General features: G+C 44.6%; 94 protein-coding genes and 1 pseudogene (1 of these 95 running past the window's edge). 69 read left to right on the forward strand and 26 right to left on the reverse strand.

All coding sequences use genetic code 11. The features are described 5' to 3' along the window. Positions 1-156 precede the first annotated feature (156 nt). From J8Z23_RS16295 to J8Z23_RS16365, 15 genes are all read left to right on the forward strand, one after another. Positions 157-1368: a thiolase family protein gene (locus J8Z23_RS16295; RefSeq protein WP_258505107.1), complete on the forward strand. Its 1212-nt coding sequence runs from the start codon at positions 157-159 to the stop codon at positions 1366-1368. A 23-nt stretch (positions 1369-1391) separates the two neighbouring features. After that, positions 1392-2885, forward strand: a complete 1494-nt coding sequence (locus J8Z23_RS16300; protein ID WP_258687412.1) for a CoA-acylating methylmalonate-semialdehyde dehydrogenase — start codon at positions 1392-1394, stop codon at positions 2883-2885. A 19-nt stretch (positions 2886-2904) separates the two neighbouring features. Continuing rightward, on the forward strand, positions 2905-4059 hold the full coding sequence (locus J8Z23_RS16305; RefSeq protein ID WP_434635532.1) for an acyl-CoA dehydrogenase family protein: 1155 nt from the start codon (positions 2905-2907) through the stop codon (positions 4057-4059). Positions 4060-4097: 38 nt separating this feature from the next. After that, positions 4098-4883, forward strand: a complete 786-nt coding sequence (locus tag J8Z23_RS16310) for an enoyl-CoA hydratase (RefSeq protein WP_434635533.1) — start codon at positions 4098-4100, stop codon at positions 4881-4883. Between the two features lie 8 nt (positions 4884-4891). Next, positions 4892-6031, forward strand: coding sequence for an enoyl-CoA hydratase/isomerase family protein (locus tag J8Z23_RS16315; protein ID WP_048625200.1), 1140 nt, complete (start codon positions 4892-4894; stop codon positions 6029-6031). Positions 6032-6042: 11 nt separating this feature from the next. Continuing rightward, on the forward strand, positions 6043-6948 hold the full coding sequence (gene mmsB, locus J8Z23_RS16320; protein ID WP_005390978.1) for a 3-hydroxyisobutyrate dehydrogenase: 906 nt from the start codon (positions 6043-6045) through the stop codon (positions 6946-6948). Between the two features lie 110 nt (positions 6949-7058). Beyond that, a complete protein-coding gene (locus J8Z23_RS16325) occupies positions 7059-7817 on the forward strand; it encodes an SDR family oxidoreductase (protein ID WP_065646176.1) in 759 nt (252 codons plus the stop codon). A gap of 791 nt (positions 7818-8608) precedes the next feature. Beyond that, positions 8609-9490 carry a ubiquinol oxidase subunit II gene (gene cyoA / locus J8Z23_RS16330; RefSeq protein WP_005388604.1) on the forward strand — a complete coding sequence of 294 codons (882 nt, stop codon included), beginning with the start codon at positions 8609-8611 and terminating at the stop codon, positions 9488-9490. Positions 9491-9495: 5 nt separating this feature from the next. After that, complete coding sequence (gene cyoB / locus J8Z23_RS16335; RefSeq protein ID WP_434635534.1) at positions 9496-11532, forward strand: cytochrome o ubiquinol oxidase subunit I; 2037 nt, start codon at positions 9496-9498, stop codon at positions 11530-11532. After that, the gene (gene cyoC, locus J8Z23_RS16340) at positions 11522-12124 is read left to right on the forward strand and encodes a cytochrome o ubiquinol oxidase subunit III (RefSeq protein WP_005375782.1); all 603 of its coding nucleotides are present in this window, start codon (positions 11522-11524) and stop codon (positions 12122-12124) included. Before cyoB ends, cyoC begins: the two co-directional genes overlap by 11 nt. After that, complete coding sequence (gene cyoD / locus J8Z23_RS16345; protein ID WP_012842490.1) at positions 12124-12435, forward strand: cytochrome o ubiquinol oxidase subunit IV; 312 nt, start codon at positions 12124-12126, stop codon at positions 12433-12435. Before cyoC ends, cyoD begins: the two co-directional genes overlap by 1 nt. After that, complete coding sequence (gene cyoE / locus J8Z23_RS16350) at positions 12396-13316, forward strand: heme o synthase (protein WP_197710231.1); 921 nt, start codon at positions 12396-12398, stop codon at positions 13314-13316. Before cyoD ends, cyoE begins: the two co-directional genes overlap by 40 nt. Positions 13317-13439: 123 nt before the next feature. Continuing rightward, the gene (locus J8Z23_RS16355; RefSeq protein ID WP_256952347.1) at positions 13440-13853 is read left to right on the forward strand and encodes a hypothetical protein; all 414 of its coding nucleotides are present in this window, start codon (positions 13440-13442) and stop codon (positions 13851-13853) included. A gap of 217 nt (positions 13854-14070) precedes the next feature. Next, on the forward strand, positions 14071-15174 hold the full coding sequence (locus J8Z23_RS16360) for an NADH:flavin oxidoreductase (RefSeq protein ID WP_434635535.1): 1104 nt from the start codon (positions 14071-14073) through the stop codon (positions 15172-15174). Between the two features lie 534 nt (positions 15175-15708). Next, a complete protein-coding gene (locus tag J8Z23_RS16365) occupies positions 15709-17094 on the forward strand; it encodes an FAD-binding oxidoreductase (RefSeq protein ID WP_434635536.1) in 1386 nt (461 codons plus the stop codon). A 105-nt stretch (positions 17095-17199) separates the two neighbouring features. Here the strand turns inward: J8Z23_RS16365 and J8Z23_RS16370 are convergent, their stop codons facing one another. Beyond that, positions 17200-18090 (reverse strand): LysR family transcriptional regulator, encoded by an 891-nt coding sequence (locus tag J8Z23_RS16370; RefSeq protein ID WP_104973784.1) that lies wholly within the window; start codon positions 18088-18090, stop codon positions 17200-17202. Positions 18091-18245: 155 nt separating this feature from the next. Here J8Z23_RS16370 and J8Z23_RS16375 point away from each other — a divergent pair, with 155 nt between their 5' ends. The 7 genes from J8Z23_RS16375 to J8Z23_RS16405 all read left to right on the forward strand — a co-directional run bounded on the left by J8Z23_RS16375 (position 18246) and on the right by J8Z23_RS16405 (position 26035). Then, a complete protein-coding gene (locus J8Z23_RS16375) occupies positions 18246-18644 on the forward strand; it encodes a RidA family protein (protein ID WP_005375789.1) in 399 nt (132 codons plus the stop codon). A 72-nt stretch (positions 18645-18716) separates the two neighbouring features. Then, positions 18717-20177 carry an aldehyde dehydrogenase family protein gene (locus J8Z23_RS16380; protein WP_434635537.1) on the forward strand — a complete coding sequence of 487 codons (1461 nt, stop codon included), beginning with the start codon at positions 18717-18719 and terminating at the stop codon, positions 20175-20177. 69 nt (positions 20178-20246) lie between these two features. Next, positions 20247-21236, forward strand: coding sequence for a membrane dipeptidase (locus tag J8Z23_RS16385; RefSeq protein ID WP_005390958.1), 990 nt, complete (start codon positions 20247-20249; stop codon positions 21234-21236). Positions 21237-21345: 109 nt separating this feature from the next. Then, positions 21346-22947 (forward strand): BCCT family transporter, encoded by a 1602-nt coding sequence (locus J8Z23_RS16390; protein ID WP_005390956.1) that lies wholly within the window; start codon positions 21346-21348, stop codon positions 22945-22947. A gap of 101 nt (positions 22948-23048) precedes the next feature. Further along, the gene (locus J8Z23_RS16395) at positions 23049-24785 is read left to right on the forward strand and encodes a hypothetical protein (protein ID WP_434635539.1); all 1737 of its coding nucleotides are present in this window, start codon (positions 23049-23051) and stop codon (positions 24783-24785) included. Further along, the gene (locus tag J8Z23_RS16400) at positions 24782-25513 is read left to right on the forward strand and encodes a DUF3726 domain-containing protein (protein WP_434635541.1); all 732 of its coding nucleotides are present in this window, start codon (positions 24782-24784) and stop codon (positions 25511-25513) included. The genes J8Z23_RS16395 and J8Z23_RS16400 overlap by 4 nt, the downstream gene beginning before the upstream one ends. Before the next feature lie 144 nt (positions 25514-25657). Then, positions 25658-26035, forward strand: a complete 378-nt coding sequence (locus tag J8Z23_RS16405; protein ID WP_048625191.1) for a nuclear transport factor 2 family protein — start codon at positions 25658-25660, stop codon at positions 26033-26035. 82 nt (positions 26036-26117) lie between these two features. Here the strand turns inward: J8Z23_RS16405 and J8Z23_RS16410 are convergent, their stop codons facing one another. Together J8Z23_RS16410 and J8Z23_RS16415 are read right to left on the reverse strand one after the other, a co-directional pair. Beyond that, positions 26118-27113: an ABC transporter substrate-binding protein gene (locus J8Z23_RS16410; RefSeq protein WP_046873632.1), complete on the reverse strand. Its 996-nt coding sequence runs from the start codon at positions 27111-27113 to the stop codon at positions 26118-26120. Positions 27114-27254: 141 nt separating this feature from the next. Next, a complete protein-coding gene (locus J8Z23_RS16415; protein ID WP_434635542.1) occupies positions 27255-29489 on the reverse strand; it encodes a hypothetical protein in 2235 nt (744 codons plus the stop codon). 429 nt (positions 29490-29918) lie between these two features. On the opposite strand from J8Z23_RS16415, the gene artP reads away from it, so the two are divergent. The 5 genes from artP to J8Z23_RS16440 all read left to right on the forward strand — a co-directional run bounded on the left by artP (position 29919) and on the right by J8Z23_RS16440 (position 33546). After that, positions 29919-30647: an arginine ABC transporter ATP-binding protein ArtP gene (artP, locus tag J8Z23_RS16420; protein WP_101911867.1), complete on the forward strand. Its 729-nt coding sequence runs from the start codon at positions 29919-29921 to the stop codon at positions 30645-30647. Between the two features lie 88 nt (positions 30648-30735). Beyond that, on the forward strand, positions 30736-31479 hold the full coding sequence (locus J8Z23_RS16425) for an arginine ABC transporter substrate-binding protein (protein WP_005390934.1): 744 nt from the start codon (positions 30736-30738) through the stop codon (positions 31477-31479). Position 31480: 1 nt separating this feature from the next. Next, on the forward strand, positions 31481-32170 hold the full coding sequence (gene artQ, locus J8Z23_RS16430; protein WP_053808019.1) for an arginine ABC transporter permease ArtQ: 690 nt from the start codon (positions 31481-31483) through the stop codon (positions 32168-32170). Continuing rightward, positions 32167-32835, forward strand: coding sequence for an arginine ABC transporter permease ArtM (artM, locus tag J8Z23_RS16435; RefSeq protein ID WP_048625186.1), 669 nt, complete (start codon positions 32167-32169; stop codon positions 32833-32835). The genes artQ and artM overlap by 4 nt, the downstream gene beginning before the upstream one ends. Before the next feature lie 138 nt (positions 32836-32973). After that, positions 32974-33546 (forward strand): protocatechuate 3,4-dioxygenase, encoded by a 573-nt coding sequence (locus J8Z23_RS16440; protein ID WP_434635544.1) that lies wholly within the window; start codon positions 32974-32976, stop codon positions 33544-33546. 74 nt (positions 33547-33620) lie between these two features. Here J8Z23_RS16440 and J8Z23_RS16445 read toward each other — a convergent pair whose 3' ends face one another. From J8Z23_RS16445 to J8Z23_RS16455, 3 genes are all read right to left on the reverse strand, one after another. Next, on the reverse strand, positions 33621-35276 hold the full coding sequence (locus J8Z23_RS16445) for an ABC transporter substrate-binding protein (RefSeq protein ID WP_434635545.1): 1656 nt from the start codon (positions 35274-35276) through the stop codon (positions 33621-33623). 329 nt (positions 35277-35605) lie between these two features. Then, positions 35606-36223 carry an OmpA family protein gene (locus J8Z23_RS16450; RefSeq protein WP_085343652.1) on the reverse strand — a complete coding sequence of 206 codons (618 nt, stop codon included), beginning with the start codon at positions 36221-36223 and terminating at the stop codon, positions 35606-35608. A gap of 5 nt (positions 36224-36228) precedes the next feature. Then, on the reverse strand, positions 36229-37542 hold the full coding sequence (locus J8Z23_RS16455) for a TolC family outer membrane protein (protein WP_048625183.1): 1314 nt from the start codon (positions 37540-37542) through the stop codon (positions 36229-36231). Between the two features lie 368 nt (positions 37543-37910). Here J8Z23_RS16455 and J8Z23_RS16460 point away from each other — a divergent pair, with 368 nt between their 5' ends. Further along, a complete protein-coding gene (locus J8Z23_RS16460; protein ID WP_434635546.1) occupies positions 37911-45836 on the forward strand; it encodes a VCBS domain-containing protein in 7926 nt (2641 codons plus the stop codon). 160 nt (positions 45837-45996) lie between these two features. Here J8Z23_RS16460 and J8Z23_RS16465 read toward each other — a convergent pair whose 3' ends face one another. Then, positions 45997-47658 carry an electron transfer flavoprotein-ubiquinone oxidoreductase gene (locus tag J8Z23_RS16465; RefSeq protein WP_432609390.1) on the reverse strand — a complete coding sequence of 554 codons (1662 nt, stop codon included), beginning with the start codon at positions 47656-47658 and terminating at the stop codon, positions 45997-45999. A gap of 138 nt (positions 47659-47796) precedes the next feature. Between J8Z23_RS16465 and J8Z23_RS16470 the strand changes: the two genes are divergently transcribed. Next, positions 47797-48762 carry an electron transfer flavoprotein subunit alpha/FixB family protein gene (locus J8Z23_RS16470; protein ID WP_434635548.1) on the forward strand — a complete coding sequence of 322 codons (966 nt, stop codon included), beginning with the start codon at positions 47797-47799 and terminating at the stop codon, positions 48760-48762. 66 nt (positions 48763-48828) lie between these two features. Here the strand turns inward: J8Z23_RS16470 and J8Z23_RS16475 are convergent, their stop codons facing one another. Genes J8Z23_RS16475 through pdhA form a run of 3 tightly spaced genes read right to left on the reverse strand, consistent with a single transcriptional unit; the run spans position 48829 to position 52044 of the window. Then, the gene (locus J8Z23_RS16475) at positions 48829-49977 is read right to left on the reverse strand and encodes a dihydrolipoamide acetyltransferase family protein (RefSeq protein WP_047009272.1); all 1149 of its coding nucleotides are present in this window, start codon (positions 49975-49977) and stop codon (positions 48829-48831) included. Beyond that, a complete protein-coding gene (locus J8Z23_RS16480) occupies positions 49974-50957 on the reverse strand; it encodes an alpha-ketoacid dehydrogenase subunit beta (RefSeq protein ID WP_005395620.1) in 984 nt (327 codons plus the stop codon). Before J8Z23_RS16480 ends, J8Z23_RS16475 begins: the two co-directional genes overlap by 4 nt. After that, positions 50950-52044, reverse strand: coding sequence for a pyruvate dehydrogenase (acetyl-transferring) E1 component subunit alpha (gene pdhA, locus J8Z23_RS16485; protein WP_434635549.1), 1095 nt, complete (start codon positions 52042-52044; stop codon positions 50950-50952). Before pdhA ends, J8Z23_RS16480 begins: the two co-directional genes overlap by 8 nt. 656 nt (positions 52045-52700) lie before the next feature. Here pdhA and J8Z23_RS16490 point away from each other — a divergent pair. From J8Z23_RS16490 to yegD, 3 genes are all read left to right on the forward strand, one after another. After that, positions 52701-53021, forward strand: coding sequence for a DOPA 4,5-dioxygenase family protein (locus J8Z23_RS16490; protein WP_005375836.1), 321 nt, complete (start codon positions 52701-52703; stop codon positions 53019-53021). Positions 53022-53345: 324 nt separating this feature from the next. Further along, complete coding sequence (locus tag J8Z23_RS16495; RefSeq protein ID WP_005395624.1) at positions 53346-53969, forward strand: hypothetical protein; 624 nt, start codon at positions 53346-53348, stop codon at positions 53967-53969. A gap of 112 nt (positions 53970-54081) precedes the next feature. Next, on the forward strand, positions 54082-55434 hold the full coding sequence (gene yegD, locus J8Z23_RS16500) for a molecular chaperone (RefSeq protein WP_395197363.1): 1353 nt from the start codon (positions 54082-54084) through the stop codon (positions 55432-55434). A gap of 306 nt (positions 55435-55740) precedes the next feature. Here the strand turns inward: yegD and J8Z23_RS16505 are convergent, their stop codons facing one another. Both J8Z23_RS16505 and J8Z23_RS16510 read right to left on the reverse strand, forming a co-directional pair. Next, positions 55741-56214, reverse strand: coding sequence for a copper chaperone PCu(A)C (locus J8Z23_RS16505; protein ID WP_258661243.1), 474 nt, complete (start codon positions 56212-56214; stop codon positions 55741-55743). Between the two features lie 93 nt (positions 56215-56307). Continuing rightward, on the reverse strand, positions 56308-56769 hold the full coding sequence (locus J8Z23_RS16510; protein WP_054868028.1) for a hypothetical protein: 462 nt from the start codon (positions 56767-56769) through the stop codon (positions 56308-56310). A 438-nt stretch (positions 56770-57207) separates the two neighbouring features. On the opposite strand from J8Z23_RS16510, the gene J8Z23_RS16515 reads away from it, so the two are divergent. Then, complete coding sequence (locus tag J8Z23_RS16515; RefSeq protein WP_164665698.1) at positions 57208-58257, forward strand: Preprotein translocase subunit SecY; 1050 nt, start codon at positions 57208-57210, stop codon at positions 58255-58257. Positions 58258-58745: 488 nt separating this feature from the next. Here the strand turns inward: J8Z23_RS16515 and J8Z23_RS16520 are convergent, their stop codons facing one another. From J8Z23_RS16520 to J8Z23_RS16535, 4 genes are all read right to left on the reverse strand, one after another. Beyond that, on the reverse strand, positions 58746-59024 hold the full coding sequence (locus tag J8Z23_RS16520; protein WP_046875328.1) for a hypothetical protein: 279 nt from the start codon (positions 59022-59024) through the stop codon (positions 58746-58748). A 3-nt stretch (positions 59025-59027) separates the two neighbouring features. Continuing rightward, positions 59028-59681: a hypothetical protein gene (locus J8Z23_RS16525; protein ID WP_301661141.1), complete on the reverse strand. Its 654-nt coding sequence runs from the start codon at positions 59679-59681 to the stop codon at positions 59028-59030. A gap of 271 nt (positions 59682-59952) precedes the next feature. Continuing rightward, positions 59953-60252, reverse strand: a complete 300-nt coding sequence (locus J8Z23_RS16530) for a hypothetical protein (protein WP_145472013.1) — start codon at positions 60250-60252, stop codon at positions 59953-59955. Positions 60253-60377: 125 nt separating this feature from the next. Continuing rightward, a complete protein-coding gene (locus J8Z23_RS16535) occupies positions 60378-61577 on the reverse strand; it encodes a DUF5666 domain-containing protein (RefSeq protein WP_434635551.1) in 1200 nt (399 codons plus the stop codon). Between the two features lie 90 nt (positions 61578-61667). Between J8Z23_RS16535 and J8Z23_RS16540 the strand changes: the two genes are divergently transcribed. From J8Z23_RS16540 to J8Z23_RS16550, 3 genes are all read left to right on the forward strand, one after another. Next, a complete protein-coding gene (locus tag J8Z23_RS16540; protein WP_434635552.1) occupies positions 61668-62336 on the forward strand; it encodes a response regulator transcription factor in 669 nt (222 codons plus the stop codon). Then, the gene (locus J8Z23_RS16545; RefSeq protein ID WP_301660092.1) at positions 62308-63549 is read left to right on the forward strand and encodes a sensor histidine kinase; all 1242 of its coding nucleotides are present in this window, start codon (positions 62308-62310) and stop codon (positions 63547-63549) included. The genes J8Z23_RS16540 and J8Z23_RS16545 overlap by 29 nt, the downstream gene beginning before the upstream one ends. An 88-nt stretch (positions 63550-63637) precedes the next feature. Further along, positions 63638-64567, forward strand: coding sequence for an SRPBCC family protein (locus J8Z23_RS16550; RefSeq protein ID WP_301660091.1), 930 nt, complete (start codon positions 63638-63640; stop codon positions 64565-64567). Between the two features lie 144 nt (positions 64568-64711). On the opposite strand, the gene J8Z23_RS16555 is transcribed toward J8Z23_RS16550, so the two are convergent. From J8Z23_RS16555 to J8Z23_RS16575, 5 genes are all read right to left on the reverse strand, one after another. Then, a complete protein-coding gene (locus J8Z23_RS16555; protein WP_012842506.1) occupies positions 64712-65167 on the reverse strand; it encodes a hypothetical protein in 456 nt (151 codons plus the stop codon). 12 nt (positions 65168-65179) lie between these two features. After that, positions 65180-66958, reverse strand: coding sequence for a S8 family peptidase (locus J8Z23_RS16560; protein WP_248379989.1), 1779 nt, complete (start codon positions 66956-66958; stop codon positions 65180-65182). Between the two features lie 249 nt (positions 66959-67207). After that, positions 67208-67549: a hypothetical protein gene (locus J8Z23_RS16565; protein ID WP_012842508.1), complete on the reverse strand. Its 342-nt coding sequence runs from the start codon at positions 67547-67549 to the stop codon at positions 67208-67210. 7 nt (positions 67550-67556) lie between these two features. Next, positions 67557-69470: a tetratricopeptide repeat-containing diguanylate cyclase gene (locus J8Z23_RS16570; protein ID WP_317396852.1), complete on the reverse strand. Its 1914-nt coding sequence runs from the start codon at positions 69468-69470 to the stop codon at positions 67557-67559. 616 nt (positions 69471-70086) lie between these two features. Further along, positions 70087-71343, reverse strand: coding sequence for an aromatic amino acid transport family protein (locus J8Z23_RS16575; RefSeq protein WP_047009261.1), 1257 nt, complete (start codon positions 71341-71343; stop codon positions 70087-70089). Positions 71344-71724: 381 nt separating this feature from the next. Between J8Z23_RS16575 and J8Z23_RS16580 the strand changes: the two genes are divergently transcribed. The 11 genes from J8Z23_RS16580 to nirD all read left to right on the forward strand — a co-directional run bounded on the left by J8Z23_RS16580 (position 71725) and on the right by nirD (position 85173). Next, on the forward strand, positions 71725-72159 hold the full coding sequence (locus tag J8Z23_RS16580; protein ID WP_005395641.1) for a GNAT family N-acetyltransferase: 435 nt from the start codon (positions 71725-71727) through the stop codon (positions 72157-72159). Between the two features lie 292 nt (positions 72160-72451). Beyond that, positions 72452-75115: a nitrate reductase gene (locus tag J8Z23_RS16585; RefSeq protein ID WP_434635554.1), complete on the forward strand. Its 2664-nt coding sequence runs from the start codon at positions 72452-72454 to the stop codon at positions 75113-75115. A gap of 20 nt (positions 75116-75135) precedes the next feature. Then, positions 75136-76041 carry a uroporphyrinogen-III C-methyltransferase gene (gene cobA / locus J8Z23_RS16590; RefSeq protein ID WP_434635555.1) on the forward strand — a complete coding sequence of 302 codons (906 nt, stop codon included), beginning with the start codon at positions 75136-75138 and terminating at the stop codon, positions 76039-76041. Beyond that, positions 76038-76991 carry a glycosyl transferase family protein gene (locus J8Z23_RS16595; RefSeq protein WP_077201801.1) on the forward strand — a complete coding sequence of 318 codons (954 nt, stop codon included), beginning with the start codon at positions 76038-76040 and terminating at the stop codon, positions 76989-76991. Before cobA ends, J8Z23_RS16595 begins: the two co-directional genes overlap by 4 nt. A 227-nt stretch (positions 76992-77218) precedes the next feature. Continuing rightward, the gene (locus tag J8Z23_RS16600; protein ID WP_434635557.1) at positions 77219-78136 is read left to right on the forward strand and encodes a dienelactone hydrolase family protein; all 918 of its coding nucleotides are present in this window, start codon (positions 77219-77221) and stop codon (positions 78134-78136) included. A gap of 73 nt (positions 78137-78209) precedes the next feature. Continuing rightward, the gene (locus tag J8Z23_RS16605; protein ID WP_434635558.1) at positions 78210-78791 is read left to right on the forward strand and encodes an ANTAR domain-containing response regulator; all 582 of its coding nucleotides are present in this window, start codon (positions 78210-78212) and stop codon (positions 78789-78791) included. Positions 78792-79056: 265 nt separating this feature from the next. Then, a complete protein-coding gene (locus tag J8Z23_RS16610) occupies positions 79057-80421 on the forward strand; it encodes a CmpA/NrtA family ABC transporter substrate-binding protein (RefSeq protein WP_079401739.1) in 1365 nt (454 codons plus the stop codon). A 72-nt stretch (positions 80422-80493) separates the two neighbouring features. Then, complete coding sequence (locus J8Z23_RS16615; RefSeq protein WP_434635559.1) at positions 80494-81459, forward strand: ABC transporter permease; 966 nt, start codon at positions 80494-80496, stop codon at positions 81457-81459. Positions 81460-81470: 11 nt separating this feature from the next. Then, entirely contained in the window at positions 81471-82307 is an 837-nt protein-coding gene (locus J8Z23_RS16620; RefSeq protein ID WP_005450080.1) for an ABC transporter ATP-binding protein, read from the forward strand. A gap of 10 nt (positions 82308-82317) precedes the next feature. Beyond that, positions 82318-84837, forward strand: coding sequence for a nitrite reductase large subunit NirB (gene nirB, locus J8Z23_RS16625; protein WP_434635562.1), 2520 nt, complete (start codon positions 82318-82320; stop codon positions 84835-84837). Beyond that, positions 84838-85173 carry a nitrite reductase small subunit NirD gene (gene nirD, locus J8Z23_RS16630; RefSeq protein WP_031412669.1) on the forward strand — a complete coding sequence of 112 codons (336 nt, stop codon included), beginning with the start codon at positions 84838-84840 and terminating at the stop codon, positions 85171-85173. 98 nt (positions 85174-85271) lie between these two features. Here the strand turns inward: nirD and J8Z23_RS16635 are convergent, their stop codons facing one another. Both J8Z23_RS16635 and J8Z23_RS16640 read right to left on the reverse strand, forming a co-directional pair. Beyond that, on the reverse strand, positions 85272-85676 hold the full coding sequence (locus J8Z23_RS16635; protein ID WP_109169033.1) for a PPC domain-containing DNA-binding protein: 405 nt from the start codon (positions 85674-85676) through the stop codon (positions 85272-85274). Between the two features lies 1 nt (position 85677). Next, positions 85678-86253, reverse strand: a complete 576-nt coding sequence (locus J8Z23_RS16640) for a TetR/AcrR family transcriptional regulator (RefSeq protein ID WP_005395660.1) — start codon at positions 86251-86253, stop codon at positions 85678-85680. Between the two features lie 145 nt (positions 86254-86398). Between J8Z23_RS16640 and J8Z23_RS16645 the strand changes: the two genes are divergently transcribed. From J8Z23_RS16645 to J8Z23_RS16660, 4 genes are all read left to right on the forward strand, one after another. Further along, positions 86399-87013, forward strand: coding sequence for a glutathione S-transferase (locus J8Z23_RS16645; RefSeq protein ID WP_256964656.1), 615 nt, complete (start codon positions 86399-86401; stop codon positions 87011-87013). Positions 87014-87226: 213 nt separating this feature from the next. Continuing rightward, positions 87227-87487, forward strand: coding sequence for a hypothetical protein (locus J8Z23_RS16650; protein WP_005395662.1), 261 nt, complete (start codon positions 87227-87229; stop codon positions 87485-87487). Positions 87488-87516: 29 nt separating this feature from the next. After that, the gene (locus J8Z23_RS16655; RefSeq protein ID WP_301660081.1) at positions 87517-88710 is read left to right on the forward strand and encodes a PP2C family protein-serine/threonine phosphatase; all 1194 of its coding nucleotides are present in this window, start codon (positions 87517-87519) and stop codon (positions 88708-88710) included. 23 nt (positions 88711-88733) lie between these two features. Then, the gene (locus J8Z23_RS16660) at positions 88734-89231 is read left to right on the forward strand and encodes an ATP-binding protein (protein ID WP_053808346.1); all 498 of its coding nucleotides are present in this window, start codon (positions 88734-88736) and stop codon (positions 89229-89231) included. A gap of 32 nt (positions 89232-89263) precedes the next feature. Here J8Z23_RS16660 and J8Z23_RS16665 read toward each other — a convergent pair whose 3' ends face one another. The 3 genes from J8Z23_RS16665 to J8Z23_RS16675 all read right to left on the reverse strand — a co-directional run bounded on the left by J8Z23_RS16665 (position 89264) and on the right by J8Z23_RS16675 (position 92405). Then, on the reverse strand, positions 89264-89455 hold the full coding sequence (locus J8Z23_RS16665) for a hypothetical protein (RefSeq protein ID WP_054868056.1): 192 nt from the start codon (positions 89453-89455) through the stop codon (positions 89264-89266). Positions 89456-89489: 34 nt separating this feature from the next. Next, positions 89490-89825, reverse strand: a complete 336-nt coding sequence (locus tag J8Z23_RS16670) for an Hpt domain-containing protein (RefSeq protein ID WP_005395669.1) — start codon at positions 89823-89825, stop codon at positions 89490-89492. A gap of 429 nt (positions 89826-90254) precedes the next feature. Continuing rightward, positions 90255-92405, reverse strand: coding sequence for a serine/threonine-protein kinase (locus J8Z23_RS16675; RefSeq protein WP_258663059.1), 2151 nt, complete (start codon positions 92403-92405; stop codon positions 90255-90257). Positions 92406-92717: 312 nt separating this feature from the next. On the opposite strand from J8Z23_RS16675, the gene tagH reads away from it, so the two are divergent. The 18 genes and pseudogenes from tagH to tssI form a co-directional block, all read left to right on the forward strand. Beyond that, positions 92718-93911: a type VI secretion system-associated FHA domain protein TagH gene (tagH, locus tag J8Z23_RS16680; protein WP_048625116.1), complete on the forward strand. Its 1194-nt coding sequence runs from the start codon at positions 92718-92720 to the stop codon at positions 93909-93911. Positions 93912-93922: 11 nt separating this feature from the next. Beyond that, positions 93923-94378, forward strand: a complete 456-nt coding sequence (gene tssJ, locus J8Z23_RS16685; protein WP_005395676.1) for a type VI secretion system lipoprotein TssJ — start codon at positions 93923-93925, stop codon at positions 94376-94378. Positions 94379-94399: 21 nt separating this feature from the next. Beyond that, positions 94400-95725, forward strand: coding sequence for a type VI secretion system baseplate subunit TssK (gene tssK / locus J8Z23_RS16690; RefSeq protein ID WP_085344864.1), 1326 nt, complete (start codon positions 94400-94402; stop codon positions 95723-95725). 11 nt (positions 95726-95736) lie between these two features. Beyond that, positions 95737-97028 (forward strand): annotated as a pseudogene (tssL, locus tag J8Z23_RS16695) (type VI secretion system protein TssL, long form). 16 nt (positions 97029-97044) lie between these two features. Beyond that, entirely contained in the window at positions 97045-100563 is a 3519-nt protein-coding gene (gene tssM / locus J8Z23_RS16700; RefSeq protein ID WP_104972679.1) for a type VI secretion system membrane subunit TssM, read from the forward strand. Further along, positions 100545-101240: a type VI secretion system-associated protein TagF gene (tagF, locus tag J8Z23_RS16705; RefSeq protein ID WP_104970766.1), complete on the forward strand. Its 696-nt coding sequence runs from the start codon at positions 100545-100547 to the stop codon at positions 101238-101240. Before tssM ends, tagF begins: the two co-directional genes overlap by 19 nt. A 9-nt stretch (positions 101241-101249) precedes the next feature. After that, the gene (locus J8Z23_RS16710; protein ID WP_005398381.1) at positions 101250-102044 is read left to right on the forward strand and encodes a PP2C family protein-serine/threonine phosphatase; all 795 of its coding nucleotides are present in this window, start codon (positions 101250-101252) and stop codon (positions 102042-102044) included. Then, entirely contained in the window at positions 102037-103155 is a 1119-nt protein-coding gene (tssA, locus tag J8Z23_RS16715) for a type VI secretion system protein TssA (RefSeq protein ID WP_012842182.1), read from the forward strand. Before J8Z23_RS16710 ends, tssA begins: the two co-directional genes overlap by 8 nt. Before the next feature lie 15 nt (positions 103156-103170). Continuing rightward, positions 103171-103701, forward strand: coding sequence for a type VI secretion system contractile sheath small subunit (gene tssB, locus J8Z23_RS16720; RefSeq protein ID WP_005396385.1), 531 nt, complete (start codon positions 103171-103173; stop codon positions 103699-103701). Continuing rightward, complete coding sequence (gene tssC / locus J8Z23_RS16725) at positions 103701-105194, forward strand: type VI secretion system contractile sheath large subunit (RefSeq protein WP_005396386.1); 1494 nt, start codon at positions 103701-103703, stop codon at positions 105192-105194. Before tssB ends, tssC (J8Z23_RS16725) begins: the two co-directional genes overlap by 1 nt. A 52-nt stretch (positions 105195-105246) precedes the next feature. Beyond that, entirely contained in the window at positions 105247-106758 is a 1512-nt protein-coding gene (tssC, locus tag J8Z23_RS16730) for a type VI secretion system contractile sheath large subunit (protein ID WP_046875358.1), read from the forward strand. A 10-nt stretch (positions 106759-106768) separates the two neighbouring features. Then, complete coding sequence (locus J8Z23_RS16735) at positions 106769-107563, forward strand: type VI secretion system accessory protein TagJ (RefSeq protein WP_256894166.1); 795 nt, start codon at positions 106769-106771, stop codon at positions 107561-107563. 7 nt (positions 107564-107570) lie between these two features. Beyond that, positions 107571-108035: a type VI secretion system baseplate subunit TssE gene (tssE, locus tag J8Z23_RS16740; protein ID WP_012842186.1), complete on the forward strand. Its 465-nt coding sequence runs from the start codon at positions 107571-107573 to the stop codon at positions 108033-108035. Further along, positions 108032-109855, forward strand: a complete 1824-nt coding sequence (gene tssF / locus J8Z23_RS16745) for a type VI secretion system baseplate subunit TssF (protein WP_434635564.1) — start codon at positions 108032-108034, stop codon at positions 109853-109855. Before tssE ends, tssF begins: the two co-directional genes overlap by 4 nt. Further along, positions 109852-110817 carry a type VI secretion system baseplate subunit TssG gene (gene tssG / locus J8Z23_RS16750; RefSeq protein WP_046875360.1) on the forward strand — a complete coding sequence of 322 codons (966 nt, stop codon included), beginning with the start codon at positions 109852-109854 and terminating at the stop codon, positions 110815-110817. The genes tssF and tssG overlap by 4 nt, the downstream gene beginning before the upstream one ends. Positions 110818-110827: 10 nt before the next feature. Next, positions 110828-113395, forward strand: a complete 2568-nt coding sequence (tssH, locus tag J8Z23_RS16755) for a type VI secretion system ATPase TssH (RefSeq protein ID WP_434635566.1) — start codon at positions 110828-110830, stop codon at positions 113393-113395. Between the two features lie 208 nt (positions 113396-113603). Then, positions 113604-114083, forward strand: coding sequence for an Hcp family type VI secretion system effector (locus J8Z23_RS16760; protein ID WP_005375967.1), 480 nt, complete (start codon positions 113604-113606; stop codon positions 114081-114083). Positions 114084-114131: 48 nt separating this feature from the next. Further along, on the forward strand, positions 114132-115343 hold the 5' portion of the coding sequence (tssI, locus tag J8Z23_RS16765; RefSeq protein ID WP_104973741.1) for a type VI secretion system tip protein TssI/VgrG. Its footprint extends 624 nt past the window's final position; only the first 1212 of its 1836 coding nucleotides appear in the window; it begins with the start codon at positions 114132-114134; its stop codon lies off the right edge, out of view.

Below are 115343 nucleotides of genomic sequence, written 5' to 3' on the forward strand. Positions count from 1 at the left end.
TAGTGCTATGCTTACGTAAACGTCAAGAAATCGCAGTATGAAAGTTTGTCAGTGAGAAAGGGCGACAAAGACTGGCGTAGCACTTGGTAAGCAATGTCATGCAAGGGCGTTATCAGTCAGTCTAGTGTTCACATATACCTCAAGGGAATGCGAATCATGGAAAAAGACATCTGGATTGTCAGCGCGAAAAGAACGCCGATCGGGCGCTTTCAAGGAAAGTTGCAAACTTACTCCGCTCCCCAATTAGGCGCACTGGCGATCAAGGCGGCAATGCACGAAGTGAATGTGACATCTGTAGATGAAGTCTTCATGGGATGTGTGCTCCCTGCGGGTTGTGGGCAAGCCCCGGCGAGACAAGCGGCAATTGGTGCGGATTTACCCATGAGTGTAGGGTGCACGACTATCAATAAAGTGTGTGGTTCCGGCATGAAGAGCGTCATGTTGGCGCACGATCTTATCAAAGCTGGAACGATTCGAACTGCCATTGCTGGTGGTATGGAGAGTATGACCAATGCGCCGTATTTATTGAAAGAGGCGAGAAAGGGAATGCGCATGGGCCACCAGTCGACGTATGACCACATGTTTCTCGATGGATTGCAAGATGCGTACGAAGGGCACTTAATGGGTGTTTATGCTCAGCACGTCGCAGACAGGCTTAAGTTCACCAGAGAGCAAATGGACGAATGGGCAGTGATGTCGGCAAAACGTGCGTTGGAAGCTCAAGAGCGAGGCTTATTTGCCGACGAGCTCTCACCGATTGAACTCAACACCAAGTCTGAACAAGGAACGCTGGATTACGATGAGCACCCGCGCTCGATTGATCTGGATAAAATCCCTCAACTCAAACCTGCATTTGATAAAAAAGGCACGGTGACCGCTGCTAATTCGAGTGCGATTTCCGATGGCGCTGCAGCGCTTGTTCTAATGGATGAAGAGACTGCGCTCCACCAAGGTCTTGAGCCACTCGCCGTTATCAAGTCTCACGCCACACACGCCAGAAAACCTGCTGAATATACCTTGGCTCCCGTTTATGCGATTGAACAGTTGTTGTCCCAGTTGGATTGGTCAATTGACGAAGTGGATCTGTGGGAGATAAATGAAGCCTTTGCTGTTGTGACACAAATCGCGGTAGCAGAACTTGGGCTTGATATAAGCAAAGTCAATATTAAAGGCGGAGCGTGTGCACTGGGGCATCCGATAGGCGCAAGTGGCGCACGAATTCTGGTGACATTGATTCATAGTTTGCGTCAGCTACAAGCTTTAGGTACCGACGGTGATCTAGACGCCAAAAAAGTGATGCGAGGCGTTGCGTCACTTTGTATCGGTGGTGGAGAGGCAACGGCGATAGGCATTGAAATACCGCTTTAATTGAAATCAGAAAGGAGTAAATGATGACTCGTTTAGTTCCCTTGTTTATTGGTGGAGAGTTTCGTGAATCTCAAACTTCGGATTGGATCGAGGTGACCAATCCTGCCACTAATGATGTCATTGCGTACGTTCCCTGCTCAACGGACCACGAGATGGAAGCCGCCATTGATAATGCGAAAGAGACATTCCAATCCTGGAAGGAAGTGGCAGTATCCGAGCGTGCCAGAGTCATGCTTCGTTATCAGCACCTTCTCAAAGAACATCATGATGAGCTTGCCACACTACTTTCTCATGAAACGGGTAAGATTTTAGTGGATGCTAAAGGCGATGTGTGGCGAGGCATAGAGGTGGTTGAGCAGGCTGCAAACATTGCCAGCAATTTGATGGGCGAAACCGTCGAAAATGTTGCCACGGATATTGATAGTTACTCAATGATTCAGCCCCTAGGTGTGTGTTGCGGCATTACGCCGTTTAACTTTCCTGCCATGATTCCGTTGTGGATGTTCCCAATCGCCATCGCTGCGGGCAATACGTTTGTGCTTAAACCCTCCGAACAAGTGCCGTTGACCTCTATTCGTTTAGCCGAACTATTTGAGCAAGCTGGCGCGCCGAAAGGAGTGTTGCAAATCGTTCACGGTTGCAAAGACCAAGTCGACTTTCTGCTGGCTCATCCTGACATTCGAGCGGTGTCATTTGTTGGCTCGGTTCCTGTTGCCCGTTATATCTACACCACGGGTACGAAACACTTTAAACGCGTTCAAGCTTTTGCTGGTGCTAAAAATCACATGGTGATCATGCCTGATGCGAACAAAGAACAAGTGGTGAATAACCTAGTGGGGTCCTCCGTTGGGGCGGCGGGGCAGCGTTGTATGGCGATTTCTGTTGCGGTATTTGTCGGCGATTCAAAACAATGGATTACAGACCTTAAACAGGCAATGGCGAAAGTACACCCAGGGCCTTGGGACGATGAGCAAGCTGCTTATGGTCCTCTCATCAGTGAGCAAGCTAAACAACGCGTATTGGACTTAATTGAAGATGGCAAACAACAAGGCGCAGTGTGTGAACTGGATGGCAGTCAGTGTGAAGTGGAAGGCTTTCCCGATGGAAACTGGATTGGCCCAACCTTGTTTAGCGGTGTAACAGCGAATATGTCGATTTACACGCAAGAGATATTTGGCCCCGTTTTAGTTTGTATGGAAGTCGAAACGTTGCAAGAGGCCATTGAGTTGGTGAATCGCAACCCTTACGGTAACGGCACTTCCATATTTACCGCTAATGGTGCTGCTGCAAGAAAATATCAGCATGACATTCAAGTCGGTCAAGTGGGGATCAATGTGCCAATTCCAGTCCCTTTACCATTTTTCTCCTTTACTGGTTGGAGAGGCAGTTTCTATGGCGATTTGCATGCGTATGGTAAACAAGCGGTACGTTTTTATACCGAGACTAAAACGGTGACGGCACGTTGGTTTGATGACGATATTCCAACGGGGCCTAATTTGACCATCCAACTGCGCTGAGTGAATAGAAGGAGCTTTTATGGACTTTGAACTTAATGAAGATCAACGTGCATTTGCCGATACCGCTCAGCAATTTGCCTATGAGCGTTTAGCACCGATGGCGGCGGAGTGGGATGAAAAACAGATCTTCCCCAAAGACGTATTGAGAGAGGCGGGAGAACTGGGGTTTCTCAGCCTCTACACTCCAGAAGCGCAAGGTGGCCTAGGGCTGAGTCGCTTGGATGCTTCAATTATCTTTGAACAACTGGCCATGGGATGTACGTCCACTACGGCGTTTATGACGATTCACAACATGGTCAGTTGGATGATAGCCAGTTTTGCTACCGATGAAGCCAAAACGCAGTTCTGTCCGAAATTAGTTACGGGGGAGTGGTTAGGCTCCTATTGCTTAACTGAGCCCAACGCAGGATCAGACGCCGCTGCACTGACCACTTCCGCTACAAAAAAGGGAGATAAGTATGTCCTCAACGGTGGCAAAACCTTTATCTCTGGCGCAGGAGAGACAGATGTTTTGGTCGTGATGGCGAGAACCGGAGAAGCGGGGGCCAAAGGCGTGTCTGCATTTGTTGTTCCTGCTCAAACAGATGGTATCAGCTATGGGCGCAAAGAACCCAAAATGGGTTGGAACAGCCAACCAACACGAGCGGTTACTTTTGAAAATGTCGTTATTCCAGCTAGCCATCTACTGGGCGAAGAAGGGCAAGGTTTTGTCTTTGCGATGAAAGGGCTTGATGGAGGGCGTATAAATATTGCGACCTGCTCCGTCGGTACGGCTCAACAGGCCCTTAATCAGGCGGCACGGTACATTCAAGAACGTAAGCAGTTCGGCAAACCGCTTGCGCAGTTTCAAGCCTTACAATTCAAATTAGCAGACATGGCGACAGAGCTAGTGGCTGCGCGGCAGTTGGTGCGCTATGCCGCCAGTAAGCTCGACCGAAATGACCCGGATGCCACGGCTTATTGCGCGATGGCAAAACGGTTCGCAACCGATGTAGGCTTTCAGGTTTGCGACCAAGCGCTGCAGCTTTATGGCGGCTATGGTTACATCAAAGAGTATCCAATGGAGCGTCATTTCAGAGATGTGCGTGTGCATCAAATTCTGGAGGGAACGAACGAAATTATGCGCTTGATCATCGCGCGCCGTTTGCTCTCTGAGGAATCGGCCTTGCTGTAGCGAAGTATTGGATTTGCTCATTGAGAAAGGATTCAGATATGCCATTAACCCAAGAAGCCATTCAACATACGATCGCTAATCACGTTGCGGTGGTGACAATGAACAACCCGCCAGCCAATACGTGGACAGCAGAGAGCCTCAAGGTACTGAAGTCGCTGATACTCACACTTAACAATGATAAGCAGGTCTACGCACTGGTTTTAACCGGCAGTGGAGAAAAGTTTTTCTCTGCAGGTGCGGATCTCAAGCTATTTTCTGATGGTGACAAAGCGGTTGCGTTAGACATGGCGCGATGCTTTGGTGAAGCTTTTGAAACGCTCTCGGAATTCCGTGGTGTTTCCATTGCCGCCATTAATGGTTACGCCATGGGCGGAGGTTTAGAAGTGGCATTAGCTTGTGATATTCGAGTAGTTGAAGAGCAAGCGGTACTTGCTTTACCTGAAGCCAAAGTCGGACTTTTGCCCTGCGCTGGCGGTACCCAAAATCTCACAGCGTTAGTAGGGGAAGGCTGGGCAAAGCGCATCGTTTTATGTGGAGAACAAGTCAGCGCTGACAAAGCAAAAGAACTAGGCTTGGCTGAGGAGTTGGTTCCCAAAGGCGAAGCGTTAAGTAAAGCGTTGGAGCTTGCTGAATCTGTTGCGAACCAGTCACCATCTTCTGTCGCCGCATGTAAGGCGCTCATTCAAAATATGCGCTCTGCGCCACTTAAGCACGGCTTAATGAAAGAGCGAGAGTTGTTTCTGAATCTTTTTGATACGGAAGATCAAGTTGAGGGTGTTCGCGCCTTTTTAGAAAAACGCCCACCGCAATGGAAAAACCGATAGGAGGCCACATGGCAGGGATGGTAACCATCAGTGAAATAGAGTGCTTAGATGGCGTGCACCGCATTGGTATCGCAACGTTAGACAACACCGCTTCATTGAATGCATTGACGTATGACATGTTGGTCCAACTCAACGATCAGCTTATCAAGTGGCAAGACGATCCGCATGTGACTTGTGTGGTACTCACTGGCGCTGGAGAAAAAGCATTCTGTGCTGGTGGCGATGTTCGAGCTATGTATCACGTCATGCATAACGAGAGTAAAGAAAAAATCGTAGAGTTCTGTACGGACTATTTCTCGTTGGAGTATGAGTGTGACTATCTCATCCACACTTACAACAAACCTATTATCGGTTGGGGAGAAGGTATTGTCATGGGTGGTGGGATGGGGCTTTTTATGGGAACTAGCCACAAAGTTGTGACAACAACATCACGCCTTGCTATGCCAGAAATTAATATTGGACTGTATCCCGATGTGGGAGGTACATGGTTTTTAAGCCAGATAGATCCGCAAGTGGGTTTATTCCTCGGATTGACAGGTTCCATGGTGAATTCAAGTGACGCTGTCACTATTGGTTTGGCCGATTGGTTACTGTTGGAAGAGCAGTATCCCACCTTACTGGATGAGCTAAAGCGGCTCCAGTGGGGCAAAGAAGATGCGAAAGAGTTGGTAACTGCGCTACTACAATTAATGGAAGAACAGGTTATTGATAGCAAACCAACCACGCAAATTTGTCCATACTTAGATCAGATAGAGGAAGCGTGCAAAGGCTTTGATCTTAATGCGATAGCACAGCGAATCATGGCTATCGAAGGGAACAGTCAGTGGATAGAAAACGCGAAACAAACGTTCGCCGCGGGCAGTCCAATCACCGCGCATATTTGCTTCAGACAAGTGAAAGAATACCACAGCTTACCACTTGCAGATTGCTTCCGCTTGGAGCTGAGTTTATCGGTTCGCAGCGCCTTATTAGGTGAGTTTAAAGAGGGCGTCCGTTCTCGGCTTATTGACCGGGATGGCGAACCTAACTGGATGTTTAACAGTGTCAGTGAAGTCGATGAAGATGTCATCGATACCTTGTTTACCTCACTTTGGCCGGATGACGAACATCCGCTTGCTGATTTGGGTGAACAAACACTAGGTCAATAAGGAGAATGATCATGAGTACCATCGCATTTATCGGTTTAGGAAGAATGGGGCATCCGATGGCGCAAAACTTATTAGCGTCTGGATTTAACGTGCAAGTATTTGATGTCGATAGCGAAGCGGCAAAGCAACTTGCACCTTTTGGTGCGGTGGTGGCGAGCTCTATTGAGGAAGTCGTGGATGGTGCAAGCACAGTCATCACGATGCTACCAGCAGGTTCTCACGTTCGTTCCGTGTATCTTGGTGACTTACACGGCGGCGTAGGTGTCCTCAATCTTGTCTCGCCAAGTACCTTGATGATTGATTGTTCAACCATTGATCCGGACTCCGCGCGATTAGTCGCCAATGAAGCGGCAAATAAACGCGTGTTGTTTGTCGACGCGCCCGTTTCGGGTGGCGTTGCCGGCGCTAAAGCGGCGACATTAACCTTTATTGTTGGTGGCTCGGATGAAGCATTTTCTAAAGCCAATGCCATTTTGCAGTACATGGGAAAAAATGTTTTCCATGCCGGTAAAGCGGGCGATGGTCAAATGGCGAAAATCTGTAACAACCTTATGCTTGGCATTTTAATGTCTGGTACGTGCGAGGCGCTAAATCTAGGTATCGATCATGGACTCGATCCAAAAGTGTTATCAAACATCATGCTTCAAAGCTCTGGCCGAAATTGGGCATTGGAGCTTTACAACCCTTGCCCAGGCGTGATGGACAGTGCACCAGCCAGCAACGATTACCAACCGGGCTTTATGAGCAAACTCATGTTGAAAGATCTCGGTTTGGGGTTAGATGCGGCGTTACAAACACACTCTTCGGTTCCGATGGGCTCACTGGCGCGTAATTTATATTCTTTCCACAACGCGAGCGGCCACGGCGAGCTCGACTTCTCAAGCTTGTTTGAGTTTTACAAGAGTAAGAAGGGCTAGACTGAGTTTTGCTACAAAGCAGTCTGAAATGGTGAAGTAAATCTCATCATTTCGGACCACCGAAACAGGCTTGAAATAGGGAACATTATTAGCGACGGAGTGCAGTAACTATGGATATTAAAAATAGTGTCATTGCCATTACAGGTGCAGGGCAGGGACTTGGGCAAATGATGGCAATTACGCTTGCTCAAGCCGGAGCAGATTTAGCGTTATTAGATGTAAACGCTAGCGGCTTAATGGAAACACAAGAGCAGTGCCGAATGCTGAGTGCAAAAGCGTTGACTTATCAAGTGGATGTAACGAGCGAAATCGACGTTGAAACCACGTTTGACGCGGTTATCCAAGATTTTGGCCAACTCAATGGGCTAGTCAATAACGCTGGCGTGCTAAGAGATGGGTTACTTGTAAAATCAAAAGACGGCGTGATCAGTAAGATGTCTTTGGATCAATTCAATTTGGTCATGAACGTCAACGTTACGGGGACATTTTTGTGTGGGCGTGAAGCTGCCGTTAAGATGATTGAGAGCGGTTCACAAGGCGTTATCATCAATATTTCTAGTGTCGCGAGAGCAGGGAATATCGGTCAAACCAATTATTCTGCATCTAAAGCGGCGGTCGCAACCATGGCGACGACGTGGGCCCGTGAGTTAGCAAGATACGGTATCCGCGCGGCGGCGATTGCACCAGGTGTGGTGCATACCGCGATGGCAGAACAAATGAAACCAGAAGCCATAGAACGACTAGAAAAGATGATCCCAATTGGAAGGATGGGTGAAACAAGTGAAATCGCACATGCAGTAAAATACATTCTTGAGAGTGATTACTTTACTGGCAGAGTTTTAGAAGTGGATGGAGGCATTCGCATGTAAAGCCCTAGGGTTAGGCCCCACAGACCGGAATGACAAGCTTCTTTCCCTTTCAACATTTCCTATTTTTCCGAGAGCCAGTTCTGGGCAACGTAAGTGTGTTTATTACTCATGTTTGGATTCGCCCTGCGAATGGTTTGCCAAAAGTAAATAATGAGAAGTAAATACCACTCAAATACTAAGTGAAATCATTAATTTGACATTGATCACAATTTTCCACTTTTAATTTCCCCTTCGTACTCAAGCTATCTATGTAAATGCAGTTGATAGTCAGTCTCATCAAAATGAATTTGCAACTGTCTGTTTCAAAAGACATTAACTGTGAAGCACGTGAAATTCGTGTTGAGGTTAATCTCCTATTTTAAGTATGTGGGTTTCATTAATGGAAGGTTAGTTTCCAGTTGTGGCTAATGAGCTTTAACTTTTTACTCCTCATAATGCGCCAAATGTAACATTGTGTTTCAAAGTGTAACAATAAACTCACACTAATAGTGTGGTTTTGATCTCCACTCAATTCCGTTTTGTTTCGCTCTGATCCCGACGTTACTCATGCTCAACACATAAACATTCTAATGACCATAACAACTGGTTCTTAGCTTGATACCAATCGTAGCAAGTAATTGTTCATTCTAGCTGGTTAAGATGTTTGATAACGGCGCTGAAAAATTTGTAAGTAGAATAACTACTTATCAAAATTTTTGCCTTTTTATCAAACATTCCTCTGCGCTGTTTCTGAGCTCTTATTTACTGTGATTGGCATTGGTTTTGAAACCAGACAACCATCGAGAAAGTTAATGGAAGCCTCAAGATATAAACGCATCTTGTCGAGGGGAAGTTTGGCGTCCGTCATACTTATGCTCTCAGGATGTAATTCAGCTTTACTTGACCCCAAAGGTGCCATTGGTGTGCAGGAAAAAGAGCTAATTATTACTGCTCTTTTGCTGATGTTGATCGTTGTAATCCCTGTGATTTTAATGACGATTTACTTCGCTTACCGATACCGCGCCTCTAACACTGAAGAAGAGTACGCTCCCGAGTGGTCACACTCGACCAAAATCGAAGTGGTGGTATGGACAATTCCAATCATCATCATTGCGATTCTTGCGACGATCACATGGCGTTCGACTCATGAACTAGAGCCCTCCAAACCATTGGAAAGTGATGTTAAACCAATGACGATCGAAGTGGTGTCACTCGATTGGAAATGGTTGTTCATCTATCCAGAAGAAAACATTGCGACGGTGAACTATGTGGCGTTCCCGAAAGACGTGCCAGTGCAGTTCAAACTGACTTCGGACAACATCATGAACGCGTTTTTCATCCCTCGTTTAGGTACACAGATCTACGCGATGCCAGGAATGGTAACCAAGCTCAACCTGATAGCGAACCACGAAGGTGACTACAAGGGTTTTGCATCGAACTACAGCGGCGAAGGCTTTTCGCAAATGAAGTTCACAGCTTCAGCAATGTCTGATCGTGCTGCGTTCCTAAATTGGGTGCAGAAAGTGAAGGCGAGCCCTGATCGTATTGAAGATTGGGAGCAATACAGCTCACTGGCAGCGCCAAGTATCGCAGAGCCAGTCACTTTGTTCTCTAGCGTTCCTCCGTTCTTGTTCACCGACGTTGTGACTCAGCATCCTGGTTCAATGAACTGTTTGCCTGAAAACCAAGGATAATCGTAATGTTTGGAAGATTAACTCTTGATTCAGTTCCATTCCACGAACCTATTATCGTCATCACCTTAGCGGTTGTGGCGCTGGTTGGTTTAGCCGTAGTTTACGCGGTAACTAAAGCCGGAAAGTGGCAATATTTGTGGAATGAATGGTTTACTTCAGTAGACCATAAAAAACTTGGCTTCATGTACATCGCAGTAGCGATGGTGATGCTTGTTCGTGGTTTTGCTGACGCAGTCATGATGCGTAGTCAGCAACTCCTTTCTTCTGCGGGTGAAGCAGGTTACTTGCCACCGCATCACTACGATCAAATTTTTACTGCCCATGGCGTGATCATGATCTTCTTCGTAGCGATGCCATTGGTCATTGGTCTGATGAACATCATCGTGCCATTACAGATTGGTGCGCGTGACGTAGCTTTCCCGTATCTGAATAACTTGAGCTTTTGGCTGTTTGTTGTTGGTGTCATTCTAACAAACATGTCTCTCGGCTTGGGTGAATTTGGTCGCACCGGCTGGCTAGCGTATCCGCCGCTTTCAGGTATTGAGGCCAGCCCAGGAGTCGGGGTCGACTATTGGATTTGGGCGCTGCAGATATCAGGTGTCGGTACGACGTTAACAGGCGTGAACTTCTTCGCGACCATTTTGCGTATGCGTACACCGTCTATGCCAATGATGAAGATGCCAGTTTTCACTTGGGCGTCTCTGTGTGCAAACATTTTGATCATCATTTCATTCCCAATCCTAACGGTGACTATCGCTCTGCTAACGCTGGATAGATACCTAGGCATGCACTTCTTTACCAATGATCTTGGCGGCAACGTAATGATGTACGTCAACCTGATTTGGGCTTGGGGCCATCCAGAAGTGTACATTTTGGTCTTGCCAATTTTTGGTGTGTTCTCAGAAGTCACCGCAACCTTCTCGCGTAAAAAGTTGTTCGGTTACACATCGCTAGTTTGGGCTACCGTAGTTATCACGATTCTTGCGTTTGTCGTTTGGCTACACCACTTCTTTACGATGGGATCTGGCGCGAACGTAAATGCCTTCTTCGGTATTGCCACGATGATTATTTCTATCCCAACAGGGGTGAAGATCTTCAACTGGCTATTCACCATGTACAAAGGTCGCATTCGCTTTACGACGCCAATGATGTGGACGGTGGGCTTCCTGATCACCTTTACTGTTGGTGGTATGACAGGCGTACTCATGGCTGTTCCGGGTGCAGATTTCGTTCTGCATAACTCAGTATTCCTGATTGCTCACTTCCACAACGTTATCATCGGTGGTGTGGTGTTTGGATGTTTCGCTGCGATCACTTACTGGTTCCCGAAAGCGACAGGTTTCACCATGAATGAAACTTGGGGCAAACGTGCGTTCTATCTTTGGATTATTGGTTTCTTAATGGCGTTCCTACCGCTTTACGCGCTGGGCTTTATGGGGATGACTCGTCGTTTAAGCCAAGACATCAACCCTGAATACTTCCCACTGTTGTCGATTGCCGCAGCAGGTACGGTTGTGATTGCGCTGGGCGTATTGTCTCAGTTCATCCAAATTTACGTGAGTATCCGTGACCGCGAGCAAAACCGTGACCTAACTGGTGACCCGTGGGGTGGTCGTACTCTTGAGTGGGCAACATCGTCTCCACCGCCGTTCTACAACTTTGCGCACCTACCAAAAGGTGATGTGCTGGATGCCTTCTGGTACCAGAAACAAAGTGGCGAGTTCGATCCAACTAAAGAAGTGGAATACGAACGTATTCATATGCCAAAAAACACGGCAACAGGCATCTACGTGTCGGCTTGGTCGCTCCTATTTGGCTTCGGCATGATTTGGTACATCTGGTGGCTAGCGGCGGCAAGTTTGGTCGGTATTATCGTGACGTGTATTCAGCATAGCTATAACGATGATGTGGATTACTACGTGGAAGTTGAAGAGATCAAAGCAATTGAGGCCGAACGTCGAGCTCAGCTTGAAGAAGCGAAGAAAAACTCAGTGAAAGACAGCGAAAGTAAAGATGATCTGGAGGTGACGTATGCAAACTAATATCGCAGCACATCACGACCATGATCACCACCATGACACGAATGGCAACAAGCTATTTGGCTTCTGGGTTTACCTGATGAGTGACTGTGTACTGTTTGCGACCTTGTTCGCAACATACGCTGTGCTGTCGAGCAATTCAATTGCGGGCCCAACAGGTAAAGACATTTTCGAACTCCCATTCGTGTTTGTCGAAACCATGCTGCTGCTGTTTAGCAGTATCACATTTGGTTTTGGCATTATCGCGATGAAGCGCAACAACGTTGCTGGTCTCAAACGTTGGATGTTAGTAACGTTCGCGCTTGGTCTTGGCTTTATCTGTATGGAGGTCTATGAGTTCCATCACCTGATTGAAGAAGGCTATGGTCCACAAACAAGTGCATTCCTATCGGCATTCTTTACGTTGGTTGGTACGCACGGCCTGCACGTAACCTTTGGTCTGATTTGGTTAGCGGTAGCGTACCATCAACTGTCGACGAAAGGTCTGAACGACAATATGGCAATGCGCTTTAACTGCTTAAGCCTATTCTGGCACTTTCTAGATATCGTCTGGATTTGTGTCTTTACCATCGTTTACTTACTGGGGGTAATGTAATGGATCAACATGTAGAAACCAGTGCATCAGATTATGTGAAAGGCTTCATTGCCTCACTGATTCTGACGGTAATTCCGTTCTACTTTGTTTGGACGAAATCATTACCAGATACAACAACCTATGCGATTCTATTTGGATGTGCATTAGTGCAGATATTTGTTCACTTCAAATACTTCTTGCATATGGAAACAAAAACATCCGACGGACGTTGGAACCTTGTATCACTGATGTTTACCGCCATTGTTGTACTTATCCTTATCGCTGGCTCGGTATGGATCATCTACAACATGAACGTCAACATGAAGTTGTAGGTCAAGGTATGCTGAAAAGTTATTTGTCTATCACCAAACCGGGCATTATTTTCGGCAACCTGATTTCTGTTGCGGCGGGGTTCTTCCTCGCCGCAAAAACAGAACCAGCCAGTCTAATGTTGTTCGTTACAACGTTAGTTGGTGTGGGGTTAGTCATCGCTTCAGGTTGTGTGGTGAATAATATTTTCGATCGTGATATCGACCAAAAGATGGCACGTACACGAAATCGTGAAACAGTGAAAGGTAACATCAATATCGATATTGCGTTTGTTTATGCGCTTGCTTTATTGCTGGTAGGCACCGCACTGTTATTTATCCGAGTGAACCCACTATCCGCTGTCGTCGTTTTGCTTGGCTACGTGTATTACGTGTTCTTTTACACGATGTGGTACAAACGTAACTCGGTGTATGGAACCTTAGTGGGAAGTATTTCAGGCGCAGTCCCGCCATTGGTGGGTTACTTGGCGGTAACAAACTTCATTAGCTTGGAAGCGATTTTACTCTTTACCATGTTCTGTCTCTGGCAAATGCCGCACTCGTACGCGATTGCCATGTTCCGCATGCAAGACTACCGAGAAGCCGGGATTCCCGTATTGCCAGTTAAAGAAGGTATTCATAAAGCGCAGCGACACATGAAAGCGTATGTCGTGGCGTTTGGGGCCGTATCGTTGGGGTTATTTTTACTTGGTGAAGCCGGGTATGAATACTTAGCGGTTGCAGCGGTCGTTTGCTTTATGTGGACGAAAGTGACCTTTCGCAGCATTGATGACAGCAACTACATCGCTTGGTCAAAGTCGGTGTTTAAAGTCTCACTGCTAGTGGTGATGGGGATCAGTGGTGTACTAGGATTAGAGCTTATTCCGTTGCCGTTTATTTATTGAGTTTGAAATTCTTTAATATCACTTCCATGTAGCTCCCATTCTGAGAGCTACATGCTTTGCTAGACTCGAATTCATGCCTAAAAGAGATAATATGATTATCCCTTTTTACTATGGTCGTGGTTCATGTTCCGTCGTTTTACTCTTCTTCCAATTGTTGCAATTTCTTCATGCGTATTAGCCCAAGTTCCGTCCTCGGTTAGCTCCGTGGAAACTTATCGTATTGGAGATACTCTTGTTAGGCTTATTATCCACAACATGGAGATTAATCCAGTGATTGAAGTCGATACAATTAATCGTTCAGATTATGAAATAAATGATGTATTTCGAGTTTCCTCCATTTCTCTAGATAATGAAAAACTGGATTTCAACCAGAGTGCTGGCGTTTTTGTAGAAGAATATGGAGTGCGTGATAATAAAGTATTTTTCGTGCTTGATTACTTTTACCTACATGGGGGAGGAAGCGTTCTTGTGGATTGTGAAGTCTCATTCGAAAAAGAGAAGATCTTACCCCCAGAATGTAGAGTGAAGGTAAACTGAGAAATCGGCCGAGTTGCTTTGCTTACAAGCTTATCTTACTAAACCTTAATCCAGATTAAAGTTTTGTCACCCACGAGGCATTAAGGTGCGCCTGTAGTTTGCAGGTCTCACGGATTCAGAGAAGGAACAGCCATACGTTGTGTATCGCTGTTCCTTTTTTGTTCTTGGTTACTTGGGAAAAGATAGAACCATAAAGACAACATTAAGAGGACTGGTTTTGAGCATTTTGTTTTCCGAAGCCCGCATTGGCAACATGACCATAAAGAACCGTTTTGTGCGCAGCGCAACGTGGGAAAACATGGCGACTGAAAATGGCCACATGACGGATAAGCTTTACGATATTTACGAAGAGTTGGCGAAAGGTGAAGTGGGTCTAATTGTTACTGGTTATGCCAATATCGTGGAAGAAGAGAAACCCAACGCTGGGATGATGGGGATCTACAACGACTCTTTTATTGAAGAATACAAAAAGCTAACAGAGCTAGTACATCAACACAATTCTAAAATCGTAATGCAAATTGCTTACGGTGGCACCAAAACCACCTACAGCGTCGGTGAGCGTGTCATCTTCGCTCCGAGTGACGTGCCTGAGCGTGGCACGAATACGCAAGGCAAAGCGATGACTAAGGACGAAATCGACTACATCGTAAAGGCATTCGCATTGGCGAGTAAACGTGCTCAAGACGCTGGTTTTGACGGCGTAGAGATACATGCGGCACACACTTACTTAATTAACCAGTTTTTAAGCACGTACTATAATCGTCGCGAAGACGAATACGGTGGTAGCTTAGAAAATCGCATGCGTTTCCTTTTAGAAATTTTTTCTGAAACCAGAAAGCTGGTTGGGAATACTTTCCCAATCCTTGTGAAGCTTACCGCGACAGAATTCTTTGACGGCGGTTTAACGTTCGATGAAACTCGCGTCGTTTGTAAGAAACTCGAAGAAGTGGGCGTTGATGCGATCATCGTGTCTGGCAATATTCACGGCAAAGCAAACGAGCTTGTTGGTGAAACGTTCGATGGTTACACACTACAAGAAGAAGGCTATTTTCACGAATATGGACATGTGATCAGTCAAGATGTGAGCGTCCCGGTGATTACTGTCGGCGGATTGAGTGACATTGATGCGATTGAGAAAATTGCAGAAGACACAGATATCCAATTTTTCGCTGTGTCACGTCCTTTATTGGCTGAGCCTCAGTTAATAAAGCGCTGGAAAGAGGGTAATCGAGCGCCAGTGGATTGCGAGCGTTGTTCAAAATGCCGAACCAAACGTGGTAACTTTTGCGTGGTGTATAAGAACCGAAATCGTCGTAAATAACCCATCTTAAGTGGCGGTATGTCACTGATAAATAGCGCAATAGTCTTCTAAAGCACTAAGAAGGCTATTCAATTTCATTCAATATCACTGCCTCTAACGGCTATTCACTATTCACTATTCGCAGTCTAAAATATTTTTATAATCCTATTTAATTGATAAATAAAGGTAATATAATTAATTATTAAAAATATTAATTATAAGACAAAGTTTCATATCTGAAACTAAATTGCATTCTAAACTTACAATGAACTTATTAATAATTAGGTGCGAGTGTCACGCAGGGTAAAGAATACAGAAGGTGCTTTGAGGTGCGGTATCATCGCGATAACTATCTGATTTTTATAACTGTGTTTCAGCTTTATCGAACCCAAGAGAGTAAGGGAATTTGTGACCCTACGGTATTGTTACTGTGGGGCCTTGTTTATTTTCTGAAAATAGCTACTCAAACGTCACGTTTAATTGTGAGGGACTTGTATTAGCTTGTCGTTGCATTGTGCTTTGCAAGCCTCATGTAAAACGTGAGAGGCAACTAATATGAATAGTCTAGAAAATGCAACCATTGAACACTTCAAAAATCAATTTCAGGGTGATGTTGTTTTGCCCGGAGATCCTACGTACGACGAAGTTCGTCAAATCTGGAATGGCATGATAGATCGCAGTCCCGGTGTTATCGCTCGCTGCAAGTCTGCCGATGATGTCGTGATGGCGGTTAACTTTGCTCGGGATAACAATCAGCTACTTTCGGTCCGAGGTGGTGGGCATAATATTGCGGGCAATGCGGTTTGCGATCATGGTGTGATGATCGACTTGTCGCTTTTGAATCATGTTCAAGTGGATGAAAGCGAAAGAAGGGCTTTCGTTGAACCTGGCTGTACGTTGGCTGATGTCGATGAGGCCACACAAAAATATGGATTAGCAACGCCTGTCGGCATTAATTCAACCACGGGAATTGCGGGGTTAACGCTTGGTGGTGGTTTTGGTTGGTTGAGCCGAAAATATGGTATGACGATAGACAACTTGGTCTCTGCAAATGTCGTAACTGCAGATGGTCGTCAACTGCTCGCGAATGAGACAGAAAATGCCGATTTGTTCTGGGCGTTACGTGGGGGCGGCGGTAACTTTGGTATCGTTACGCGTTTTGAATTCCAGCTACATCCTGTCGGTCCAGAGGTGTTAAGTGGTCTCATTGTCTTTCCATTTGAGCAAGCGACATCCATTATCACCCAGTTTGCGAAATTCACTGAGTCGGCCCCTGATGACCTAAGTGTCTGGATGGTGAGTCGGAAAGCGCCGCCACTCCCATTCTTACCTGAAAGCGTTCACGGTAAAGAAGTGGTTGTACTCGCGATATGTTATGCGGGTGACCCGGCTGAAGGTGAGAAGTTAATTGCACCGTTGAGAGAGTTTGGTGATGCACATGGTGAGCACGTTGGTGTACAGCCATTTGCGGCGTGGCAGCAAGCGTTTGATCCATTGCTTACTCCGGGCGCACGTAACTATTGGAAATCGCACAATTTTAACTCGCTAAGCGAAGGTGTGATTGATGCAGCGATAGAATACGCAGGTAAGTTACCATCGCCTCAGTGTGAGATTTTTATCGCCTCTCTTGGCTGCGCTGCCTCTAGACCTGAGCCTGAGTCTATGGCTTATTCTAGCCGTGATGCAAACTATGTATTAAATGTGCATGGAAGATGGGACTCCGCAGAAGATGACCAAGCTTGTATCGCGTGGGCGAGAGACTTTTTTGCCAAAACCAAACCGTATGCCAGTGGAGGTGCGTATATCAACTTCCTTACACAAGACGAAGCTGAACGTACAGAGTCTGCCTACGGTCCAACCTTTGCGCGTTTACAAGCAGTGAAGAAGAAGTTTGATCCAAATAACTTGTTCAGAATGAATCAGAATATCAAGCCAGAATAAGTGCAATAAGAGCGTCGTCATTTCATATGACCGGATCTGTCACTTAATATCAAATAACAGTGGCTCTAAAATCTAATGGAGCCACTGTTAGCTAAAACCTTCGAACTACGTCTCTTCATCTTGATAGTTTAGATAACGTACACACAAATCATGAAACGCTTTTGCTTGAGGCGAGATCGTGCGGTCGGTCAACGTAAAGATACCAATTTGCCTTTCAAGCGGTGGATCGATAAGTGGGATCCAAACCAAGCGTGTTTCATTGGTTGGGAAAGCAAGCTTCGGTAGGGTCGTGACACCAATCCCAAGCTCTAAGACAGAAAACAGCGAAGTGATATTCTCGACCGAATAGAGCGCTTGCTCACTCAGTGCTCTGGCTGGGGTTGGATCGAGAAGCGTACAGGTGCCGTTACGAATAAAAGGTTGTTCGAGCAAAGTTTGCCACTCGATTCCCTCTGTTTGATTGGCAATCGGGTTATCTTTTAAACACACCACGCCAATGGGGTCGGACAACAGCGGTGTAAAGTCAATGCCGCCCTCATCAAGGTGAGAGGGGTTACCGAGCGCCAAGTCGACTTCACCGGAGAGTAAGCGAGCCTCGACGCCCGCCGCGTTATCGTCGATCAAGCTTACTTCTACATTTGGATACTGCTCGCAAAAGGCACCCAACACGCTCGGGATGAGTTTCGCTGCAACAGAAGGAACGCTCGCAATTCGCACTCTCCCTTGCTGTCCGGCCGCGGCAGCTTTGAGATCGTTGTCCAGCGCACTGTAGATATTGAGAAACTGAACCACCTTGGGCAAACAAATCTCACCAAAAGGCGTTAATTTGGTTTTGTTGCCGGGTTCAAACAGCGTTTGTCCTAGCATTCTCTCTAGCTCTTTTATCGACGTGGAGAGCGCAGCCTGAGATCGATTTGCACGATGTGAAGCGGCTCGAAACCCACCTTCCTCGACTACCATCACAAAATGCATTAATTGTTGAAGCTTAATACTCATCCCTAATGCCTCTTAATCCCTTTATTTACGTTATTCTCAATGAGGTGATAAGTTTTATTTATCAAATGTAAAAAATTTACCGTTAGATTTATCGCCTGTCAATGTGCATCATTTAACCATATTGAAACAAAGCTGTTACAAAGGTTGAAAGGCACGTGAATACTCCTACTAAAAAACACCCAGTTAAAACCAGTCTATTTGCTTCTAAAGCGCCGCTTGAATGGGCGATTGTTAACAATGGAACTCTGTATACGGCTCAAATTCCTATTGATGACACAGGCGCGGTTGTGGAAGGCGGCATCGAAGCACAAACACGTCAAACCTTTAACAATCTCATTCACACCCTGGAGTGTGCAGGGGAGTCTTTGGACTCTGTATTGCAGGTCCTGATTTACGTGACCGACAGAGAATACTTAAAAACCGTTAACCAAGTGTACGCGGAATATTTTGAAGCGCCGTACCCAAATCGCGCCGCCATGGTGGTTGCAGGGTTAGCACGAGAAGAAATGTTGGTGGAGTTTGTCGTCTACGCGTCGGCAAGCCAACCAGAATAAATCCAACAAGAATAATTGAGATCAGTGAGTGGGTGGCTTGCCATCACAAATCGGAAGAACAAGGAAAGAACCATGACTTTTATTAACAATGTTCAAGCAGAAAAATCCCTCTATATAGCAGGTGAATGGCAATCTGGCATGGAAACCATCGTCAATATTAACCCTTCTGATATCAGCGAAAACATTGGCGATTTCGCACAAGCGAGTGTGTCGCAAGTAGAGCAAGCGATTCAAGCGGCTAAATCAGCGCAGCTAGAGTGGGAAAAAACACCAATCGAGCGCAAACAAGCAGTGCTGCAAGCGATTGGTGATGAGCTCATTGCACGATGTGACGAATTGGGCACCTTGCTTTCGCGTGAAGAAGGCAAGCCATTTGCTGAAGGTCGAGGTGAGATTTACCGTGCCGGCCAATTCTTCCAATACTTTGCTGCTGAGGTACTGCGTCAAATTGGCGATAACGCTGCTTCCGTCCGTCCAGGTGTCTCCGTTGAAGTTACTCGCGAAGCCGTCGGCGTTATCGCCATTATCTCTCCTTGGAACTTCCCAACAGCAACAGCGGCTTGGAAAATCGCGCCAGCACTTGCGTTTGGCAATAGTGTCGTCTGGAAGCCTGCCAACCTAACTCCAGCAAGTGCCGTTGCACTGACTGAGATTATCCATCGCCAAGGTTTACCTGCTGGCACGTTTAACCTCGTTTTGGGTAGCGGTTCGCAAGTTGGTAATACCCTTATCAATTCGAAAGATGTGAACGGCGTGAGCTTCACTGGTTCTGTGGACACAGGCCGTAAAGTCGCCGCGGCAACGGCACCAAACTTTGTGCGTTGTCAGCTAGAGATGGGCAGTAAAAACGCGCTCGTAGTGGCAGATGATGCAGATATTCAAATTGCGGTCGAAGCAACAATCGCAGGCTCATTCTCGGGTGCAGGTCAAAAATGTACCGCGTCTTCTCGTCTTGTGGTTATGGACGGAATTCACGACGCGTATGTTGAAGCGCTAATCAAACGCATGAGCGAATTAAAAGTGGGTCACGCACTGGAAGAGGGCGTATTCATGGGCCCTGTTGTTGATGGTAACCAGCTGAATGCGAACTTTGAGTGGATTGAAAACGCACGCCAAGCAGGCGCGGAGCTGGCTTTCGGTGGTGAGCGTCTGAGCCTAGAGCATGACGGTTACTATATGTCACCAACCCTGTTCTTGAACACACAAAACAGCTGGGAAGTGAACCAAGAAGAAGTCTTTGCACCAATGGCAAGCGTGATTCGCGTTTCTGATTTGGATGAGGCGATTGCAGTCGCGAACGATACGCGCTTTGGCCTGACAGGCGGCATTATCACGCAAAGTCTGCGCAATAGCGCGATCTTCAAACAGCAAGTCCAAACGGGCTGCGTCATGGTTAACTTGCCAACTGCGGGTACAGATTATCACGTCCCATTTGGTGGCCGTAAAGAATCTAGCTTTGGCCCTCGTGAGCAAGGGCAGTACGCCAAAGAGTTCTACACCGTGGTGAAAACCGCTTATCAGCGCCCTTACTAAGAACAGCAGGGTAGCTGATGGTGTCAGTTACCCGCACTGAAAGGCTAAGAAATTGTTTAAGGAGTGGTTATGTACCAACAACGGATTGTGATTGACGGATTGCAGTACTGCAATTGGGATCGAGAGTATTTCCAAACGCTTAAGGCGAGTGGCATTACCGCTGTTCATGCCACCATCGTCTACCACGAAACTGCGCGCGAAACCTTAACGCGTTTTGCTGAATGGAACTTGCGCTTCGAGCAAAATGCGGACCTCATCATGCCTATTTATTCAATGGCAGATGTAGAAAAAGCCAAAGCAGAAGGCAAAGTCGGCATCTTCTTCGGCGCGCAGAATTGCTCACCTATCGATGATGAAATTGGTCTGATTGAAGTGATGCGCCGCCAAGGTCTGCTGATCATGCAATTGACCTACAACAACCAAAGCTTACTGGCGACAGGTTGTTACGAACAAAACGATTCAGGTGTAACTCGCTTTGGTAAGCAAGCGATTGAAGAGATGAACCGAGTCGGGATGATCATTGATATGTCCCACAGTGCAGAGCGTTCTACGTTGGAAGCCATCGATCTTTCTTCGCGTCCAATTTGTATCAGCCATGCCAACCCGACGTTTGCGCATGACGCACTGCGTAACAAGTCCAACACCGTGATCAAAGCACTGACGGAGCGCGGTGGTTTGATTGGATTCAGTTTATATCCGTTCCATTTGCCAAATGGCAGCCAGTGCACGCTGGATGATTTCTGCCAGATGGTTGCGAAAACCGCAGACATGTTTGGCGTTGACCATTTAGGTATCGGTAGCGATTTGTGCTTAAACCAGCCGCAACAAGTGTTGGAGTGGATGCGCAACGGTCGTTGGTCAAAAGCGATGGATTACGGCGAAGGTTCGGCAAGTAACTCGGGATGGCCAGATGCGCTGCCATGGTTCTGCGGCAGTGCAGGGATGGAGAACATCTACAACGGATTAATGCGTCACGGATTCAGTGAATCTGAGGCAGGAAAAATATTGGGTGAAAACTGGTTTAACTTCCTCAAAGAAGGATTAGAGCCTATTTCATAGTACACCCAAAATTAGGAACCGCCTGCCTACATAACAACAATACGGCAGGCGTAAAACTCACATTTGTAGCCAGTCTTTGGCAGCTGCAAAGAACCTCTGGAGCCAGAGTATGTCTGATTTAACCAATAGCATGAAAGCTTCCACGATGAGCGTGTCATCGGGCAAGTCAAAAGCAACACACAACACATCAACAACAGAAAACACGACGGACAAATTAGGACTGAATAACCCGGCCTTTTGGTATAGCGGTGGTTTTATCGCGTTGTTCGTTGCTATTGCACTTTATGACGGCGAGTTGTTATCTACGATCGTTAACGCCGGCTTTGGCTGGGCAGTTCAGGTGTTTGGTCCTTACTGGCAGTTACTGCTGCTTCTCACTTTTCTTATTGGTCTTGGCTTGGCTGCAGGGCGAACAGGCAAGGTGATGTTGGGCGGGATTGCAAAACCAGAAATGGACTCTTTCCGCTGGATGGCGATTATTTTCTGTACCTTATTGGCTGGTGGTGGCGTTTTCTGGGCCGCGGCTGAGCCTATCGCGCATTATGTTAGCCCGCCACCTCTATACGGCGCGCAAGATAACCCGCAGCAAGGTGCGGTGAATGCGTTGTCGCAATCCTTTATGCACTGGGGCTTTCTGGCTTGGGCGATTGTAGGTAGCTTAACTTCCATCGTGGTGATGCACCTGCATTACGACAAAGGCTTACCGCTAAAACCCCGTATTTTGCTTTACCCAGTCTTGGGCGAACGAGCACTTAAAGGCCAACTCGGTGCATTGATTGACGCATGCTGCATTATCGCGGTAGCCGCGGGCACCATTGGTCCAATTGGGTTTCTTGGCTTGCAGGTTAGCTACGCGTTAAATGCATTGTTTGATATTCCTGATGGCTTTACGACTCAGCTTATCATCATCTTGTTTGCGATTGCGCTTTACACCTTGTCAGCACTCAGTGGATTAAGCCGAGGCATGCAACTGCTTAGTCGTTACAACGTGATTCTGGCAATGGCATTGATGGTTTACATCCTGTTTTTTGGTCCTACGAATTTTATCTTTAACGGATACATTCAAGGGGTCGGAAGCATGTTGGATAACTTTATCCCAATGGCGACCTATCGCGGTGACGAAGGTTGGCTAAGCTGGTGGACAGTATTTTTCTGGGGCTGGTTCCTTGGTTATGGTCCGATGATGGCAATCTTTATTGCGCGTATTTCTCGTGGTCGCACTATTCGCCAAGTTATTTCAACCATCAGTATTGTGGCTCCGCTCACCACCTGTTTTTGGTTCACGATTGTAGGCGGCTCTGGCCTTGCGTTTGAAATTGCTGAGCCGGGTAGTGTGAGTGCGGCGTTTGAAGGCTTTAACTTGCCAGGTGCTTTGCTTGCGGTGACTCAGCAACTACCAATGCCAATGCTGACTTCAATTCTATTTCTGATTTTAACCACGATCTTCATCGTCACGACGGGCGACTCAATGACCTACACAATCAGTGTCGTGATCAGTGGTGAAACGGAGCCGAATGCGATCATCCGTACCTTCTGGGGCGTAATGATGGGTGTGACAGCTCTGATCCTGATTTCGCTTGGCTCTGGCGGCATCTCTGCACTGCAATCTTTCATTGTGATTACCGCGGTTCCGGTTTCGCTGATTCTGTTGCCGTCACTTTGGAATGCACCGCAAATCGCAATCAAAATGGCGAAAGAGCAAGGGCTATAACAATTATCTAATTCAAACAACGTGGAGCTTGTGCGGGTGTTTTCCTCCTACATCCGCACAAACCCTAGTATTCTTACAATAACAAATAGGTGGTGAGCAAAATGGATGCACATCGTTCTACTTATACGGAAGCAACTATGCGCGACGCAGCGATTGTCATGGCAGCCGAAAGGCTTGGCGCAATGCACCAAAACCGAATCAGCTTTGTTCGTAGTCTGATTCGTAATATGGCAAGCCAAAACTGGCAAGTAACCAAGCATGAGTGGCAACTTTGTCCGCGTGGTTATGGTCACGTTATTTACAAGTTGACCACGCCAGAGCACGTTTATCATTTGGTGGTGTTCTGTGATGAAATTGCTGATGACGAGCGTAATGACCGCGTCATTGCTGAAAAGTGGGACGTCACATTCGCACTGGTTCAAGGCGATGTTGATGTTACTTTGTTGGAAAGATTGCGAGCAAATGTACCGCTGCAAGAAGCGGGACGCAATCCGAATAACGTGCTTGTTCTGGCTCGCGCAAACAAAAGCGTGCGTGTGTTTGAACACATTGTTAGCGCCCTTTCTCAAGGCAAGCAGCCCGAGCCAAAAGAGCTGGCGGAAGTGGGGTATATCCTTCGTACCACTGCTGTGTATGGTAACGGAAAGTTTGGTATCGCCGATTTCAAACTGTTAGAGAATAACCCAGATTTCAGCCAGTCTTTTAGTGCGCAAATGTGTGCCGTATATATGTTGCGTGAATTCAGCCTGGATTGGGTGCACTACCTGGCACTTCAGCAAGGAGGCGACAAAGCGGTGGCTTTGCATCGTGGCTTGCAGCGCTACCTTGGTGTCGGCAATGCGACTGGCTTAGGCATGGCTCCATACTTGATTAATCACCCGTGCATCGTTGACCAATGGATGACCTCTCGCGAGCGTGCGGTAGCGCGAGTTTTTGCGATGCCATGTGAAGCTTCATTCCATGCTCCTTTGCAAGGATTACTACAAAAAGCGCAGCGTCATTTAGAGCAAGTCATCACCATCAATGAACATCAAGACAGGCTCAATCATCAAGCGACAGCAGACATCAAACAACTGCTATCGGAGCTAACAACGTTAATGGCATCACATCCGAACTGGGCGAGTTTGGTCGAGCAAAAGAAAACAATGAGTGTGGAAGCCCAAGAAATCCTCACCTCTTGCTTGATCGAACTCTACCCATCTTTGGTGGACGAATTTGCCAGCCAAATGAATACGGATGAAACGTTATCTATTCCGGGCGGGAAAAAGATCCATGACTTACTTGAGGTGCTGCAAAGCAAATACCGCTGGGCGATTAATGCGGATTACTCACTAGCCGAGAACAACTACTGGTTCTGGTATCGCTCACAAGACAAAGAAGAGCCAAGGCTTGGTGTTCGTGGGGAAGAGGCAGGAGAAGAAAAAGAATTGCCGCTTGATATCGGCAGACAAGTGAATCGCTTGTACCACGCCTTGCTTGGTTGTGATGAAGAAATGTCCGTAGCAGAGTTTCTATTGCAAAAACCGGCTTATCGTTCGATCACACGTCGCGTATGGACGTTAGGTAACCGTGCGATGGGGGATATTCAAATGAACGTGCTACGCCAAGATGCACTGCCAATGCACTTACTGCGATGTAAATTGGCGATCTTTGGTGCGACTAAGTTTGATCCGCGCTCGGATCGTTGGGTTCGAGTAACTTTCTTCCAAGGCGCGCCGTTGTTGGATGAAATTCACGATCCTAAACTGGCGGACACATGGATTTTCCCGAGCATGCCGCCGCGTGACGAAATTGCGCAAAGTGACAATCAAAAAATCAATGGAGGATTTGCATTATGATCGTCTCTCACAACGAATTGGTGGCCGCGGTTAATAAGGCATTTCTTGGCATGCGCCGTCACTGTGGTGAGGCGGATGTCATTGCGAATATGGTGGCGGACTTGCAAATGGTTGGCTTGCACGGGGTGCGCCACTTTAATAACGCCAGCCTGTTTCTTGGTTTAGATTCGGACTGCGCTGTATCGGTGACCAACAGCACGCCATCGAGTATCGAGATGGATTTGCACAATGGCAGTGTGGCGTGTCATTTACCCGCCGTGTTGGATTTCGCACTTGAGAAAATGATCAACAGTAAGTCGATTACTATCACGTTGAAACAGTGCCATAACCGCTGGCTCGGCTTTAGTGAGCTGTTGAAGCTCTCTGCGAAAGGCATCGCATGTCGTGCGCAGTGGGTCAATGGCACGAGCCCGAAAGGGATACTTTATGTCTTAAATCGTGGTTGTGTTGCTCCTGAGGTGTTTTTCTCGGATCAGTTTGATGGGCATGATACGGATTTGCATAGTATGGTTATCGAACTCTCTGTGAACGATTTTGATATCGAGAAAAGCGCACAGGGATACACCATTCACATTGAAGGCGATGAGTTAAGCAACACGCAACAAGCCTCTTGGCAAAATGGTATTTTTGTCGAAGACCAAGAGTGGGAAACATTGAAACAAACCGCAACCGCATTGCTAGTGGAGAACAGTGAGCGTTCCATGCAGGGCGCTGGTGGTGTGGTTTAAGCTCTGAAGGGACAGCGATTCCAAGTTTCAAGTGATGAAGGCTGCGGTTTAGCGGCCTTTTTTGTGCGCGATGTTCGGTCACTTCTTAGGTTCTAAGGCTATGATTATCGTTAAATACCAAGTAGAGCGACATAGGGAAGAAAAATGGACCTGCAAGAGAACAAAAGAAATGCCATTGCGTTTTACGAAACCGCCTATCGAGGTAATCCAAAAAAGGCAGTTGAAGACTACGTTGGCGATGAGTACATTCAGCACAATCCATTAGTTGGAAATGGCCCTGAGGCTTTTATCGAGTATTTTGAGCGGATGCAAAACGAGTATCCCAATAAAGACATTACGTTTGTGCGAGCCATTGCTGAGGGGAATTTGGTGGCACTACACACTCACCAAACATGGCCTAATGATATTGAATACGTGACGATGGATTTCTTTCGTTTTGATCATAATGGGAAAATCGTCGAACATTGGGACGCTCTGCAAGAGATTCCTAAAGAAACATTGAATGGTCACACCATGTATTAACGAATCGTTGATTAGCCTCCAATACTATTTATTCAAACGGTATGGGAGGCTAAATTATTTGGTACGAGTTAGACGTCAATCACTAGAGCGCTTTTTCGATCTTCATCGCTACGTCTTCAGATACCCAACCTTTCCATAAGTCAGGGTAGGTATTAAAGAAGTAAAACATCGCTTCTTCACCGTCCGCGTAGTTATCTTCCATCCAGGCCAGCATTTCACTCATTTGCTCGTTGGTAAATCCGCGTTTCTGCAAGTACGCGAATGCTTGGGGTTCTTTGCTCGCAAACGCCTCAGTTGTTACTGTGCGAACTGGAGAAGGTGGGTACATTGTTACTTTTGGTGAAGCGCAATCAGGCTGGGTGGTACAGTTGCGATACTCTTCCAGATCCGTTCCGCTACCAAAATCCACTTTGACCATATCATACTTGCCCAATACGGGTGTTGGTGACCAGTAGTAACCAAACCAAGGCATTTTGCGATCATAGGCTTTGGCGATGGTGCCAGCTAATGCTGCGCCAGAGCCTGGGTCAACCATCTCAAAGCCGTGCTCACTTAACCCTAATGCATTAAACAAGTGACCGGAGGTGATTTGGCATGTCCAACCAGCAGGGCAGCTATAAAAGGCGAACTTGTCATCATCCTCAGGGTGTTCAAACAGCTTGGCGTGTTTAATGACGCCTTCTATCGTCGCGAGCTCTGGATACTGTTTTACCAGATAGGCGGGAACCCAAAAGCCTTCTTCACCGCCATTGACAAGCGACTCACCAGCGATGCGCAAGCGTTTATCCGCAATGCCTTTATCAAGCGCTTCTTTAATGCCGTTTGTCCATAACTCTGGCGCAACGTCAGGTTGTCCCTTTTCAATCATAGAGGTGCCCGTAGGAACGCTATCACCAGGGATCAATTCCGCATCGCACTGGTAGCCTTCATTTAAGACAAATTGGTCGATGTGCGCCATTAAGCTGGCCGAATTCCAATTCATATCCGCGATGGTTATTTTTCCACATTCATCTGCATTTGCATGAGTTGATAATGCTGATAGCAGCAGAACAGAGAGCATTGAAGGTGTCGTCTTCATGTGACTGAATTTCCTTGTCGTTGTCATTTACTTCAGTATATACATCGGTTTATAAAGATTCAGTGAACAAGGTTTTTTCAGTGACGTTAAGCATAAAAACGGCTATTTATGAAGCGTTTAGTGAGAGTGGTTGAAAGGGAGTTAATACAGCAAGAACACCCCTTCGTAGCCGCCGATCTCAATGTGAGAAACATAGTCGCCGATGTTACCGTCTTGATCTACAGGTCGCATAGGCTCTGGAAGTGCGATAGTTATCTTCGGTGAGGAGAAGTAATCGATATTCTTGCCAAAGAAATCAGTCCGATACAGCACTCGGCCTTTGGTGAATTCTCGGGCTAACACCATCTCCGTAGGGCCATGCATCACTACCGTATCGTCTGAGCGATACGCAAAGTACGTATGGGTTGGTAACAATTCGATAGCGCCATTAGGCAAGTCAGGATGAGCCACTTTGCTCATAGAAGCATCTCCAATCACCGTGTAATCGGCGGAATAGGGCGTGCTGGTGGACATCATTAGCGGAGTCGCCTGATACCCATCTGGGATTTGATTGGCTGGTGTACCTAAATCAACGGCAAGCAAGGTGCTAGGTTGATAAGCAATATTCTTTGGTACGCCTGCCTTCCAGAAGTTGTCACCTGTTGTGTTATTACTTCCATATAAGTAGCCATTGTTCCACTGATTAAAGTAACTGCGCTCAGGGTGATAGTTTAAGTAGAACACCGCTAGTGCAGAATATTGGTCCTGCTTCCAATTGTTTTCTGTGTTACCAAAGTATTGAACGCGACCATAACGCGTTGTTGCTTGATAAATCACTTTCTGGCCAACTTTGGCGAGAGAAGAGTTGTCCCAAAACTTAGCCAAGCCAGCATAGCCACTAAAGCCGGTAGAAGGGAAAAGGTAATGCTCGCGCAAGTACAAGGAGCCAGCACCAACCAAGTGGTTTTGGCCGTTACGACCGAATAAGTTGGCCGCGCCTATGTTGAGGCCAATTAACGCATCCGCATCCAGCGTCGCCAATTTGTTTAAGAACGCCGAGAATTGCGCTTGGTACGCATCGTCAGCAGCTTGGCTACCCGCCACCAAACCAAGCTCATCCACCGTACCACCGGAATAAACGTAGAACTGATTTTCTCCGAGTAACTTATTCGTGTCGTCGTTGTACGCACCATTTAAACCTTGTTTCGCCCATTCAGCTTGGTAATAGTGGCGCATTGTATTGGTAAAAACGGGATTGCCGAGATTGGTCAATGCCCAAGAAGAGGTTTGATTCCACATACGACCAAATGGAATAACCCGTGACTCCCAACGAAATCGTGCCGTTGCATTCTTATTCGAACGGTTTTTGTATTCATGCCAAGAAAGATAATTGTCTTGGTTTCGATCTGCAGATTTGTCGAAGCCACGAATTTGTCGCCAGCGTTGAATGGTTTGACCTTCAGGTGTCTCCGTTGGTGCTCCTGAGACATTGACGACAGGGAAGCTATCTTTGAGTTGAATGTTTTCGAGACGTGGGCGGTTTTCTATGTTGTCGTCATGCCAAGTCACTCGCGCCACGTATAGACGGCCACCATCGCGTAAAAAAGTGGAACCAAAGTACTGACCGCCACCATAGGTTTTTCCGCTACCATCATGCGTTGTTGCGCGAACCCAATCCGAAGGAACAGACCAGTTTACTGTTTGGTCTTTGGTCATGCCCTGTGTTCTATCTTTTTTAATATCAAAGGGCTTCCACTCCGATACCTGACCAAACGAGTCGATAGCAGAAGGGTATTCAATTATGAAGTTGCCACCTTGAGCAAACTGGGAAAACGTAAGGGTTAGGCGGTCGAACTTCTCTGAGTGATAAACATAGAGGGCACCACCATTATTCGCCTGACCGAATACATCAGCATCCCATGGCGGTGGTTGATATAGCCAAAAACCGGCGTGGTCAGCGCTAGTCGTATAGCCAACGATCATCGGTTTTCGATTGAGTAAGGTATTTTCACCATTGCTTGAGTCGACTTCAGCTAGGATAGTGTCTTCCGAAAAATGAAGAAAAAAGTCCTCATAATCGATGTTATTTATTTCTGCTTGGTTACGTATATCGTTTTCCAGCCAACCTGAGTTAAGTTCCAGCTTTTGGTTGTACATGTAACCAAGCGCTTTTACACGCTCGTTATCACTCTTATTTTCGTAAGCTCCAAACACGATATCGGCATTATCCAACTCCCATTCAAGTGCAGCGGCAGCAGAGATAGGCTTATCTTGAAGATCAATACCCTGTTCATGCAACCCAGGTAACACGATTGCTGTTCTACTCCAAACGTTGGGTACAGAAAGCAAGCTCAGAGAAGCGAGTGTAACGAGAGAAAAACAATGCGACTTCAACATGGAGTTATCCCATTAATACTTAGATGACTCAAATTAAGAGTCAGAGTACAAAGAGAAATTATAGTCCATTCGCGAAGCCGTAATCAGTACCCCGCCGATTGAGGATTTTACAGGAAAATCAACAGGGGATGCTGTGCAAAAATGAGCGGGTGTACTTGGAATAGATCATCCTCATAGACTCAAAGCTTCCTCTACACGTCAGCACAAAAGTAACCACCATTTTAACCTTGTTTCGGTCGTCACCATGTTGTTGGATTTTTCTTCAACAAATTCAGTTAAAACTAACTCTTCAAACCAGTCAGATACTCTGTCTTGGTGGTTGCTGATCATACAAAAAATTAACAAATTAAATTTTTATACATTTTTATTGCATAAAAAGTCCAATTGAGTAATATAAATACCAAGTGACAATTAATGCGGTATGTCAGCATGACTATTCAGGTAAGCGGAATCAATAAATCCTACGGTGAGACACAAGTGCTTCACGATGTCAGCTTTAAGTGTGAAAGCGGGGAAACACTGGTTTTACTCGGTCCAAGTGGCGCAGGTAAGAGCTCTCTACTGCGTGTTCTTAACCTTCTTGAAGGCGCGGATAACGGCAAGCTAAACATCGCAAATGATGTTTTTGATTTCTCTACTGAAATCAAAGAGAAACAAGGTTTAGCACTTCGTCGTAAAGTAGGCATGGTGTTCCAGCAGTACAACTTATGGCCGCACATGACAGTGATGGAGAACCTGATTGAGGCTCCGGTAAAAGTATCTGGCATGGATAAAGAAGAAGCGAAGAACCAAGCAATGCAAATTCTCGCAACGCTGCATTTGGCAGACAAAGCGGATGCATGGCCGATGCAGCTTTCTGGTGGTCAGCAACAACGTGTGGCGATTGCTCGTGCATTGATGATGAAACCGGAAGTCTTGCTTTTTGATGAGCCGACCGCTGCGCTTGATCCGGAAATTACTAACCAAGTCGTTAAGATTATTAAAGATTTAAGCGAAACTGGCATCACCCAAGTCGTAGTAACGCATGAGGTCGATTTTGCTAAAAAAATCGCTAGCCACGTACTGTATCTAGAAAAAGGATACATCGTCGAGCACGGCACAAATGATTCGTTTTCTAACCCGCAAACCGCCCAGTTTGCTGACTACCTAAATCACTAAATTACGTTTTTAAAGTTCAGTCTATTTAACAGATAAGCTCGGCTGTCATTGCGAGTGTCAGCCCACTAAGTACACACGGAGTATTGCAATGAAAAAGATTCTACTAGCTTCACTAATCGGCCTTTCTTCTGCAACTATGGCAGCAAACGCAGCAGCACAAGAAGAGATCAAATTCGCGATGGAAGCAACTTACGCACCGTTCGAATACATGGATGAAAACAACCAAATTCAAGGTTTTGATGTGGATCTGGCGAACGCACTATGTAAAGAAATGGAAGCAAAATGTACCTTCCACAATCAATCTTTTGACAGCCTGATCCCTGCATTAAAATTCAAGCGCTACGATGCGGCTATCTCTGCAATGGATATTACTGAGGCGCGTTTGGAGCAAGTGAATTTCACGAATGCATACTATGAAAACTCTGCAGCGTTTGTTTCTATCAAAGAAAAAGTTGCTGATCAAAAAGCACTAGAAGGTAAGCGCGTTGGTGTTCAAAACGGTTCAACACACCAAAGTTACCTGATTGAGCAAATGCCGGGCGTAACAGCGGTTCCTTACTCTAGCTACCAAGACGCATTCATCGATATGAAGAACGGTCGTATTGATTCTGTATTTGGTGATACAGCAGTCGTAGCTGAATGGTTCAAGAAAGAAGACAATCTAGCATACGTGGGCGAGCACGTAACCAACCCTAAATATTTCGGTAACGGTTTCGGTATCGCAGTAAACAAAGGTAACGATGAGCTAGTGAACAAGCTGAACACGGCACTGAAAACAGTGAAAGCGAACGGCGAATACGACGTAATCTACAACAAGTACTTCGGTAAGTAATATGGCACTAACGGGTTACTCTTTATCGCTTGTTCAAGCTAGTTGGATGACTGTCCAGCTAGCCTTCACAAGCCTTTTAGTCGGTTTGATTCTGGCAGTGGTATTCGCCAGTGGTGAAATGTCTCGCCGCGTTTTCGTTAAATGGCCAATGACGGCATTTGTGACGATTGTCCGTGGCTTGCCAGAAATCCTTGTCGTGTTGTTCATCTATTTTGGTTCGACGCAGGTTCTGTTTTTAATCACCGGCGACTTTATTGAAGTTAGCCCGTTTTTGTCTGGCGTGGTGGCGTTGTCGTTAATCTTCGCTTCTTATGCTTCTCAAACTCTACGTGGCGCGTTAAAAGCCGTTGGAAGAGGGCAGAGAGAAGCAGCAAGTGCACTCGGCGTCAGTCAGGCACATGCTTTTGTTCGCATTGTTTTGCCACAAGCAGTAAGACACGCGCTACCAGGTTTAACTAACCAATGGTTGGTTCTGTTGAAAGATACCGCGCTTGTATCACTGATTGGCGTAACGGATTTGTTGAAACAAGCGCAGCTAACGTCTGCTGCGACGCATGAAGCTTTTACATGGTACGCAACCGCTGCGGCGATTTACCTAGGCATCACTTTGATTACACAACGTGCCGTCAAACTGATTGATAAGAAGTTCTCAATTCAAGGCATGAGCATGGGACAGGAGGCAACCGCATGAACGAACAACACGTTTGGCAAATGGTGGATGGCTTAGGTACTAGCCTTCAATTAACCGCCGCTTCCTTGGTTGTCGGCTGCCTCTTAGCTTTGATGATGACGCTGACTCTGATCCTACGTACTCCGGGTTTGCATTGGGTAAGCCGTGGCATCATCACCTTGTTTACTGGTACGCCTTTGTTGGTACAGATCTTCTTGGTTTACTACGGTCCGGGTCAGTTTGATGTAGTGAGAGAAAGTGTTTTTTGGACATGGTTAAGCCAACCTTGGTTCTGTGCGATGTTAGCGTTAGCGCTTAATACCGCAGCGTACAGCACTCAGCTGTTTAAAGGCGCGTTTAACGCGATTCCTTCTGGTCAATGGCAAGCGTGTCGTGCTCTAGGGATGAACAAAACCGCAACGCTAAAAGTGCTGCTGCCATACGCTATTCGTCGTGCCGTTCCGGCTTATTCGAACGAAGTGATTTTGGTCTTCAAAGGCACGTCATTAGCGAGCACGATCACGATCATGGATCTGATGGGTTACGCGCAGCGCATTAACGCACAAACTTACGATACGTTGACGGTATTTGGTATTGCAGGCGCATTTTATTTAACCGTAAATGGTTTGCTCACTCTTATCTTCCGTCAGGTAGAGAAGAAAGCACTAGCCTTTGAAGCCGTTTAATTATTAGTAGCTAATTTGTAAATGCCTCTGTTCAGCGTTGCCCTGAACAGAGGCATGTTTGTTTTAGTGTACTGCTACGCTGGAAAAATCATCAAGAATCACCAAACTTAAGTAAGGCAAACAATCACTGGTGATGATATGGAACGTCGACACTTCTTAGCTTTATGGTCGCTAATATTTGCGCCTTCGCTAAAATCCGCTAGCCCAATGAAGCCGACACCGCCTCAAACGGAAGGACCATTCTATCCCGTGGTTCCAGTGCCATTTCGTCAAAATTTGATTTTGCAGTCGAAAGGTCTTATTGGTGAGCCCATTTTTCTTCAGGGTAAGGTAATGGATAAAGCAGGAAACCCATTGTCTGGAATGAAAATAGAAATATGGCAATGTGATGGACAAGGCATCTATGAACATCCGAATCAACCTAACAATAATAAGTTTGATCCTCACTTTGCAGGCTTTGGTGCAGTTTTAACTGACGAAGATGGGAATTACCTTTTTCAAACGTTATTTCCGGTTCCATATAGCTCTCGACCTCCCCACATCCACGTAAAATTGTGGCGTGGAGAGAAAGAGCTGTTAACGACTCAGCTTTATTTGAAAGGGCGAACTGGTAACGAGTGGTGGGGCGGAAAAGCCCGTGATTATTTGCAGTTTGAGCCTGTCAACATTGATGGTCGTGTCGTCGGTGAGTTCAATTTTGTGCTCGCTTAATGCGATTAAGCATTATTTTGAAAACTCACATCGTAGATTACAAAAGTAATTAGCAAACAGAAGCTTCTAACAGATTAGTCTTGTCCGGTTCTGACTCTTAGTTTGTAGAAATCACTGTACCCAGATTTACGGAGTTGAACACCGCTTACACCTTTCGCTCTGGTGATTTTTTCTTGCCCCCAGAACAATGGTAAGATTGTTGTATCAGCTCTGAGCTCCGAGAGTATTCCCTCCAAACGTTTTTCAGGCGTGGGATCTGAGACTGCATCGTGTACGTGATTAACATGCTGTTCAAATTCATCAGAGTGAAGAGCAAATCGAATACCTGTACCTGTTAATAGCCACTCATAAATTCCATAGGTTAAAGGTGGCTCAATGACATCTTCGACAAAGAGCAAGTCGGCTTGTTCTTTTACAAGTTGAGGATTACTAGCGTCAGTTAGCTCCACAAATTCTACATGCAACCCAGTTTGACGGATTAAATCTACGATCCATTGGTTCGCTTTACTTAAATAATCAATCGTCCACTTTGGATGGGTTATGACTAACGTTCCCTCAAGCTGAGGAACACTCTCGTTGTGAGAGTTATCATCGAGAATGTGCATCGTTTCCAAGCCATTCGCTTTGGCAAATTCAAATCTACGACTCTCGATAAAAGAAAATAGGCGCTGCCAAGTTTGCTCGCTTAGTGAGCACTCGGCGTGACGATTACGTGCTAGAAAAGAAAATGCCTGAATCATATAACATTCGGTATCGTCAGTTTCCTGATTATAACTGATGTATTGATCCAGCTCAGTCCCTTGATGAGAGAGCGTTATTTGCTCCAATAATGCCTTTTTTGCGAAATAGTTATGATGTTTCTTCAGTACTATTTTGTTGGTATCCCAATGCCTAAGTACAAACGGGCCAGTACCTATTGTGATACTGCGACCTTTAAAGCTCTTCTGACGTCGAGTAGTGATAGACGCATTTGCGGTTGCTAAGCAGTAAATGAATAAGTTATTAGGCTGCTTTAAGTCAATACGTATAGCTTGTTTGGCATTATCGAAGCTGATACGAGTGACTTGCTGAAGTAATTTTTGGACGGGGCCATCTGTTGTAACGAGCTTATTTAAAGAGTGTACGACATCTTCTACTTGTAATGTTAGCCCATCGTGACAGTAGATATCAGGGCGGAGCCAAATATATATACAACTGCCTTCATTTTTGTACTCACAAGCGAGGTGATTTTTTAATTGACCGTAGTGATCAACGGTAAATAGGGTGTCATACAAGCTGCGTATTACCTGCAGTTCTGAAAAGCGATAAGTCAGTGAAGGGGTTAGCTCATCTACCCAAGGATACTGGCTGACGATGAGTGTATTTGAATCTTTGTTTTCTTCTGAAACTTCTGCGAGTGCTTGGCTAAGTGCGCTTACAGCAGTGCTACGGTAATGCTCAAGTAACCTCGAGATGACGTCAAAGCTACCATTGTTGATTTCATTACGAATCGTAAAGTAGAGGGCTTGATGTATTGTTACCGTCACTTTTAGTGTGCTGGCTTTCCCACGGCCACGACCTGGCTCCCAATGGATCCAATTGTAGCTGTCAAGTATTCTCAGTATATTAGATATGTTGCGTCTAGAGGTTGAAAAAACCAGTTCTAAATCGTCGAGGTTTACCTGATACGTTTGAGAGTGTTTGTAATGTTTTAATAACTGGCTCAATCTACGAAGACATGTTTCTGTCATGTTTTATTATGTTTCCTCAATAGATGATTGATTTATTAAAGCTATATAATAAATTGATTTCATATTGTGGTGAAGAAAGGTGATTGCTTAAACCCCTCAGTGTTATTGATTGGCTTATCTTCTTCCCATTTAAAAGTATTGGTATTTTTCATTTTGACTCTAATATATTACTACTAATATAGAGTAAAGGCTCACTTTTTAATTTTTACTATAATATTAGTGAGTTATGATTAATGTTAGTGTTTGTTTTATTAGTTGTGTCTAATTAGTTAGGCGTAATGACATGAAAATACCCCCACTCATCTATGCAAATAAGCAGGGGTATAAGTTTATTTTACTTCTGGGAAGGTAGTGAATATCGTCCACTCATCTTTAACCATCCCTTGCTGGCCGACAACAGTGGCAGTAACGCGGCGGTTTAATGCGTGGCTGACACGATCCATACCCGGCTCTGCTAACTGTGTGTCGCCAAAAGCAATAATTGCGAGGCGGTCACCCGGGATTCCTTTTTTTATCAATAGATTGCGTACATTCTCTGCACGATGGCGAGATAGGTTTAAATTGTATTCTGCGCGTCCTACCTTACTTGCGTATCCTTGTATCTCTATAGAAGTGGTTGGATACTTTTTAAGAAATGCAGCCAACTCATCTATCTTGTTTTTAAAAATTTGGTTAATAAGAGCAGAGTCATTATCAAACAAAATCTTAAGTTGGTATTGCTCTTCTTTATGCAAATAGGTTTCACAACCATCATTGTCCACTTCTGCCCCTATTGGAGTACCTGCGCAAAGATCACGAGCGTTTATCACACCATCTTGGTCCAAGTCGTTTAGGTCAGCAATCTGATTCGCCTTTGGTATAGGAATGTACGCCAGCTCATCTTTTGCGTATGCACTATGATGACTCATTATGACTAAAGCCAGAGTGATTAGAAGATTCTTTTTCATTGTATTTAGTACTCCACCGATTGAGTCCACTCTTCCGGTATGTCGACGCGCAATGCGTCTAAAAGCTGCCCGGTTGAAGTCAGGGTTCGATATTGTGCGTATTGCTGCGCAAATTGTGTTTCTAAGTAGTTTTTGCGTGATTCAAACAACTCGTTTTCAGTGTTCAGCAGATCAAGTAGGGTGCGCTTTCCAATACGATATTGTTTTTGGTATGCAATAACGGTGTTTGACATGGAATCAACGTGTTGTATTAAAAAAGACTTTTGTTGTTTAGTCAGCTCAAGAGCGCTCCAAGAAAGGCGGAGCTCTTGCTCCACACTTCGGTATGCTCGCTCTCTGAGGTCTTTCGCTTTATTGAGTTGGTAGGCCATACTGTCACTGTTTGCAGAGTCTCGGCCACCGTTGTAAAGGTTGTATCGGACACGGAGCATTGCTTGTGTTTCAGAGTTGAGACCATTTACTCCTCCTACATCATCGTTCCAGCTTTGTTTCGCTTCAAATGAGATGACTGGGAAATAGTTTGCATCTGCTTGTTTATATTGGAACCTGGCAGAATCGACATCTGCGAGTGCTATTTTTATGACAGGATGATTGTCAAAAGCCTGCGATTGGGCCTCGTCTAGAGAATTGGGGATAAAGTTTTGGTCTGCGTGCGGAAAAATAAGGTTAGTTGGTGCTTCACCAACTAAGCGAAAGAATGCTGTTTGAGCGTCTTTATGGTTATTTTGTGCAGCTAAAACATTACTTTGAGCTTTTGCTAAACGAGCTTTAACCTGGTTAAGGTCGGCAACTGAGCCAATTCCTGACTCTGTACGCTTTTTAATATCAGTATAAATTCGCTTATGTGTGTTTAGGTTGCTAGTGGAAAGCGCAGTCAGCTTTTGTGTTTTTACTACATCCAAATAAGCTTTGATGACTTCTAACGCAACATTTTGGGCATCTGCAAGTAACTGATAACGCACAGACTCTGCATCTGCAGAGGTACGGTCAATGTCATATAGGGTTTTTGAACCATCCCAGATCAACTGGGTAAGAGTAATTGCCATATCTTTACGGGTCATCTCGGTATCACTCTTACCAGTAGAGTCGGAAGGGTGAATGCTCTCGTAACCGATACCCGCGTCAATATCGAGACTAGGTTTATATGCTCCACGTGATTTATCGATAATATAACGACTACTCATATACTCGTTAAACGCACTTTTGATATCAGGGTTCGTTGCAAATGTTGTCGCTATTGCTTGTTCTAAAGTTTGTGCGCTAGAAACCAGTGGTATTAGCAAACCAAAACACGCGATACTAATATTACTTAGCTTCACTAAAATCTCCCCAAATAATTTAACGCCAGTTATTTTTCAAAAATAAATATTAAAGATTACTAATGTTACCCAAGGCAAACGTTTCCTTTTGCTTGCTTTTTTGGAATGTAAGCTGCTATTTCAATGAAAATTTAATGACAAGTTTAAAAAATATTAAAAATAGGTCGCATAACATATGTTTTTACAGTGCAAAATAAAACAAATTTAAAACATGAAAATTATTGATAGGATAATTGCGTGTTTTAGATGGGTTAATTGATGCTAGCTTACGCCCAATTGTGTATATCGCTTCTTGAAAATAAGTCTTATTACTTTCTTAGTTTTATGGACTTTGAGATTTTTGTATTTACTAAATGAGGTATAAGCTCTTGGTTGGACCATCAAAATTAACCGCACAAACCTATGTTGTAATCGGCCTAGATGGTCAAATTAAAGCTTTTGCGTCTAAAGAAAACTTGTTACCGGGAGAAGTGGTCGTTGAATTAGTAGAGGGGAAGATCCAACCTCAGCATGTATATATTGCTGACACAGAAGGTGAAGCTCAAACTGATTCTACCGACAAGCTTGCGAAAATATTAGAGGCCATCGAAAAAGGACAAGACCCGAGTGAACTAGGTGATGAATATGCTACTGAAGCTGGTGAAGTTACGGGTTCAAGTTTGACGGCCTCTGGTACTGTTGAACGAACGGGGGCAGAAGTACTAGCAAGTACTTTTTTTGAAACCGCCGGCGTGACGACAGAGCAAAGTACAACGCTATTTAATATTTCTCGATTCACAACCTCAGAGCTTGGTGAAACTGAAGCGTTGATTGATGGTGAAGATAGAGGTGCCGTTCAAGAAGACGTGACGCTTGGAACTTCTGGCAACCTCAGTGTTACTGATCCAAATACAGGTGAAGCATTATTCCAATCACAGAGTGAGGTTCAAGATAGTTATTGGGGCGTCTTCTCAATTGATGCTTTCGGTAACTGGAATTATCAGCTGAATAATGAGCACGAAGAAGTGCAGGCTTTGGATCATGACAGTGACCCAATCATCAGAAGTATTACCGTTTTATCTGTAGATGGCACTGAGCATGAAGTTGTGATCTCTATTACGGGCACCGAAGACGCGCCAGTCGTGACGGGCACATTCACGGGCAAGGTGACCGAAGGCAATCTCGGTGATGTTGTGACCGCAGCAGGTACCATTACTATCTCTGATGTTGATAACGGCGACGATCCGATTTTTGCAAACACCACCGTTACGGGCACCTATGGTGAGCTGGTATTGGTGGACGGGCAGTGGACGTATACGCTGGATCAAAGCCAGGTTCAACAGCTGGACGAGGGTGACCAGGTACAAGACACCATCACTCTCACGGCGACCGATGGCACCCAACAAAACATCGTGATTGATATTACGGGCACCGAAGACACGCCAGTCGTGACGGGTACGTTCACCGGCAAGGTGACCGAAGGCAATCTCGGGGATGTCGCGACCGCAACAGGCACCATCACTATCTCTGATGTTGATAACGGCGACGATCCGATTTTTGCAAACACCACCGTTACGGGCACCTACGGTGAGTTGGTATTGTTGGATGGGAAGTGGACGTATACGCTGGACCAAAGCCAGGTTCAACAGCTGGACGAGGGTGACCAGGTGCAAGATACCATCACTCTTACGGCAACCGATGGCACCCAACAAAAGATCGTGATTGATATTACGGGCACCGAAGACACGCCAGTCGTGACGGGTACGTTCACCGGCAAGGTGACCGAAGGCAACCTCGGTGATGTCGCGACCGCAACAGGCACCATTGCTATTACTGATGTTGATAATGGCGATGAGCCAGAGTTCAGCAACACTGCCGTTACGGGCACCTACGGTGAGCTAGTATCGGTGGATGGGAAGTGGACGTATACGCTAGACCAAAGCCATGTTCAACAGTTGGACGAGGGTGACCAGGTGCAAGACACGATCACTCTTACGGCAACCGATGGCACCCAACAAAACATCGTGATTGATATTACGGGCACCGAAGACACGCCAGTCGTGACGGGTACGTTCACCGGCAAGGTGACCGAAGGCAACCTCGGTGATGTCGCGACCGCAACAGGTACCATTGCTATTACTGATGTTGATAATGGCGATGAGCCAGAGTTCAGCAACACTACCGTTACGGGCACCTACGGTGAGCTAGTATTGGTGGATGGGAAGTGGACGTATACGCTAGACCAAAGCCATGTTCAACAGTTGGACGAGGGTGACCAGGTGCAAGACACGATCACTCTTACGGCAACCGATGGCACCCAACAAAAGATCGTGATTGATATTACGGGCACCGAAGACACGCCAGTCGTGACGGGTACGTTCACCGGCAAGGTGACCGAAGGCAACCTCGGTGATGTCGCGACCGCAACAGGTACCATTGCTATTTCTGATGTTGATAATGGCGATGAGCCAGAGTTCAGCAACACTACCGTTACGGGCACCTACGGTGAGCTAGTATTGGTGGATGGGAAGTGGACGTATACGCTAGACCAAAGCCAGGTTCAACAGTTGGACGAGGGTGACCAGGTGCAAGACACGATCACTCTTACGGCAACCGACGGTACCCAACAAAACATCGTGATTGATATTACGGGCACCGAAGACGCGCCAGTCGTGACGGGCACGTTCACCGGTAAGGTGACTGAAGGCAATCTCGGTGATGTCGCGACCGCAACAGGTACCATTACTATTTCTGATGTTGATAATGGCGATGAGCCAGTGTTCAGCAACACTGCCGTTACGGGCACCTATGGTGAGTTGGTATTGGTGGATGGAAAGTGGACGTATACGCTAGACCAAAGCCATGTTCAACAGTTGGACGAGGGTGAAAAAGTACAAGACACCATCACCCTGACGGCAACCGATGGCACCCAACAAAAGATCGTGATTGATATTACGGGCACCGAAGACACGCCAGTCGTGACGGATACGTTCACCGACAAGGTGACCGAAGGCAATCTCGGTGATGTTGTGACCGCAGCAGGTACCATTACTATCTCTGATGTTGATAACGGCGACGATCCGATTTTTGCAAACACCACCGTTACGGGCACCTATGGTGAGCTAGCATTGGTGGACGGGAAGTGGACGTATACGCTGGACCAAAGCCAGGTTCAGCAGTTGGACGAGGGTGAGCAGGTGCAAGATACCATCACTCTCACGGCGACCGATGGCACCCAACAAAAGATCGTGATTGATATTACGGGCACCGAAGACAAGCCAGTCGTGACGGGTACGTTCACCGGCAAGGTGACCGAAGGCAATCTCGGTGATGTCGCAACCGCAACAGGCACCATCACCATCTCTGATGTTGATAATGGCGATGAGCCAGTGTTTAGCAACACTACCGTTACGGGCACCTACGGTGAGCTAGCATTGGTGGACGGGCAGTGGACGTATACGCTGGACCAAAGCCAGGTTCAACAGCTAGACGAGGGTGATCAGGTACAAGACACCATCACCCTCACGGCGACCGATGGCACACAACAAAACATCGTGATTGATATTACGGGCACTAATGATGCTCCTGAATTTGTTAGTGGGAGTAATGACAACTTTGGTCTGGATGCTCAAGGTAAAACCGACATCGATAGTTACCAGTTTAGCGTTGATGAAAACAGTCAATCGGGTGTAATTGGAAAAGTAAATGCATTCGATGTCGATCAGGACAGTCAGATAACGTATCACTTAAACGGTCATAGCGAACTGTTTGAAATCAACAGTCTTACTGGTGAGATCAGTGTCAAAAATGGTGCAAATCTGGACCATGAATCTATCGATAACTACCAGCTAGAAGTGGAAGCTCGTGACCAGTTTGGCGGTAAAGACACCGCTCAGGTCGAAGTGTTGGTTCGCGATATTAATGAAGCCCCTATTGCTGAAGATGATAAGGGCATTGAAAAAACAACCAAGACACTTGACCAGAGCAACTGGGATGATAGCACTGATATCGCAGTTGATTATTATGTGATTGATACTCGATCTGGAAACAAGGTTTCTGATGCATCGAAAGCTGATTATGTTGGTGACGGCGACCACAAATATGGCGTTAGTTCTGCGCTAGACAGCGGCTCAGACCGGGTTCAAGATGGTCAGATTCGATATGATGATGCAACTGGACAAAGTGAAGCAATGCGCTTCTCCTTTGCTAATGGTCAGGTTGCCGATCATGCTGAAGTTGAAGTGAAAAACCTATGGACAGACACTTCGAACGGTAGCTGGGAGCCTGGTATTGAGCGCGGTGTTTGGAAGGCTTACTACAAAGGTGACTTGGTTGCGACAGGTGTGTTTGAAGGTACCCGTGGTGGTAATCAAGTAGTCAACATCAATGCAGATGGGCGTTTCTTCGATAGTATTGAAATGTCTACTACCAGCTATAAAGACGGTGTCATTGATCCTAAAGGCTCAGAGTACTTTATTACTCAGGTATCAGCGGACCTGACGACCTTTGATGACGCTTACCAGACCAACGGCTCAGGCACGTTAGAGCTGGATGTTCTGGCGAATGACAGCGACCCGGATGGTGACGCTCTGACTATTATCGACTATCCATCAGAAAGTTTCCTCAGTCTGCAAGATGGTAAATTGGTCTTTGATGCGGCCAAGTACCTAGAGTCACTGCCAGCTGATCAACAAACCCTGAAAACGGGTGAAGTGAAAGATTATACCTTCGAATACACCATCCGTGATGACGACGGTCTGACTGATAAAGCAAAAGTTACCGTTAGTGTGATGGGTGAGCCTATGTCGCTCAGTGATGCACACGCAGCATTGGATGAATCTCAAGTTGGCACGGATACTGGCGTACATTCTGAAGGCAACTTTATCGCAAACCTCGGGTCTGCAACGGAGGCTGAATATCACTTCAACGCCGAGCAAAACCTAGGTGGTTTCACCAGCGATGGTAAAGAGGTCGTGTTTGAAGTGAGTGCAGATCAGAGCACTCTAACTGGTTATACTGGAACAGGCGCCGACCGCATCAAAGTGGTTCAAGCCAACATAGATAGCAAAACGGGTCATTTCACAGTTGATCAACATATGCCTCTTGATCATGCGGAGCAGGGGGCGGACATGCTGGATATCCGCGCTAGCGTCGAGGTGGATGCCGGAGGTCAGTCTGAGAGTGCCACCTTGCATCTGAATGTAATGGATTCATTACCGTCATCGTCTTCAGCTCACTACGAAATAAATGATGTTGATTCACAAAGTAATAGTGTTGTGATTGCACTTGATGCGTCAGAATCAATGCTCGACTGGGTAACAGATGCAGACGGACAATATGTTACTCGCTGGCAACTTGCTCAAGACTCTATTAAGTCAATGTTTGAGCAATACCAAGATTTGGGTCCAGTAAGTTTTAGAATTGCAACTTACAGCGGACAACCATCTGGCCAGATTTCTGAGTGGCTAGATTCTGCCGAGGCCATTGATGCCTTTATCTCTGGTATACATCCATATGCATCGACGCCATATAACCAGGCCGTTGACCAAATAAATGAAATACTTAGTGATCCAGAAGATGACGCATTGCTTAGTAATACCGATACCCAGCTTTACTTTATCTCAGATGGTCGACCTTCCGATTTTACCTATTGGACAAATCAAACGAACGTGGGAGAAATTCAAACCCGTGAAAACTTGATTAAGTGGTCAACATCAGATGATTTTGAAAGTGAACAGCGTTATCAGGACATAGTGAATGGTCGGGTTCAGCCTACTTCTGAAGAAGAGGGCATCATTCTGCAAAATGCGATGGAAAATGGCATCAGCAGTAGCGGTCAGGATGTTGAAAATATCTGGTCTGTCGGTATCGGTAATGGTGCGTCTCTGGAACACCTGGAGTCGATCGCGACAGATAAAGGCAGTGCTATTGTCGTTGTAGATGATTCTCAGATTGGGGATTTGCTTAGCAAAACGGTCTCAGGCCAGTTGCAAGGTAACCTTCTGGATGACAATGGCGGTGATGCTCAGTGGGTAGATCACATCACTATCGATGGCGAGATATATTACTACAACAAAATAAACGGTGATGTCACTACCAGCGATGGCACGAAAATATCGGATCATTCTCTGGCGCAAATTGATACCAACCACGGCAAGCTGACCATTAACTTTGAAAATGGTCACTACGACTATCAAGCGAGCAATGTTGTAGGTCATCAACAAGAGAAGCTTGACGTTACGGTTATCGATGCTGACGGTGATACTACAAATAGTGAAGTTACCATTGATATCCGAGATCGCGCACCAGAATTCATCAGTGTCGGTGATACAGACCAAACCCATGGCACCGATGCCAACGGTATGCCAACAGAAGATACAGCAAGCTTTGACGTCGCTGAGCAAGAAGTTGGGGTATTAGTCGGCCAGGTGGAAGCGTTTGATCCGGATGGCAGTGACACCATAAAGTATGAATTGAGTGGTGGTGATGCTGATCTATTCCGTGTTGACTCTAATAGTGGTGAGATTTGGCTGAAAGATGGTGTAAAACTGGATCACTCGACTCAGCAAACGTATCAGTTGGAAGTGTCTGCAAGCGATGGTGTGGATACCGATACAACTCAGGTTATCCTGAATGTCACTGAGAACCATGCCCCAACCTCATCTCCAGTTCAGGGCTTTGCTCAGATGGAAGACTTACCGATCAATAAAGTGACGGTAGTGTTCGACCACTCGAACAGCATGACCCGTACCTTTGACGGTGAGAATACCGTGGGTCGTGATGCAACCGCACCGAAAACTGAATCGAGAGCTTACAAAGCAGCAGCAGCGTTACATTCCATGGTTGAAAACATGATTGCCGATGGAGGAGAATCAAATACCTATATCCGCCTGGTACGTTTCGACGGTGATACATCCACACATAGCTGGCTGACTTTGAGTGAAGTTGAGTTGATGACACGCCCACCAGAGATGAATGGCCGTGATCCAAACGATTTAAGTTTCCAAAATGAAGTTTCAGAATATGTGCGCAACTGGTGTGACGTAGAATACGGTACCAATACGGATTACGATAAAGCTTTAGAGGCTGTAATGGAGCCTGGTGAGGCAAGTAATGCCGTTTACCCTTGGCAGGATGGTTGGGACTATTTCGGTCCAGAAAAACCGTCAGAGAGTAAGGACACCATATTCTTTATCTCAGATGGCGAACCCAACCCTAGCGAGGGCGCTGTTACTTCTCCTGATCTAGCCGAGCGCTGGGAGGATTACAAACAGACTCATGACGCCAAGGTATATGGGATTGGTATTGCTCTCTCTGATAATGTCAAAGCAGCAGAGGCTCTAGATGAGCTTAGCGACAAAGTGGTGTTTATCGACTCAGGTGAAGACTTGGGGCAGTACCTAAACCAGTTCTCTCCCGATCCAATTGCCGGTGAGTTACTGGCGGGAAGCCAGGACGCTGATGGTGATAGCATGACCGTTTCTTTGGCAGAAGGCGATTTCACTCTGTTGGGCGCAGATCTGCACGGTGTAACCGTAAATCAGCCGTTAGTTTCTTCAACCAGTGACGTAGATGGTCAGCTTCATATCCAGACAGCGTTCGGCACTTTGGAAGTGTCATCCAATGGCAGTTATAGCTTTACTCAAAGCGATGAGCTTACTCTACAGGGAGACCAGCAGGCGGATTTGCATTTCTTGTTTAAAGTGTCTGATGGTAAAGGTGGCATAAGTGAAAACGTCTTTACACTTACATTGAACGATTCTGGCACCGATATTGTGCAAACTGAGCGCCATGCGTCGGTGGGAGATGAGTTTGCGAATAGCATCACCGGTGGCGAAAGCATTGATATTTTGCTAGGACAAGCAGGTGAAGATACGTTGAATGGTGGCGCAGGCGATGACATTCTGGTTGGTGGGCTTGGAAACGATATCCTGACGGGAGGTCTAGGCAGTGACATCTTGACAGGTGGAGAGGGTATTGACACCTTCACCTTTACTCAAGAATCACTGGACATGACGTCATCAAGAGATGTGATTAAAGACTTTAGGCTGGATGAAGACAAGCTGGATTTGAGTGACATTCTTGAGTTTGTCGGTGACGACACAACGGATATGGATAACTTGTTGGAACACGTAAGCGCAGACTACGATAGTGCCCAAGATACTCTGAATTTGACGATTACTGGAGAAGACAGCAACACAATGTCCGTGGCATTAGAGAACTTTGATTTATCAGGGTTGGAGCTAGGGTCGTCAGCGACATCTCATGAAATCGTTGATCAGCTGTTCCATCACCAAGTTTTTAGCGTGGATTAATATTACCTGAAGATAAAGTTATTTTAGTAAATAGCACCTGATTGAATCATCAGGTGCTATTTTTTATTTCTGCCGCGGCTAGCTACCGACTTTTTGTTTAACCACTTTAAAAATTAGCAGTAGTAAATGCACTGCTTCTGCACTTTAAGTGGTTCTTTGATTACATGTTTTGATAGCTTGGTCCGCCACCACCTTCTGGCGCTTTCCATGTGATGTTCTGTGAAGGATCTTTGATGTCACAGGTTTTGCAATGCACGCAGTTGGCGGCATTTATCTGAAACTTCAACTTACTCTCAACTTCCACCACTTCGTAAACCCCTGCAGGGCAATAGCGCTGGCTCGGCTCGTCATACATACCCAAATTCACATCAATTGGAATGTGAGGATAAGTCAGAACAAGGTGGCAAGGTTGGTTCTCTTCGTGCTGTGTTCCCGACAAAAATACCGACGAAGGCTTATCAAAACTGATTTCACCATCTGGTTTTGGGTATGTAATTGGTTGGCACTCTTGTTTAGGTTTTAACTGTTCGTGATCGTACGAATAGTCCTTGACAGTCCAAGGTAACGGCTTCTTAACCAGTGGTTGCCATAGGTTATGCTCAAAGGTCGAAAGTGCACCGCCCAGTATGCTGCCAAACTTGTGGATGTTCGCACCAAAGTTACGTGTTTCGGCGAGCTCGTCATACAACCATGATGATTCAAACAATGACTGGTAGTCTGGCTCAGAAGCCCCAGTTTGTCGGGCAGTATGTACTGCTTCTGCTGCAATGATTCCGGACTTAATGGCTGTGTGGCTGCCTTTAATTTTAGCGACATTCAAAGTGCCTGCATCACAACCAATCAATAAACCGCCGGGGAATTGCTGTTTCGGCAGAGAAGAAAGTCCACCTTTTGCAATGGCTCTTGCACCATATGCGATACGTTGGGCACCTTTTAGGTGTTGCTTGATAGCTGGATGATGCTTAAAGCGTTGAAACTCGTCAAACGGGCTTAAGTAAGGGTTGCTGTAGTTTAAATCTACGATCAAACCGACCGCGATTTGGTTGTTTTCCATATGATATAGAAAACCGCCGCCAGTGGTATTTGTCTCGCTCAAAGGCCAGCCAGCGGAGTGGATAACACTGCCAGATACATCCTTGCTGTCAGAGGGTAATTCCCATATCTCTTTTAAGCCAAGCGCGTAGTGCTGAGGTTGCTTGCCTGCGTCTAGGTCGAACCTTTGAATAAGTTCTTTACCCAGGTGTCCGCGACAACCTTCAGCAAAAAGGGTGTATTTTGCCTTTAGCTCGATACCTGGCTCAAAGTTAGGTTTGACTTGGCCGTTCTTATCTAGTCCCATATCGCTCGTATTAATGCCTGTCACGGCGCCAGTCTGATCATAATTGATGCTTGCAGCGGCAAAGCCAGGAAAAACTTCCACCCCAAGACTTTCTGCTTGGTTAGCGAGCCAACGGCAAAGGTTGGCAAGGCTAATTACATAATTATTTTCGCCATTTATCATTGGACGTGGCGTAAGGAAATGAGGGACGCGAATATGGTTTTGCTCAGTAGTAAGATAAAGGAAATGGTCTTGCTGAACTGAGGCTGATAGCGGGGCGTCCATTTCTTTCCAATCGGGGAAAAGTTCATCCAAGGCATTAGTTTCAAAAACAGCGCCAGATAAAATATGTGCGCCCACTTCTGAGCCTTTTTCTACAACGCAAATTGAAAGTGCGTCACCTTCACTCTCTTGGCTAAGTTGAGCTAGGCGACAAGCGGCACTTAAGCCCGCAGGTCCGGCTCCCACGATCACGACATCAAACTCCATGCATTCTCGTTCCATCTCTATGCTTCCTTTCTATTATCGTCATCTGCGTGACAGGTTTTTGGTTTCTATACAGAAAACTATAGCTCAGTTGACGTTAACGTGAAGTGAACTAAGCTCAAGTAATGGATCTGACGTGTTATACGAGGCATGACCATGGATGACCGACCATTAGCAACACTTGTCATTGCGGAACATGACAACCAGTCGTTGGCTGTAGGGACGCTGTGTGCAATTAAAGCGGCATTTGATATCAAGGATGATGCTAAATCGCTTCCTATTTCTGTATTGCTTATTGGTTATCAGTGCCAATCGGTTTTGGATGAGTTGAAGTGCGTTAAGGGCGTTGCAGAAATTATCTGGGTTGACGCGAAGGAATACGAGCATGGGTTAGCGGAAAATATCGCCCCTTTGATCTCACAAGTAGCCAAAAATTACTCACACATTCTTTCTCCTGCCAGTACGTTTGGTAAGAATGTGATGCCTCGCGTGGCGGCGTTGCTCGATGTAGGGCAACTTTCGGACGTGATGACCATCGAGTCTATCGATACGGTGATTCGTCCAATTTATGCCGGGAATGCATTGGCGAGAGTCGCGTCGAATGATCCCTTTAAAGTGATGACCATACGAAGTACGGCTTTTGATGCCCTAGATCTGTCAGACACACCAGTTGCCCCTAAGGTTACTCAAGTCGATACAGTGATTATCAACAAACTTAGTGAGTTTATTTCGCAGCAAACGCCAGAAAGTAAGCGACCAGAATTGCCAGCGGCTAGAGTGGTGGTATCGGGTGGTCGTGCATTCGGGAGTAAAGAGAAGTTTGCTTTAGTCGAACAATTGGCTGACAAGCTAGGTGGAGCGGTAGGAGCGTCCCGAGCGGCGGTCGATGCGGGTTATGTGTCTAATGACCATCAAGTCGGGCAAACCGGTAAAATTGTTGCACCTGAATTATACATTGCCGTCGGAATTTCTGGTGCTATTCAACATTTAGCGGGAATGAAAGACTCAAAGGTGATTGTCGCAATTAACAGCGATCCCGATGCGCCTATTTTTGACATCGCTGACTATGGGTTGGTCGGCGATTTATTTGAGGTGATGCCGGAGTTGCTAGAGAAGCTGTAGATATAATCTGTTCTCTCAAACAAAAGGCTTCCGAACTGGAAGCCTTTATCATTTGGTTTTTACCAGTTACTTTTCGCTCGGGCGTTGCAGGTGTTCTGCAAGCACTTTAGTAAACCTTGCTGCTTCACCACCAGTACAAGCGCGATGATCAAACGTTACGGATAGCGGCATTGCTTTCACCGAAATTGCTTGACCATTTCTTATCACCACTCGGTCGAGTATTCGACCAGCACCAACAATAGCGACTTGCGGAGGTGTGACGACAGGTGTCGCGTAAATGCCAGCAATCGCCCCGAAGTTGGAAAGCGTAATCGTCGCGTGCTGTAATTGCTCTCGACCGATTTTTCTCTCTCTGATCCCTTCAACAGTTTGATCGAGCCAACGACGAACATCTTGTGGCTCGTATTCATCTGCGTGGCGCAATACGGGTACGTACAAGCCATGACGGCTATCTACAGCAATACCAAGGTTAACAGTATTGTGCACGCAACGCGTCATGGTTTCTGCATCAAACCAAGCATTTAAAGCGGGCTCTTCCTGACATGCATGAACAATCGCTTGAACTAGGCGGATACTGATGTCTTCGTTCGGCAGCCAGTCTTCCAGCAATGCTTCTTCTGTAATGGTCACGGCAGCAACGTGCTCGTGTGACTCAGTCATCGACGACACCATGGTGCGTCGAGCGCCTTTCAATACTTCTGTGCCCGGACGCTGTTTTCCGGCTTCGTCGTAAATGTCGGCATCAACGATAAGACCGTTTGGACCACTGCCTGACACGAGATTAAGATCTACCCCAAGTTTTTGTGCCAATAGACGAGCCGACGGTAGAGCAGTAACTAGATTACTCTCAGTCGTGTTGTGATTGCCTCCAATCCAGAAGTCATCGACGTTAACGTGATGCGCTTGATGAGAAACGTTGCCGACAACGGTCGCGGCGTCAGCGGTCTCTTTTTTCTCTACTGTTGCCCCCCGCTCTGCGCCAGTTTCGTCAATTTCGAGTAGCAATGCGCCAATATTGACGATATCACCTTCTTCCCCATGGCGGCTGACTACACGGCCTGAGTAGGGGGCGGGAACGTCGACCGTCGCTTTTGCTGTCTCGACAGTTAAGATCACTTGATCCAACTTAACCATGTCACCGACATTAACGTGCCATTTTACAATTTCTGATTCAGCGAGGCCTTCGCCGAGATCGGGTAAGTTAAACGTCTTCATTTCCAATCCTCCACGAGTTCGCGCGCTGCGGTCACAATGTCTTCTTCCTGAACCATGAAATAATCTTCGTTACGGTAATAAGGCATAATGGTGTCCATTCCAGTTACTCGTTTAGGTGGGGCTTTTAGTAAGCACATGGCGTGTTCGGCTGTTCGAGCTAAAAGCTCAGAGCCCACACCACAAGTTTTACTCGCTTCATGAACAACGAGTAAACGTCCGGTTTTTTCTAGTGAGCTGAAAATCGTTGCGGTATCAATTGGCTTAATGCTCGCCAAATCAATCACCTCGACTTCAATCCCTTGACTAGATAAGGTCTGTGCGGCTTGAAGTGACTCTACGACGCATGCGCCCCAAGTAACAAGCGTGATATCTCGCCCCTTACGTAAGGTGAAGCAGGTGTCGAGTGGAAGTGCTTCGCCATTATCAACGACTTCAGATTTTACGGTTCGATAAATGCGTTTCGGTTCGAAGAACATGACAGGATCATTACTTCGAATCGCGGCGAGAAGCAGGCCGTATGCGCGTTGAGGTGAAGAAGGAATCACTACTTTAAAGCCAGCAGTGTGCGCAAATAGCGCCTCTACACTTTCTGAGTGATGCTCTGGAGCGTGAATACCGCCACCAAATGGCGCACGAAAAACCGCAGGGCAAGTGAGGCGACCGCGAGTTCGGTTACGCATGCGTGCCGCGTGGCACATTAAGTGCTCCATTGCAGGAAAAACGAAACCTTGAAATTGAAATTCGGCGACAGGTCGTAATCCTTGCGTTGCCATGCCGACCGCAACACCGCCGATTAACGCTTCAGCGAGTGGCGTATCGATCACTCGTTTGAGACCAAACTCTTGTTTGAGCCCTACGGTGGCACGGAATACGCCACCATTATCACCTACGTCCTCACCTAACACGACAACATTTTGGTCTTGTTGCATTTCGTGGTGCAGAGCGAGGTTTACTGCTTCAACTAACGTTAGTTCAGCCATGTTTGCCTCCCTGCATTCGCACTGCTTTGTTGATGAGCTCATCTCTTTGAGCGTGAAGCTCTTGGGGAAGCGATTCATACAAATAATCGAACCCAGTTTCTGGTGCTTGTGACGGTAAGCTGAGGTAGCGCTCAACTGCCAGTTCCACTTGTTCCTTGCAGTATTCTAGCCATTGTTGCTCTTGTTCATCGCTCCAAGCTCCTTGATTAAGGAGATACGTTTTAAGACGTGCTATAGGTTCGTATTGCCATGCGGTTTGAACATCGTCCTCTTTACGATAACGAGTCGCATCATCGGCAGTAGTGTGGTCACTTAATCGGTAACTGACCGCTTCGATGAGTGTTGCGCCTTTCCCTTTTCTCGCTCTCTCAAGTGCGGTCTTGGTTGCATCATAAACGGCGACGACATCGTTACCATCTACCGTAATGCCCGGTATACCAGCGCCTTGCGCTTTTTCTGATAAGAAATCGGCAGCACATTGAAGGCTACGCGGCACTGAAATTGCCCATTGGTTGTTATTCACAACGAAAACAAGTGGAATATTCCAAGCACCCGCACAGTTTATTGACTCTAGAAAATCCCCTTTGGAGGTACCGCCATCGCCACACATGACTAGCGCAGCTTCATGGTTACCTTGAATTTTCAATGCGGAAGCCACCCCGACAGCGTGTGTACATTGCGTCGCAATGGGAACACAGAATGGAAGATCTCGGCTAGGAATTGGGCTGCCCTCAGGAGCAAAATCACTACCGCGCTCATCACCGCCCCAGTATTGAAGATTCTTCTCCATGCCAATACCACGACACCACATTGCAGGCATATCGCGATAATAAGGGACAAATACATCATCGGCTTTCAGCGCTCTACCGACCGCAATGCCGATGGCTTCAGCACCTAGGTGCGAAGGGTAGGTCCCTAACTTGCCGGTGCGTTGCAACGCAACGGCTTTGTTGTCGTAAGTGCGAGTTAATACCATGTCTCGGTAAAACCCGACCAAAGTTTCAGTGTCAGCCCAGTTGGGTAGTTGGCCGACTAGGTCCCCATGATGGTCGATAAACCGATGCATGGGTAATGCCTGAACGTTCATCTCAAGCTCCTTTTGACGCTGCGTGTCTTTTGGACTGCAGCTGTTCATATCAAACCAGAGTTTGTATGGGTACTCAAACTCTGATATCAGCGCAAAGGCCATACCTAAGGTTGCTTGTGTTTTCTATAGCTGTAGGCATCTGTACGTCCTTTAAACTATTTTTCGATAACACCGCTGCGGCTATTTCATCGCAAGACACAGAGAAACATTTTTCTGCATCTAACCCTCTAACTAAATCGTGGTATAGCCAGATACAATAAGTGTAAACAAATTGTTAAATTGTGCTTCATTTTGACTTTTGATCAGTAGTAAAGTTTTGCTTACACCCTGATTTTGTAGAGTAATATGCTGATTTTTAATTGCTGGCATTTTTAAACTCGAATTTAATTGCTATTGAATGAAACATATTTGCAACAAAATTTGGCTGTAAAATTTGACAAAGTGAGTCATTATTAATGAATCAACTCAAGTAGTTGTTATGTGTTGTATTGAGATTTTTTGTTGTGCCCGAAACTCCGGCCTTATGAGAATACATAACTTCTTCCCAACAGAGTGGAATCAGGGTAGGGTGACGGCATTACAAATGTATACCCTCGGCGGTCCTTGAGCTTATCAGCAGTAGATGGCGCTCAAGTCGAAGTGATTATGGAGAAATTATGTATCACGCTCATGTTTATTTTCCTTTAAGAGAACAAGATAAAGCGCAAGCCTTGAACGAGATCATCCGTCAAGAGCGTCAAGATGTGCTGCGTGTGTTTCCTTTGGTTGGAAGATTGGTTGGCCCACATAAAATGCCGATGTTTGAAATTCACCTAGAGTCATTGAGTGAAGAGTTTTTGGCTTGGCTCGATACGATTCGAGGTGATTTTTCTGTGCTTATCCATCCTGTGAGTGAAGAAGAGTTGCTCGATCATACGGAACGCGCGATTTGGCTGGGTAGAGAGATTGGTGTATTTGAAGAGAAGCTAGAGAAATAGTTGTTCCTCCCGTATGTATGACCGCTTTGAATGCTTCTCCCCTCATCGCGGTCACCGTAGCAAGTTAGCGTCTTCATGTTCGTTAATAAGTCGCGGTTTCCTTTTCTCCATTCTGCATCCCCTGTTTTTGTGTGCTAAACCTACAAGTAGGCTTTTGGGCTTAAGCATCAGTGAGACCATGTTTCTGTTTAGCATGTCGTTAAATAAGTTTTGGCAGCAATAAAATAATAAGTTCAGATAAATGAAATAGGTATAGCAGGGAAGTGCAGTTTACGACCCCAACGCCATTGGCAGTGGAGCCGATAATTTCTGAGGGGGAAGGGTATGTTTTCGATACTCTTGGTCATACTTTCACTGTATATATTTTGGTTGTTGTTTCGCAACGGACCTGCATTCGCCGAACGCGTCGCTCATCAAAAACGTAACTGGGTTGGACCTACCGCCAACAAAGAAGAATGGCGAGGATATTGTACGGATGTATTTCAGCCGTTCAGCTCTCAAACGACTTTTTACGCCATCGCTTATTTTGCGAATTATATTGCAGCAGCAAATGCGATATCTTGGTCAACAGTATATGAAGGGGATTACCCGATCATCATAAGCCGATTTGGTAGCTACTTTATTTTAAATACTCACGATTCACTAGTGGTTGCAGGGTTTATTGCGCTTGCTTTCTTTATCATCAATTGGCAGCTTGCCATGCACTGTTCTGGTATTCTTAGTCAGTATCTAGTGCGGATTCTTATTATCAATCGAACGCGCTTTGTTGCGATTAGCTTAGTGTTTTGCAGTTACTTTGCGTATCTCTTGACTGTTGGTATTTTCTGGTTGTTCCATGACGGTTATTCGATCTGGCACGGATTAACGCTTACTCCTGTATTCTTATTATTAGCGTTATTGGTTGCGGTTGTTTTGCCATCTATGAAAAAAGAGAGCAATAAACCTTAGATAGACTTGCCACGTTAAATTACACACGATTTTAGGATAGTAATTCCTATGCCATTAAGTTAGCATTGCCGGCTTTTTAACGGTCTACAGGCCCTTATTAGTGGGAGGAACTATGTTTATCGGCTTTGACTATGGCACTGCAAACTGTTCAGTGGCAAAAATGGAATCGGGTGAGCCAGTAATGCTTAACCTAGAAGGGAGCAGTCCATTTATTCCTTCCACCCTTGCTGCACCGACTCGTGAATCGGTATCCGAGCACTTATTTCGCCATCGAGATATTAAACCATTAGATCAAGTTGGTGAGCAGGTTTTACGCCGGGCAATCAATTTAAACAGAGAAGAAAGTATTGATCTCGAATCTGACGACATTGCATTTGGTCAGGCGGCGCTTAATCTCTATTTGGAAGATCCTCGTGATATCTATTACGTAAAGTCGCCGAAGTCTTTTCTTGGCGCTTCTGGCTTGCGTGACGTGCAATTGGCTTTCTTCGAAGATCTTGTCTGCGCGATGATGGACAATATTAAGTCGCAAGCCGAAAACGATGCGCAGCAAAGTATTACCGATGCTGTTATCGGCCGGCCAATTAACTTCCATGGGCGTGGCGGTGAAACGGCTAACATTCAGGCTGAAAGCATTTTGTTGCGGGCAGCGAAACGTGCGGGCTTCCAAAATGTGGAGTTTCAGTTTGAGCCTGTCGCGGCGGGCCTAGAGTATGAAGCGACACTCAGCGAAGACAAAACGATTCTAGTGGTCGATATTGGCGGTGGTACAACGGACTGCTCGTTGATTCAAATGGGGCCGTCTTGGCGTGGCAAAGCGGATAGGACCGCAAGCTTGTTAGCTCATAGTGGCCAGCGCGTCGGCGGGAATGATCTTGATATCGCGTTAGCATTTAAGCAGCTCATGTTCCCGTTTGGCATGGAAAGCAAAATGGAGTCAGGTATTGTGATGCCGACCACCCAATTTTGGAACCCGATAGCAATCAACAATGTAGAAGCGCAGAGTGATTTCTATTCGCGAGAGAACCTATTCGCGTTGAAGTTGCTTCAAAAGCAGGCTCAAGAGCCAGAAAAGCTTGCTCGTTTGCTAGAAGTGTATCATGAGTCTTTAGGCTACAACATTGTTCGCCGTGCCGAAGAAGCGAAAGTGGCGCTTTCAGAACAAGCTTCTTACCGAACTGGCATCAACTTACTGTCAGAACTGATTGAAGTCGATGTGCAACGAGACGAAATGATCGAGGCGATTCAGTCGCCGAAGAATAAAATGACAGCGTTGGTGACAGAAGCGGTAGAGCAAGCTGGGGTGAAACCCGATGCTATCTTTATGACTGGTGGTTCGGCACGCTCGCCAATCTTGCGCGATGCGGTGCAAACCGTACTGCCAAATATTCCGGTCGTCAGTGGAAATTATTTTGGCTCGGTAACTGCTGGCCTAGCTCGTTGGGCTGAGGTCTGTTTCAAGTAGAAAGAAAACTAATTGCGCTATGGGCATTGTTACCAAATTTATGACTTCGCTGAGAGATTGAGTTTCATGCGAGTAGGGAACCTTGTTAGGGTTCTTAAATCTTTCAATGTCATTCTGAACAATGAGGGACGAGCGTGATTCAGAATCTATTGTCCGAGCATGCGGTTATGTATATGACTTCGTCTCGCTAAGCGCTACTAGCTGCCATTATTCTGAAGAATCGGGTTATGATCTATCGGAATAATGATTTCTACTAAGCTGAAATAAAAATGCCCGCTAAATCAGCGGGCATTTTTGTTTACGTCATTAATGGTGCATGTGTTTTTCCATGTGACCTTGTTTTTCAACCGCCATTTCTACTTCCACTTTACCCGCGTTTTTGAATGTTAACGTCATAGGGAAGCGGTCACCTTCTTTGAGCACTTGTATTGGATTGAAAATCATTAAATGGAAGCTGCCTGGCTTAAACAACACTGAGTCATTGGCTGGAACGCGCACTTCGTCAATCTTAATCATTTTCATCACACCATCTTCTTTCTTATGCGTGTGAATTTCGACATGTCCTGCGATTGGGCTTTCTGCTGCGATCAATGCATCTTCACTGTTACCGTGGTTGGTTAATTGAAAAAAACCACCGATAACAGGTGCGTTTGGTGGCGCTTCGCGGCTCCATGGATGGTCGATATGAATTTTTCCTGCTTCATAATCGTGCGCTAAACTCAGTGGGCTAGCGATGACAGCAATAAGCGCGATAGCGGCGGTTTTAAATGATTTAAGCATGTGTTTTTCCTTTTGAATGAATAGCTTCTCTGAATGGACAACAAACAGAGTCATCGTTATTTTTGAATAAAGTTGTTAATGATTAGATGCCTGTTAGGCAGGAAAAACACTCGGCGGAGAGTGCTTAGGCGCGATGTGTTTGTAAACGAGCTTATCGCATTTTGAAAATCGGTAAGGCGTCAGAGCTTTCTTGACTCGGCGCTGCCAATGGATGGTAGTCAGGTATAGCCCAATCGCAACCAAAAGAAAGAATTGAACCGCTTGTAGAAGCGGACATTCAAACTGAAAGCCTTCATGTAAATTAAGATCTTGAATGAGCGTAGAAGAAGGTTGAGCGTTAGCTTCAATCAGCGTATTGATATCCACCCATTTGAAACCATCTGCGGTACACAGTAAGACCTTTTCACTTTGAACGTTGTTAAGCCATGTTGTGTTGTGAACTTGTGTTGGGTTAAGAGTCGCTGTGGACGCTAAATACAACTGAAACAACACCGCGATAATAACCGCAATAGCGTGCAAGCGATGGTGTTTATGCTGTATTAGAGTGTTTTCCATACAATTGAGTGCTTATCTTCTTCGGCGCGGGATACTAACAAATTAACCAAACAATGTAATTATCAGTTTACTAAAAGGTGATGCAAGTGTGCATTATTTGTTTTATTGCCTGTTATTAACGCTTTAATGTCTTGATTCGGCTGGCATTCACAACCTCCAATTCAACTTGTCAGTCTTGTCTCGTCGCTTTTGAAGATACCGAATTAATCTCTCTTATATGTCACTGAAGCTTCGGTTAGTGGGTGTCGTGGTGGTGTTTTTACGTGCTAGATTTGGCTGATATCGATTCAAAATGCACACCGAATCTTCACTTGTTTTCCATTAACGGAATTATGACAGTAATTTAATAAAGGATACGGTATTCTGCGCTCCTTTGTACATGCCAGAACGTCCGTCCTACTTAGTCGGAGGGGCGATTAATCTTAAGAAATTTCTCAAATGAAATACGAACAACAGATTGGATATCGATACCCTAAAGGTCGATTTGCCATGGTGAGTGTATACGCATTCACTGGTGCTGCGATTTTAGCATCGACTATTTTTTCTCTATTGCTGTTTTTGTCGATCGACGAAAACCCGATGATGCAAACCTTATTTGGTGGTTTAGCGATTATTTTTGAAGCGGGTAAGTTCTACGCCTGGTATGAATACGGTGAGCGCCGAGCCCATCGCAACTATACAGGGGCGGCAACCGCTCTCGTGTTTTATTTAGTCTTAGCTGCGATCTCCATTGGCGGTAGTATTGGTGGCATTAACAGTGCAACAAACAGCGCACAAAGCCATATTTCGGTAGAGCAGGCGAAAGTGGAGGCGTTTAATCGCCAAATTGCGGCAATCGATAAACAGATTGAGCTCAACAATATGGCAGCGCAGAAATACATCGAGATGGAGCGTATCGCGACTGGTGTAACTCGCATTCAGGAGCAAAACAAAACCTTACGCGAAGAGCAGCAACGCTTGGCTATGGAACGTGATAGTTTGCCACCGGTCACGCAAGGCTCAGTGATTGGTTTGATTGATAGCCTAGCCAACGCATTTGGTACCACCTCTCAGCAAGCTCAGCTTGGCTTGGTTGTATTTCTTTCGATTCTGTTGGATTTCTTTGCTGCATTTTTTGTCGGCCTGATTGGTGAAGAGCAACGGTTCAGACATTTCTATCGCCGAAATGAGGGCATGATACTGAAAACGGTTCGCGATATCGATCCAGAGCCAGCGGGGTATCTTCCTCATATCAAAGAGGAGGAAGCGCAAGAAATACCAGTAACGCCGGAGCCTGAAGAGCCAAAAGAACCGAAAACTCTGTTAGAGCAAGTGAGCGATGCACTTAAAACGCATCAAATTACGTGCACAAAAAAAGCCGTTGCCAAACAATTTAGGCTATCTGCGGAAGAGGTAGACAAGGTGTTTGAGGAATTGGCAGAGCTCGGTTTAGTGGGTAAAAAAGCCAACCACCATTATCATTGGATAGGTCAGACAGAGGCCGCATAATTGGTTATCAATTAGAGATCGGAAAGAGCGTCAATCGGCGCTCTTTTTTGTATTAGCTCGCCATTAACTAGTTTTTAACTTTTAAATAAATTATGAACAACTGGTCTTGCAAATTGAAAGTTCACTTGGATATCAGTTGAGGCTAGATTTGATATGTCCGAGTCAGCTAAATATTCACGCGCAAGGGATATATGTTTCAATACAGAAACTATTTTCTATCATGGTACAGCGAATAGTTCAGACGGCTCAATGATGGGCATGAACTATGCGTATTCAGGTGATTAAAGGTTCTAAGTCAGCGAGTTAAAAATTAGCCGAAAGATACATTTTGCTTCATTCAGGAAGTCATAATAGCGGTCGCGTGATCGAGGATACACGTGAGGAAACATTTGCTCCAAACTTACCTGCCCGAATCGGTTATTAATACATCAAGAATGAAAGAGGCGCTAATTTGGTGCCTTTGTTGATAGCTACACAACATGATACGACTAATCTCTTTCTGCCTTAAAACGATACTGTTCCGACAAACAGACCAGAAGACCAACTAAAGCCGAAACGAAAATTACACACACTTGGTAGGTGACTTTCCCTGCCCCAAGATCGTTCAAAATCTCGGTAGTAGCAATCATAGGAAGCGTTACCGTGATCAGCAAGCTTAATAAGCGAGAAACCTTAGATTTCTTTCCGTGCCGCTTGGTATAGAAATAATGCGCATAATCCGAGTACATGATAAACAAGGAGATAAAAAGACCCAGTATCCAAAACATAGCTTACAAATCCTCTATTCTAAGCATGTTACGTCGTAATAACTCTTGCTTTGCAGCTAGCGCATCAGCCTCGTTAAAGCCTTTGAGTACACTCGCGAGAATAACCGCTACAAAAAATGCTCTCGCGCCAGCTCGTTGTGCAGTTGATGAGAGGCTGAGTTTCTTGAAAGTCTCTTCAGCGATGTGCACAGAAGCCATTTCTTTAATCAATGCAGCCCCTTGACCTTTTGATAGCCCGTATATAACAGCTGCTGCAAAGCCGACCTCAAGTTTAATATCGATGGTGATAAACCATGTAGAAAGGAAGTCTGCGACTGCCTGATGAGTATCGAAATACTGGCGCAACTCACCATCTGATAGACTCCAAGGGTTCCACATGGGCTTAGCAATACTTTGCGCTATCAGCATTTGAACCTTACCGAAAAATTTCGGATTCCCTAAAGCCTGTGCTTGTTCAAGGACTTTTCTTTGGTCGAGTCGATTGAGCTGTCGATACAAAATGACACCTGTTATTACAGGCAAAACCTTTTCTCTGTTGTTTCTGATAAAACTCAAATCTGCATCTAAGCCTGTCAGTATCGCCAACTGAACTACAGGTTCGGTTTTTAGCGTCTGCTCACTATAACCTCTAACCATCGTTAGACCTCCTTTTTTCATATATTGTATTTGTACAATATAGACAAGTGATTTGTATGCAAGTTGTGGCACTTTTCATTAGGCTCAAAGTCTCAGAGTTAAGAGAAACTATTACTAATTAATTGACTTGTGTAGTAAAAATAGTACGAGGTCAAAGTCCTGTATTGGAATATGAGAAAACAAGGTTGAACTTGGGCATCAAACAACAGGTAAGTAATCAGTTTATTTCGGCAACATGCTTTCTACGCTCAAACTCTATGGTGTAGACGTTAATTTTTATTGAGCTTTTTTGTCACGTCTTTTCACCGTTTTCCTCTCTTTTTTCTTGTGTCGTTGTATCAACAGCTTTGCCCGCCACCCTTTCATCTGGCAGTTTGTCTTTTCTTGGATCAATCGCGGTATCTTTCAATGTTTCTTTAGGTGTACAACAACTGCCAATACCAACCACGGTTTTTTTCGCAACGGTTTTGGTTGTTTTTTCTGCATCGCAGTCAGGGGGAGTCACGTTAGCTAAGCTGGTGGATGAAGCTAAAAGTAAGATAAGCAGAGTGAGATAACGTTTTTCATAGTAGTCACCAATATTGTGGAACATAGGTAAAGTGTAATTTGGAGAAAAGAGTTACGCGGAAATTTGCTAGTTTGAGTCTAGGGAAGCATAGTAAGGTGAAAACAAAAAAGTGCCACCGAAGTGACACTTTTTCTTTAGCGTAGAAGGTATCAGTTGTCGTAAACGTCCAACTCCACTTCACGGGCAATATTTTGGTCGTTGATGATTACACCATCGACTTCGACACGAGCACCATTTAGGTTAAGTTCTTCGATGCCTTGGAAGCGTGTTTGTACATCAATCACAACGGTAGTGTTGTTTAGCAATTGATCTGCGTCGTTTTCGCAACGCTCGATGTCAAATGTTCTTGCTTCAGCATCGTAGTTTGATACGTATCCTTCACATTCAAATTCTTTACCGTGCCATTGGTTGTTATCGTCAAAGTCTGGTTGCTCAAACTCAATAACGGTAGCGATGCGTTTGCCATTTTTCATGACAGACGTTACTTCCACTTCTTGACCTTGTTTTAGGTTCGCTTTGCTGCCATCTTCAAATCGTGTTGCGTTATCGATGAAGAATGCACCTCGGTAGTTTAATGAAAACTCACTGTAATCATTTGCAACCCAAGTCACGATGCCTTCCATATCGCTGTCATTGCTTATGACGTCGTAGCCTTCAACTTCTACCTCATTTGCCATGAAGACGCCGTTTTGCATTTCACCTTCTACTTCCACCCATTGGCCGATGCTAAGTTGGCTAATGTTGTCGTAAGATACGGTTATATTTGTACCAAGCTTAAACGTGCCAGCATTTTCATCGATACTAGTAATGCGACCTTCCAGTTCGTAGTAGCTTTCAAGAGTTGGGTAATCGTTATCTACGTCGATTTCGACCACAGACAGCACTCGATAACCCGCATCCGCAGTCGGCAAGGATGACACCATCACCCAGTCGTTGATCTCTATATCATCACTTAAACCGTCAAACTGCAGATCTACGCCGTTTACCGCAAATGTTTTCTTCACATAATCAATTGCTGTAACACGTCCGGTAATGGTTGGCTCAAGTGTTACTAAGAAGCCATCGTCAGACGCTTTACGAACATCTGTTCCTACTTGAACCATCATTTTTGGTTCTACATCGGCCAATTGCATTGATGTATCGCCATAAACCACCCCAGACACATGGTATGTATATCCATTGACGGTTAACGTGTTTTCTTCAGCGTTGACCGCTTCAACAGAGCCAATCGCTACACTTGGTTTCACTACTGGTTGAGTTGGTGTGCTATCGCTATTGCTGCCACCACCTGAACCACCACAACCAGACAATGCCAAACTTACTACAGAAATAAGAGCGAGTTTTTTCATTGTATTAACCTCAATTTACGAGCTAGTTTAGGAAATTGCCTGTATCTTATTGGGCATATCGTGAAGAGATCGTGAAGAAATGTGATTTTTATGAAAATTTTAATTGTAGATGACAACCACAATGTCTCGGAGACGATTGCGGACTATCTTGAGCTTGAAGGCATGATTATCGATTGTGCGTATCATGGTGAGGCCGCACTGAAGTTAATCGAGGATAATCATTACGATGTAATCATCATGGATATCATGATGCCTAAGCTCGATGGCATTAGTACGGTACTGAAACTTCGACAAGATCAGCTCTGTGGAACTCCAATCCTCTTCCTAACCGCAAAAGATACGTTAGATGACAAAATCGCGGCATTTAAAGCGGGAGGCGATGACTATTTAATGAAGCCATTTGCGATGGAAGAGCTTAGTTTGCGTGTTCATGCTTTGGCTAATCGCGGTCCAAGGCAAGATATTGGAACGCTCAAGTTTGCGGACATTTGTTTAGATGCGCGCACAGGCAAAGTGACGAGAAAAGACAAAGAAATTAAGCTGAGCCGAATTCAAACCAAGATTTTAAAGTTACTTCTCCAACGTGCTCCAGCATCGGTTTCGCGCACAGAAGTGATCGATAGTGTGTGGGGAGACGAACCACCCGGAAGTGATGCACTTCGTAGCCATATTTATGGTTTAAGAACCGCGTTAGACAAAGGTTTTGAAGAATCACGATTAGAGACTATTCATGGACAAGGTTACCGACTTAAAGCATAACGAATATCCAAGTATTTATCGCAAGATCCGTTGGGGTTTTGGGGTGATGACGCTTGTGATGTTTACTCTTTTTTGGTCGCTGATTTATGTGGCAGAAAACAAACTTGAAGTGCTGAGTTTACATCATTGGCTTGATACTGAAGCTGCGCTTTATAGTGAGAATTTCGAGAAACAGGGCTGGGATGCGCCATTGCCAAACGTATTGGAGTTCAACTCATATTGGAGTGAAGCACCGACACCGGATTGGTTGCTCTCTTTTACTTCGCCAGGTTTTTACGAATATCTGCTTGGTGAAGAAGACAAACACTTTGTCGTATTGAAACACCCCTCAGGGAAGGGGCTTATGTACATTGTGTTTCAAGATGACTCCGATGATTACCTCGACGAATACGAAAGCTCGCTGCATCAGTTTACGCTACTGCTCGGTGGCTTATTTTCATTTGTTATGGTCGGGTATGGCATTTATATGGTGCGAATATTGTCTCGACCACTAGCGCAAATCGAAGACAAAATCAGCCAAATGTCACCGGATCAACCCGCTTTCCAAGTTGAAACCAAGTTCAGTGAGACACGCCAGATAGAGCAAACTTTGCTGGATAATAAAAACGATATCGCGGGCTATTTCAAACGAGAACAAGAATTTAGTCGTTTTGCATCGCATGAGTTGAGAACGCCAATCATGGTGATCAAAGGCTCAACAGACATTCTCACGCGTATTCCAGATCAACCTCGAGTCGTGCAAAAAGCCATCGCGAGGATGCAGTCAGCTTGTGAAGACATGCGCGTACTGACAGAAGCGTTTCTCTTGCTCGGTAAAGAGAAAATAGAGCCTCAGCATTACGGAGAGCATCCGCTTCTTACTTGTTTACAAAAACAACTGGAAGAGCTGGCCCCTTTATTTGCCAAGCAAGACTCGAATTACTCTTTGCACGAACAACATAGTGGTGTCGTGAATGCACCAGAGAGTTTTGTGACCATTGTTATCAACAATCTGATTAAAAACGCCTTTAGCTATAGTGTAGGGGATATTGAAATTGAGTTGAAAGGTCATGCTCTTAAGATCCTGAATCGTCACGATGGTAACGAGACGTACAACGCCGGCTACGGTTGTGGGCTTGTTATCGTACAACGCATATGTGAACGGATGGGATGGGCGTTAATACTGGACGATGATGGTGTTCGATTTAGTGCGAAAGTGGAATTCCGTTCCTAGCTTTGTGCGTCTAACCCACAGTCAAACAAGAAAAAACTGGAATTTGAATTAGACTGAAGTTAGTGACGCGGAAACTTGAGGAACCGTTATGCTTTCTTATCAGGTCAGCAGAAGTATTGAAATTAATAAGAATCAAAGCGAGATTATTGGCTATCTCAAGGATTTTAATAACTGGCCTGATTGGTCACCTTGGATCATTCTTGAACCAAGCTGCGAGCTGACATTCAGTGATAATCAAGGTCACGTTGGAGCTGGTTACCAATGGAATGGTCAGCGTATTGGAACTGGTGCCATTGTATTGGAAAGTACTCAAGAACATCGGTTAGATATGGAGCTTCATTTCTTTCGCCCAATAAAGAGTCACGGAAAGGTGACCCTCATAGTGACGCCGTCACAAGATGGTTGTTTAGTCGAATGGCAAATGCAATCACGCGTTCCTTGGTATCTGTTCTTTTTGAAAAGTATGTTTAAGTCGATGATAGAGATGGATTATCAACGTGGGCTACGCATGCTCAAAAGCAAACTTGAAACCGGGCAAGTGTTCTCAGACTTGGTTGAAATTGGTAATCGAACTCTGCCTCAGGTTCATTACATCGGAATAAAAGGCGAGGCCAGCATTCCAGAATTAGGTCCGGTACTAGAAGAACAAGTTCACAAGTTAAAGCAGATAGTTGATGACAAGGGCTTATCTGTGAACGGCGAGTTATTTTGTTATTACCAGTCGATGGATATGCAGAAAGGTATGTTTGAGTTTATCACTTGCTTGCCACTTGATAACGCAGTAACTGCGCCAGAGGGAGCGGTTTCCGGTACCATACCTGAGAGTGAAACATTTGTCGTCGAGCACCGTGGGGAATATCAGTTTTTGGGAAATGCGTGGGCTTTAGCGATGAACTTGGTTCGCCAGAGTGGTATGAAAGCCAAAACCAGTCCATTAGGGATTGAGCGCTACTTAGATAACCCGCAAGAAACCACGCAGGATAAACTAAGAACCGAAGTTATTTTATTTAAGAAATGACAGGCGTTGCCGGACACGCTCCCCTAAATATCATGCTAGTTCCGTAGTAATCTACAAAAAAAGAGGGTTTCTATACCCACCTATAAAAATGCCTCAGCAATTGCCGAGGCATGGTTTTATTAGCCAACTTCTCTTGCTAGAGAATTATTGTGCACGGTACTTACCGCTGTTTAGTTCAATTTTAGACGCTTTTACCCGGCTGTCTGCGTTTAGATAGTCGCTAATGCTCAGTAGATCTTGATCTTGAGATGCTTTTAACACCGCAGATTCTCCCTCTGCGAAGACAACTTCCAGCTTTAGCTCTTTGGCGACCGCTTTCGCTTCGTTAGGGTTGTTTACCGTGATGTAAACCAGTCCAGTGGCCTTGGATACATTGCTAAATGCATTCTTAAACACTTCATCACCGGCTTGAAGCTTTACTTCTTCGGATAGGCTCCTAGCTGTACCCGTTTGCACCTTGCGATAATCTTGGCCATTAATCTCAACCGCTTCTGAAGGCACGAACAGTTCAGGTGCGGGTTGTTGAGAGAGTTGTTGCTCAGCGTATGCGCTAGCCGTCATCATAGAAAGAGCCAGCATAGAAAATGATATGTATTTCATGTAATTGACTCCTTAGTGTCCAAAGATGCGCATCGACCAGTTCTTAATAACACCTGGCTGAGTGTTGTTTGCCATCGGAACGTCATAGATGGTTGAAGAGTTAAAATATGCAATGTAAGAAAAGACTTCGTCGCCATTCGTATCGATTGCTCGTAATGTCCATTCGCCTTTTGCATCTTCGCCATAGAACTGGTTAGACAACATTAGTTGGTCTTTGTAGCCAGTAATCGTTGGGTCAAGAGATTGACCAACAAGACCATTACGTGGTGTTTGCAAAACGGAACGAGTCCCTGATGGCGAAACGAGCTCGATAGCTAAGTCGGGCAGGCGAGAGTGGTCTAATGTCAATTTCACTTGAACGGATTCTACCTTCAGATCATCGGCAATGGCGATACTTGATGAACCGCCAGCCAAACTCGCATCGGGTACACTTACTTCTTTAGTATTGTTAACCCAAGGCGTAATAACTTGAGGCGGTAAAACACGATTCGTCATGCGAGCACGTTGCATTGCTTCATCCAAATCGACAGCGCCGAAGCCATAAAAAGTATGGAAATCTACGCCTGCGGCGTTTTTCTGCCAAGGAGAAATGGCCTCGTAGATAACGTGTTCACCTTTGTGGTTAGTAAATTCAAGTTGTACGCCTGGATGCGTTTTATCCGTTACTTTTGCTGTCTCTGCTAGCAAAGCACGTACATCACGAGCAGAAAGTGCATGATTCGTGGACATAATTGCCGCGATGGCACCGGACGTATTTGGCGCAGCCGACGAGGTTCCGTTCATTGTACTGGTATAGTTACAGTTCGGGTCTAGCTCCGTACCGCCGTGTAAGCCATTGATACCAAGTCCGTCGCTGGTATTTTGCCCTTCTTCACAACCCATCAAATCGGTGGTGACCATGGCAGGGAAGTCTTGCCCATATTCACCTGCTGGTGCGGCAACCCATACGTTAGATCCCACCGATGAGTAACTCGCTCGCGTGCCATCCGCACGTAGTGCACTGGTGATTAAATTAAAATAGTTGGCGTTGTCATAAGACTGAGCGGAGTTGTGCATCGGCAAGCCTTGGTTGTCTCCACCAGCAAAGAAGTTACTTGGTAATACGAAGAATCTTCCCGCATTGAAATAGCGATAACCATTGCCGGCTGACTTAACAAATACAGCACCGCGTCCCCATGAGTTACTCTCACTGACATTTTTTATCACGTCCATTTCAAGTTTAAGTTGAGGATCGCTTTCATCAAAAGTTATTGGGTTGATCGGGCTGAAACCATAGCTTTGGTTAAATACACGAACATCGCGTGTGGCTGGGTCCATGCCGTGAGAGATTAGCCAGCCTTCTAATGTCTGGTTGGCTAACCAGTTAAAACCAATAAGAGAAGAGTGAGAAGCAACACCGCGTCCACCTTCACCATTGTTGCCGACTGCGCTGATCAAACCGGCTACAGCAGTGCCGTGACCATTGGTATCAACCGGATAACTTAATGGGAAAGAAGAGTCTTCGACGAAGTTTCTGCTACCTGTAACTATATTACCTGCAAGATCTGGGTGATCGATCTGCACTCCAGAATCAATGACCGCGACTTTTACACCAATACCCGCAATACCCATTGCTTGAGTGAGCTTGGTGTTTAGGTCGTTCCCAGCAACAGCTGGGTTAGCAGCAAAAGCAGTTTGCCCTGTGTTGTCTAAGTGCCATTGTTCAGAATAGAGTGGATCAAACGCCGAGACGGCAGGTGCAATGCCTACTGCCAACATAGCAGCAAATAGGCGGTTAATGCGTATTTCCATTTTTGACCTCATGTCTTTGTTTGGAATTTTTTAGCTCCTGTTTCATATTCCTCTAACAGGAATAAACAAAGCTAACGACAAAGAATAAGGACGAAAACCATTTACAACTTGTTTACGTCAAAAGTTCGACGAACAACATGAGTCAGTGTTAATTCACTGAAATTATAGGATTTTTTAATGTCGAATAGCGCATGCATGAAAAGTAAAAAGCAGAAAATACGGTCGTACTGTCTGCTTTGAGAGGAAGGATTATTTAGTTGAAGCGGGTTGAATTGTCGCCATTGGTTTCTTCGGTTTGGCCTTTTCTTTGGGTAACACGTTATCAATCCACTTTTTGATGTATAGCTTATTGAACTCACTATCACACCACTTCTTGTTTAAACCACGTCGGTTAAACTCAGCGCCAATCGCAACTTTGGTTTGGTTGGTTGCACGGTTGTAGTAGAGAGTCTCGCACAACTGAGTGTTACTCATTTGTTGGGCATATACGTTAACACTGCTGCTGCGCATTCCCAGTTGAGAGGCTTGATGGTTACTACACGCAGTGAGAAGTGCAGGCGCAAAAATAGCGATGGTTAGGATTTTTTTCATTTTGCTCTTATGACGTCGGGTGAATAACGAAGCGATTTCTTCCTGCTTGCTTTGCGTCATACAAAGCTTGATCTGCGAAGAAAAACCATTGATCCCATTCTTGTTGAATAGTTTTTACGGACAGTCTGTCGACAGCCCCGAGAGAAATTGTCGCGTTTAATGACTTAGAGTCAACCACCAGTGGCGTGTTTTCCACGATATATCTCAATCGATCCAAGAATTTAGCGCAATCTTCAGTTCTGTTTACTTCAAATAATAAGACAAACTCCTCTCCACCCCAACGGATGAGTAGGTCACCAGAGCGAGTCGATTCATTAAATAACCTGGCAATATGCATTAACATCTTGTCGCCAATATCATGCCCATATTCATCGTTAAACGTTTTAAAATGATCGATATCTAATACGGCTAAGGCAAACGTTCTATCTGGGCTTCTACGAGCCATTTTATCCAGCCAAATAGGAAGGTAGCGACGGTTGTGCAGTTGAGTTAATGGATCGGTAGTATTTTCTTGAGTGAGTGCCTTATTAATACGCCTAACGCGCAGTACGTAACGAAAGCCAACGACACCAATCGCTGCGATAGCGATAAAGTAGAACATTTCTCTATAGCGTTGTGAGCGCAGCTCTGAGGCTTGCAACGCATTTTTCGTTTCTAGTAGCTTGAGTTCTTTTTGAGCTAACTTAGCTTCGAGGTCAAACTTAATGTTAATCATCTCTTCGCCGTGAATATGATGAGAAAATTCAGCTTCTAGCTCTCTTAATTGAGTTAAGTAACGAAAAGCCGCTTCAAAATTATTAAGGGTTTGATTCGCGTTTACTAGGACCGACAGCATATCAATGCGCTGTCGTATTTCTAGCTCATCGGTTGATTTAGTTTGCTCAAGTACGTTGATAGCTGTCGAAATAGCTTTATCGTATTGTTCATCTGCGAGGTATGCTTCTGCATATGCTTCATAACAAGGCATTTTCTTCGCCTCTACGTTTCCCGTGATAGGGAGAGCTACGCAACGCTGTGCAACCATCAACGCTTCATCAATTTTCCCTATCGAACTTAACATTTGTGAGAAGCTGGATAATGAATAATGTTTGATGACGTCCGACCCCGTTTGCATTGAGAGTCGGATTGCTTCATTAAAATAGTATTCTGCCTTTTCGCTATCTCCACTGCTTAAGTGAACAATACTTAAGTTTGCGTAGATAACCCCAATGAAAAGGCTGTTGTCATATTGATATTTGCTGTTTAAATAGGTGTCGAGTGCTTGCGTAAGGTAGCTACTGGCGCGAGCCCAATCGGATGCATCGATATAGACGGTACCGATGTTATTCAGCGTCATGGCAACTTGCATTTCAAATACGGTTCTCTCTAACAACTCATAGGCGGTTCGGTAATACTTGAGTCCGCTACGTAGTTGATTCCGTGAAACCTCTAAGTTCCCTAGCCAGCGATATGCTCTTCCTTCTAGCGCTAAGTAGCCGAGATCGCGGGCTTCAGCGATGATGTCATGGAGTACAAGTTCTGCATTCCAATTATCGTCTAGTTCAATCATGGTTACCGCTTTATTAAGCTGCGCTTCAGCGACTACCCATGGTAAATGATGCTCTGTCCCAAACTCAATTAAATCAGGCATATCTTTGGGCAGCGGAACGCCTTCGTAGCGCTTTAGGTAAAGGCGCGCAAAGTAATAAAGGGCAAGAGATTCCGCTGACGCATTCTGTGGCGCAACTAATTCATCTTCTTCAATTGAGCGCGGCTTACCCATTGAACGAAAATAGAGATTGAGCATGGAGCTGCTTTGAGGAGAAATGTGTTCTTCCAGATAGCTCTGTTTTTCTGTGTTGGCAAGTACATGGGTTGGATGGAAGAAGAATCCAAGTACTGAGAACAGCGCGCAAGTTAGCGTTTTAATCGGAAAGTGCATGAGCTTATTAATAAAATGTGATCTCGTTTAACCCTAATACTAGGTAAGTCTATCACTTCTTATTGGCTAAGTGCGGATGGATTCCGAGTTACAAACGGCTTGTGAAGAAAGTTTCGCGAAAGGTGAGGCTAATATTATGATTTATAATGATAAATCTGTTCAAAAGTGGAAAGATTGATTTAACGACAAGATAAACAGTGCGACGAATCTAGTGTGTCGAACATTGTTAGTGGTGTAAGTTTCATCATTTAGTCGGTGCGATTCGCATCTCGAAAGATGGCTGGTTCGCTAAAAAATTATCTTTCTGTCATAAATATTTAATGTTTGTATGGGTTGTTAAAAAACTCGATATTAGACATAGTGTTATTAAGCCAATAAAAAATGGCTTTTATAATAAACAGGAGATTAACTATGCATAATGAAATGATTCAACCTTCACACTTCGGTATTATTGGCCGCACTTGTATCGCTTCAGTACTTATGATTGCGGGCGTTTTTGCTCTTATTTAAGAGTCAATGGTAACGATGGTTACCCGCTTAAGAGTAAGAAAATTCAGGGAATCACCTTAATCTCGTATAAGGTATTCCCCTGAAAATCCAACCTAATAACTACTTTTTAGCTGAAGAAGCTAAAAATCAATGCACTTACCGCTACAATGCCCGCAGTTAAAACAAAGTAAGTTGAGCCATTTCCACGATATTGTTTCAATGCATCGATTTTGTATACCGCTAACATTGGCATAATAAATAAGATCATCGCGATAACAGGCCCTGACAACGCTTCCATCATACCAAGAATGCTTGGGTTCATGATCGCTGCTGCCCAGATTGAAAAGAAAAGTACTGCAACGCTGATACGATCAACCCGCTTTTCAGACAGTTTAGAGTGTTTGGTAATTAAACCATTTAAGCTTTCGCGTGCACCTAAAAAGTGCCCAAGAAAAGAGGAAGTGATAGCAACAAAAGCCACCAAAGGACCAAGCGTTGCGATAAATGGGTTGTCTGTTGCATTGGCTAAATAAGACAGCACCGACACGTTTTGTTCTTTAGCTTGAGCCAATTGCTCTGGTGACAGCGCTAATACACACGAAAAGACAAAAATAAGCACAAACGCAATTAACATGATGCTAGTGCGTCGAAGAATTACTTCGGATTTCGCATCCGCTTGATCGCCATAATGGCGACGTTGCACATTTGCAAAGCTTGAAATCGCAGCTGCGTGACTAAACGAGAAAATAACCACAGGAACCGCTAACCACATAGTGCTAGCAAAAGCAGACGCTTCAGGGGCGTCCATGATTGGCATGGTCCAGTTTGGTATCAAGTAAAATGAAAGAAAGGCAAGAATAGCCACTAATGGGTAAACCATAATGGCAAAAGCCCGTAGCATGACTTTTTCGCCCGCCATCATAATGGCAATTAATGCAAACACTAGTGCACCTGAAAGCAGAGGGCGAGGCAAAGAAGCCATATCAGCTTGGTTAACCATAAAACTGTCTACGGTATTGGTAATACCGACACCGTAAATTAACAGGATCGGGAAGATCGAAAGAAAATACAGCAGTGAAATAGAGCGACCCGCTTTTGCGCCAAAGTGCTCTTCCACTACATCAGTAAAGTCTGCATTTTTGATCTTGGAAGACAGTACAAAGCGAGCTAAACCACGGTGGGCAAGATAAGTCATTGGGAAAGCAAGCACAGCCATTGCGACTAACGGCCAAAACCCGCCAATACCAAGGTTGATCGGCAGAAATAGAATGCCTGCACCAACAGCTGTTCCAAACAGACTAAGGACCCAATGTGTGTCGTGTTTTGACCAAGATGTTGTTGTGTTTAATTCACTGGAATTTAACGCATTTCGAGATTCTTTCACTTAAAACTCGCTTTTATAAAAATAATAATGCGGAGAATGGTATAGGTTTTGGGGTTTGTTATCACATCGGAAGTGTGGTGAATCATGCTGAATATAAGGGGTGGTTGTAACTTATCAAACTATGAATTTTTTTAAAAACTAGAGTTTTAATCTAAAAATTAAGTAATAAATTGGTGTTATATTTCAAATTTTTACTGATGGATGGTTTTTGATTTCGTGGTTAAAACTTAATCATGGATGTATATGCTAAAGAAGCGTGCTCTTACTTAATGTGCCATGGTGCATATTGGAGAGTTAGCAAGTGTCAGGTCTATGAGTCCTGCATTTAGATGACTTTTAGGTATATACTGCCGCCACAAATGTTAAAGGAGGAATTATTGAATGGACATTCTGTCTGCACATAAAGACGACTTATTGGCTGTGTATACGCTTGAAAATACTTTATTTGGAGAACATGCCTATCCTCAATTTTTCTTTCGACAAGCTTTTGATTGTTGGGGGGAAAGCTTACTAGTGGCGAAAGAGGGGGAGCAAGTCGCAGGGTATATTTTGCTGACGACAAGCACAAATGCGCAGCAATATTGGATCATGTCACTGGCTGTCGATACTCAACATCGTGGTAAGGGTATTGCGCGTTCTCTGATTGAAAGTGCCATCGCGCCGTTGAAGTTGGGCTCAAGTGTGAAGTTGACGGTCGATCCGAATAATCAGCCTGCATTGTCTTTGTACCTCTCCCTTGGCTTCAAAGTATTAAAAGAAGAAGCGCATTATTTCGGTGACGAAGAGTCTAGATTGGTCATGGAATTAGTAAAGTAACCCTGCACGATAATGAACGAAACTTGCACTCAATCAGTGCGCGGTATTACTTTGCAATAGTTTTTTACGTTCTAACGTTTTGTAAATTAAAGATTTTCAATCTTGGCACCTCGTTTGCTTTGATATAAATGTTCATCGTTAACTCGATGCACCGCTCTCTATAGCAGGCGAGAGCGGGATAGGGTATTACTTTTGAAAATGTACTAACAGCGTTAAAGGCATTGCTGCCTCTCTCGATTCGGGAGAGGCTTTTTTTTGCCTGTAATTTAGGATTAGTCGCGCAGGAGGCGTTATGTCACAAGGGTGTAGAAAGACAACTTGTCCGTATTGCGGAGTAGGCTGCGGAATTGAAATCAGCAATAACAAGATTATTGGAGATGCGCTTCATCCGGCCAATTCCGGTTCACTGTGTGTAAAGGGTGTCGCGTTGGCAGAGAGTTTGAATATGCCCTCGCGCTTGTTGTATCCAAAGCTTGTTACCAAGCTGCGACCTCAAGGGCAAGAAGTGCAATGGCAACAAGCCACGGATCTGATTGCAGAGAAGATTCATCAAGCGAAAGCGGAGTTTGGACCGGATTCCGTCGCGATGTACGTATCAGGCCAGTTGTTGACAGAAGACTATTACGTCGCCAATAAACTCATGAAAGGCTATGTTGGCAGCGCAAACATCGATACTAACTCACGTCTTTGTATGTCTTCGGCGGTTGCGGCTCATGTACGAGCATTTGGTGAAGATGTCGTTCCCGTCAATTACGATGACATTGATAATACCGAGCTGTTGATCATCTGCGGTGCGAATACCGCTTGGACGCACCCTGTTTTATTTCGACGTATTCAACAAGCGAGAGAAAACAATCCTAACCTCAAGCTGGTGGTCATTGACCCGCGTGAAACGGTCACCGCGCAGCAAGCGGATTTGCATCTACCGATTAAAAACGATGGGGATGTGTCACTTTTTAATGGGCTGTTTAAGTTTCTTATTGAGCAGCAATGCATTGACTCTAAATACATAAATTCCCATACCGACGGCTTTGATGGGCTTGCAGAAGAAGTTTCTGATTTGCGTTACGATGTCACTAACCTAACGTCTTCCATTGGCATTTCAGAAGAAAAGCTGACTACGTTCTTCCAATGGTTCGCCCAAAGCTCAACCGCAATCACGTTGTTTTGCCAAGGGGTTAACCAAGCCGAAAATGGTGTCGATAAAGGCAACGCCATTATTAATGCACATTTGGCATCAGGTAAAATTGGAAAGTCAGGCTGCGGGCCTTTTTCTATTACAGGTCAGCCGAATGCAATGGGTGGACGAGAAGTAGGTGGATTGGCCAATCAGTTAGCGGTTCATCGTGCTTTTGACTCAGAGTCTATCAAGCAAGTGCAGGCGTTTTGGGATGCACCAGAAATTGCCACTCAGCCCGGTTTAAAAGCCGTTGAACTTTTTGAGGCGGTAGAACGTGGTGAGATTAAAGTTCTGTGGATCATGGCAACCAATCCGGTTGTCTCTTTACCAGATAACCAATTGGTAAAACGTGCACTAGAGATTTGTCCGTTTGTGATTGTTTCCGATATCACAGCGGATTCGGATGTAGCGCATTACGCGGACCTGTTGCTTCCCGCCGCTGGCTGGGGGGAAAAGCAAGGCATGTTGACCAACTCTGAGCGTCGACTTTCTAGGCAGCGTCAGTTTCAAACACCTCCGGGTGAAGCAAAATCAGATTGGTGGGCGATAAGCCAAGTCGGACAAGCTCTGTGTGCATTGGAAAAGACACAAAATGGCTTTGCGTTTACTTCTGAGCGGGCGGTATTCCGGGAATATGCGGCAATGACAGGCATGAATGCAGATTCACCATTGAAGCTAGATCTTTCTCAATACGCGAACTTAACCGAGCAAGAATACGAAGAGTGGGTGCCAACACAATGGGGAGGAGAGCGCCCTTTTGCTGATGGCGTCTATTCGCACCCAGATGGTAAAGCGCGTTTTGTCGTCACCAGCGAATTGCCTCAACGCTTAGAGAGAACAAAAGGCTGGTGGCTCAATACGGGCAGACAACGCGACCAATGGCATACCATGACGCGCACAGGGCATATCGCACACCTTGCCGCCTCTGAGCTAGAACCAACCGTGTACATGAACACACTCTCTGCTACTCAAAATCGCTTAAAAGCAGGACAACTCACCAAGCTGTTTCAGCCCACTTCAAACACCAGTGTTTATGCCAAAGTTGCCATTGATGAGGGGTTAGGTTTTCAGGAGCTGTTTATGTCAATGCACTGGGCGGGTCGATATGGCGGTGAAAGCAGTGTTAACGCGATAGTAAACAGTGCAAAAGACCCTATTTCTGGGCAGCCTGCCTTTAAGTCGTCTTATGTTGAAGTGCAAGACGCAGCGGTAAAAACCTACGGTATGTTTATCGGTACACAGTTTGATTCCGGCAAGTTTCTCTACGCCGCATTTCAAGCTGATAGTAATCTGGGCATCTGGCGCTTTGCACACGATAAACGACCAAAGAAGCAGAGTTTTTGTCGAACGGAAAAGAGCCGCAGAATTACGATAGATATTGCCCAAGGTTGGCTAGCGGTGGATTACGACCTTGTTGGAGACGTTCGTATCATTCGCTCTGTTTTGGTGGTGTCTAGTGAACCGATTCAAACCGACTACACCAACTTTACTGGCTTGATTGGCAAACCGATGGAGCTATCGCAACTGCTTACCATCACTCAATCGCAAAGCTGCGCCAAACTGGTTTGTAGTTGTTTCCGCGTCACCGATAAACAAATAAATGACGCGATGGAGAAACAAGACTGCACGTCAGTGACCCAACTTCAAAACAAGCTCAAGTGCGGTACTAACTGTGGCTCGTGCGTCTCTCAAATCAAACAAATGGTCGACAGCCATCAGTATCAAAAGGGCAAACAGCAAGCGAACCAGCAAAGTTTGGCGATTCAAATAAAGTAAGTCATAAAGAGGATAAGCACATGGAAGCGCCTTATCAAAAGTCTTGGTTTAAGAAAGGACAAGCGAGTCAGAAACAAGAACGCTCGTCTCGCTTTTCTAAGCATGATCAAGCAAGCAAACTGAACCAACTTTTAGAAGACCATTCACTAGACCTGGACGCGAACCACAAAGGTTATGTCTCGATTGTCGGAGCAGGGCCGCACGATCCTGACTTGTTAACGGTAAAGGCTGTGAAAGCGATTATGTCGGCAGAGGTGTTGCTTTACGACCGTTTGGTTAACAAAGATATTTTGGAGTTGGCTTCGCCACAAGCCGATTGGATTTACGTGGGCAAACGATGCGGACAACCTAGTATTGGTCAGGAAGAAATTTGTGACTTGATGGTATCGCTCGCTCAACAAGGAAAGCGAGTTGTGCGCTTAAAAGGGGGAGATCCTTTCGTATTTGGCCGTGGAGGCGAAGAAGCATTAGCGCTCGTCAAAAACTCAATCGCGTACGAAGTCATTCCCGGCATTACCGCTGCGATTGGATGTTCAGCAAACAGCTTGATTCCGCTGACTCATCGTGGCGTTGCTCGCAGCGTTACCTTTGTGACAGGGCAAGTGGTAACAGGCGCATTTGAAGCGTGGAGCCAACTGATGCAAAGCGGACAAACATTGGTGTTCTACATGGGATTAGAAAAATCGGCAGACATACAAATCGGTTTAGTCGGCGCTGGTTTGAACCAAGATTTCCCTGTCGCGATCATCACTCATGGTTGCAGCCCTCAACAACAAGTGCATGTTACCCAACTCAATCAGCTCAATGATTTATCGATTACACTTAAAGGCGTGAGCCCAGCATTGATTGTGATGGGAGAAGTTGTCAAACTGCGCGAACAACTAATAGAAACCGTACAGTCAGTGACGGAATACGAGGGAATATGAGCAGCATTTTGGAATGTATTAGAACAGTCGGTCGTGGCGAACGTGGTAGAAAACCACTGAACTTTGACCAAGCGTTTCGAGTTATGGATGAATACCTAAACGGTGAGTGCGACGACGATCAGATGGCAATGTTATTGATGCTGATCCGTGTACAGAACGAGACTCAACAAGAAATCGCTGGCTTTGTGAAAGCATTCCAATCCCGCATGCCTGCTATTGGTGCAGACATTGACTGGCCATGTTATGCGGGCAAACGTGAAGCAGCAGGTCAGCCTTGGCACCTGTTGGCAGCGAAGATCCTCGCCGATAATGGTCATAAAGTGTTGATGCACGGCTATCACGACCGTCAATCTGGACGTTTACACGCTGAAGACTACCTCGACAAATTTGCTATTACGAAAGCGGAATCAGCAGAAGACGCGAAGCGTGTGTTAGAAACACAAAACATTGTGTATATGCCGCTGAGTGCGTTTGCTCCTCAAGCAGAAACCATGATTGGTTGGAAGAATCGTTATGGGCTTAGAACGCCGATTAATACCGTGGTTCGAGCACTGAACCCGGGGCAGGCGACCGTCGGTATTCGTGGTAGTTTTCATCCTGGATTCCAACAACTTCATGCAGAAGTTGAGTACGAGATTGGTCAAACCGCTCACGCCGTTGTGTCATTCAAAGGACAATCGGGTGAGTCAGAATACAACCCGAAAGTAAGCCAAACGGTATGGTTAAGCCAAACAAGCGGCGTGACATCGCACTACTGGACGGAGCAAATGCTGTCTGAGGTGCCAATGCCAGTAAATTGCCCGTTTGGTACGTCAGAAGATGACATGAACCAAATGGCGAATACGGTTTTAGCGACGATGACAGTGGTTCTATTTGCACAAATGCACGACAGAGAAAAAGCATTTGAACGTGCCTTTTCTTACTGGCAAGCCTATTGCGGCCAGCAATAACGTACTATTGTCAATGAATGTAAAACCGACGACGCAAAGTTGTTGAATCTGAATCCATTATCTATTGTTTGAAGAAGGTAAAAGATCCTAGCTCGCCAGTGATGTGTTTCACCGCCGCGTTCCGTATCAGGGGTGAAACCACCGTTCAAGAATCAGTCGCGTTCGTTTTTAGCTTCGCGTTTGAGAATGAGAAAATCCCATATGGTAAGACACAGAGGACATGGATAATGGTTCTAAAGCATACCACTCCTAGTGAAAAGGCTTCTCACCCAATTCCGCAAGAAGCCTTCGATTGGTACGACGAATACGCCCACGGAAAAATCTCGCGCCGTGAGTTTCTTAATAGGCTAGGTGGTCTTGCGGTGCTTGGCTTTAGCATGACAGCACTGGTCGATGCGTTAACTCCGAATTACGCACTGGCAGAACAAGTTTCATTTAACGATCCTGACATCAAAGCAATCTACGAAACCTTCCCATCCCCAAACGGGCATGGAGAGGGGCGCGGCTATTTGGTGATGCCACAGAAGAAGACCTTAAAATCACCGACGGTGTTAGTGGTTCACGAAAATCGTGGGTTGAACCCTTATATCAAAGACGTGGCTAGGCGACTCGCGAAAGACGGCTTTATTGCTTTTGCCCCAGATGCCCTATACCCACTTGGTGGTTATCCGGGGAATGATGATGAGGGTCGCGCCATGCAGAAAGAGATGGACAGATCTAAGATCGAGCAAGACTTTATTGCGGCGGCCAATTTCATCAAACAGCATGAGGATGGGAACGGTAAGTTGGGGGCGGTCGGGTTCTGCTTCGGTGGTTACATTGTCAATATGCTTGCAGCAGTGATGCCCGATGAGCTTGATGCAGGTGTGCCTTTCTATGGAACACCTGCGGCGCAAGAGATCCAAAAGCAAGTCAAAGGGCCATTGATGATTCACTTTGCTGGGCTTGATAAGCGCGTTAACGACACATGGCCAGCTTATGAGCAGCAGTTAATCGCGACCGACGCACAGTATCAAGCGCTAATGTATGAGAACGTCAATCACGGCTTCCACAACGACTCAACAGCACGCTATGCTCCGGAAGAAGCTGCACTCGCTTGGGAGCGCACACTGGGCTTCTTCAAAGAACATCTCGCCTCTAGTTAAAACGCTTCAACTTTAGTTGGCACATTCCTTGTTATGTCTCTATTAGTGAGTGAGATATAAACAAGGAATGTGCATGACTCAATCAACGTCAAAAACACCCATCATAGTATGCTGTGATAGCCTCAAAGAGCAGGCTCGATTATCCGGCTTATTGAGCAAAGATTACGACAACATCATTGGTTGCCAATTGGCACAGCTAGAAACGTTAATGCAACGAGAACCGTCAGCAAGCGTTGTGGTTGGATGGCAGCAACCAACCGCGGAACTGCGTTTAATTGTCGATTTCTGCCGCAGAAAATCGGCACCACTTCTTATCGTCTTAAAGCAGTTATCATCCAATGATATCAATCGGTTATCAGAAAAAATGGACTATGTGCTCATGCCGCACGATAGTGAGTTTGCACTTCAGCCTTGGATTGAACATGCGACATTAGTGAGAGCGAAATTCGAAAGTATGCAATCGGAAATTGAATCGCTGACCCACAAGATTGAAGAGCGCAAGCTGGTGGAAAAAGCCAAAGGTCTGCTGATGAAGATGCACAGTGTTGATGAAGATCAGGCTTATAAAGCGCTTAGAAACTCAGCCATGCAATCGAGCCAAACGCTCGCACAAGTTGCCAAGAATTTGATAACTACTTTGGAAGTGTTGGATTAGTTGCTCTACCACTTTGGGGTTAGGGTGCATTTTCTAACGTGGTGCGTGTTGCACTATCAGCAAGCAATAACAGGGAATAAGAAACGGTAGAATAAACTAATTTATTGTATTTACTGTGAAAAATAAGTTGGCACAGTAATTGGATTACTAGGTATGGGTTTATTGTTGAATCGCTTATCTCAATTATCAACGGCGGTAATTGTAGACTTAGCAACGGCGCTACTGCTCTTCGGAGTAGTGGCGCTTTTTTTATGGGAGCAAACCAATGAAATGGAGTTCGATGCTGAAAGTGTCAGCAATTTCGTTATCGGTATTCACCACGGTCAGCGTAAAGGCAGGGTTAGGTGAGCCAGAAATTGAAGACCTGAAGTTTGGTTTTATTAAGTTAACCGATATGGCACCGCTGGCGGTTGCTTATGAGAAAGGCTTTTTTGAAGACGAAGGCTTGTACGTCACTTTAGAAGCACAAGCAAACTGGAAGGTGCTATTAGACCGAGTCATCGATGGTGAACTTGCTGGCGCGCACATGCTTGCTGGTCAGCCATTGGGCGCAACGATCGGTGTCGGCACAAAAGCAGAAGTGATTACCGCGTTCAGTATGGATTTGAACGGCAACGCAATCACGGTTTCCAATGATACTTGGGAACAGATGAAGCAGTACATTCCAAAACAACCAGATGGCAAACCTGTTCACCCAATCAAAGCGGATGCCTTAAAGCCAGTGGTCGACAGCTATCTGGATAAAGGCAAACCGTTCAACATGGGCATGGTGTTCCCTGTATCGACGCACAACTATGAGTTGCGATACTGGTTAGCGGCAGGGGGGATTCATCCTGGCTTTTACGCACCAGAATCCGGTGACAACAGTGGCCAGTTGGACGCTGACGTTCTTTTGAGTGTTACACCGCCACCACAAATGCCAGCGACAATGGAAGCGGGCACGATCAAAGGGTACTGCGTAGGCGAACCATGGAACCAACAAGCCGTATTCAAAGGCATTGGTACGCCCGTCGTGACCGACTACGAAATCTGGAAGAACAACCCAGAGAAAGTATTTGGTGTTTCCAAAGCTTGGGCTGAGAAGTATCCAAACACGCATATTCGCGTAGTGAAAGCCTTGATTCGAGCTGCACATTGGTTGGATGAAAACGACAATGCCAACCGCCAAGAAGCAGTGAAGATGCTATCAAAAAGCGAGTATGTGGGAGCCGATGCCGAAGTTATCGCTAACTCAATGACCGGCACATTTGAATACGAGAAAGGCGACAAACGAGACGTACCAGACTTCAACGTGTTCTTCCGTCATAACGCCACGTATCCGTACTACAGCGATGCGATTTGGTATCTGACCCAAATGCGCCGCTGGGGACAAATCTCAAGCGAGAAATCCGATGATTGGTACATGGATGTGGCGAAAGAGGTGTACCGTCCAGATATCTACCAACAAGCGGCTCAAGCGCTAATTGAAGATGGTGTGTTGAGCAAAAAAGACTTCCCAGATTTCAGTGCTGAAGATGGTTTTCGCGCGCCACAAACACACTTTATCGACAACATCGTTTATGACGGTCGCGAGCCAAATAAATATCTAGAGAAGTTCTCTATCGGGCTTAAAGGAAAAGACAAGGTTTAACCATAACGATAAACGCCACAGGCGAGGGGATTCGCTTGTGGCAACAAGGATGTAAATTTCTTAGGAGTGAGTATGTCTAGTAATGTCATTTCCCTTTTTCCTGCGAAGCAGGTAGTGAACCGAAGTCGGCTGGTGCTTTTACCCGTCATTGGTTTGCTGATCTTTTTGGCAATGTGGCACTTAGCAGCGAGAGAAGTGCAAACCTCATTAGGTACGCTACCGGGACCAGTGCAAACTTTTCAGCAGTTCAGCAACCTTGTCGATGACCATTGGCAAGAGCGAGAAAAGGAACAAGCGTTTATCGAGCGTCAGGAAAAGCGCAATGCTGCAAAATTAGCCAAAAATCCAGATGCGGCAGTGAAGATTCGTCCCTACACAGGTAAGCCGACGTTCTTCGATCAAATCATAACAAGCTTAGTGACTGTGACTGCGGGCTTTTTGCTGGCGACGGTTATCGCGATTCCGCTTGGCATCGTGCTTGGTCTTAATCAAGGGCTGTATCAAGCGTTCAACCCAATCATTCAATTGCTCAAGCCCGTATCACCTTTGGCATGGCTGCCTATCGTTACTATGGTTGTGAGTGCCACTTATGTGACTGATGACCCGATGTTTGCTAAGTCGTTCATCAACTCACTGATCACAGTGGCGCTGTGTAGCTTATGGCCGACGCTGATTAATACCGCAGTGGGTGTAACGAGCGTTGATAAAGACTTAATCAACGTGAGTAAAGTGCTTCAACTTTCGTGGTGGCAGCACATCCGCACCATCGTATTACCTTCTGCCATTCCAATGATCTTCACCGGTTTACGTCTCTCTTTAGGTATCGCTTGGATGGTATTGATTGCAGCAGAAATGCTCGCGCAGAACCCAGGGTTAGGCAAGTTCGTTTGGGACGAGTTCCAGAACGGCAGCTCGGCATCATTGGGGCGCATCATGGTGGCAGTCATCACCATTGGTTTTATCGGTTTGATGCTCGATAGAGGCATGCTGCAACTTCAAAAGTGGCTGTCTTGGAATAAACAACAAGCGTTGAGATAAGGGAAAAGATCATGGAAAAAGCATTATTAGATCTAACGCGTTTAGGGATGCGATTCCCAACGCCAGATGGCGAGTTCATCGCGCTTAAGAACGTCGATTTACAAATCAATAAAGGCGAGTTTGTATCCCTAATTGGTCACTCTGGCTGTGGTAAATCAACGGTATTGAACTTAGTCGCAGGGCTGCACATGCCAACAGACGGCGGCGTGATCGTCGATGGACGAGAAGTAGCTGGACCAGGACCTGACCGCGCAGTGGTGTTCCAAAACCATTCATTATTACCTTGGTTAACTGTGTATCAAAACGTTGAGCTCGCAGTAAAACAAATTGCCGGCAAAAAGGGCAAAGCGTGGATTCAGGAGCAAGTGAATCACTATTTGGAGTTGATTCAAATGCAGCATGCCGCGCACAAAAAGCCGGATGAAATCTCGGGCGGTATGAAGCAGCGAGTCGGCATCGCGAGAGCACTGGCACTTCAACCAAAGGTTTTGCTGATGGATGAACCATTTGGCGCGTTGGATGCGTTGACACGTGCACACCTACAGGATGCACTGATGAAGATCCAAGCCGAGCTAAACAACACTGTCATCATGATTACCCACGACGTGGATGAAGCGGTGCTGCTATCCGACAAAATCGTGATGATGACTAACGGACCGGCAGCAACCATTGGAGAAGTGTTAGAAGTAAATCTACCTCGCCCTCGTGAGCGTGTCGCACTGGCGGATGATGCGCAGTATCAGAAGTGTCGACAAGCGGTGCTGAAGTTCCTTTACGAGAAGCAATCCAAAGTCGAGATTCCTGCTTCGAAAGAAGACAAACCCAAAACCGCAGCGCAAACGGCATAAGGAGGCAGCGATGAACAGTCCTTTAACGATTCCAGTAAAGAACGCATTGAGTCACATCGTTGTGGTAGGCAACGGTATGGTCGGGCAACACCTCGTCGAGCAATTAGTGCAGAAAAACGCGCATTTGGAGCACCGAATTACCGTGATTGGTGCAGAGCGCTTTATCGCGTATGACCGTGTACAACTTTCTTCTTTATTTGCGGGTAAGTCTCATGATGATTTGATGCTGAGTAACCAAGAATGGTACGACATGCATGGCATCCAACTCGTACTTGGCAGCCAAGTAACAGGCATCGACAGAGAGCAAAAGCGCATTCTGCTTGATGGTGAAGATGTGCTGGGTTACGACCAACTCGTGCTCGCGACCGGTTCTTACCCGTTTGTGCCGCCAATTGAAGGTAAAGACCGCGACAACGTTTTTGTCTACCGCACGCTTGATGATCTTTCACAGATCAAAAAGGCATGTGAAGGCGCAAGAACAGGCGCAGTGATTGGCGGCGGCTTGTTGGGTTTAGAAGCGGCAAACGCACTCAAACTATTGGGGTTAGAAACTCACGTTATTGAATTTGCACCCCGCCTGATGCCCGTGCAGTTAGACGATGGTGCTGGCTTAGTGCTAAAAGAGAAGATTGAAGCGCTAGGGCTAACCGTTCATACCTCGACGGGTACGGAGCGAATCTGCGATGGTGAAACGGCTAAGCATCGTATGGTGTTTAAAAACAAAGATCCTCTCGAAGTGGATGTGATTGTCTTCTCCGCAGGGATTCGCCCTCAAGATGAGTTGGCAAGGCTGGCAGCGCTAGAAGTAGGCGAGCGAGGCGGCATTGTGATCAATAACCAATGCCAAACCAGCGATGAAAACATATACGCGATTGGCGAATGTGCCCTTTGGGAGCAGAAGATCTTTGGTTTAGTCGCACCCGGTTACACCATGGCGAGAACCACTGCCGATGTCCTGACTGGAATGCCAAGCGAAGGTTTTAAAGGTGCTGACATGAGCACCAAACTCAAGCTGCTTGGGGTGGATGTGGCGTCTATTGGCGATGCACAAATGCAGACCGAAGGCGCACAAGAAATGGTCTTGCAAGATGCGGTTGCAGGCATCTACAAAAAGCTGGTGGTTGATGCGAGCGGCACCCAATTGCTTGGTGCGATTCTCGTCGGTGACAACAGCGATTACGATGCGCTCTTACAGTGTTATTTGAACAAAACGGTTCTGCCAGACCACGCGGCGAACCTGCTGTTTGATACCGGAATGCTGGACGGAGAGATGCCAGACAGCGCCATCATCTGTTCTTGTCACAACGTCACAAAAGGCGACTTAGTTGCCGAGATACAAGCTGGCACCACCAACCTGACGGATCTTAAAGCCAACACCAAAGCAGGTACTGGCTGTGGTGGCTGTAGCAATATGGTCAAATCGGTATTGGATACTCAATTGGCAGCCATGGGGGTAGAGGTTAACAACCACCTTTGTGAGCACTTTGAGCTGAGTCGGCAAGAGATGTTCCATATTTGCCAAGTGGAACAGATCAAAGACTTCGACACCTTAATCGCACTGCATGGCAAAGGGCATGGGTGTGATATCTGTAAGCCGACAGCAGCATCAGTGTTTGCTTCTTTGTGGAATGAACACATCATGGAGCCACAGCATCAATCTCTACAAGATTCTAACGATGCCTTTATGGCAAACCTGCAAAAAGACGGCTCTTACTCGATTGTACCTCGTGTTCCGGGGGGCGAAATTACACCAGACAAACTCATCGTACTTGGTGAAGTCGCTCAGCAATACGATCTGTACACCAAGATCACTGGCGGTCAGCGCGTGGATTTATTTGGCGCGCAGTTAGAACAGCTTCCTGAAATCTGGCAAACCTTAATTGATGCTGGTTTTGAAACAGGGCACGCCTACGGCAAATCGGTGCGCACCGTGAAATCTTGCGTGGGTTCTACTTGGTGTCGCTATGGTGTTGATGACTCGGTCGGATTAGCCATTGAGTTAGAGAACCGCTACAAAGGATTGCGAGCTCCCCATAAGCTTAAGTTTGCCGTATCGGGCTGTACTCGCGAGTGTGCAGAAGCGCAAAGTAAAGACATTGGGGTGATCGCCACCGAAAACGGCTGGAATCTATACGTTTGTGGTAATGGCGGCATGAGACCAAGACACGCTGATTTGTTTGCATCCGACTTATCCAAATCAGAGTTGATCACCATGATTGACCGAGTTTTGATGTTCTACGTCAGCACCGCTGATCGCTTGCAGCGTACGTCTGTGTGGATGGAGAACATGGAAGGGGGCTTAGATTACCTTAAGCAAGTGATTCTGGATGACTCTCTCAACCTATGTGACTCTTTGGATGAACAAATGGCGCGCGTCGTAGATACCTATCAATGTGAGTGGAAGAGTACGCTGGATAATCCTCAAAAATTGCAACGCTTCCGTCCTTTCTTGAACAGCACGTCGGGCAGCAAAGTCTTGCCGTACCAACGTGTGCGCGGTCAGCGTATTCCAGTGAAACAGGAGGTGTGAATGGCAGCTTTAACCAAAGTGAAATTGTGTCAGCTTGATGACCTAATGCCGTTTATCGGTGCCACTGTATTGATTGAAGGCGAGCATGTGGCGTTGTTCTACATTCCTGATAACGGTGTTTATGCTGTTCAGGATTGGGACCCAATTGGTAAGGCTTATGTGATGAGTCGAGGGATTGTCGGTGATATCGATGGTGAGATGTGTGTTGCGTCACCACTGTACAAACAGCATTTCAGCCTAAAGAGCGGGCAGTGTTTGGAAGACGAAGCGCACTGTCTAAAAACGTGGCAAGTAACGGTCGACGATAATCAGGTTTGTTACTTAGTCGAAGAATGATCCTCGAAATTAGCTTGCTCGATATGAATAAATTCTTGGCGTAAGAGACAAGCGAATAAAGCTCCAGAGGCAGCACAGTAAGGCTCTGGAGCTTTTTGCTATTTGGAAGGGTTCACTTGTAGTTCGGTATAGCCAGTCGAGTCGTCCATCGCTCTAGTGAACTCAAGTTCAAGATAAGAATAGATGATCAATTCTGCGGTAGTATCAATCACTGTGCCTTCCAGCAAATGTCCACCCCAAACTCGCCCTTCACGATCAGACACCGAGATATGAACGTGTTGATGTTCAGGCGTTAGGGTTCCCATCACAGAGACGATTTCAAATGGCTCTTGTTTGGTGAGCGTACTCTCTGCACCTGCCAAACGAAGGTTGAGGTCAGAGACACAGCCAACGCATGAGGTAATCGAGCCTGCTTTGATACCGTGCTGTTCGACCAATTTCGCTAGGCTGAGCTTTAAGTCCATGCCTTTGGTAAGACGTACTGCTATCACTTCAATCGACATGTTATTTCCTAATCAATACCAGTAAGCAGGAAAGCGCCGTATCCAAATCGGCATAACGTTTGGCTTTGCCAAGTACGCGCATGCCTTGCATGTTGTTGAGAACAAAACGAGCAAGCTCTTCTGGTTTCAGCGTTTTCGGCACTAAGGTTTCTTTCTGCGCATTGGTCAACGCATCTGCAATGATGTCGATAAGATGGTCAAATAAGAAATGCCCTTTACGCAGTACATCATCGTCTTCACCAGCGTGCTCAATCAACGCATTTTGGATAAAACACCCACAGTTGCGTTTGCGCTGCAGCTCAGCAAAGGATTTGAGGAACGATTCTAACTCAGGTAAAGACGCGTCGTCTTTTTCCAAATCATTCAGTGACGGTAGCGAGACCTTTTTCAAGTAGGTATCGAGCGCTTCGTAGTAGAGCTGTTGCTTGTCACCATAGGTGTTGTAAAGACTGAAGCGGTTGATGTTCAACTCGTCGGTGAGATCCGAGATGGATGTATTAGCGAAACCTTTACGCCAAAAAACGTCCATAGCGACTAATAGTTTTTCTTCTCGATCGAAGTTGGCTTTTCTTGCCATATGCGTACCTACCTGAGCGGTTTTTCTCAAACCACTCCTAAACTTATTGAACAACTTTTGGGAAATGAAGTTCTTGACTGATCGTTTATAAACTGGCTACAGTATATCCTAACCAATCGGTTAGAAAAAGAAAAAAGGATATAAAATGAAGCTCTACGAAACCGCGATAACTCCAAGTTGTAAGCGAGTTAGCATTTTTTTAAAGGAAATTGGTGGCGATGTTGAACGCATCGCTTTAAATGTGCGTGACGGCGAAAATCTAGCGGAAGATTTCAAGCAAAAAAGCGTCAATGGAAAAGTGCCATTGCTTGAGCTTGAAGATGGCACGACGATTTGTGAGAGCGTCGCAATTTGCCGCTATCTCGATGAAGCGTTTGAAAACGATTTGGCGTTGTTTGGGGCAAACCAACTTGAGCGCGCGCAAGTGGAAATGTGGCATCGAGTGGTGGAGTTTCAAGGTCTATATGCCGCTTTTCAAGCATTTAGAAACATCACAGCTATCTATGAAGATAGAGAGCGTTGTGTCAGAGAGTGGGGCGAAGAGTCCAAGCAACGCGTGCAAGAGTTTTTACCGTTGTTAGATAAGCGACTTGGTGAAAGCGAGTTCATTGCCGCTGACCATTTTACTATCGTCGATATTACAGGCTTTATTTTGATTGGTTTTGCGATTAAAGGTCTAGAAATCGATGTGTTTACTACTGCACCAAACATTGCGCGTTGGTATGAGCAAGTTTCAGCTCGGCCTGCATTTCTAAGTTGATGTGCCAGCAGCGAGTAGATCATTGCTCGCTGCTATTGCCTTTCGAATTCACAAGGATATTCAAATTCTTCAGCTTTTTTCTTATTTTGTCTCCTATCGCCTATAATTGGAAAAACAACCTCAATGGGCTTCAATGCGTTTTAGAGCCTAGCGCTCTTAGTCTGTAGACGTTCTTTTCATAGTGGGAAGTCTATTAATAGACAAGGAGAGGTCATGCGTATTCAAGTTAAAACTATCAATAATGTTCTTATTGCTCTTTTAATGGTTTCGGTCTTTGGTCTCGTCGCGCTGTACCTCAATAACACACAGCAGAATGAACAGATTGAAAAACTGCAAAGTCAGTTAATAGAGAAAGAGCATCAGATATTAATCTCCAATGAGGCGCTGTCTTACACTCGATATCAACACCAGTTATTAGCTGAAGATTATAGTCGTTTTAGAAATGAGCAATCAGTGACTAGTGTTCTGCGTTAGCGTGCCCGACTACCGTCTTAAGGAGGCGAATGAAATCCATTCTTTTGGTCGATGACAGTAAAACAGTACTACTTTATATCAGCAGTGCATTAGAAAAGCAGGGCTATGAAGTTATTGCTGTTGAAGACGGACAATCCGCACTTGAAGTGCTGACTTATCGCAAAGATATTCAGTTTGTACTTAGTGACTTAATGATGCCTGGCATTAATGGTATTGAGCTGTGTCGGCAATTAAAATCGCAAGTTAGCGAACGTTACATTTTCTTTGTTTTATTGTCCTCTAGAAATGACCAAAGCTCGATCGTGAAAGGCATCGATGCTGGCGCAGATGACTTTGTGGATAAGAAAACGTCTGTCGAAGAACTTCAAGCGAGAATTCGAGCAGGTTTTCGCACTCTGCAGCTGCACAACAAACTCGTTGATAGAAATAAAGAGTTAGATGCAGCCTATCGAATGATCCATCAAGATTTACAGTCTGCTAGTCACCTGATGGAGCAACTACTCCCAGCGGAGTCGTCGATCCAGAACATGCAATTTAGTTACGCCTACAAACCGTGCTCCCAGATTGGTGGTGACATGTTGGGGTATTTTGAGCTTGATGAACAACATGTCGCATTTTATGTTTTCGATGTTTCAGGTCATGGTGTTTCGTCTGCTTTGATGGCTTTTTCTATCCAACAGACGTTATCTCAAAATCTGGGACCTGATTCGATAACCATGGAGCTAAGAGATGGCGACTACTGTATCAGTGAACCAGCAGCCGTTATTGATCGGCTAAACCGACGGTATCAGCAAACTAGGAACAGTCAGCTTTATTTCACCATGGTTTATGCCATTCTTAATACAGAATCAGGACAACTTCGCTATTGTACTGCTGGTCATCCTAAGTTCCTTGTTTGGCGAGCGAGCACCGAAACTACAGAGCTGGCGGGTGAAGACAACTTTATGATTGGCGCTTTGCAGCCGATGGAGTACGTTGGTAATCAAATTATTCTGAGTGAGGGAGATGTAGTATGGCTTTATTCGGATGGTTTGATAGAAGCGAGGCGAGGCGAGGCGATGTTTTCAGTACAAAGGTTGGCATCAAGTATAAAAGCTGTTTGTACTTCGCAATTAGAAGCAGAAGTGCAGGCTAGATGTGTCTTTGAACAAGTACAATCGTGGCAGAACAAAGATGAGTTTGATGATGATGCGAGTCTTTTACAAGTAAGGTGGCGTGGCTGATAGCCTAGGGATAAAGGAAAAAAATGTTCCAGAGCGAGTTTAAACGAACTTACGGCGGATCCCTTACTCGCTCTCGAAGTGCGAGCAAAGAGGTTGCTAAGTTTTTAATGGATAATCAAGTATCGTTAAGTACGGCTCAGTCGTTGGAGCTTTGTGTTGTTGAGCTTATGAACAATGCTTACATCCATTCTTACAGTGAAATTGAAGGCAAGCCGATAGACGTGGAGTGTAGGATTAGATGTGACCAAATGTCAGATTTCATTGAACTTAGGGTTTCTGACTACGGAGCGTCAATCAATGAAATGACATTCAACCAACATAAAAATAAACAGATTGAGGCTCCTAACTTAATGGATGATGATAGTTGGTCTGCTTCAGGTCGTGGACTGATGTTAGTCGCTCAATTATCTGACCAGTTCAAGTTAGAAAAAGAGATTGGAAAAAACACGTTTGTTTTAGTGAAGAAGAACGGAGAAAAACTAACAACCAAGCAAGATCTATTCACTCCACCTGGTCCCTAGCGTTAATCTGACGGTTACGTTGTATATTATTGTTATTTTGTATTTGTGGTTGGTGAAGGCGACAATAATGCTTCCAACTCTTCTGGTGTCAGGATATCACTGATGTTTAGCATATTGCTCTCATCATCTAACGCCATCTTTGTACGACTAAGCAAGTACCTCTTTTGAGTTGGCGTTAAGTCTTTGAGAGACTCAATCAGCTCCTTGAAATTGCTATTGTTCATTGCCATATTTCCCCCAGTTAAGCCTTAATTTGTTTTATTGCATATTCTTCAAGTAAGCAAAGATTTGTTGATTAATGGCAGCTAGCTCTTTAGTAACTATAGCTATATCTGAGCTATCTGGCTCGTTATCGTTTCTTGTTTCTGCTTCTATTTTTGTGAAAACAATGACAGCGGTTTCTTCACCAAAGCTCTCTAGAATGCCCTTTAGACTGTGAGCCAATAAGTAGAGTTCCGGCCAACATTTGTTTGCGTACAACTCATTGATACGCTGTATGTCATTGGCGTGGTCTTCTAAGTATGTGGAAAAAACGGTGACGATAAGATCTACGTCGTTCTCCATGTATTTATTGAGAACATCAAAATTAATCATGTTTACCTCTGACTAACCGCGAGGTAGAAAAATGTATCGGATAGGAATGTTGAAGTGGGGGGAGTTGAGCGCTGAACAGTGTGCTTATCACTTGAGCTAGACTCATAAAAACAAAGTTATTGTTCGGTACACTTTGACTTATATACAAGTGTCTATGATCTAATCTTTTGTGCAAAGCATTTTGCACTCGTGTCGTGGCAACACAAGTTACGTGATAGTGGGTTCCAAATAAAATGCTGGGTTGGGAACAATCTTGTCTACCTAGTTTAAAGCAATCATCAAATAAGTAAGCCAAGCGCTCGCCAACTTTGACTATTCCTTCAGTCAAGGTTAACTCTCCTAATCGAGTACAAATACAAGCTAGCAACCTAGTTGCATAATGGCAAGTAGCTTGACGCAAAAAAGGGGCCTTGAGCCCCTTTTGTACAATTAGCTTTGCTTGGAGTCCTGTTCTACCTGTCTCATTAATTCGTTCGCTTTCTTCATTGCGCGCCTTGCGCTTGTGGTCCTTCTCTTATTGAGCAGTATGTCGGAGAAGCGCAGGTATTTATCTGCAGTTTTGAATCTCAAATCGTTAATATCTTGAAAACCGATAGGAAAGTTCTTCGAAAACTGATCAACATCTTTCACTAAGTTATCGAGGTGAGTTGTTGTTCTTGCCTTTTCTAGGCGGTAATAGAAGTTTTCAAATTCCTCTTGGAACAAAATTCGAGCAGCCTCGTCCGGAAATGGTAGAGGATCCTTAGAGTCTAGCGCGGTCTCATACAGTTTCATTTCGAGAACTGCATCTTTCATCGCGTTGCTTATTTTTAAGTTGTTTTGATGCTCTTCAACGTTTGAGAAGAAAGTATTCCCAACCTTAATTAGCGCAACAAGTGCTGCAGCATCTTTATTTTTGAGTGCTTCAGTTAGGTGTTTACCAAAAACATCGCTAGATAATGAGCTTGGTGTAAATGGGTAATCCTGATGAATTTGATTTAACTCATCTTTCAGTTCATAGATGGACTTACTGTCTTCTTCTTTACTGTATCGAGACTTTTCCAGTTGGCTATTGATTTGTCTGGCTATCGAAAGCAATGTTGAGTGCTTGCTTGATTGAATATCTAACGCCAGAACTTCAATTTTATGTGAGTCAGGGTAGTAGGCTTTTGCTTTGTTTAGTACAGACTCGATTTCATCATAATTTGGATAGTTGTTAGCATCAGAATTCAGAACCTGATCAATCTCAGATTCAAACTCACTTAGAAGGTAGCTCTTGTGCTGTCGTAGTAAGCCAGCTTTAATCACCGGGTGTAAGTTTTTCTCACTATTAATCAGTGACAAGCTTTTTTCTGGCGGTGTATCAAGCAACCATTCCTGCCCATTAATCTGATCATTTTGCTTGTTAATCGCTATTTCTAAATCAGAGATGGTTTCTTGTTGTTGTTGATAGCCAAATACGATTCCGGTAACCAATAGTACGCTTGCAGCTACACCGCTAACGATAGGCCAATATCGCATGTTCAACTTTTGTTTTAACTGCTCTGGGGTAAGGTCTTTGGGGATGATGCCAGTTGAAAACACGCGTGCAAAGATAGGCCACTTAGATGCTGGCATATTAGCAGGTTTCGAGACCTTCATTTTCTTTTTGAGAGCTTCATTAACAGGAGTTCTTGAATAAGGATGCTTGCAACTCAATAACTCGTAAGCAATACAAAATAGCGCAAACATATCGTCGCTTAAGTTTGGCTCTTTACCCGACAACAAGTTGAGCGATGCGTAGTTTGGAGTATAACCAAGAGTCTCCACATTTTCGGATTTACGTTTAGCTGCGTATTGATCTTGCTTTAATTGATGAGTTTTAGATACACCAAAGTCGAGTAATTTAACATTACCTTCAGACGTTAAAATGACGTTAGCGGGCTTTAAATCGGCATGCACGACACCAAGTGAATGGGCATAAGACAGGGCGTCAAGTACCTGATTTAGAATCGATAAAGTTGCATTAAACTTCAGCCCATGCGGCCTAGATCGTTGTATTAAATTCTCTAATGTTTCCCCATTAATATATTCCATCACTAAGAAATATATTTCGCCATCGACACCAAAATCAAAAACCCTAATAATATTAGGGTGACTTAATCTTTGTGTTTGCTGAGCTTCACGTATCAACATGCGTGCAGTCTCTGGTTGAGATGCAAACTCTTTTTGTAAAATCTTTAATGCTACGTAAGGGGTTTCTGAACCTGAAGATTCTAATATCTTATCTTTTGCCAAATAAACATCACAAAGTCCGCCATGGCCAAGAACCGACTCGATTTCATATCGATTTTTGACAGTTGTGCCTATTAAATTCTCATTAATAACATCTTTGTCATTATTTGATGTGTTATTTTTATTGTTTATTTTCTTATTAACTAACGGAGTGTTTTCTTTTTGAGACAGTTTTGTATTTGTTTCATTTTTATTTTGAACGGAGCCTTCATTGCTAGCAACTTTATTTGATTGAATTGCATTGTCTCGTTTTTGAGTCTTTACAATTTTAGTTTTGTCTCCGCTATCTTTATTATTTATAGAATTGTTTTTATTGCTGTCTTCCATCACAAGAACTCCGTATAAATGATGGGGGAATATATACCTTTCTGCTCAATGAAAAGTCATTATGTTAGAATTTCTCGGCCAAACTAACATTCGTTTTTTTATTGATGAAAGTCTAAGTGTCAAAAATTTGAACTTGGTTGGATAATTAAAATTGTTGAACATTACGTGATTGCTTTGATAAAAAAATGATTCATTATTCCGTGCATGATTTTCAATGGCAGATTTAAGGTTTTTATTAATCTTACTGTTAATAAGAAAGTGACTAATAATAAAATTAAAAATAATATTTAGCAGGTCTTTGGCGAGGTTTACATGAAGTTGGTTTTAACCATAACAAGTTTTCACAAATTTACTCCAGAGATTGAGAGTGAGTTTGTGTTTGAATCAAGTGATGAGCATGCCAAAGTTACGTTTGGTCGGTCTGAGCAATGTGATTGGACACTGCCAGACCCTGAAAGAGTAGTATCCGGAACTCACGGAGAGCTCATCAAGTTTGGTGATAAATACTTGATAAAAGACTTATCAACTAATGGCACGTTTGTTAATAACGCTGTGACACCTGTGGGCCAAGGAAATGAGATTGCACTAAGTGACGACGATACGGTTAGTTTAGGGGATTACCAAATTTCAGTAAGTATTCAAACTAGCACTGAGGCATTCCATAATCAGGAAAGTAACTTTCGTTCCAGTTCAGAACCTGAAGCATTCTCGAGTTCATCTGAAGCAGAGTTTGTAGACCTCGGCCTTAGTGCCAGTGAGCTTTTGAATGAGAGTGTTCCTTCGGACTTTCAACTAGATATTGGCTTAGTCGATGATTTTATTGATATCCCCAAACCAGAAAAACAGAGTGTAGATCCTACACCTGTACCGGAAACCCCACGACAGCTAGAACGTCAATCAACTCCCAAATTTGATAGTAAAGGGAGCGAGCTTGCGGCGTTCATTAAAGGAGCGGGTATTGATCCAACGATGATTCCCAGCGATAACAGAGAGCAATGGTTTGAACAACTGGGGGAATCATTTTCTTTGATGTTAGTTGGTTTAATGGAAACGCTGCACAATCGAGCGGTATTTAAACAAACAAATCGACTTAGTCATACTGCGTTTCGGAAGTCAGAAAATAATCCTCTGAAGTTCTCTGCGAATTTAGAAGATGCAATTCATAACTTATATAACCGTCAAACTGCAAGTTTCCTAAAACCAAGTGCAGCCATTAAAGAAGCGTTTAGTGATATAGAAAATCATGAACAAGCGTTAATGAAAGGTGTTGAGGGTACGGTTTCAAGTGTTATGTCGCTTGTTGAGCCTACGTCGATATACTCAGAAGCTTTAGCTAAAGACACGGTTATTAATAAGGTTATTCCAGCAAGAAAATATGCTCAAAGTTGGAAGCGGTTTGAGGATATTCATGAAAAGCTATCCGATGACATTATCAATAAAGAATCTCCATTTTATTTAGAAGATTTCGCTAAACACTATGAGTTAGCATTAAAAAATAAAAGCTAGGAAATAGGGTGATGAAAAGAGTTTATCAGTACATTTTGTTATTAATTTCAATGGTTTTATTTGGATGCTCAGCAGCCAATTTAGTTGTTGACCCATATTCAGATTTAGAAATAACAGCAAATCACAATATTAACCCTGACTCCAATGGTAGGCCATCCCCTGTAGTCGTGTATGTTTTTGAATTAACATCAAATACCCTTTTTGAAAGTCAGGATTTTTTTTCAATTTATGAAGAAAGTGAAAAAGTCTTAGGCCCTGATTTAGTGAATAAATATGAAATATCATTAACTCCAGGTCAGAAAGAAACATATCAGGCAAGTATGTCTCCAAAGACTGAATACTTAGGCATTGTCGCAGCGTTTCGAGATATTGAAAATTCAAATTGGCGACAAGTCATTGAAGTGGATAAGACCGGTTACAACACCTATCAAATTCTGTTAGAAGATCTGTCTTTGGTCGTAAAATAACGTTTAGTTGGCTAATTATAAATGACGCAATACTCCAAGACGGCTTGGTGCGAAGGGATGTTTTTACGTCCCCAGCACTTTCAACAACATGAACGCGCAACCTCTCAAGAATTCAAAGGCTTACATCAGTTTGGTGGGGCTTATAATTGGGGGGTTTGGAAATGTCGAGTAAAAGAACATGCATTAAAAGATGGTCTGATTGAATTAGATCACTTTGAGGCAGTTTTGCCAGATATGACTCTGGTCAATACCTTAACAGCCAGCGATTCGGTTGTGCCTTTATTTATTGATAAAGACGTAGAAAATACGTTAGTAAAAATCACTCTTCCCCTTTCAAATGTCAAAGGTAAAAATGTTTCTGATGTAAGTGAGGCGATTGTTTCTCGTTATGTACTTAAAGACGTTGACGTTATAGATAATCTCACTGGGCAGGATGAAGAAACGATTCAAGTCGCAGCCCTAAACCTGGAACTGAAAGCCAGCAATGACAAATTAGCGGGTTATGTTGAGTTACCGATATTGAAAATAAAAGAGGTAACGGCAGAAGGCGAAGTAATACTAGACGATTCGTATGTTCCACCGCTTATCAATTTACTTAGCGACAAAGTTATGTCGGCTTACTTGCGTAACGTTATTGCGATGACAAAGATGCGTGCCGACGTTATTGCTCAGCGATTGATTAAGGGCAAAGCCGCATCTGCATCTGCTGTTGATTTCATCATGCTACAAATGTTGAACAGGTATGAGGCGATGTTAAAGCACTTTAGTGACCTAGACAGGCTACATCCATTGGAATTAGCGACGACCCTGAAAGGTTATATTGGTGAATTAGCTACGTTTTCTGACAAAACCAAGAGGATGCCAAGCTTACTTGCATACGATCACTTAGATGTATCAAGTGTTTATAGCGAATTGAATCAAGTTCTGAGTCAATATCTGAGCGTTGTACTTGATCAAACTGCAAGCAAACTTCCTTTGGAGCCACGACAATATGGAATTCAAGTGACGCCACTTCCAGATAAGCGTTTACTTGAATCATGCCAGTTTGTGCTTGCGGTCAAAGCTGATACGACAACAGATGAAATCAGACGTTTAGTCCCGGCGCAGCTCAAGTTTGGACCAGCGGAGCAGATTCGTGATCTGATCAACAATCAGATTAATGGCATAAACGTAGCGCCATTGAGTGTAGTACCGAGGCAGATCCCTTACCAAACGGGTTATGTCTACTTCGAAGTAGTCAAGAAAGGCCCGTTTTGGATGAGGCTGAAAGACAGTGGTGGTATTGCGCTGCATTTATCGGGGCATTTTCCGAATGCTGACCTTGAGCTGTGGAGTATTAGTCAATAGGTGTGCTCAGTATGGAACAAACGATCGTAAAACCAACACCGGGTGGAAGAGCGCCCGCACCGAAACCACAATCAGAAAAGTCAGCGGATAATACGGTAGTTATCTCAAAAAGTCCTGAATTGGTGAATAACGATTCAGTGGTTGCTTATGGGAACAACCCTTTATTGGCAGAAGCGAATGGTCTTTTATCCATTATTGGTCAAATTCGAGCGACAGCGACTCATTCTGACCCGTTGTTTCTAAAAGAGACGTTGGCACAAAAACTTAGAGATTATGAGAACCGACTACGCCACCACGACGTTGATTTGGACACTATTGATACGGCTCGTTACTGTTTGTGTTGCTCGTTAGATGAAGCGGTGCTCAATACTAATTGGGGGGGCATTCATTTTGGAGCCATGACTCATTGCTTAGTTCTTTCTATGCCAGCAGCCAGGGTGGGGAAGCGTTCTTTAAGTACCTTGATAAGTGCATGGCGCAACCAGATACAAATTTAGATTTGCTTGAATTGATGTACGTGTGCCTATCGCTTGGGTTTCTCGGCCAATATCGTTTGGAAAAAAACGGACTGGAGTCTCACCGAAAACTGAGAAGGCAGATTATCGCTATTCTTAAGTCTTACGGAAGAGGGATACCTCAAGAGCTAAGCAATAGTATCGAACAACACATTTTGAATGGCTCTAAGGCTTCCGACAGAGCTCCTCTCTGGGTTGTGTGCTCCGTAACGGCTGCTTTATTGGTTTGTATATTTATGTATTTTAGCTATGAGCTAAACAAGGCTTCCAACCGCACCTTTTCTCAATTAGTCAATTTGGTTCAACCGCAACAGCTTAATCAAGATACAACGTCAGAATCAAAATCAGCGCCAATTGCAGAAAGGATCTCTATGTATCTGGCAACTGAGATCGGGAAGGGGCTAATTAACGTCGAGCCGTTGCAAGACAGGGTAAGAATTTCGTTAAAGTCGCAAGATCTATTTGAATCAGGTAGTGCTGATGTTGTTGCGTATATCCAACCCGTAATTTCTAAACTCGCTAGAACGTTGGAGTCGACCCAAGGCAAGATCATTGTGACAGGTCATACCGATGATAGGCCAATTTTCACGAGTAAATATCCTTCGAACTGGCATCTATCATTAGCTCGAGCTACTGCTATGTCTGAACAACTTATCTCGAATAGCGCACTAGAAGGTCGAGTCATACCAGAAGGGCTGGGTGATGCAAGACCATTGGTTGAAAACAATAGTGACGAAAACCGAGCTATTAACCGTCGAATTGAAATCGACCTCCTTGTCGCGAATTAATAACAGGTAGATAGAGATGCGTATTAAAGAAATTGGCAGAATATTTACTCAAAGGTGGTTTCTCGGTCTTATCGGTGTCGCTGCTTGTTCAATTTTTATTTGGGTTGTTGGTCCACTTATCACGATAGCCGGATATGAGCCACTAAAGAGCGACTTCCAACGACTCGTCACGATTTTGGTGCTGGTGTTTGTGTGGGCTTTATTCAACGTGACTAAGCAGCACAAGCAAAAAGTTAAAGAAGACGAAAGTATTCAAACGTTACTTGAGGTTGATAGTCAATCAGATAAAGAAGCGGCGAGTGAAATTGACTTAATGCGCGAGCGTATTGAGCAAGCTGTCAAAGTAGTAACGAAAACACATAAAGGAAAGCGAAGCTTATATGACTTGCCTTGGTATGTGTTGATCGGCCCTCCAGGGACAGGGAAGACAACAGTGTTAAAGCAGTCAGGGCTGGAGTTTCCGTTAGCGGATAGCCTTGGTTCTGACTCTATTGCTGGTGTCGGTGGAACTCGTCATTGTGATTGGTGGTTTGCAAATAAAGCAGTTCTGATTGATACGGCCGGTCGATACACGACACAAGACAGTCAAGAAAAAGTCGACTCTAAAGCATGGCACGGCTTCTTGGGGCTGTTGAAAAAATATAGAACGCAAAGGCCAATTAATGGTGCAATTGTCACAATTAGTTTAGCCAGTGTGATGTCGCAGACAAGAACCGAGCGAAGCCTTCATGCTCGAGCTATCAAGTCGCGCCTTCAAGAACTGAAGAATCAGTTAGGGATGCAATTTCCTATTTACGTACTACTGACCAAAATGGATTTAGTTGCGGGTTTCAATGAGTTCTTCTCTGATCTAAGCAAGGAAGATCGTGAGGAATTGTTCGGTTTCATGTTTCCGCGTGAAGTGGCTGATGAAAGAGGGGTTATTTCTTTATTCAATAAAGAATTTCATGGCATGCTGGAGCGCCTTGATGCGCGAATGCTGAGAATCCTTGAAACTGAAGATGATTTAGAGAAGCGAGCACTTATTTTTGAATTTCCTAAACAGCTAAGGGTATTACAAGCTAACCTTGATGAATTTTTAGCTGAAATATTTGCACAAAATAGTTTTGAAGAGCCAGCCTTGATTCGTGGTGTGTTTATGTTGAGCTCGGTCCAAGAAGGCTTACCAGTCGATAAGTTAATGAATGAATCGACCAATGGACTTGGACTAAATCGCCTCGCTCTAGCAAAAAGCCCAACAGGATCTCATAGTTATTTCGTGAAGAACTTGTTTGATAAGGTTATTTTCAAGGAACAACTGTTAGGAACGGTTAATCGTCACTATCAAAAGCAGTCAGGGTGGATGCGCCGAGGTGTTTACATTGGCTGTGCTTCTCTACTGCTAGGTGCGTCTGCACTTTGGCTTATGAGCTACAAGTGGAATTCTCAGTTGATTGTCGATACCAATGAGCAAGCCGGCCATATTGAAGCAATGATTGGTGCTGAGAGCCTAGATTTTGAGGCGGATATTATCTCAGCCGTAGAGACATTAGACCGATTGATGACGCTTCCTCTAGGAAAGCAAAGCAACTACGGCGATGCTGATTCCGTAAAAAGGTTTGGTCTCTATCAAGGAGATAAAGTCTCACAGGCGGCGAACAATGCATATTCTGATGCGTTGACCCAATATTACGCTCCCTTGCTTCTTGATAGCTTGGTGACGGAAATGGAAAGTAATCAACAGCATCGAGAGTATTTGTATGAAACGTTGAAAACTTATTTGATGTTATTTAATCCAGACAAATACCAACAAGATGAAGTGTTGGCTTGGTTTAACTTCTATTTTGAACGTCAATATCCGGGTGAACTAAATCTAGACTTAAGAAAAGGTCTGTTACAGCACACTCAAAATTTATTAGAGAATAATGGACAAGGCTTTTCTTATAATACCGCTGCCGTGACTAATGCTCGCGAGGTTTTGACACAAATGTCTCTACCAGAACGTGCTTATCAGCGAATGAAGATACAATTTTCGAAGAGTCATGTTCCTTCATTTCGTTTGACTGATGTCTTGGGGCCTAAAGGGCTTGAGCAGTTTGAACGAGCGAGTGGAAAGCCGTTATCACAAGGCATTTCGGGCTTTTATACGTACAATGGCTTTCATAGCATTTTTCAGATTCAGATCAACCGTACAGTAAAAAGCCTAATGGAAGAGAACTGGGTTTACGGTGACGATCTTAAGGCTCATGAAATTGATCAAGATAGCGCTATTCAAGGAGTCCAATCTCGATACTATCAAGATTATGTGAATGAATGGAAAACTCTGATCGAAGATATTCAACTTAAGCAGGCTCCGAGCCTAGAGCTTGCAACAGAACAAGCTAGAGTTCTATCTGGAGTTGAAAGGCCAATCGAATCGTTGTTGAGGGCAATCCAAAAAGAAGTTGGTTTGTCGAAAGTATCATTGTCAGAAAATCAGAAGGCCACTTCTGAAGTCGCAGGTAAGGTTGCCAAAGTTAAATTTTCGAATACGGCAGATAGACTAGACATGTACTTGCCTGAAGAAAATGGTTTCAATGTTGCACTGCCAGGTAAAGAAGTCGAATCTCATTTTTCGGAGATCTTACGTCTCGGCGAACAAGACTTTGATGATATTCAACAAGCTATGGTTAACTTGCGCTCGTATTTAAGCGATTTATCAAGCTCAGGTAATAATCAGAAAATTGCTTACAAAAGTATTTTAGATGGGACCGTTACACAAGATGTGGCTGCTTCCTTTGCTCGCGCTAAAGAACTTTTGCCTAGGCCATTTAATCAATGGCTAGGTGAACTTTCTCAAGAGTCAGTTAAGTTTGCGGAGAGCGGGTCGAAAGATCATCTAAATCAGCTTTGGGTTACGCAAGTGGTGCGCCCTTATCAGCGGACTATTGCGGGTAGATACCCATTCGAGCCAAATGCAAGCAGAGAAGTAAGGCTGAAGGACTTCAAACGTTTCTTTGGTTATGGAGGTACGCTTGACTCATTCTTCCAAGAGTATCTTGAACCGTTTGTCGATACGTCGAAAAGTCGTTGGCGATTAGAAAAGGAAATTGGAGTTCGTCCAGAAACGCTGATGGTCTTTCAAAGAGCGAAGCGTATCAGGCAGTCTTTCTTTGAATCTGATAATTCATTGCGCGTAGAGTTCGGTATGAAACCAGTGTATCTGGATCAGCACATTACTCGGTTTGTTCTAGAGTTGGGTAAGCAAGATTTGGTTTATAAGCATGGACCAGCACGAGCTAAGTCCTTGAGCTGGCCTGCGGGTCAAGACCAGACTCGAATAGTGTTCACACCGCCAGAATCTAAACGTGAGATTGCCCATACTTATGAAGGTGAGTGGGGCATATTCAAACTGCTAGATCAATCACTTAAAGCAAGACCAGAATCACGTAAAGACAACATAGTTATGATTGATTTAAAGGGAAATAAGGTGCAACTAGAGCTTATTCCGTCTAGTGCTATTAATCCGTTTTGGTCAAATGAAATGGAGAGGTTCAGATGTCCACGAACCTTGTAACATCAGCCTGGGGTTATATCGGTAAAATGCCTGCAAAAGGAGACTTTGTGAAAGATGGCTTATCACAAGATTTTTCAGAGCGCTGGCATGACTGGCAGCAGGCTGTTATTGCAGTCAGCAGAGAACAATTGGGTGAAAGTTGGAATGAGCACTTTTTAACCGCGCCTGTGTGGCACTTTGCTCTGGATGTTAGTTACTTAGAAGACTCGACATACATTGGTAGCATGATTCCTAGTGTAGATGCATGCGGTAGATACTTTTTCTTTACTATAGCTCGTGCCGTAAAAGGTGAAGCTGCGCAATATTGGGGGGACAAAGCTTGGACCGAGGACAGTGCATCTCTTGCCCTAGCAGTACTTGAGGACGACTTTGTATTTGATGTTTGGCATAAGAGCATGCAAGAAAAAAACGATTTAGTGGCGAATGTAAAAAGTGAAGTGCGGCCTCTTAAATTTCTTTATCAAAGCCAAATATCTACGATTTTTCATGATCAAGGTGGAGCAGATCAAAGCGCACTTTTGAATTACCTCATTAAAGAAAAATTGAGTAAGCCATGCTTTTGGTGGACTGAAGGCTCGACTCTAGTTGAACCATGTATGTTTATGACCAGCGGTTTCCCTTCTATTGGTCAATTTTCTGCCATGCTTGATGGCGGTTGGAAAAAGTGGAATTGGTAGGATAGAAGAATGAATTGGAACTATTTTACCTTTGCTAAATCGCACGCAGGAAAAGTACGCCCTTATAACGAGGATGCTCTTTTAGATATGACAGAGCAGCATATTTGGGTTGTAGCCGATGGAATGGGTGGGCATAGTGCTGGCGACATAGCAAGCCAGATGCTAGTGGATAGAATCGCGCGCCATATGCAGGATGTCCCAAATACCAATATCGATGATATCCGGAGTGTGGTTCAAGCCGCGAATTTAGAAATTTATCAATACGCACAAAATCACTTAGACGGTAAAACGATGGGAACAACTCTCGTTTTGTTGTTTATCCAGGACGGGTATTACCACTGTCTTTGGGTCGGTGATAGCCGAATTTACCAGCTTAGAAATGGTCATTTTTCTCAAAAAACACGCGATCATAGTCAAGTTATGGATTTAGTCGATCAAGGGTTATTGGCATTTGAAGATGCTGAGTCACATCCTCTCGCAAATGTTATTACCAGAGCTGTTGGGGTAGATGAGAGTATCACTATTGATCAAGTTTCGGGGCAGTTGGCTGACGGAGATCAATTTCTTCTGTGTAGTGATGGGCTTTCTAAAGAATTAACGAGTGATGAAATTCACCGGACATTGTATGCGGACTCAGTAAATCAAGCAGGATTAGCGCTCATGCATTCGGCGTTAGTGAGAGGTGCAAGTGATAACGTTACTTGTGCGTTAGTCAAAGTTCGCCAAGCGCAGACAGAATTTGAAGCAGTAACGAGAGAAGACGCGACGATCCCCGTTTTTCTTAGAGGGAGGTCTTATGAATAGTGAGATGTTCGATTGGTATGAACAAGCGTTGGCTCCTATATCTCAAGAGAATCCCACAGGTGTTGATCCTAGAGAAGATGTATCGCCACAGTCCGCTTATTACCGATTAAAAGATCAGCGTATGGCTGCGCGAAATGCAGAGCGTAATGCGCTTATAGAAGAAGAAAGTATTTATACCCACAGTAACTTATGGCGGGTATTTATTGAAGAAGTACCAGAGATACTTACGAATCAATCTAAAGATTTAGAGTTTGTGGCTTGGCTTATAGAGGCTCTAACTCGATTGCATGGTTTTCGTGGTATGGGCGTTGGGTACAAACTCGCAACCGAGTTCATCGAGAAGTTTTGGGATGATCTCTATCCAATGCCTGATGAGGATGGTATTGAAACAAGAATATCGGCGATTACTGGCCTCAATGGTATCGATAGCGAAGGAACACTTATTTTCCCTATTGCTTGTATCCCGCTTACTGACGTAGGCGTTGAGCAAGCGTATGCCTACTGGGAATATCAGCAAGCTATTGAGTTGGAGCGTTTAGATGAAGATAAGCGCCGAAATCGAGTCGATCTTGGCGCTACAGAGCTATCTGATATTACAACTACAGTTAAATCTACCTCTGATGCCTTTTATCGTGAGCTAATCGCTGATCTGGAGTTCGCCACAGAGTCATTTAATGAATTCAGTCAGCGATTAGATGAAGCGGTAGGTGATGTCACTCCTAGCTCTTATATATCAAAAAGGCTTGAATCAATACACTCGGCATTAAAGCATCTCCTTGGAGAGCGTTTTAATCAACCACAAGCTGTGTTTGAAGAACTGGAGGAGGTGGATGAATCTTCTTCTTCGGAACAACAAGTGAGTTCACAAAGTTCTGATGCACTATTAGCGACAAACATGAAATCACGAGAGCAGGCGATTAGACAATTGCAGCAAGTAGCTGATTTCTTCAGAGAGAGTGAGCCTCACTCACCAGTTTCTTACTCCATCGAACAGATCATTCGTTGGTGTGGAATGCCTCTGCCGGAGTTACTGGCGGAACTTATCTCCGACGGAGATGCAAAGAAAAGCTACTTCCGTTTGGTTGGCATAGCAGAACAAAATGAAAATTAATAAAGGGAGAATGGTATGACGAGTATCCACTCGAAACTGTCACGAGTACGGAAGCCTCGTGTCCACATTACCTATGATGTTGAAACTGAAGGTACAACTCTTAAGAAAGAGCTACCTTTTGTTGTAGGTGTAATGGGTGACTTCGCTGGTCAAAACACTGAAGCGTTGAAGCCTTTGAAAGACCGCCGTTTTATTCAGATCGATCGAGACAACTTCGATGATGTGCTCAAAAAGATGAACCCATCGGTTAAGTTCAAAGTTGCGAATAAGCTTGCGAACGACGATTCACAGTTTGAGGTGGATTTGAACTTTAAATCAATGCAAGACTTTGAGCCCGCTGCGATCGTAAATCAAGTTGATCCACTGCGCCAACTGATGGAAACGCGTAATAAACTGCGTGATTTGATGACAAAAGTTGACCGTTCTGAAGAGCTTGAAAACATCTTAGAGGATGTTTTGAACAACACAGACAATCTGGCAAAACTTGCGGGCGAGTTAGATCTTGGCAAGAAAGCGAAGTCAGACAGTACTGAAGGAGCGGAATAATGACGACTGAAGCTGAAAAGCAGTTAGATCCAACTGTTAATGAACAAACAACTTCATTTTTAGATCAAGCTATTGGTGCAACTAAGCAGACAGAAGCCTCTCGTGCTGAAGAGCTAATTAAAACGCTCACTGAAGAAGCGATGAAAGGGACGGTTACTTGGAACAAAAACCTAACGGTAACTTTTCGTGAAGCGATTAATTTACTTGATAAACAGATTTCTGATCAGTTGTCTGAAGTAATGCATCATCCTGAATTACAGAAACTTGAAGGTTCTTGGCGTGGTTTAAATTATCTAGTGATGAACTCAGAGACGAGCTCTACTCTGAAAATTCGCATGATGAGTATGACCAAGAAAGAGTTACATAAAGACTTGAGTAAAGCGGTTGAATTTGACCAAAGCCAGATCTTTAAGAAAGTTTACGAGTCTGAGTTTGGCAGTGCAGGTGGTGAACCTTATGGTGCATTAATTGGTGACTATGAGTTTACCAACCACCCAGAGGATATTGAGTCGCTGCGCCTAATGTCAAATGTAGCCGCTTCAGGCTTCTCCCCATTCTTGTCCGCGGCCTCACCAGCACTATTTGGTTTTGATGAGTGGACTGAACTGTCAAAACCACGCGATCTAGACAAGGTCTTTGAGTCGCTAGAATACGCTCAATGGCGTTCGTTCCGTGAGAGTGCTGATTCACGTTTTGTTAGCCTGACTATGCCGAAAGTTCTGGCTCGTTTGCCATACGGACAAGCCACTGCTCCAGTTGAGGAATTTGGATTTGAAGAGTTCGAAGTAGATCCAGTGTCAGGTATTGCTGTCAATGCTGAGCATAATGACTACTGTTGGATGAACTCTTCGTATGTTCTTGGTGTTAAGTTAACAGACGCCTTCTCAAAATATGGATTCTGTACAGCTATCCGTGGTGCAGAAGGTGGTGGTCGAGTGGATAATTTGCCAACACATTTCTTCATGAGTGATGATGGCGATCCTGATATGAAGTGTCCAACAGAGATTGGTATTACCGACCGACGTGAGGCAGAGCTGGGTAAACTTGGTTTCTTACCGCTTTGTCACTACAAAAACACCAACTATGCGGTGTTCTTTGGTGCGCAAACCTGTCAAAAACCGGCGAACCACGAATCTCCAGAAGCAACGGCTAATGCGGCGATTTCAGCACGTCTACCTTACATGATGGCGACATCTCGTTTTGCGCATTATTTGAAGGTAATGGCTCGAGATAAAATCGGTAGCTTTATGGAAGCAGAAGACGTTGAGTCTTGGTTGAACCGCTGGATTCTAGGCTATGTAAATGCTTCAGAAGGTGGTGGTCAAGAGATCCGAGCGAAATACCCTCTAGCAGATGCTCGTGTCCAGGTTAAGGAAATCCCTGGCGCACCAGGTTCTTACAATGCTGTAGCATGGCTTAAGCCTTGGCTGCAAATGGAAGAATTGACGACATCTTTGCGACTTGTTGCAAAGATCCCTCAGTCGGGTGGATAAGAAATGAATTGGCTGGTCGTAAGGCCAGCCATACCAAATCGTTATGTTCTAGATGGAAATAGCAGTGTCACTTAACTTTCGCGATCCCAGTAAGCTAAAGCATGAATTCAGCACAGGGGGCTATGCTGAGCTTGATAGCCCGTGGTTGACTCGATTCAATGAATCTTCTGATCTTGTAGAGGCAGCTCGAATTTGGCTAGAAGGTACGCGTTCAAGAGATTTGGACAGTTTTCGTCATAGTGTGATGAACACGATAAACCGAATTGATGAGCTATTAGAATCTCAATTAAACGAAATAATACATCATCCTGAGTTTCAACAACTCGAAAGAGGTTGGATCGGCGTGAGGTATTTATGCGAACAGGTCGACACTCGCTCATCAGACTCCGTCAAAGTCAAGGTGTTGGCGGCAACATGGAATGAAGTCAGTAAAGATGCACTAAAAGCCATCGAGTTTGACCAATCAGCACTATTTAAGCTGCTCTATCAAAATGAATATGGCATGGCCGGGGGAGAACCCTTTGGCGTGGTAGTTGGCGATTATCAACTTCGTTGTGATGCGAGTAAAAATTATTTTGATAGAGATCTGTCTGTGCTAAGCAAGATCTCTCAGTCTGCAGCGGCAGCATTCAGCCCGTTCATTATGTCAGCATCGCCGGAGATGTTTGGTGTTGACAGTTTTTCACAGCTCTCTGCGATAAGAGATATTGCGGCCCAGTTTGAACAGGCAGATTACGCAAAATGGCGCAGTTTGAGAGACAACGATGATACCAAATTTATTGGTCTGACTGCGCCGAATGTTTTATTCCGTCAGCCATATAAAAGTGATGGTTCACGCAACGATCAGTTCGACTTTCAAGAGCATGTCTACGACTCTAATCGCGATTTGCTATGGGGGAGTAGTGCGTATTGTTTTGCAGCCGTATCAATTAGAGCGTTTCAGGAGCATGGGTGGTTTACGCACATGCGAGGCATTAAGCAAGGGGATTATAGTCAGGGTATTATCGTCGCTCCTACTAGGAACAAAATGCGTGTTAATGGCAAGAATGACCGTGAAAGATGCCCTTTAAACTTAAAGATCTCTGAGAGAAAAGAACAAGAGTTGTCTGAATGCGGTTTCATTTCTATTTCTCCTGTACCTGAAACCGATATGGTAGGGATGACCTCGAATGTGTCTCTCTACAAGCCTAAGCAATATGCAGAAAAACACATTTCAACGAATGCAAAGCTCACCTCGATGTTGCAATACACGTTGTGTGTGTCGCGAGTCGCACATTATCTCAAGGTTATGGGGCGTGACAAGATTGGTGGGTATCAAGATGCAGAAAGCCTAGAGCGGGACTTTCAACGATGGTTGCATCAGTACACTACCGCGTCGGATGAAGCATCTGATGAACTTAGGGCGAAGTACCCCTTAAATGAAGCGAAAATTACGGTTCGAGAGAAAAGAGAAACTCCAGGACACTATTACTCTGTTATCCATTTGCGACCGCACTTCCAGCTCGATCAAATGGTATCTAGCATTAAATTAATTACTGAATTATCACCAGAGCACTTGGTGTAAGGAAATAACAATGACCCAATGGAAAAATGCTTTGTCCCAAGGCCAATTGCAACAAGCTCTAGAGCTATTAATTGATGAAATTAAAGCGGCGCCTAAAGATGCAAGCTTGAGAAGCTCGTTCATTGAGCTGCTTTGCATTGATGGAGACTTCGAGCGTGCGGATGAGCAACTTATGCAATCGATCAAATTGTTTCCTGAGTATCTACCTGGTGCAAGTCAGTTGCGACATTTAGTGAAAGCGGCCCAGGCTAGAAAAGATTTTATCGACGGTGCGGCTAGTGCCAAGGTATTAGGTGACGAGGAATTCACTAAAGAGCTTGTTCGCTTTAACCTTGCTCTCGGAAATCAAGACTATGCAGAAGCGTCACACCTAGCGCATAGCATTGAAGAGCAGCGTACTATTAAAGGCTTTAACATAAACGGTACAAACTATGAAGATGCTAGGGATATTGATGATCGTTTAGGTGGTTACATTGAACTGTTTTCCACCGCGGGTAACTATTTTCTTGTTCCAATTTCTAGCATTCAAGCACTAGAAATAAAAGCACCTACCTCTTTATTAGAAAGTATTTGGCGACCTGTAGAGTTTGATATTGACGGACTTGGCGAAGGAGAAGGCCATATGCCATTGACTTATGTTGACTCAGAAACTGACGCACAAAAGCTAGGTCGAGAAACGGATTGGAAACAGCTTGGTGAGCAAGAATCCTTCGTGGGTTTAGGCCAAAAATGTTGGCTAGTTGGTGATTCAGCCCTCCCAATCTGTGACTTGACTACATTGTTAGAGTCGAAACAAATAGCGTAATAATAACATGTCTTTAACCGTTTCTCTGCTCGACAAATTGATGGATAGTGATCCTTCAACTAGAGATGAAAAAGACTTCCCTACGAGCCAACAACAGATGTTGAACAGCTTGCTTAGAGATCTGGAGTCTATGTTAAATAGTCGTATCGGATGGAAAAACATTCCTGATGACCTTTTAGAGGTTCGCTATTCAATATTGAATTATGGTCTGCCAGATTTTTCCTCGATGCCTTATAGCAGCCAAGAGGGGCAGAATCAGCTTTGTGACATTGTTCATGATGCAATTAAAGAGTTCGAGCCTAGGTTAAGGAATCCTTATGTCCAGATTTCGGACGAGAAAAACGCTATTGATAGGGTGTTGAGGTTGCAAATTAGCGCCACTTGCTTAATCGATAACAGCATTCATGAAGTGCGATTCAATTCTGAAGTAGAGCCGGTAAATTTAGGTATGAAACTGAGTAGAGCGAAATGAGTGAAGAGTTTCTCAAATACTATAATCGCGAGTTAGCTTATTTACGTCACAAAGGACAAGAGTTTGGGGAGCAGTATCCTAAGATCGCTGCGAGACTCCGTATCAGTGAGGAGCAGGTTGACGATCCACATGTAGAAAGATTGCTAGAAGGCTGTGCATTTCTAACGGCAAGGATTAGACAAAGTTTAGACAATAGTTATCCTCAGTTCACTGAATCTTTGATGGGGCAGTTATATCCGGATTTTCACGCACCAATTCCATCAATGTCCGTCATTAAGATGAACTGCTCTAGCTCCACTTCCTCTTTTTTTGACGTAGAAGAAGGTGAGCGAGTCGTTATCGGTGCTCCTGGATACCACGAATGCGAGTTTAGAACCTGTTATCCGGTCAGAATGTACCCTGTTGATGTGACCTCTGGCGCTTTCAAAAACGCACCGATTAAATCGGTGGGCTCCCAATGGGAAAGCCATGCTCATTCAGTTCTGAAAATCCAGCTCACCGCCCAAGATGAAGAGACATCTCTGAGTGAAATGGGATTAGAACGGTTGCGCTTTTATTTAAACGGGCAATCTCAGTTGACGTTTAAACTTTACCAAATGCTATTTCAAAATCTAATTGGTTTATCTGTCGTTGCGGGTGGCAAAGAAGTTCGGTCTTTAACGAAAAGGCATCTTATTGAAGTGGGATTTTCAGAAGATGAGAAGGTTGTTCCATACAGTAAGAGAAGCTTTTCGGGAGCAAGATTACTTGTTGAGTATCTGCACTTTCCTGAGAAGTTCATGTTCTTTGATATCACTGAACTCGGATTATCAGAGCTAGCTCTTGGAGAGCAAGCTGAACTGTATTTTTACTTTGATACCAATGATGATTGGCTTCCTAAGCAAGTGGATGAAGAGAGCTTGATGGTTGGTTGTGTGCCAGTCGTCAACTTATTTAAAAGTGTTATGGAGCCCAAGCGTATTCTACCAACCGAGTACGATTACCACTTATCACCGCAATACCAGGAAGCCGAGAGTAATGAGGTTGTCTCTATTTCTGACGTAACGTTGAGAAACTGGAACAAAACGTATCACAACCTACCATGTTATCACGCTGGTGAGCACACGCATTATATGAACGCCAGTGAAATTTATTGGTTGATGAGACGTGAGGATAAAAATTGGGCTGGTGGATACGATGAGCCGGGTAGGGAAACTTACATTTCTTTTGTTGATAAAAGGCATCAATTGTTCAGTCCGGAGAGCCGAGAAAACTGGTTAATGTACGTTGAAGCTGACTGCTGCAATCGTAATTTAGCGCAGAAGCTTCCATTTGGAGGTGGTCTTCCAAAAGTCTCTTTGCCGGAAGTAAATGACAACTTCGAGTCAGTTCGTTGTTTAGTTTCTATATCAGAAACCCTCCGGCCAGAAATGGATGAAAGTACACGATGGCAGTTAACTAAGCTTCTAACTTTAAACCACTTTACCGAAGAAGATGGATTAACAACTTTGAAGCAAACCCTGAATCTCTATGCATTTTCTGGGACCGCAGAAACGAAAGCGGTAATTGATGCTTTAGCGAAGTTAGAGTTCGAGCCGACTACCGGCAGAGTCAGTCAGAAAGGTAAAGTTGGTTTTGCGCACGGTATAAAAATCATTTTGACGGTTTCTGATCAAATTTTACCTAAAGAGCAAATCTTCCTCCTAGGTAGTGTTTTATCCGTTTACTTTGCACAATATGCTGAAATTAACATTTTTACGCAGCTAGAAATAAGACTTAAGTCAACGGGAAAACCCTTCCACTTATGGCCTGCATTAACTGGCGATAAGGTGTTGCTATGATCGCGGAGCAATTTTATCGAGATCTAAAGCAACATCCGTTGTTTGAAGCAATTCACCTTATCGAACACGAGATCTTGCAAGCCGAGGCACAAATAGGGACAGATGCTCTACCTAAGCATGAAAAACTAAACCTAAAGGTCAACCCATCGTTAGGTTTTGAAAATGCGCAGCTTTGCGATCTGAAACATATTGATAGCCACAAGCTAGCACTTGAAACCAATTTAATAGGCCTAACGGGTGAGCAGGGGGTGCTTCCTCAGCACTACAGCGAGTTAGCTTTACATCGTCAAAAAGAAGGCGATACGGCAATGGTGGACTTCTACGATATTTTTAACCATCGTTTACTATCCCTTTACTATCGATGCTGGCAACTGAGTCAATTGACCGTTCAGTCTCGTGCTCATGCACAGGGATTACGTTCACCTTTAGAAGATTGTAAGTCGGCATTAACTGGCCAGGGTAGTTCGTTGTCCCTGCATTATGGTGGTGTTTTTGCTTCACCGACGAGAAGCAAAGCTGGACTAAAAAGTGTTCTTGAATGTTTATCTGGATGCCAAGTAAAGATTCATGAGTTTCAAGGGCAGTGGCTACATCTTGCAAAAGAAGAGCAAACACGTCTTTCATCTCGAACTATGCCTGAAGGGCAGTTTGCTCAACTTGGTTCCGGAGCATCCTTAGGCTCGAAAGCTTGGAATATAAACGCAGGAACAACGATCGAGTTTCTGCCAAAGCACAAAGATCTGGTTAGTAAATTACTGCCTAACCATCCAAATGTAGAAATTATCAAACGTGCGGCTTATGAATTTATTGGTAAGCATAAGCAAGTGAAATGGCAGCTCACCACCAAACATAGTTTATTACCTCAAGTTTGTTTATCAAAAAAACATGGTCAGTTAGGTGTTGGTTCTGTACTTAAAAAACATAAACGCACAAAAGATCGAACCATCACAATTACTATTTAAAGGAAACATAATGGCTTTACTCTCACTTCCAGCGTTGGTCGAAAGATTGTCTCCTCAGGCTAAGGAAACACTTGAACAAGCTGCTGCGATGGCAAGCTCTCGAACCCATCACAGTATTGAAATGTCTCACTGGTTAATGACGATTATTCAACACCCTGCCGATATTTACTCGGAAGTTTTCGACGAATTTGATGTCGATAAAATCAAGGTTGAAACTGATCTTCAAAAGACACTTGAAAAATACAAAACGGGATGTCAATCGGTCCCAGGTCTTTCAGCTCACATAGTGACTGTGATGCAAAATGCTTTGCTATCGGCAACGATTGAGTTCAATCAGGAGCAGTTGGATTGCATTCATCTTTTATTTGCCTACTTGTCTGATGATACGTTAGTCAACATGGCTGGTTCGATTAGCCCTGAGTTAAACAAGATAGAACCATCTCGGTTATTGAACTTTAAAGAAAGTAATACGCGTCAATCAGGATCGAATGACCTAGGGAAATCAAACGCGAATTCTGCGCTGAATCAATTTACAACAGATCTTACTGAGCAGGCTAGGGAAGGTAAGATAGATCCGGTTATTGGTAGAGACAATGAAATCCGTTTAATGATCGACATCTTATTAAGACGTCGACAAAACAACCCGATTCTAACTGGTGAAGCTGGCGTTGGAAAAACAGCCGTTGTTGAAGGTTTGGCGCAAAAGATTATTGATGGCGATGTACCTCCTGCTCTACAAAATGTAGCGATTAAGTCTTTGGATCTGGCGTTATTGCAAGCTGGTGCTGGCATGAAAGGTGAGTTTGAAAACAGACTTAAAAACCTTGTGAAAGAAGTTAACGACGCACCACAACCCATTATTTTGTTTATCGATGAAGCACATGGTCTGATTGGTGGTGGGGGACAAGCAGGACAAGGTGATGCAGCGAATATTCTAAAGCCAGCGTTAGCAAGAGGTGAACTCAGGACGATCGCAGCAACAACTTGGGCAGAATATAAAAAGTATTTTGAAAAAGACGCGGCTCTTACCAGACGCTTTCAAGTAGTGAAGGTCGACGAGCCAGCGCCGGAGCTAGCGATCGAGATGTTACGTGGTTTACTTGACGTAATGGCACAACACCATGACGTCCACATCACTAGCCAGGCTCTCAATGCTGCCGTTCAACTCTCAGCTCGATACATTAATGGCCGACAACTGCCAGATAAGGCTGTGTCTGTTTTAGACACAGCCTGCTCGCGAGTCGCGTTAAGTCAATCGTCTACACCGGGAGGTCTAGATGCGAAAAGGAATAAACTAAAAGCTAAGCAAGCTGAGTATGAGCACCTAAGCCAAGAAAGTCAGCTAGGTGCACCTCTTGATATGCAATTGCAAGAGGTCAGAAAAGAGATTGATGTTCTATCTAGTGAAATAGTTGAACTAGAGATGCTGTGGGAGAAAGAAAAAGAGTGGGTAAGTGAAGCTAAGTCACTTAGAGCTCAAATAATCAAGGAGGGTTCTGAGACTGCTAGGGACAAGTTACAGGAGCTCGAAAGTAGCCTCTCCGCTAACTCGCAGCCATTAGTATTTTCGCATGTCAATGAAGCGCTTATTGCAGAAGTAATTTCAGATTGGACCGGGATACCACTGGGTAAACTTCAGGATGATGAAATCCAAGCTGTACTGAGTTTGAAAGAGAGTTTGTGTAAACGAGTTGTCGGACAGGAGCACGCTTTAGAAGTCATGTCTGAAGTGATAAAAACCGCCAGTGCACAGCTCACGGATGAGACACGACCAAATGGTGTATTTCTTCTCACGGGACCAAGTGGAGTGGGTAAAACTGAATCTGCTTTAGCTATTGCAGAGAAAGTGTACGGCAGTGAAGAGAATGTCACAACTATCAATATGTCCGAGTTTAAAGAAGAGCACAAAGTTTCCTTATTATTAGGCTCTCCTCCAGGTTATGTTGGGTATGGCGAAGGTGGTGTACTTACTGAAGCCGTCAGACGCAAACCTTATAGTGTGATTCTCTTGGATGAAATGGAAAAAGCGCACCCTGGAGTTCAAGATATTTTTTATCAGGTATTCGATAAAGGCTCAATTAAAGATGGTGAAGGTCGCGATATAGATTTTAAAAACACTATTATTATTATGACCGCGAATACAGGGACAGAAACGACGATGTCTTTGTATTCTGATCCTGATTTATCTCCAGAACCTTCAGCACTAAAAGATGCTTTGCGTGACGATTTGTTGGTTGACTTTAAACCTGCATTTTTAGGACGTGTTAATGTATTACCTTATTTGCCTCTATCAAGAGAAGTATTGATAGAAATAACAAAATTAAAATTAGCCAAAGTTACGAATCGAATTCGTAAAAACTACGGCGCTGACCTATTTTTTGATGAAGAACTAATTAATGATATTGTAGACAATAGTGATGAGTCGGGGAGCGGTGCACGTGTGGTACAGACAACCATAGAAAACACATTACTTCCTAAGATTTCTCATGAAATATTGCATGCAATTCTTAATGATAAGACGTTTGATGAAATTATTGTTAAAGGTACAACTAGTGGACTTGATGTCTCAATAGTTTAACATCCTTTACACTCTCAATAATAATTGGGAGTTGGTTCATATTAACTATTATTTTTTATAAAAAACGCTTAAATTAAGTCTTATTTAAAGATATAACAGGGCGTATTTAAAATGAAGTTTTTGATACATTAATCACTAATTATCATCAAACGTCAGATAATTAAATTACTACGATATATGTCAATTAATAATGCTATAGGAGATTAGCATGCAGTCTAATACGTATCTTAAATACGCAGATATTAAGGGTGAGGCAACTGCCGAGCAATATAAAGATTTGATTACACTACTATCTGTAGATTGGAGTGTAGGTCGTGAGATCTCATCATACACTGGTACAGCGATGGACCGTGAAGCGAGCGCTACTCGTCTATATGATTTGACTATCACTAAACTTCAAGACCGTTCTTCTCCTGACTTATTTAAAGAAGCGACAATTGGTAAAGGTAAACCTGCGGTTTTCCATATTACTAAGCAGGGTGAGAAAGTTGAAGAAATCATGAAGATCGAACTGACTGATGCGATGATTTCTAACTACTCAGTTTCTATCCAGGATGATCGTCCAGTTGAAACCATCACTATTTCTTACACTGAAATGATGATGACAGTGACTCCTACTGACGATAAAAACAACACTTCTGCGCCATTGGTATACGGCTACAGCGGTGTTAAAGGTCAACAAATGTAATTTTTATGCGGGGGAATATTCCCCCGCATTTTTTGAAAGAAGTATTTAATGAAAAGAGCAACTCAAGATAACAATTTCATCCGAATTTCCTCTCCATTCGGAAAAGATGCCATCATACTAAACTCATTTGAGTATAGAGAAGAGATCTCAGAACTTTTTTCATTGCGTGCTAAAGCTTACTTTAATGATCAACGAAGTGAGTTAAACGAAATAATTGGTAAAGAAGTAACAATTATCCTTGAAAATAGTGAGGATGTTTCTTCAAAACCTCGTTATATACATGGTTATGTATCTGCTGCAAGATTGGAAGGGCAACGAGTTTCTAATGCTCATAATGGTGAGAATTATAAAAATATAGAGTTATTAATAGAGCCTAAATTACGTTTCGCCGATTATAGAAAAAATTGCAGAATATTTCAGCATAAAGATATAAAAGAAATTATCTCCGAAGTACTCTCGGAGCATAGTGTCGCCTTTAGTTTTGAGTTAACTAAGTCGTACCCTAAATACACATACAAAGTGCAATATGAAGAGTCAGACCTTGAATTTGTCCGACGCTTATTGTCAGAAGAAGGGCTATCGTTCTGTTTCACACACACTAAGTCTGTCCACACGCTTAAGATTTTTGACGACATCAGTTTCTATAAGCCGGGTACAGAGTTTTTAGTCGATTTTGATACAGGTACGGCTAAGTCTAGCCATATTTCTTCTTGGCATGAAACCCAAGTTTTGACGACTAAAGCAAGCCAAAAGTCTGGCTATAACATGCTTAAGCCTTCGTCTAATCCTAAAAATACTGCCAAGGGTGAAAGTGATTTTTTTACCGTGCCTGAAAGCGAGTATTTTGAATACATGGGTGAAACGGAAAGTGATGACCAATACGCACTTAGAAACACGCACGCTATAGAAGCACTACAGCAAAACGCATATCTGTGCCGTGGCGAGGCAACGTGTCGAACGTTCAGTGTGGGAAAGTGCTTTAAGTTTAAAAAGCATGAAGATAAGTCTCGAGTCGGCAAAGAATACGTACTGTCCTCCGTTTTTTTATCTGCGGCTGTTTATAATCAGACTGGTCAAGGTGGCACTGCTGCGCAAGGTGTTAAAGTATCATTTAGTTGTGTTGACTCAAAAACAATCCTTCGCCCTTCAGTGAACTATCCGAAACCTCAGATGAAAGGTTTGCAAACCGCAGTGGTAACGGGAAACAAAGATGGCGAAATTTACATAGACAAACACGGTCGTATTAAAGTTCAGTTTCAC

Origin of the sequence: Vibrio sp. SCSIO 43086, assembly GCF_051132235.1 — a bacterium.
GTDB classification, from domain to species: Bacteria; Pseudomonadota; Gammaproteobacteria; order Enterobacterales; family Vibrionaceae; genus Vibrio; species Vibrio diabolicus.

Bases quoted from the DNA above. Each gene is read 5' to 3' on its own strand.
- J8Z23_RS16365 (WP_434635536.1), top strand. From the start codon at position 15,709: ATGAATAGTCTAGAAAATGCAACCATTGAACACTTCAAAAATCAATTT.
- J8Z23_RS16570 (WP_317396852.1), bottom strand. From the start codon at position 69,470: ATGCACTTTCCGATTAAAACGCTAACTTGCGCGCTGTTCTCAGTACTT.
- J8Z23_RS16595 (WP_077201801.1), top strand. From the start codon at position 76,038: ATGAGCAGCATTTTGGAATGTATTAGAACAGTCGGTCGTGGCGAACGT.
- J8Z23_RS16525 (WP_301661141.1), bottom strand. From the start codon at position 59,681: ATGAAAAAAGGAGGTCTAACGATGGTTAGAGGTTATAGTGAGCAGACG.
- artP (WP_101911867.1), top strand. From the start codon at position 29,919: ATGACTATTCAGGTAAGCGGAATCAATAAATCCTACGGTGAGACACAA.
- cyoC (WP_005375782.1), top strand. From the start codon at position 11,522: ATGCAAACTAATATCGCAGCACATCACGACCATGATCACCACCATGAC.
- J8Z23_RS16505 (WP_258661243.1), bottom strand. From the start codon at position 56,214: ATGCTTAAATCATTTAAAACCGCCGCTATCGCGCTTATTGCTGTCATC.
- J8Z23_RS16610 (WP_079401739.1), top strand. From the start codon at position 79,057: ATGAAATGGAGTTCGATGCTGAAAGTGTCAGCAATTTCGTTATCGGTA.
- mmsB (WP_005390978.1), top strand. From the start codon at position 6,043: ATGAGTACCATCGCATTTATCGGTTTAGGAAGAATGGGGCATCCGATG.
- yegD (WP_395197363.1), top strand. From the start codon at position 54,082: ATGTTTATCGGCTTTGACTATGGCACTGCAAACTGTTCAGTGGCAAAA.
- cyoE (WP_197710231.1), top strand. From the start codon at position 12,396: ATGGATCATCTACAACATGAACGTCAACATGAAGTTGTAGGTCAAGGT.
- J8Z23_RS16530 (WP_145472013.1), bottom strand. From the start codon at position 60,252: ATGTTCCACAATATTGGTGACTACTATGAAAAACGTTATCTCACTCTG.
- J8Z23_RS16605 (WP_434635558.1), top strand. From the start codon at position 78,210: ATGACTCAATCAACGTCAAAAACACCCATCATAGTATGCTGTGATAGC.
- J8Z23_RS16655 (WP_301660081.1), top strand. From the start codon at position 87,517: ATGAAATCCATTCTTTTGGTCGATGACAGTAAAACAGTACTACTTTAT.
- J8Z23_RS16540 (WP_434635552.1), top strand. From the start codon at position 61,668: ATGAAAATTTTAATTGTAGATGACAACCACAATGTCTCGGAGACGATT.
- tssC (WP_046875358.1), top strand. From the start codon at position 105,247: ATGGAAATAGCAGTGTCACTTAACTTTCGCGATCCCAGTAAGCTAAAG.
- J8Z23_RS16310 (WP_434635533.1), top strand. From the start codon at position 4,098: ATGCCATTAACCCAAGAAGCCATTCAACATACGATCGCTAATCACGTT.
- J8Z23_RS16515 (WP_164665698.1), top strand. From the start codon at position 57,208: ATGAAATACGAACAACAGATTGGATATCGATACCCTAAAGGTCGATTT.
- tssM (WP_104972679.1), top strand. From the start codon at position 97,045: ATGCGTATTAAAGAAATTGGCAGAATATTTACTCAAAGGTGGTTTCTC.
- J8Z23_RS16480 (WP_005395620.1), bottom strand. From the start codon at position 50,957: ATGGCTGAACTAACGTTAGTTGAAGCAGTAAACCTCGCTCTGCACCAC.
- J8Z23_RS16645 (WP_256964656.1), top strand. From the start codon at position 86,399: ATGAAGCTCTACGAAACCGCGATAACTCCAAGTTGTAAGCGAGTTAGC.
- J8Z23_RS16300 (WP_258687412.1), top strand. From the start codon at position 1,392: ATGACTCGTTTAGTTCCCTTGTTTATTGGTGGAGAGTTTCGTGAATCT.
- J8Z23_RS16640 (WP_005395660.1), bottom strand. From the start codon at position 86,253: ATGGCAAGAAAAGCCAACTTCGATCGAGAAGAAAAACTATTAGTCGCT.
- J8Z23_RS16560 (WP_248379989.1), bottom strand. From the start codon at position 66,958: ATGGAAATACGCATTAACCGCCTATTTGCTGCTATGTTGGCAGTAGGC.
- J8Z23_RS16355 (WP_256952347.1), top strand. From the start codon at position 13,440: ATGTTCCGTCGTTTTACTCTTCTTCCAATTGTTGCAATTTCTTCATGC.
- artM (WP_048625186.1), top strand. From the start codon at position 32,167: ATGAACGAACAACACGTTTGGCAAATGGTGGATGGCTTAGGTACTAGC.
- J8Z23_RS16545 (WP_301660092.1), top strand. From the start codon at position 62,308: ATGGACAAGGTTACCGACTTAAAGCATAACGAATATCCAAGTATTTAT.
- J8Z23_RS16450 (WP_085343652.1), bottom strand. From the start codon at position 36,223: ATGAAAAAGAATCTTCTAATCACTCTGGCTTTAGTCATAATGAGTCAT.
- J8Z23_RS16615 (WP_434635559.1), top strand. From the start codon at position 80,494: ATGTCTAGTAATGTCATTTCCCTTTTTCCTGCGAAGCAGGTAGTGAAC.
- J8Z23_RS16550 (WP_301660091.1), top strand. From the start codon at position 63,638: ATGCTTTCTTATCAGGTCAGCAGAAGTATTGAAATTAATAAGAATCAA.
- J8Z23_RS16400 (WP_434635541.1), top strand. From the start codon at position 24,782: ATGATCGTCTCTCACAACGAATTGGTGGCCGCGGTTAATAAGGCATTT.
- tssG (WP_046875360.1), top strand. From the start codon at position 109,852: ATGATCGCGGAGCAATTTTATCGAGATCTAAAGCAACATCCGTTGTTT.
- J8Z23_RS16600 (WP_434635557.1), top strand. From the start codon at position 77,219: ATGGTTCTAAAGCATACCACTCCTAGTGAAAAGGCTTCTCACCCAATT.
- J8Z23_RS16650 (WP_005395662.1), top strand. From the start codon at position 87,227: ATGCGTATTCAAGTTAAAACTATCAATAATGTTCTTATTGCTCTTTTA.
- J8Z23_RS16395 (WP_434635539.1), top strand. From the start codon at position 23,049: ATGGATGCACATCGTTCTACTTATACGGAAGCAACTATGCGCGACGCA.
- tssE (WP_012842186.1), top strand. From the start codon at position 107,571: ATGTCTTTAACCGTTTCTCTGCTCGACAAATTGATGGATAGTGATCCT.
- J8Z23_RS16565 (WP_012842508.1), bottom strand. From the start codon at position 67,549: ATGAAAAAAATCCTAACCATCGCTATTTTTGCGCCTGCACTTCTCACT.
- J8Z23_RS16405 (WP_048625191.1), top strand. From the start codon at position 25,658: ATGGACCTGCAAGAGAACAAAAGAAATGCCATTGCGTTTTACGAAACC.
- J8Z23_RS16585 (WP_434635554.1), top strand. From the start codon at position 72,452: ATGTCACAAGGGTGTAGAAAGACAACTTGTCCGTATTGCGGAGTAGGC.
- J8Z23_RS16535 (WP_434635551.1), bottom strand. From the start codon at position 61,577: ATGAAAAAACTCGCTCTTATTTCTGTAGTAAGTTTGGCATTGTCTGGT.
- pdhA (WP_434635549.1), bottom strand. From the start codon at position 52,044: ATGAACGTTCAGGCATTACCCATGCATCGGTTTATCGACCATCATGGG.
- tagH (WP_048625116.1), top strand. From the start codon at position 92,718: ATGAAGTTGGTTTTAACCATAACAAGTTTTCACAAATTTACTCCAGAG.
- J8Z23_RS16380 (WP_434635537.1), top strand. From the start codon at position 18,717: ATGACTTTTATTAACAATGTTCAAGCAGAAAAATCCCTCTATATAGCA.
- J8Z23_RS16665 (WP_054868056.1), bottom strand. From the start codon at position 89,455: ATGAACAATAGCAATTTCAAGGAGCTGATTGAGTCTCTCAAAGACTTA.
- tssJ (WP_005395676.1), top strand. From the start codon at position 93,923: ATGAAAAGAGTTTATCAGTACATTTTGTTATTAATTTCAATGGTTTTA.
- J8Z23_RS16465 (WP_432609390.1), bottom strand. From the start codon at position 47,658: ATGGAACGAGAATGCATGGAGTTTGATGTCGTGATCGTGGGAGCCGGA.
- J8Z23_RS16295 (WP_258505107.1), top strand. From the start codon at position 157: ATGGAAAAAGACATCTGGATTGTCAGCGCGAAAAGAACGCCGATCGGG.
- J8Z23_RS16385 (WP_005390958.1), top strand. From the start codon at position 20,247: ATGTACCAACAACGGATTGTGATTGACGGATTGCAGTACTGCAATTGG.
- J8Z23_RS16425 (WP_005390934.1), top strand. From the start codon at position 30,736: ATGAAAAAGATTCTACTAGCTTCACTAATCGGCCTTTCTTCTGCAACT.
- J8Z23_RS16510 (WP_054868028.1), bottom strand. From the start codon at position 56,769: ATGGAAAACACTCTAATACAGCATAAACACCATCGCTTGCACGCTATT.
- nirB (WP_434635562.1), top strand. From the start codon at position 82,318: ATGAACAGTCCTTTAACGATTCCAGTAAAGAACGCATTGAGTCACATC.
- J8Z23_RS16390 (WP_005390956.1), top strand. From the start codon at position 21,346: ATGTCTGATTTAACCAATAGCATGAAAGCTTCCACGATGAGCGTGTCA.
- J8Z23_RS16410 (WP_046873632.1), bottom strand. From the start codon at position 27,113: ATGAAGACGACACCTTCAATGCTCTCTGTTCTGCTGCTATCAGCATTA.
- J8Z23_RS16445 (WP_434635545.1), bottom strand. From the start codon at position 35,276: ATGACAGAAACATGTCTTCGTAGATTGAGCCAGTTATTAAAACATTAC.
- cyoB (WP_434635534.1), top strand. From the start codon at position 9,496: ATGTTTGGAAGATTAACTCTTGATTCAGTTCCATTCCACGAACCTATT.
- tagF (WP_104970766.1), top strand. From the start codon at position 100,545: ATGTCCACGAACCTTGTAACATCAGCCTGGGGTTATATCGGTAAAATG.
- J8Z23_RS16490 (WP_005375836.1), top strand. From the start codon at position 52,701: ATGTATCACGCTCATGTTTATTTTCCTTTAAGAGAACAAGATAAAGCG.
- J8Z23_RS16760 (WP_005375967.1), top strand. From the start codon at position 113,604: ATGCAGTCTAATACGTATCTTAAATACGCAGATATTAAGGGTGAGGCA.
- tssA (WP_012842182.1), top strand. From the start codon at position 102,037: ATGAATAGTGAGATGTTCGATTGGTATGAACAAGCGTTGGCTCCTATA.
- cobA (WP_434635555.1), top strand. From the start codon at position 75,136: ATGGAAGCGCCTTATCAAAAGTCTTGGTTTAAGAAAGGACAAGCGAGT.
- cyoA (WP_005388604.1), top strand. From the start codon at position 8,609: ATGGAAGCCTCAAGATATAAACGCATCTTGTCGAGGGGAAGTTTGGCG.
- J8Z23_RS16520 (WP_046875328.1), bottom strand. From the start codon at position 59,024: ATGTTTTGGATACTGGGTCTTTTTATCTCCTTGTTTATCATGTACTCG.
- J8Z23_RS16620 (WP_005450080.1), top strand. From the start codon at position 81,471: ATGGAAAAAGCATTATTAGATCTAACGCGTTTAGGGATGCGATTCCCA.
- J8Z23_RS16305 (WP_434635532.1), top strand. From the start codon at position 2,905: ATGGACTTTGAACTTAATGAAGATCAACGTGCATTTGCCGATACCGCT.
- nirD (WP_031412669.1), top strand. From the start codon at position 84,838: ATGGCAGCTTTAACCAAAGTGAAATTGTGTCAGCTTGATGACCTAATG.
- J8Z23_RS16735 (WP_256894166.1), top strand. From the start codon at position 106,769: ATGACCCAATGGAAAAATGCTTTGTCCCAAGGCCAATTGCAACAAGCT.
- J8Z23_RS16670 (WP_005395669.1), bottom strand. From the start codon at position 89,825: ATGATTAATTTTGATGTTCTCAATAAATACATGGAGAACGACGTAGAT.
- J8Z23_RS16710 (WP_005398381.1), top strand. From the start codon at position 101,250: ATGAATTGGAACTATTTTACCTTTGCTAAATCGCACGCAGGAAAAGTA.
- J8Z23_RS16660 (WP_053808346.1), top strand. From the start codon at position 88,734: ATGTTCCAGAGCGAGTTTAAACGAACTTACGGCGGATCCCTTACTCGC.
- J8Z23_RS16475 (WP_047009272.1), bottom strand. From the start codon at position 49,977: ATGAAGACGTTTAACTTACCCGATCTCGGCGAAGGCCTCGCTGAATCA.
- artQ (WP_053808019.1), top strand. From the start codon at position 31,481: ATGGCACTAACGGGTTACTCTTTATCGCTTGTTCAAGCTAGTTGGATG.
- J8Z23_RS16415 (WP_434635542.1), bottom strand. From the start codon at position 29,489: ATGTTGAAGTCGCATTGTTTTTCTCTCGTTACACTCGCTTCTCTGAGC.
- J8Z23_RS16675 (WP_258663059.1), bottom strand. From the start codon at position 92,405: ATGGAAGACAGCAATAAAAACAATTCTATAAATAATAAAGATAGCGGA.
- J8Z23_RS16370 (WP_104973784.1), bottom strand. From the start codon at position 18,090: ATGAGTATTAAGCTTCAACAATTAATGCATTTTGTGATGGTAGTCGAG.
- tssF (WP_434635564.1), top strand. From the start codon at position 108,032: ATGAGTGAAGAGTTTCTCAAATACTATAATCGCGAGTTAGCTTATTTA.
- tssC (WP_005396386.1), top strand. From the start codon at position 103,701: ATGACGACTGAAGCTGAAAAGCAGTTAGATCCAACTGTTAATGAACAA.
- J8Z23_RS16495 (WP_005395624.1), top strand. From the start codon at position 53,346: ATGTTTTCGATACTCTTGGTCATACTTTCACTGTATATATTTTGGTTG.
- tssH (WP_434635566.1), top strand. From the start codon at position 110,828: ATGGCTTTACTCTCACTTCCAGCGTTGGTCGAAAGATTGTCTCCTCAG.
- J8Z23_RS16555 (WP_012842506.1), bottom strand. From the start codon at position 65,167: ATGAAATACATATCATTTTCTATGCTGGCTCTTTCTATGATGACGGCT.
- J8Z23_RS16470 (WP_434635548.1), top strand. From the start codon at position 47,797: ATGGATGACCGACCATTAGCAACACTTGTCATTGCGGAACATGACAAC.
- J8Z23_RS16635 (WP_109169033.1), bottom strand. From the start codon at position 85,676: ATGTCGATTGAAGTGATAGCAGTACGTCTTACCAAAGGCATGGACTTA.
- J8Z23_RS16325 (WP_065646176.1), top strand. From the start codon at position 7,059: ATGGATATTAAAAATAGTGTCATTGCCATTACAGGTGCAGGGCAGGGA.
- J8Z23_RS16315 (WP_048625200.1), top strand. From the start codon at position 4,892: ATGGCAGGGATGGTAACCATCAGTGAAATAGAGTGCTTAGATGGCGTG.
- J8Z23_RS16580 (WP_005395641.1), top strand. From the start codon at position 71,725: ATGGACATTCTGTCTGCACATAAAGACGACTTATTGGCTGTGTATACG.
- cyoD (WP_012842490.1), top strand. From the start codon at position 12,124: ATGGATCAACATGTAGAAACCAGTGCATCAGATTATGTGAAAGGCTTC.
- tssK (WP_085344864.1), top strand. From the start codon at position 94,400: ATGACGCAATACTCCAAGACGGCTTGGTGCGAAGGGATGTTTTTACGT.
- J8Z23_RS16440 (WP_434635544.1), top strand. From the start codon at position 32,974: ATGGAACGTCGACACTTCTTAGCTTTATGGTCGCTAATATTTGCGCCT.
- tssB (WP_005396385.1), top strand. From the start codon at position 103,171: ATGACGAGTATCCACTCGAAACTGTCACGAGTACGGAAGCCTCGTGTC.